Here is a 115,343-nt window from a genome sequence, read left to right on the forward strand (position 1 = left end):
AATGGGGTAGCAGCCTGCAAACCCAGCGTGCCCGCCTGATCCTGCCCCTGGCCTGGCTGGTACGCGTGGAGGATACACCACAGCATCGCCGCTGGCTGGATGAGATGATCCGCGAGATGCTGAAATACCAGGATGAAAGCGGCGCCATCCGGGAAGAACTGGGAAAAGGAAAAGGCATGTTCCGGGAACTGAAATCAAACAACGATTACGGTTCGGATGAAGGATCGCTGATCTCACAGAACGGACAAAAAATATCCTGTATGCTGTACACGAACAATTTTGCGGTGTTCAGTCTGCATGAGGCGGCATTGGCCACGGGCAATGCCGGATACATGAAGGCCGTAAAAAGGCTGGCTGATTTCCTGACCCGGATACAGGTGCAGAGCAGCAAGCATAAGGATCTTGATGGCGCCTGGTTCCGGGCGTTCGATTATGGCAAGTGGGAATACTGGGCCTCTAATTCCGATGCAGGCTGGGGTGCCTGGTGCACATTAACGGGATGGATCCAGAGCTGGATCGTGACCACACAGGCCCAGATCCTGCAACAGCAAAGCTTTTGGGATGTTACGAAGAACTCCGGCATGCGTTCCACGGGTACGGCCGTTATTGATCAGATGATGAAAAAACCTTGACAATGAAAAGAACAGGAATATTTGTAGTTGCAGTGGTTGTGCTTACATCTGTTGTTTACGGGCAGGCAATCACCACCAATGATCTTGCTGCGCTTTCGATGATGCAGGACGGCGTGATCTCAAAACGGGTGAGCAGTCATGATACTGCTGGTGCCGGCAATGATTTTATACGGATTGCCGATAAGGAGACAAGGACCATCTTTGATGTAAAAGGTGCTGGTATGATCAATCATATCTGGATCACCATGGCGCCGGGACCTGAAGCACTAAGCCGTAATGATGTGATCCTGAAAATGTACTGGGATGGCAATACAACGCCATCGGTCATTGCACCCATCGGTCCTTTTTTCGGGCAGGGATGGAATGAGTCCTATACCTACACTTCGCTGCCGTTGTCGGCCAGTCCGGTAAACGGAAAAGGAATGGTCTGCTACTTTTCGATGCCCTTTGCAAAAGGCGCCCGTATTGAGATCGAGAACCAGGCCGGGAAGGAGATCAGTCATTTTTATTATTATGTGGATTATGTGGAGCTGGACCGGCTGCCTGCGAAAGCGGGGCGCTTTCATGCATGGTATAACAAGCAGCTTACGGAAACCTCGAAGACCGAAGGTGAAAATGAATGGGCCATTTTTGGCAAGCCTGGAGAGAATACGACGGGCAAGGACAACTACCTTATCGCCGACATCAAAGGCAAAGGGCATTTTGTGGGTGTGAATTATTATGTGCATTCGCCCACGCCCATGTGGTATGGTGAAGGTAATGACCGGATCGAGATCGACGGTGCAAAGGGAACCGTCCTGAAAGGCACCGGTACCGAAGATTATTTTAATACGGCATGGTGTCCGAAGGCCGTTTTTGAACATCCGTATTATGGTTATGCAAGGGTGAATAATGATATCGGCTGGCTGGGCCGCACGCATCTGTACCGGTTCAACATCACAGATCCTTTTTTCTTTAATACTTCATTCCGGTTCAGTATCGAGCACGGGCATAACAATGTGCTGACCCTGGATCTTGCCAGCGTAGCCTATTGGTACCAGCCGGAAGCCCATGCAGTGCCGGCCATTCCCTCAAAAGAAGCGCGGCAACCGATGCCAATGATCGATATCGGCGATATCCACCGGTGGCGCAATGAATGGCGCAAAAGCAAGAACAATGATCCGAAATTGTGGGGGAATGAACGTTGATAATCCGGTACTGAAGCAAATAACGCATAGATCGTAAAAAAAACAATGACATCCATAAAAGCAAAATTAATGCTGGTGATATTCCTCACAGGTGCGCTGCAAGTGACGGCTCAGGACCTGATGGCACTTACCGGCATAAAGCAGGGCGTAAAATCGAAACGGATCAGCAGTTACGACCGGTCAGGGGATAACAACGATAACCTGCGGGATATAAAACCCGGGGAAAAACGCACGATCTTTAATGTGGAGGGTGCGGGGATCATCGATCATATCTGGATGACGCTTTCTCCCGAACCCAATGTGCTGAGCCGGAATGATGTGATCCTCCGGATGTACTGGGATGGGAATACGTATCCGTCCGTTGAGTCGCCTATTGGCCCTTTCTTCGGACAGGGATGGAATGATGCTTATCTGTTTACATCAGCGGCGCTGGCGGCAACGCCAACAAACGGGAACGGACTGGTCAGTTATTTTGCTATGCCCTTTGCAAAAGGCGCCCGCATTGAGATTGAGAACCAGACGGACAGGAATATTAACGCCCTGTATTTCTACATCGACTACCAGGAAATGAAAACGCTGCCGGCGAACACGGGACGGTTTCATGCCTGGTATAATAAACAACTGACAATACCTGCCGATCGTATAGAGAACGAGCACTGGATGTTTGGAGGCAACCCACCCAATAAAGACGGTAAGTCGAATTATGTCATTGCGGATATAAAAGGGAAGGGGCATTTCGTAGGCGTGAATTATTATGTACATGCTCCTACACCCTACTGGTATGGCGAGGGGGATGATATGTTTTTTATCGATGGTGATACGCTGCCCACAATGAACGGCACCGGTACGGAAGATTATTTCAATACGTCCTGGGGCGCGCCAAAACAATCTTATGCATCTCCTTATTTTGGTTATGCCAAAGTGAACGGGGATATCGGATTCCTGGGTCGTACGCATATTTACCGCTTCCATATTGCAGATCCGGTTTATTTCGACCGGTCGTTGCGCTTTACCATCGAACATGGAAGCAATAACGTGTTAACGCTGGATCTTGCCAGCGTGGCGTATTGGTACCAGGACAAGGCAGATCGTATACCTCCGATACCGGGTGCCGCTGCGCGCAAGCCCATGCCATTGATCGGGCCCACGGACATCCATCGCTGGCGGAATGAGTGGCGGAAAAGCAAAGGAAATGACACCCGTCTCTGGGGCAAATAAGTGATGATTGATCAATAAAAAGGCATTCGAAAAAAGAAAATAACTATGGCGCGGTTTATTAAAAGAGGAAAAGCAGTAATAGAAGTGCAACAGGAGCATTCAAAAGTAAAACAGGTTGTGGAAGCGATGATCCGGAATATTGAATCCGGCGGTGACGAAGCAGTGCGCGCTTATGCGGAACGGCTTGATCAATGGACACCGGGATCCTTCCGGCTGTCGGACGAAGAGATACGGGCGATTATAGACCGCACACCGCAACCGATAAAAGAGGATATCCTTTTTGCACAACAGCAGATCCGTTCCTTTGCAGAACAACAACGGAAGACCTTGCAGGACCTGGAAGTGGAGACCCTGCCGGGCGTATTCCTCGGGCATAAGAATATTCCGGTGAGCAGCGTAGGCTGTTATATACCCGGCGGTCGTTATCCGATGGTGGCCTCCGCACACATGAGCGTGCTCACCGCCAAAGTAGCCGGCGTAAAAAGAGTGATCGCCTGCACACCGCCCATACAGGGAAAGATACCGGAGGCCACGGTCTGTGCCATGTATTTTGCGGGTGCGGACGCCATCTATATCCTGGGCGGTGTACAGGCGCTTTGTGCGATGGCGATCGGTACGGAGTCCATTCCGGCTGTGGACATGATCGTAGGTCCGGGTAATGCGTACGTGGCGGAGGCAAAACGACAGCTTTTCGGAAGGGTAGGCATCGATCTGTTGGCGGGTCCTACCGAAGTACTGGTGATCGCGGATGAAACGGCGGATGCAGAAATGGTAGCCTGCGACCTGCTGGGGCAGGCGGAGCATGGCCCCACATCGCCGGCGGCGCTGATCACTACCTCTGAAAGGCTGGCAGGGGAAACGTTGGCTGAGATTGAACGGCAGCTGGAAACCTTGCCGACGGCGGATCTTGCGGGAGCAGCCTGGCGGGACTATGGGTCGGTTATATTGGTGAAGGACATGACGGAAGCCGTGACCGAAGCTGATAAGCTGGCCTATGAGCATGTGGAAGTGCTGACTGCCGATCCCGCTTATTTTCTGGAAAACATGACCAATTACGGCGCACTGTTCCTCGGGCCGGAAACGAATGTGGCCTACGGGGATAAGGTCATTGGTACCAATCATACACTGCCCACCATGAAAGCCGCGCGGTATACCGGTGGGTTGTGGGTAGGTAAATTTATAAAGACATGCACCTATCAGCGCTGTTCTCCGGAGGCCAGCGCACTGATCGGTGCTTATGCAGAACGGCTTTGTGCTGTTGAAGGATTTGCCGGGCATAGAAAGCAGGCGCTCATACGCGTTGCGCGTTATGCCTCAAAGAAATAGGGAAATTGATCATTTTTTTACAATTTTGGCATAGCTTAAACGATAAAACCCCTTTTTAACCGCATTAAAACAGCATCATCATGAAAAAATACGCCCAAGGATTGCTGATCCTTTTCAGTGGATGTTTTCTGGGAACGGCGCATGCAGGCAGCACCGGCGGACCCGATGCGCCGATGGCTGTATGGCTGCAAAGTTCGCTGCAACGGATATTTCCGCAATCACCGGCGCAAACGGCTGCTGCACTGGAACTGCAGGCGGCAAGGAACAGCCGGGTTTCATTCCAGGTAGCTTTCCGGAGCAATATGAAAGACCAGACCCATATATCCTGCAGTACCGAAGGCGCGGAGACCCTGCACCCCCGGGTGCGTTATGTGGGTCTGGTGCCGATGCCGCATTTCAATACCGATGTAAGTCCGGAAGAACTGGATGGTGTGGGCTACCTGCCCGGCTGGCTGCCGGATCCGCTGTATCCTGTAACAAAAACAGAAGCACATCCGTTTGAAAGCCGTTCGTTCTGGATCACCCTGCAAATCCCGGCGTCATTGTCGCCCGGTATCCATGATTTTCATGTACGCATGCGCTGGCAGGAAGGCAAGGAGGAAAAAGACAAATTGCTACATGTAAAAGTAAAAGTGAGCGCATTGGTACTGCAACCAAGGAGCAATTTCCATGTTACGCATTGGTGGCGGGGTGAAGCTATTGCCTTACAGTATGAAACGAAAATGTTTGATGAACAATGGTGGAAGCTGACGAGGGCCTGCATGAAAAATCTTATAGAACATGGGAATGATGTCGCTTTTATCCAGAATTTCTTCGAACTGCGGGCTGTATTTAAAGAACCCTGTCAGATGCTGATCGTAAGGGAACCGAGCCCCGGAAAATATGAGTTTGACTGGTCGCGGATCAAACGGTTTGTAGATATGTGCCGGGAACTGGGCTATAAAAAATTTGAATGGGCGCATCTCTGGCTTTATTGGGGCGTACAGGATGCCATGCATGTTTATAAGAAAGAAGGGAACGCCTATAAACTGTTATGGGCGGAGAACCTCTCGGGTACTTCCGATACCTATATTCATTTTTTAAAACAATACCTGCCCCAGCTGCACCGGTTCCTGCTAAAGGAAAACCTGCTGAGCGATTCGTATTTTCATCTGTCGGACGAACCCTGGTCGGAGCATGTGGAAAATTATAAAAAAGCACGCAATATACTCCGGCAACTGGCGCCGTGGATGAAGGTAATGGATGCCTTAAGCGATGTGCGTTATGGACGCGAGCAACTGACCGATATTCCGATACCCATCATCAGCTCGGATGAGGCGTACCGGAAAGAACAGATTCCGCATTGGGTCTATTTCTGCACCGGTCCCCGCAATAAATGGCTCAACCGGTTGTACGATACACCACTGCCCAAATTGCGGATGAGCGGCTGGCTTTTTTACAAACTGAAAGCCCTTGGCTTTTTACATTGGGGCTATAATTTCTGGTATACACTGGATAAAGAGCAGCCGGGGGATCCCTTTACAGAAGGCGCCGCTTATGCCTATCCGGGTATTGCCTACGGTGATCCTTTTGTGGTATATCCCGGCCCGGATGGTCCGTATGATTCCATCCGCTGGGAGGTGTTTTCAGAATCGCTGCAGGATTATGCCATCCTGCAATCAGCAGGGATACAGCCTGAGGATCCCATGCTGGCAGCATTGCATACTTACGAAGATTTTCCCCGGAGCGAACAATGGATCAATGAAACGCTGAAAAAGATTTTGGAAAAAGCAAAATAATGCGGCATGAATAAAACAGGAACTATCATTGGAATTGTATTGTTCGTTTTTCAGCTAACGGAAACGCGGGCACAGCATATAGAAGTGCCACAGATAGCGGGGGACTGGGTACATATTTTTGATCCGAATGAGACCCGCCGGCAGGGCGACAGTTCCTGGTACACCAATGACCATTGTTTTGTAAAAGCGGCAGACGGCTCCTGGCATGCCTTTGGCATCATTCATCATCTGCCGGTTGCTCCCTGGAAGGAAACCCGTTTATTCCATATTACAGCCCATACATTATCGCAGTCACACTGGGAAGATAAAGGATATGCCCTGTCGGCAGAGCCCGGTGTGGAACGGGTATTGTGGGCCCCGCATATTTTCAAAGAAAAGGGACGCTATCATATGTTTTACAATACTGGTAATATGCAGGAAAATGCACCCAACTATGCCTCATGGGGCCAGCTGCGCCTGGCTACCAGTATGGACCTGTATCAATGGCAGCGGCATGTGTTGAACCCGTTGTTCAGTGATGCCGGCCATGCACGGGACTCTTATATTATGAAATATAAGGGGCGGTATTACTACTATTACACCCGCACGTTCAGCGAAACGGATCTGCGCTCCGTGGTAGCGGTACGCACGGGGCCGGACCTGTATCACTGGAGTGGTCCCCGGATCGTGCATACGCAGCCCTTCCGGGTAGACTGGGGTGGCGATGCGGAAAGTCCCTTTGTGGTAAAAAAAGGGAAGATATTCTATCTTTTTATTTGCCGGGCAATGACGGAGTATAACCGTACCGATGTGTACTGGTCAAAGGATCCGCTGCGTTTTCCAAATGAAAACCTTGTCTGCACCTTACCGGTACATGCTGCGGAACTGATCTATGATAAGAAAGCAGGCTGGTTTATTTCCAATACCGGCTGGGATAAAAAAGGGCTTTACCTGGCCCCGTTGAAATGGGTATTAAAAACCGGAATAAAATGAAGGATAAGATCTTAAAACAGGGAAGTTTTTTTTTGCTGTTGCTGCCTTTTTTTGCAATAGCGCAATCCCGCAAAAGCGTTGTATTGCCGCCCCAACCTTCGGGCTATGATGCCTACCGGATGTGGAGCAGTCTGCCGCAGCAGCGCATCGGCGTAAGGGCCTATATGCGCAGCACCTATGACCGCGGCGGTGGCGGCTACGATGCTTCCAATTTTCTTTTTATGAAAAAAGAGGATGAGAATGTAACACTGGATGTAAAGGGTAATGGCACGCTCTGGTTCTTCAGAGCCAATCACTGGCATGGCAGCCCCTGGCATTTTGTTGTGGATGGGAAAGATAATATTGTAAGGGAAACAGCAACGGCCGATCCGGCAGATGCGGTTAAAAAATATAAAACGACTGCCTATATCCCCGCAAAGGCATTGCCGGAGCCCTTTGCATGGACCTGGGGAACCACTAAGGGCGCCAATCTTTCCTGGATCCCTATGCGGTTCAGCAATTCGTTGCAGATCGCTTATTCAAGAACTTTTTATGGTACGGGCTATTATATCTACCACCTGTATGCGGATACTGGATTACTGGCGAACCAGACCAGGCCCTGGAACCTGCAACAGGTGCCTCCGGCGGATGCCATGGCATTTGTGAACCGTGCGGGTACGGATATCGCTCCAACGGATATTGAAAAGGTGCAGGGAACCGTGCAGCGCGATCGGGAGCACGTGGTGCTTGCTACACTGCGATCGGGACCTGCAACCCTTCGCGCGCTGAAGCTGACCCTGCCCCTGGATGAGGCAGAGCAGCTCGAACGGGTACGGCTGAAAGCAACCTGGGACGGGGCAACAGAACCTTCCATCGATGCCCCGCTTTGCCTGTTCTTTGGAGCCGGTACCTTTTTTAACCGGGAGAAAAAGGAATACCTGGTAAAGGGATTGCCGATCAATATACGCTACAATTATGCAGAGGGAACGGTGGAGCTTGCCTGCTATTACCCCATGCCGTTTTTCAGCGCTGCAAAGATCGAACTGGCTGGTATCTCCTCCGGACAGGGAACGATCCGGTATGAGCTGCGTTATGAAAAGCAGGCAAAGGCAACACCGGCGTTCAGCAGTTATTTTCATGCTACGTATCGCGATTTTCCGAAACCGGAACTCGGACGGGATATGGTCTGGCTGGATACAAAGGGGCTGGAAGGGCAACAGGAGTGGTCGGGAAGCTTCCTTGGCAATTCATTTATTTTTTCGCATAACGCCAATCTGAATACACTGGAAGGCGACCCCCGTTTCTTTTTTGATGACAGCCAGACGCCACAGGCCTATGGCACCGGAACAGAAGAATGGGCCGGAGGGGGTGATTACTGGGGTGGTGAGAACATGACGCTGCCGCTGGCCGGACATCCCTGCGGTGCCATTGAAAAGAAAAAAGCAGTAAACGAAAAGGACCTGATCCAATCGGCATATCGTTTTTTGTGGGCCGACCTGATGCCTTTTGGAAGGCGGGCCGTGATCCGGTTTGAGCACAATGAGAATGTTTCCCAGGAGCATTATGAATCGGTTTGCTACTGGTACGGGCTGCCGGCTGCTTCGCTGGTGGAAACGGATCGGCTGGATGTAGGCAATGAACAGGATGAGCGGTTGCATCGCTACAACTCGCCGCAGGGGTCAGCGGTCGATACCATCGAATCGCGCTATGAATGGGGGCCGGATGCCTATCCCGCGCATGCCTGGGGCTATGACCTGCCCAACCGCCCGGGTTATAAAGAATATATGGGGAAACAGATCTACCCGGCGCAAAAAGAAGATGGCCGCACTACAGCAGGCATTACGGAATTTAATATCCGCCTGAGAAAAGACAACCAGGGCGCATTGCTGCGACGTACACTGGATTACGGCTATCCCAATCAAACGGCTGAAGTATATATCGCTGTACCAACCGGTAAAAAGGCAATTGCTGAAACAGACTGGAAGAAGGCGGGTACCTGGTATCTTGCCGGTTCCAATATCTGGATGACCTCCCGGCCAAAGGATGAACTGGGTAAGCGGGTATACCAGGTGCGTACCTCCAACCGGCGCCTGCGCGATGATGAGTTCCTGATCCCTGCAGTGCTGACAAAGAACCGTACAATGGTGCGGGTGCGGATCAAAAATATTCCCAACCGGCAGGGGCTTTACCCGGGGCACCCTTTTCCATTAGAAAATAAGTGGAGCGAACTGCGGTATCGCATTTTCAGTTATATCATTCCCTCATTCAACGTTCCCGGAAAATGAATTTGAAAAAGTTATTCCTTATACTCCTGTTTGCAACGGCATCGATCCGGGCAAAGGCCAATATCCGCCTTCCGGATATCATTGGCAGTAATATGGTACTGCAACAAAAACATAAAGTGAAACTGTGGGGCTGGGCCGATCCGTATGAAAAGATCACGATTAAAGGTTCCTGGAATAGGGAGGTGTATGAGGCTATGGGAACGCGCGATGCCAAATGGGAGATCGAATTGCAAACGCCTGCCGCGGGCGGGCCTTATACCATTTCCTTGCAGGGAAAGAATTCATTGCTGCTGGAAAATGTATTGATCGGGGAGGTATGGCTTTGTGCCGGGCAGAGTAATATGGAAATGAGTGGTAACTGGGGATTGCCGGACATCCAGAACGAATTGCCGCAGGCCTATCAGCGGGAGCTGCGTTTTTTTCATATAGCCAAAACAACGGCGGCTTTTCCACAGGAACAGGTACAGGGACAGTGGGTGGTATGCGACAGTAATACGCTGAAGACCTTTAGTGCGGCAGCTTATTTTTTTGGAAAGAAGCTTCATCAGCAACTGGGCGCTCCTGTTGGACTTATCGAAGCAGCCTGGGGCGGCACGGCTGCGGAGGTATGGACACCGGATAGCGTTGTGAACAACGATCCTGTTCTTAAAAAAGCTGCAACGCTGATACAGCCCAGTGGTATGTGCCCCTATATGCCCGGCAGCGCTTACAATGGAATGATCGCGCCCATCACCTCTTATGCGATTGCAGGAGTGATCTGGTACCAGGGAGAGAACAATACCGATGCTGCCGTAACCTACCGTCCATTGTTTACCGCCCTCATCGGGGCCTGGCGCCGTGCCTGGGGGCAGCAGCTGCCCTTTTATTATGTACAGGTGGCGCCCTTCCGGTATAAGAAGATCAACGCGGGGGCATTGCTGCGGGAAGCACAGTGGCAATGCTCCTCGATTCCGCATACGGGCATGGTGGCCACTAACGATATTACCGGTAATGTAGATGACGTACACCCCCGGAATAAACACGATGTTGGGCTGCGATTGGCTAATTGGGCGCTGGCCGATCATTACGGCCAAGCCGGCATTGCGTATAAGAGCCCGGAATATAAAAGTATGCAGGTAAAAGGAGCGAAGGCGGTTATTAAAATTTCCGGAGCAGAAGCGGGATTAATAATAAAGGGAGATAGCCTTGCGGAGATGCAGATCGCAGGGGCGGATAAGGTCTTTTATCCCGCGGAGGCCACCATACAGGGTGATAGGATCGTAGTTTGGAATACGGAGGTAAAAAAACCAATGGCCGTCCGGTATTGTTTTACCGATACGGCCATTGGTAATGTAAGCAACAGTGCAGGACTTCCGCTATTGCCCTTTCGCACCGATCGCTGGGCATTCCCGGGATTCTGATACAGGGGACTGTGCAACCCGGCGGCTATTTTAAGAACAACTCCACCACCGGTATTTCGTAAGGTGGCTTTTGTTTGGGCAAATGTAAAATAAGATCTCCGTTCTCTGTTTTGTACTGGATTTCGGAAGCATCATGTACAAACTGGGCATAGCTCACCTTGTCTGCATACCCCGGCAATACCAGCGTTCCGTAATTGGACGGATAGGTGAATAAATGCAGGAACAGCCTTTTTGTTTTTGGATTATAGGTCTGTTTTATATCCAGGTTGTCGGGCAGCTTATATTGCTCCGGCGGATAAGTGCAATTGTAAATGGACCGGCTGTTGGCGTGCATCCAGTAGGCCAGGCTGTCCAGCGCATTGTTGGCACGATAATCAAATTCGCCACGTGCGGTAGGGCCAACATTCAGGATCAGGTTGCCCCCGTTCGCAGCAGAGGTGATCAGCAGGTCCAGCAGCTGGCGATGGGTTTTCCAGGTATTTTCATCACGGTAGTAGCCCCAGGATCCGGAGAAGGTCTGGCAGGTTTCCCAGTACTTGCCTTTGTATTTGAGAAGTTCGGATGGTTTTACCTGCTCCGGCGTTTCAAAATCGTATCCATCTGAATAGTTATTCAGGTCCAGGCGGTTGTCTACAATAATGCCCGGCTGCAATTTCCGGATCATCTTTAAGAGCTCAATGGAGCTCCAGTCATCGTGCCCCTTGCCGTTTTTTCCGGGATAGGAAAAGTCGAGCCACATGATATCGATCTTGCCATAATTGGTCAGTAATTCTTTGATCTGGTCCTTCATGTACTGGCGGTAGCGGTTCATATCCTTTCCCTTGTTCAATGCTGCGTAATCGGCCTCGGTAGCGTCATTGCCCAATCGCTGCGGATGTACCCGGTCAATGGTAAAGTCGGGGTGATGCCAGTCGATCAAAGAATAATAGAACCCGATCTTGATGCCCTCCGCCCGGAACGCGTCTACAAACTCTTTTACCAGGTCGCGCTTTGCCTGGGTATTGGTGGCCTTGTAATCGGTGTATTTGGAGTCGAACAGGCAAAAGCCCTCGTGGTGCTTGGTAGTGAGCACCGCGTATTTCATACCCGCGGCTTTTGCTTCTTTTGCCCATTTCTTTGGGTCAAACTCGTCGGGGTTGAAATGGTCAAAATATTTCTGATAGTTTTCGGTGGTAATGCGCTCCCGTTGTTTCACCCATTCGTGCCGGCCGGGAAGGGCATACAATCCCCAGTGAATGAACATGCCAAAACGGGCGCTGGTCCACCATTCCATTCGCTGGGCCTTTTGTTCCGGCGTTTCTTTAAATAATTGCTTCGGCTGTGCATGAAGCAGGGTGGTAGTGGTGATGGCAATTGCCAGGAAAATCTTTTTCATTCTAATCGCTATGTGTTTAATAATGAACTGTCGGTAGCGTAAAAATACAAAAGAAAAGTCTTAAGAAGCCGCTCTGGCCAGGCTCCGGCAGCAATTGGATAATATATTTTACGAAACGGGTAATATAATAGAGATCCCGGATGTGCGCCATTACAGCGGACGTTCCGGGAAATAAAAAAAGGCTGTGCCCCTCTCTGACACAGCCTCGATCTTAGTGGGTGTGTGCCGTTACTGGGTTAGCGTAATTGAGCCTATATCCGTTACTTTTCCAAATGCTACATTGATGCCTGTTATGGTTGAATCCCTGTATGTGGTAGCGCTGTCCGCGTCAATACGGAGCGAATAGGCGCCATCGGCCAATCCTACGAAATGAAAGAACCCATCAGGGCCGGGGATTGCGCTTCCAATGGTGTCTGCTCCCTTTAATGCATACAGCCAGGGGTTGGCTTCTGCCGGTTTTACATAGCCTCTGAACTGGCCATTGGCTTCTTCACTAAAGGCCTTTACTACCGGTTTTAGCATGTATTTACCGCTTTTACCGGCTGCATGTACCGAGCGGGCAGCATCAAAATCGAGCCAGATCTTGTAAACGCCATCGGGTGCCAGTTCTTTATGAAAATTGATCTTGTACCCACTGGTAGAACCGGAGGGAACGGTGAGGGCATGCTCCACGCCGTCTACCACTACCGTATTGTCATCACCCAGGACCAAACGGATCTGCTCGATCTTACCGGCGGGTAATGTCAGCGGATCGCCCATGGCAATTACGGTTCCGTTACGATAATTCAGAATATTGATGGGGTCATGGAAGGTGGGGTCCAGCGGATAATCAACCCAACCGGCATCATTGCTGCTGTTGTTGATCGATACGCTTTTTACATCCAGGTAGATGGCGTCATAGGTGGCCGGGGCATCGGTCAGCATCATCTGGACCTTTGCCTGTCCGTTGGAGTTCTGGTCACGATCACTGCTGTCATTTTTTGAACAGGAGGCGAGCATAAGAACAACACCAGCCCCCATTGTAAAGAATAAGGATTTCATTTTAAAGGATTTTACATTGATGAAACGAAACTAAATCCTCTATATGAAGGGAAAATGAAAATGTGCCGGTTCTGGCTATTTTTGGAGATGATTTTCCGAAAACAGCAGTTCAAACCGCGAGCCCTGGTTTAGCTGCGTGTGTACCTCAATGCGAATGCCCTGATAATCAGCTATTGATTTTACAATGGAGAGCCCGAGGCCGAAACCTTCCCGCTGAGAGGTATTTTTCTTAAAACGGTCAAAGATCCGCTCAGATTCCCCGGCATCCATTCCGATGCCGGTATCGCTGATGGAAATGACATAACGGTTTTGCTGATATGCATCGCTGATGCTAACGGACCCGTTGAGCCGGTTATACCGGATGGCATTATGAATGAGGTTGTAAAACAGCTGAAAGAGCAGGTCCTTGTTTACCCTATAGAGAATGGTCTCGCCCAGGAGCCGTTCTTCTATGGTCAGTGATTTTTCATCTGCCCGGTGTTGCAGCTCCTCCAGTACTTCGCAGATCATGGGCTTTACGGTCACCTGGTCGTTGCGGTTGTATTGCTCGTTATCTATTCGTGATATGAGCAGCAGTACGCTTACGATCTTTTTTAACCGCTTCATGATCCGCATGGTGTCTTCCAGTTTCAGCACGGCATTCGCCGGCAGGTCCGGATCTGTCATCATGTTCTCGATCTTACCCTGCATAATGCTGATGGGGGTCATCAGTTCATGGGAGGCGTTTGAAGTGAATTCTTTTTCTTTTTCAAAGGCATGGTTTACCTGTTGCATCAGTTGGGAGATAGACTGATCCAGGTATTTGAAATCGTAGGTGGAGGTTGCCAGCGCGGGCCGGGGTTCTTTAAAAGGAAAGGTCTTTTTGATCAGCCGGGTGCGGATGATGCGTCCCAGCGGTTTCAGGAGGTGCCGGGTATAAAAGAGCTGGATACAGGCCATGATCAGGGTAAGCACGATCAGCACGCTGATGGTAGCCCTTTGCAGGGCGATACTGTCCTGCTGGATGGAAGCGATCTTCTTCCCGATCTCGAGGAGATAGGTCTGATGGCTGATGGTGAAGGTGTCGGTCAGGATGCGGTAGGTAATGGTATCGTCATCGATAATGCGCTGTGCGGTCTGCAGTTTTTGTTTTGCCCAGCCGGTGCCCCGGGGATAGGGTTCCAGGGAAATGTATTCGTCTTTCAGCATCGAGTAACTGCCATAGGCGGAATCTCCCTGGAGATAGTAATTGACCCCGTTCTCCTGGATGGCCTTCAATGCTTTTTCGCGTTGCTCACGGAGGTTTTTGTTAGTATTATCCGAAGCGATTTTCTGCATGAGGAGCGGAAGCTGCCATACGAACAGCCCAAGGACGGCAATGGTGGCCGCCACGGTAAACAGCGTCAGTTTGGTATGCAATCTCATGAGGGGGTTTTGATTTTATAACCGACGCCTCTTACGGTTTCCAGCCAGTCGGTATCCGCATAGCCGTGGAGCTTTTTCCGGATGTTTTTTATATGCACGTCAATATAATTGGAGTCGTATTCGTCGTCCGCATTGTCGCCCCACAGATGGTCGCTGAGCTGCATGCGGGAAAGCGGCCGGTTTTTGTGAAGGAGCAGGTAGTTCAGCAGATCGAATTCCTTCCGCGACAGGGAGATCTCTGTTTCCTGATAAGCGATGGTCCGGTTTTTAAGATGAATGGTAAATGCTCCCAGCTGAACTGCGTTGTCGTTCAGTTTGAATTTCCGGCGGATGATGGCTTGCATCCTGGATTGGAGCTCCAGCAGGGAGAAGGGTTTGGCCAGGTAATCGTCTGCACCCATGTCCAGTCCCCGGATGCGGTCCTCCACTTCACCTCGGGCAGTAAGCATGATGATGGCAGTGTCTGTGTGGTCTTTCCGGATCTCCTGCAGAAGCCAGAAGCCATCCCTGTCCGGCAGTCCAATATCCAGTAAGATAAAATCAAAGCTTCCGGTATCTGTCCGGTTCAGTGCATCCCGGGCAGTAAGCGCTGTTTCGCAAAGAAAATGGTTCTTCTGGAGGGCGGCCTCAATTTCCATTGCCAGGGATTGTTCGTCTTCTACGATCAGTACACGCATGCAAATGTTTTAAAACTGGTAATAAGCGCTTAAAGTAAAAAAAGAATTCACGGTGCCTTTATTCACGGCATTGTTGCCCAGCAACGATAATTTCAGCGCAGCTTCAATAAGGTAGGAGGCCCTGTTGTAGGACATTGGTAATTTGAGATTATAGGAAAGCAACCCATATTTTTTATAATCGATGGTGGTTGCCGTCACCTGGCCGGGTGGTTGTGGGGTATTCCCGTTTCCTTTGCCGTTCCCGTTCCCCCTGCCTTTTCCCGGGTTCTCCTTTTCGATCAGATAGGTCTCATAATATTGCTGGGTGCCGGCCGTAAGCGCCAGCTCGGGTGTGAAGCTGAGGATGGCGCTGCCTCCGGACAGGTTCCAGTCGAATGATTTGGAATTGGAGAGTGTTGTGAAATAATCCGGTTGCTCACCAAAGGCAAGGTCAACTCCCAAAGCGGTTTTAAGAAAATATTCGTATCCCAGCTCGGCGCTGGCCAGGTTGGGACTGGAGGCCTGGAGGAAGGGCGACGCTGCCGGATAGAAGGCATGGGTATAACTGATGTCGCCGGATAATTTTGGCGTAATGTTAAACCCGTACCCCAGTGTAAGCGAAGCGGCTGATAAAAGCAGGCTGTCGGAGAACAGGTGAAAACCTGTTGCGGAAAGATAAACGCCAGCAGGTATGCGTACCGTCGCATTTAAAGCCAGATAGGGGAGTGGCTGCTCAGTGGTTTGACCATAGTAGTCGATACCGGTGCCATAAAGGGCGGCCACCGTAACGGTTGTTTTTTCTTTTACAGTATCGGCCTGTTGCTGTACGCTATCGGCTGTATCCTGGGCAAGCAGCTGCGTTGCCCCTGCGCAGTATAATAAAATAATGAATAACTTTTTCACAATACCCTTTCTTTTATCTGCCGAGTCCTTTTCCGTTAATTTTTGGTTTAATGATCTTCACCGGTTTTATTTTGACCCTGGGAGCCACTACCATTTTAGGTTTTGCCTGGTTCTTTGCCCGGGGCACTTCCTTGATGGGCTTTCCTTTGGCAACGTTCTGGCGGCCGGGGGGCTCTTTTTTCTCAACCGGTACATCCTGTTTTTGCGCCGGAATGGTGTCGGTTATTATGATCGGCCTTTTTTCTGCGCTATTGCTGTGAACGGCTCCTGTTCCGGCACAAACCGGCAGTATGCCCCCCAGTAAAAATAGATAAAGAAAAAAGGTTTTCATAATAGAAAATATCAGATAGCAATTAAGCTATCTGATATAAAGGTACTGATTAAAAAGAAATCGGGCTGTTTGTTCCCGCTATCTTAGGGTACGGACTTTTGTTGTCTTTTTTGCGACAACAGGATATTTTCTTTTATAGTGGATCTTACCGTATTTTTTTCCATTGGATTTGGAGGAGGCAACGCCGCTGATGACCCGGCCATAATGTGTGGTATGTGCTACAGTGCGTACGACCATTCCGTGGTTCGCTATAACAGGCTTTACCGGCTTCACTGCAATATGAACTTTGCCTGGTTGCGCCATTAAGGACTGAGCTGTAAAAAGCAGGATCAGTAATGTCAGGCTTATTTTCATATTCCCATATTTATAAACAGCAGATAATTGGTCTGCAGCACAAATGTAAATGTCGATTATGAAAATTTGATGAAGGCTGGGACCGGTATAAAAAAGGCTTCGTTACGGTTGGTGATCAACGGGCCGGTGGCTGAAAACCGGGAGGATCTACCGGGTTCAGGGCCGCATGCAGCTGTTCTTTATCCAGCTGTTTTTCCCAGTTGGCGACCACTATGGTGGCCACCCCGTTCCCGACAAGATTTGTGAGGGCGCGGCATTCCGACATAAAACGATCAATGCCCAGGATCAGCGTCATACCTGCAATAGGCACTTCCGGAACGATGGCCAATGTGGCCGCGAGCGTAATGAACCCGGCACCCGATACGCCTGCCGCGCCTTTGGAGCTGAGCATGGCTACGAGCAGCAGCAGCACCTGGTGTTCCCAGGTAAGCGGAATATTGCAGGCCTGCGCAATGAACAGTGCGGCCAGGGTCATATAAATATTAGTGCCGTCCAGGTTAAAGGAATAGCCGGTTGGAATGACCAGCCCTACCACCGGCTTGGCGCAGCCTGCTTTTTCCAGCTTTTGCATCAGTGTGGGCAGGGCGGCTTCAGAAGAGCTGGTACCCAATACAAGCAAGAGCTCGTCTTTGATATACCGTATGAATCTGAAAATGGAAAAACCATTGTAACGGGCTACTGCGCCCAGGACGATGACCACAAATAAGGCCGAAGTAAAATAAAACGTGGCAACGAGCAATCCGAGGTTCATTACGGAACGGATGCCATACTGCCCGATGGTAAAGGCCATGGCTCCCAGCGCCCCGAGCGGTGCGAGCTTCATCAGGATCTCCACCACTTTAAAAACCGGGTACGTGAGCGCCTTTAAAAAACCGATCACTGCTTTGCTCTTCTCTGCGGTCAGCGCCAGGCCTACGCCAAATAGAATGGCAGCAAACAATACCTGTAGTATATTATTACCGGAGAGCGGGCTCACCAGGGTTTGCGGAATGATGTCGAAGATAAAATGCTCCAGGGTCTGGTCTTTGGCCTGTGATACATATTTGGCGATGGTACTGGCATCGAGGGTGCGGTGGTCAATGTTCATGCCGGCGCCGGGACGAACGGTGTTGCTCACGATCAATCCCACGATCAGGGCAAGTGTTGAAAAAGTAATGAAATAGATGAATGCCTTTCCGGCAACACGACCCACTTTTTTCAGGTCGTTCATACCGGCAATGCCCGTGCTTACCGTAAGAAAGATCACCGGTGCAATGATCATTTTTATCAGCATGATAAAACCATCTCCCAGGGGCTTTAGCTTTTTACCGGTGTCCGGAAGGAAATGCCCCAGGGTGATACCGATCACAATGGCCACGATCACCTGGAAATAAAGTACCTGGTACAGCTTCTTTTTTTTCAATGGCTTTTGCTGTTCAAGATCCGCAACAATCATTCGTTTTTTGCCAACAAGATAAATAAAATTGAAAAGAGAGGAGATAATTTTTACATACATACAAATGATTGTTATGGCACGTAGGTTGCACAGACTGTTAAAGTTCGGTGCAGTATACCGGTTCTGATTTACAGGAGCCTGTATGGAATGTAGCCTTTTGAAAAGCCCGAATGCGTCATTGCTATAAAAAGTTGGTATTGTTTTTTCTTTATGGCTATGGAGGCAAGGAAGTGCAGGCAAAAAAAATTGATCCGGATCCAGTTCTTTCAAGAACCTGTGCAGTGCTTTATTGTTATTACTATGAATTAAATCTTATAAGCATGAAAAAAGTATTTTTTGCAGTAGTGATGGGTGTTTTATCCGTCAGCCTGGTACAGGCACAAAGTATGAAAAACACACTGAAGATAGGAGTGATGGGGGGCATAGCCGTACCTAATGAAAATGCTGCGGCAAATGCAGGGGTCGATGTGGCATATCAGAACCTGGTGACACCGCATGTGGGCCTGGGTATCGCTACCGGCTACAATCATTTTTTTGGTAAGGACAAGGACCTGGGTAACACGACCCTTCAGAACAACAGCTTTGGTGTGGTACCGGTAGCTGCTCTGGTTCGCTACTATCCGCAGGCAAAGGGCATTTATGTAGGTACGGACCTGGGTTACGGGTTTATTACAGGAGATGAAAAGGTTGCCAGTAACAGCAGCGTAAACCGTCCGGATGGCGGGTTTTATCTGAAACCCGAATTAGGATGGCACAACCGCAACTGGAACGTGTTTGCACACTACACGAAAGTGTTTACCGGCGATGATGGAACAATCAATGTTGGTAATGCATCCCAAAAGTACAATGCCGGAAGCATTGGGGTAGGGGTAGCCTACAATATTGGTTTGGGTAGGTAGTTTGGTTTTATGACACCGGTTCAACCGGAAAAAGCAGGCGGAGTATTCCGCCTGCTTTTTTATTGCATACCGCGTCGCAGATGATTGCCATTGGCCACATCAGTTTTTTAGCTGCGTATCTGCAAAATGGATCATCGCTGCATTCATAAACGCCGCAAATTCCCGATCGGCAGTACCGTTTACGGTAGTGTACCGGGTATCTGCAACATAGAGATCGCCCAACCCTTTATAGGCTGCTGCGATGTTGTCCGTTTTGCCCCAGAATTTTAAAATGCAGTCGTAGTGCTGCTGCACCTGCGGACTTTGCGGACTTTGCGGATCTTCTTTCTTCAGCGCTGCCAGTTGCTCGTTCACGCTTTTGAAAGTTTGCTGCAAGATATCAAAGCCGGCCCTGCTCATTTTCAGCAGCATTTTTTCGGAATGCTTTACCTGGTCCGGCCATTTTTCAAGCGCCTCCTTGCGCCATTGCTGTGCCTGCTCCCTGGGCAGGCCGGCATATAATTCTTCGTGTGTCATGTTAATTTTACCTTTTAAATTAAGAATGGTTTTGTCAATGGTCTCCATCATTTTTGAAAGTTGCTGCTGCTTTTGCTGCAACGCTTTTTTATGACCGGTCAGCGCTTTAACCAGGTCAAAGTCCGGCGCATCCAGCAATGCAGCAATTTCGGCAAGTGATAATCCCAGCTCTTTGTAAAAGAGGATCTGCTGTAGTCTCAGCAACTCCGCCTTGCCATAATAGCGGTATTTTTTTTCCGTGCGGAGGGCGGGTTTCAGCAGCCCTGTGCGGTCGTATAAATGTAACGTGCGCACCGTTACACCTGCGGCTCTGGCCAGTTCTTTTACCGAAAGCTGTTTCATCCGATTGTTTTTTTTGTCTTAATTGCCTGATGGAATCCCTGTTTCAAATGCAAAGCTATCCTATGACCTAAGGTAAGAGTCAAATTTTTTTCCGACTTTTTTTGAGAAAAGTGGTAAGGGGATAATGGGATGCTTGGTGACCGACACAACCAGGGCTGATTACGGGCACCTGCCAGGTCGCACTGGTCGCCACAGAAAAGCAATCCGGTGTTCGCCGCCGGGCTTGCACTGCAGTACAAGAGTGCGACGCAAGACAGCTGATAGCAGCACTACAGTTTGGTCCATAAAAAAAGTCCCGCCAGCGGGCGGGACCATAAAACCCATCTTTTAATATTATAAATGAATGGCTTCACCATAGGCCACCTCAATAGCGTCTTTTACGCTTTCGCTGATGGTGGGGTGCGGGTGAATGCTGTTCAGTACTTCATGATAAGTCGTTTCCAGCTTGCGGCCCACAACGGTTTCCGCTATGATCTCGGTAACATTATAACCGATCATATGGGTGCCCAGCCATTCGCCGTATTTGGCATCAAAGATCACTTTTACAAAACCTTCGGTATGCCCGGCAGCACTTGCCTTTCCGCTGGCGCTTAAGGGGAACTTGCCCACTTTAACCTCGTAGCCGGCTTCTTTAGCCTGCTTTTCGGTAAAGCCCACGCTGGCTATTTCCGGATAGCAATAGGTGCAGCCCGGTACGTTTCCGTAATCCAGGGCTTCCGGCTGGTGCTTGTATTTCTTTTCACCAAAGGCAATGTTTTCTACGCAGATGATGCCTTCTTTTGAAGCAACGTGCGCCAGCGCCTGTCCGGGAACACAATCCCCGATGGCATACACACCATCTACATTGGTTTTGTAGAATTTGTCTACAACGATCTTTCCTTTATCAGTCTTTACACCAACAGTTTCGAGCCCGATGCCTTCGATGTTGGCAGCCACACCTACAGCGCTCAGCAGTACATCCGCTTCAAGGATGGCTTCGCCGGTAGCGGTTTTCACTTTTGCTTTTACGCCGTTGCCGGACGTATCCACAGAAGTTACCTCGCTGCTGGTCATAACGGTAATGCCCTGTTTTTTGAGGTTCTTTTCCAGTTCTTTTGAAATGTCTTCATCTTCTACCGGTACGACCCGGGGTAAGAATTCAACGATGGTCACTTTTGTGCCCAGGCTGTTGTAGAAATAACCAAATTCCACACCGATGGCGCCGCTGCCTACTACAATAATGCTTTTGGGTTGTTGGGGCAATACCATGGCTTCGCGGTAGCCAATGATCTTTTTACCATCCTGTTTCAGGGCGGGCAATTCGCGGCTCCTGCCACCGGTTGCCAGGATGACGTGCTTGCCTTCCACCAGGGTCGTTTTTCCGTCGGTTCCCTTTACTTCCACCTGGCCCTTGGCTTTTAAGGTGCCAAATCCCATGATCACATCAATTTTATTTTTCTTCATCAGGAACTGCACGCCCTTGCTCATTTTATCGGCCACGCCGCGGCTGCGTTTTACGATGGCTCCAAAATCGGGTGTACCGGAAGCTTCGATCCCGTAGTCCTTTGCATGCTGAATATCATTAAAAACCTGCGCGCTTTTTAATAGGGCTTTGGTGGGGATACATCCCCAGTTCAAACAAATTCCTCCGAGGCTTTCTTTTTCAATAATTGCGGTTTTTAAACCCAGTTGGGAAGCGCGTATAGCGGCTACATATCCGCCCGGGCCACTACCTACAACTATTACGTCGTATGCCATAAAATGTATTATTTAAAAAATTAAAAGATCAGTGAGAGTGCGAATTTAGTTGAATTACCGTAACGGGCAAAATGCCGTTTCAACCAAATACGCAATCGTTTTTGTAAGCCAATTACCAGAAATACAACAATTAAGAAGGGGCTTTGTTGCTGTAGGGGCTGGTGTTTTTTAAACAGAGCCGCTTGCGGAAGACGACAGCCCGGCAGGAGGAACACTGCGGGAACAGCGCTCTGGAAATATAAATGGTCTTTAACCTTTTCACTTTTTATCAGGGCGGAAGAATACTGCAGCAGCGGAATGTTGAGGTTTTTTTTAAATTGTTGATAGCTAATGATATAAAAAGTATATAGCTGCTCTTTTTCCCACTATATATTACTTTTGCGGCAGTGACGGATAGTGAAAGCGGGATAAGAAATCGGGGAATGGAAGTTTTTTAAAAAATAATTGAAGTTTTGTTGCTAAATGCCGTGTTAAATACCTACCTTTGCACTCCTAAATTTTTATTCATTATGGCAAGAGTATGTCAGGTTACAGGTAAAACCCCAATTGGAGGCCACAAGGTTTCTCACTCCAATATTAAGACAAAGCGCCGTTTTTTGCCTAATTTGCAAAAGAAGAAATTTTACCTGGTAGAGGAAGACAAATGGATCACCTTAAAGTTATCTACAGATGCCCTCCGTACCATCAATAAAAATGGTCTGTATGCTGTGGTGAAGGAATTGCGTGCGAGAGGCGAAAAAATCTAACTAAAGCAGTTTAAAGCATTATACAATGGCGAAGAAAGCAAAAGGAAACAGGGTCCAGGTAATTCTGGAATGTACCGAGCATAAGACCAGTGGTCAGCCCGGAACCAGTCGTTACATTACTGTAAAAAACAAGAAGAATAACCCTGAGCGTTTAGAGTTGAAGAAATACAACCCTATACTGAAGAAAGTAACCGTTCACAAAGAAATTAAATAAAATTTGAAAATTTGAAAGTGTACCAATTTGAAAATCAGGTGCATTTATTTTCAAATTTTCAAATTATCACATTTTCAAATTAATATAAGATGGCAAAAGCAGCTTCAAAGAACGCGAAGGTAAAGGATGCTAAAGCAGCAGCAGAGTCTAAAAACTGGACGAAGGTGATCCGTGCGATCCGCAGCCCCAAAACAGGTGCCTATACCTTTAAGGAGCAGATCGTACACAAAGAGAAAGTAAAAGACTTTTTAGCTCAGAAATAAGTTCCTGCTTTCCTTACAATATTAAAAGCTGTTCGTTTTTAAAACGGATGGCTTTTGTTTTTTGTTTGATGTTTGACGTTTTATGTTTGATGTTGCATCTTTGCGGGAGAAATAACTTCAAACGATAAACCTCGAACGATAAACGTTTCAATCATGAGTTTTTTTGGAAAATTATTTGGAAAGAAAGAAAAGGAATCGCTGGATCAGGGGTTACAGAAAACCAAGGAGGGCTTTCTTTCAAAGATCGGTAAGGCTATCGCCGGAAAAAGCACCGTAGATGAAGAGGTGCTGGATAGCCTGGAAGAAGCATTGGTTGGGGCGGACGTAGGCATTGAAACGACTGTACGGATCATTGACCGGGTTGAGCAGCGGGTAGCGAAAGATAAATACATGGGTACCGGTGAGCTGAACCGGATCCTGCAGGAGGAGATCGAGGGGGTGCTGGTGGATGCTCTTTCAGGCGCGCATTATACCTTCGAAAGTGAGCTGCCTGCCAAACCTTATATCATTTTGGTAGTGGGGGTAAATGGCGTGGGGAAAACGACGACCATCGGCAAACTGGCCTATAATTTTAAAAAGGCGGGTAAAAATGTCCTGCTGGGAGCCGCAGATACCTTCCGTGCCGCCGCGGTAGACCAGCTGACCATCTGGAGCGAACGGGTAGGAGTGCCGATCGTAAAGCAGGGAATGGGCAGCGACCCGGCGGCGGTGGCTTTTGATACGGCCCAAAGCGCCGTAAGCAGGGGCAGTGATGTGGTGATCATTGATACTGCCGGCCGGCTGCACAACAAGGCGCATCTGATGGATGAGCTGAACAAGATCAAGCGGGTGATCCAGAAGTTTATACCCTCGGCCCCGCAGGAGGTGTTGCTGGTGCTGGATGGGTCCACCGGGCAGAACGCGCTGGAACAGGCCAAACATTTTACGGCCGCTACCGATGTAACGGCACTGGCCATTACCAAACTGGATGGTACGGCAAAAGGAGGAGTGGTACTGGCGATTGCCGATCAATTTAAAATACCGGTAAAATTCATTGGCGTGGGCGAAAAGATGGAAGACCTGCTTGTATTTGATAGACATGAGTTTGTGGATAGTTTGTTTAGTCTGGATAAATAAGGGCGTAGCGCCACGAAGGCTCAAAGACTCGAAGGCACACAAAGTGATGTAAAAATCTTGGCCGTCTTCAGCGTCAGTGGTTCAGTGGTAAATATAAAATCCTTAGTGTTTCCTGGTGTCTTCGCGCCTATGTGGCGAAAAACTACTTGCTACCGATCTGCTCTTTTACTGCGGCTACCAGCGGTTTGTTTTTCAGTTTTTGAAATTCAGGAACACCGATATGCGTGATCAACAATACGTTCCCGGGAATGGTTGTAAAGTAGCAGGCAATCGGCGCTTCTGTTTTTGCCATTTTCAATACATAGCCCTGCCCGGCTGTATCCATGCGGGTGATCAGTTGCTGCAGTGTTTCCGTGTTCCCTGTTTTAATGAGGTACCAGGTGGTCCTTAAAGAATCGCGGCCGGTACTGTTGCGTATGGCAGTGCCCTGGTAAATGGTGGCTTCCAGCTGTGTGCTCGTATAGGCCGGGTCAATCAATTTGAGCGCATCGGTCATAAAGCTAATGTCCGATCTACAGTTCTGCTCCTTAGTGGCACAATGGGTCAGGGCGTTGTTTTTAAAGCTGACGGCGTTGTACTGCTGCACCTGGCCAATCCGGATCTGTGCGGTATCTTCCTGAATTACCGGGTGAGCGGGGTGCTCTTTGCCTTCAGTCTGACCGGCACAGGCGTATAGCCGGGAAATGGCTGCAAGCAGCAGAACCGTTAATATATAGCTTCTAATATTCGCCATAGAATGCTGATTTAATATCCGGGGGAGCGGCATAGTCTACCTGAATGTATAACTGACCGGCTTTTACAAGGGCTTGTATCGCTTCGTCGGATGTTTTTGAAGAGACCCCAGAAAGGGTCTGTATATCGGATTTGAATTTGTCGAACCCACCAATGATCTCTACGCAGCCGGCTGCGCCCCAGCCATATTCCGAAAGTGAAGCAGGGCCAGCATGCACGAGGAAGGAATCTTCGATCTGGATGGCGCCGTCGTAGGGAGAATAGGTATTGTGTATCTTGTAATTCGGGTTGTAATACGTAACTTTTTTCTTGCTTACCTTATGTTTGCCGGAATTGACCCAGCCTCTGTGGCGGTAGCGCTTGTCCGGCTGTTTGGGATCATTCCAATAGGGCATAAAGCGCAGGGCTTTCCACTTCAGCGTTACTTTTTTATTACAGCTGTCCATTCCTTCAAGATGTACATAATAGACCGGGATCTTATAATACTCCGTTTTCCCATTATTGTCATAGTCGCTGTCGGGGTACGACCTTCCGATATAATGATCGCCGGTAGTGTTGTTGGTAACGATGATGTTAACTGTTCGGGGCATTTTTCAGAAATATAGGATCAAATCTACTGAATTTTTACATTTTTTCATCCGGGTGGCTGGAAAATGCGCTTCCGGATGAAGAAAGGGATATCAATAAAAACATTCGTAAGAAAGGCGCTGATTGCACCAATGGAACACGTTAATTGTATCGCCGGAATTGGCGATGTCTGAAATTTGGAAACCGGTATGTTTACATATTATCTTCATTTTTATATGTTTCGATGCTTTGTGTACCCAAATATTTAATTCGTATTCTTCACTTTAAATCTTCAAAAATGAAAAAAGTAAGCATTCTTTTTGCAGCAGCATTTGCTGTTGTAGGCCTGTTGGCCAGTTGGAAAGCTGCGAACAACAGTGCGGTTGTGATTCAGGATGGAGGCTGTTGGTTTAGTATTAATGGTTATTCGGGCACAACCGATAACGGAAATTTTGTGGCTACAAGTAGTGGCAACGGAATTGTCAGTTGTCAGTTTTCGGGTGTAGAAAACAATACCGGGAAGGCTGTTGTCTTTAATTCTAAAGATTTCCCTGGGGCAACCTGCGGTACCATGGCGGGCCCAACAGATGACTGGCATATTGTTATTTCTCCCAGCGGCCAGGCGAATTTTACCTGCAAATTGAACGGGGCTGCCGGTCATTAAAGAATGTGCAAATGGTAACAGAGGGAAGGTGATGCTTTCTTCTGTGGTTTTTTAAGCCCGGCCGGTATCCCCTGGTCGGGCTTATCAGATATGCGCAGCGAATATGTTCAACACCGGTTTCCTTATGCACTTTACAAGGCAAGTCTAAAAATTCCACCCCGCCTTGAATCCTACAAACCCTTTTGTACCATCTTTCATCCAGGCTTCGTACTTGGCCTGCAGATCAAATCCCAATATGCGCAAGCCTACGCCGGGCGAGAGGATAAAGGCCGAACCATCATAATGGTTGCCGCTGTAATTAGCGCTGCCGGCTTCCAGTTTTACATATAAGAGGGGTATTAAACGGTATTTCAATCCTACGCGGATGGGAACGGCTTTCAGGTCATACACGCGGTATGGGTTTCCTGCATCATCGGTACGGTCTGCTCCCCGGAAATACATATAACCTACAGATCCCGTAAGAGCCAGCTTTTTGATCAGCCGGATATCGGCTGTTCCGCCCACGCCTGCACCCCAGTTAAAATTTTCGCCAAATTCGCCCTGGGGAATGGCATATTCCCCATAAGGACCAAGGCTGAAGCCTTTCCATTGTGCCCCTGCAGACAGGAAAGCCCCTGCAATAAATAGTATAACAAATAAAAAACGGAATGTATTCATGGATAGAGGATTTGTATTACGGAGGTAATCATTATTTCTATCTGCAATTATTATACCCGTATTGGAGCGGTTGATATAAGTTGTTGATTGCGAAGGGAAATTAACCGGTGCTGATTTGTTGCCGCAAGGCGGATGTGTTTTTCAAAACTGGTCTTTAATTCCTCCTCTTTCCCGGGGCAGGTCGTCCGGTGGAAATGATGTTGCATCGCTGTTGCTTACGTGGATCAGCCGGTTGTTCTTAAGATAGCAGCGAACATGTGTTATTTTAGATTTTTTAATATCAAAGGCCACCATATCCTCATTTTCTTTCATGGCTGTTGAATCGTAGTACATTGGCCTGTTATAGTGATAAGTACGCTCCAGCACGAACGAGGGTTGTGCATTTAGCAGATAGTATTGCGTTAGCTGCTAATACATTTCTCGAAACCGGCGGACAATGATCTTTTCCAGCTGCCCGTTCAAATTGTAAAATGTAGCTGCACCGTCTTCAGTGCTTTCCCAAAGATCTTTTTTTACAACAGCAGTCCAGGTGGTGATGGCATTGATCCTGCGGAAATTTTCCCGTATGGGTTTCAATTGCTCCTGCCGGTTAGCCGGGATGGTGTCTGTGAATACGGTTTTGCTGCTGATCGTATCGGGAATTAATGATGGTGTCTGAACCGTGGTGCTATCGGCATGCACGCTGGTGATACCTGCACGCTTTTCCTTTGCAGGGGCAGCGCTGCAGCCGTTCAGCGCGGCACCGATCAGCAGCAGCAGCAGGCCATATGCCGGTTTGTTTTTCATCTTTCTTCTGTTATAAAGTTAGGGAATACCGGTTGTATTGCTAAAAAAGCACCGGCCAGTGACCGATGCTTTTTTATAAAAGGAATAACTGATTACAGCTGTGCCAGGCTTTCCTGCAGGGATTTTATCTTTTCCTCCGCGTCTGCTTTTTTACGGCGTTCTATATCCACCACTTCCGGTTTTGCATTTTGTACAAAACGCTCATTGCTGAGCTTCTTTTCTACCGATGCCAGGAAGCCCTTCAGGTATACGAGGTCTTTTTCCAGTTGCTCTTTTTGGATGCTGGTATCCAGTTCTGTGGACGGCAGGATGAACAGCTTGTCCTTACCTACCAATACGTTGATGCATTTGTCAACGGTTTCGGTGGTAATAGCAAGGGCTTCTACATTGGCCTGGCGTTCCAGGATTGATGCCAGACTGGTATAGCTGTCCTGTTGCGCAGTCTGCACAAACAGTTTTACAGGCTCCTTACTTTTAATATTGTTCTTCACACGCGCATCGCGGATGGCTGTGATGGTCTGCTTCAGCAGCTCGCCCTGTGCCAGTATATTGTTGTCTGTTGCCTGAGTGGGGGCATACTGTTTTACGGAAAGATCATCACTTTGCTCGCGCAGCAGGTGATAGATCTCTTCTGTGATAAATGGCATATAAGGGTGCAACAATTGCAATAGTTCTTCAAAGCACTGAATGGTGACCTGCAGCTTTGTGCTGCTGGTAGGTTCGCCCTGTGCGGGCTTCTGCCATTCCAGGTACCAGGAACAGAAGTCGTCCCAAATAAGGGAATACAATGTTTTCAATCCTTCGCTGAGGCGGAACTCGCTGAAAAGATTTTCCATTTCCGCTTTGGCCTGCTCAATACGATTGTGTATCCAGGCAGCCGCAAAATCTGGTCCGTCCCTGTCATCTAAAACAACGCCGTTGGGGTTGCTTTCCCACATGCGCACCAACTTCAGCGCGTTCCAGATCTTATTATTGAAGTTACGTCCCTGTTCCAGTGAACTTTCATCAAACAACAGGTCGTTACCCGCCGGCGCGGAGATCATGATGCCAAAACGCACGGCATCGGCACCGTAGGTGTCAATCAGCTTCAGCAGGTCTGGCGAATTGCCCAGTTGCTTGCTCATTTTGCGCCCCAGTTTGTCGCGCACCATACCGGTAAAATAGACGTCTTTAAACGGTATCTGCTTTTCATACTCCAGTCCGGCCATTACCATACGTGCCACCCAAAAGAAGATGATATCCTGTCCGGTTACGAGCACTGAAGTAGGATAGTAATACCTGATATCGGCGTTGCCGGGATGGGTAATGCCATGAAATACTTCACTGGGCCAGAGCCAGGAAGAGAACCAGGTGTCCAGAACGTCGCTGTCCTGTTTAAGATCGTCAATGGTGAATGGTGAATGGTCAATGCCATTCGCGGATTCACGATTCACTTTTGCCCATTGACTAAATGCCGCTTCTTTGCTCTCTGCTACCACGAAGGTTCCATCGGGCGCATACCAGGCCGGTATCTGCTGGCCCCACCACAGCTGGCGGCTGATGCACCAGTCCTTCACATTCTCAAGCCAGTATTTGTAGGTGGCCAGGAAGCGGTCGCCGGGATGTATTTTTATGTCTCCATCCAGCACTGCTTTTAATGCCGGCTCTGCCAGCTCTTTCATTTTTACAAACCACTGGGTGGAGATCCGGGGCTCTACCACTGCATTGCTGCGCTGGGAAAACCCGTTCTTGTTTATAATATCTTCTGTTTTTACAAGGTTACCTGCTTTTTCCAGTTCTACTACGATCTTTTTCCGCACGTCAAAGCGATCTTCGCCCACGTATAGTTGTGCGGCTTCACTCAGGGTGCCGTCTTCATTTAGGGTATCAATGACTTCCAGATTATGCTTCAGTCCCAGGTTATAATCGTTGATATCATGCGCCGGGGTGATCTTTAAGGCGCCGGTACCAAATTCCATATCCACGTATTCATCAAAAATAATGGGGATGCGGCGATTGATCAGCGGCACAAAAGCATAGGCGCCTTTCAGGTGCTGGTAGCGCCCGTCGTTGGGATTTACGCAAATGGCAGTGTCGCCCAGGATCGTTTCCGGACGAGTGGTGGCGATAGTAATAAATTGATTATCAGCGCTGGAATCGGCGGGTGTGCTCAAAATGCCAAAATCGATAATTTTTGGTATCTTTGTATCAGCGGGAGTCGTTTCGGACGTGTGAGAGAAGGATTCCATCCCGGTAGTTTCCGGGGCAATGGAAGGCACAACTCGCCCGCTTGTGAGGGAAGATTCTAAACCAGTCTTCCCTTTCATTTTGCGCATGGTTTGCAGCATCAGTTCCTTCCTGCCGGTTCTTATTTCCTCTAAATAAATAATGGTACCGTCCTCAAATGTTTTGCAATATGTGATCGTTTCTTTTTGTTGTTTGTTAGGACCTGATGCTATGATCTCGTCCGGCTGATTGAGAATGTCAACGATCAGTTCAAAGTCCTGCTCTGTAAGAGCAATCTGTCCCCGTTTTTCTTCTATTGCAATGTTGCCATGATTATTCAGTATATGGTTAAAACTGCTTCTGTCTACAGCGTGCACATAGTTTTCGGTAATATCGATACCGGTCAGTTCCGACAGAAAAGCAGCTCCTTCCGGTGTTACGCTGCCAATAACCGTTTTGTCGGCCGCGGTATCTACAGGTGTAGTATTTATTTTCTTTATTAAACCGCGAATGACCGTCTTTGCTTTGGCCAGTAATTCTTTCGCCGTCCAGATCTTCAGGAATGGCTCCTGAAGCATATTGCCTCCCTCCAATTGGTATTGTACATAGTATAGTTTGCTTTGTACCTCGCGGTATTCCACTTCCTCGTCGCTGAGGGCAGTTTTTGCGGCCGGATCCCAGTTGATCATACGGGCCCCGCGGTAGATCAGTCCTTTCTGATACAGATCTGCAAATACCTTTATGACGGCCTTGTAGTAATGGGCATCCATAGTAAAGTTCACCCGGTTCCAGTCAACGCTGCAGCCCAGGCGCTCGATCTGGTTGTAGATGATGCCGCCATATTTTTCTTTCCATTCAAAGGCATATTTCAGGAATTCTTCGCGGCTAAGGCTGTTTTTATCAATGCCTTTTTCCTCTTTCAGCATCTGCACTACTTTGGCCTCCGTGGCAATGGACGCGTGGTCGCTGCCGGGTACCCAACAGGCGTTATAGCCGCTCATACGGGCGCGGCGCACCAGGATGTCCTGCACGGTTTCATTGAGGGTGTGTCCCATATGCAATACACCGGTAACATTGGGAGGGGGAATGACCACGGTATAGGCCGGGCGTTCATCCGGAGTGCTGTTAAAATACCCTTTTTCCTTCCAATGCCCGGTCCACCGGGCCTCAATTGCTGCTGGCTCAAAATTCTTTGTTAATTCCATAAGGCGGCAAATTTACTGCATTTTGTTCATAGGGAATCAATGTTCGGCGGGGAAAGAATGAGAGCCGGGGCAGGCAGATGGGGCCGGCACCCGGAGCGGAGATCCGATTCAAAACAGAAGGGTATGAGGGGCCGGCACAGTCAGGAGGTCTGTGCTGGATGGCTGCCGGAATGCCGGTTATACCCTCCGGAGCTTCGGACGATCAGGGAAGGTAAATGCCGGTAAATGCCCGGGTATAGATCTCATGGATCTGTTGTTCAGAGAGCTCCATCGGGCACCGGGCCAGCAGGCGCTTTTGAAGAATACCGTCTGCCGCAAGCGCTGCCGCAGCAGATTCTGGAAGCTGATAGCCTCCCAGGGTTTCGGGGATCCCAATATCTTTTGTCAAACCGGCCAGTACATCAATACATTTTCGGGCAGCTTCCTGCGTGTCCATACCTTCTGCCGGGAATCCCAGCGCCTGGTAAATTACAGAAAGCCGCTCTGTGCAGGTGGGTAAAATATATCCCAGCACATAGGGGATCAATACGGCATTGGACTCGCCGTGGGCCAGGTGAAATTGTCCGCCAAGCGGATAAGCCAGGGCATGGATGGCTCCAACGCCGGCGTTAAAAAATGCCATACCGGCAAGGTAACTGCCGTACGTCATCGCCGCACGCGCGTCCCGGTCATTGCCGTCTGTTACTGCCTGGTGCAGCGAACTGCCGATCAGACGGATCGCGTGCAGCGCCAACCCGTCTGAATAGTAGGTGGCATTTACAGAAAGGAAGGCTTCTATGGCGTGGGTTAATGCATCGGCACCGGTCGCTGCTGTAACCCTGGGTGGAACCGACAGGGTAAAGACCGGATCTACGATCGCTGCTTCTGCGAGCAGGTAATCGTGTACCACCACATCTTTTGTACGCTCCAGCGCCAGCACGGAGATATTGGTTACTTCCGTGCCTGTGCCGGATGTGGTAGGGATCAAGATTTTGGGGATTCCTCTTTGCTCAATTTTTTTTGTACCGGTCAGGTTGAGGTAGGCGTTTACCGGCCCGGGATTATGAACGAAGACCGCTACCAGCTTGGCCATGTCCAGGGCACTGCCGCCGCCAAATCCGATCACCAGGTCAAAGTTGCCGCTTCTGCCAAAGTCGATCGCGTTTTGCCCCGTCTCCACGGTGGGCTCGGGAATGAGATCGCTGTAAATGCTATAGGCCACCTGCTGTTGGTCCAGGATGTCCAGTACGGGCTGAATGATGTTGAGAGAAACCAGTACCGGATCAGCAATGATCAGGACCGTATTGCCTCCTAATTGTTCTAAAAAAGCGGGTAGCTGCCGGATGGCCCCCCATCCAATGGCGGTATGCGGGACCGGTTTTATTGCGGTAGCCTCCAAAGGGGATTTCAGGATTGTTTTATTAAAAGATGCTGCCATAAAAAGGTGTAATAATTTTTTTGAATCGCCACTTAAATTCGATTATCTTAGTCGCTATTGAATAGGCAAGACAGTGCCTGCTGTAAAATTATAAAAAGTGGTCTGTGTGCAACTGTTGCTGTAATATTGTATTATGATTGCGTAGAAAAATAGTACCTGTAATAAAACGTTTTTCAGGAGCATCGTGAAAGCTTCACTAATTGGTTTTATAAACTAGGTGTTTAAATTAAATGATGAACGAAAAGATGCTATCGGCTGGTACTGCAATAACGGAGATCACTCCGCCGGTTGGCTCCATAATTAACGGAGACTTTTTCCCGCACCATGCGCAGGCGGTTAAGGATCCTCTTTATGCCAAGGCAATGGTATTGCAGTCCGGTGATACGCGCTTTGCATTGGTCATGGTGGACACCTGTTCGCTTACCTATGAATTCCTGCATCCCGTAAAGCAAAAAATTGAAACGGCAACCGGCGTACCCGCGCAGCATCAGTTGATTGCCGCAACGCATATTCATTCCGGCGGATCTGTTACGGGTATTTTTTTATCGGAGGTAGATACCGCTTATAGCAATTTCCTGGCCGATGCACTCGTAAATGTAGTGATCGCAGCCTGTGAGCGAATGACTTTCTGTGAAGTGGCCTATGGATCGGCAGTAGTTCCCGAGCACGTGGTTTGCAGGCGTTATCAAATGAAAAAAGGCTTCCAGTTCCCTGATCCCCTGGGAGAAGGTATCGATGCCGTAGTAACGAATCCTTTCGGACGCGAAGAGCAGATCATGAAGCGCACGGGTAGAACCGATCCGGAGCTGGCTTTTATGGCGCTTCGTTCCCTGGAGGGAACATGGCTGGCAGTGCTGGCGAACTATTCACTGCATTATGTAGGTGATTTTCCAAGAACGGTGATCTCTGCCGATTATTTCGGATATTTTGCCCGGTCGCTGAAAGAAATGCTGGGCGCAGATCCGGGCTTTGTCGCACTTATGTCGAACGGTACCAGCGGCAATGTGAATATCTGGGATTTTTTGAACCCGGGCCGTTATCCCGAAGGGGCATTTGAAAAGAGTAAACTGATCGGAAGCTCGCTGGCGGCGCGCATTATTGAGTGTTTGCCGCAACTGCAATGGGATGCGACAGCAACCCTTTCCGTAAAGACGGCGTTGCTTGAATTGCCGGTGCGTAAGCCAACAGATGCTGCACTTGCCACTGCGCAAGACCGGCTAAAGGACCGCGAGCCTGCAATGAGCACCGATTCCGGCCCGGAAACCGTAGCGCTGATCTATGCACGGGAGCAACTCCTATTGGCGGAAGAGCCGGACCATTGCCCCGTTTATATCCAGGGGGTTCGCATCGGTACAGGACTGATCGGTGCCTTGCCGGGGGAATTTTTTGCAGAGACCGGTTTATGGCTGAAAGAACGGTTGCATGGAACGCCTTATTTTACCATCTCCCTGGCAAACGGTAATATTGGCTATGTGCCGCCCCCGCATGAAATGGCGGCAGGAGGCTACGAAACCTGGCGTTGCCGTGCCAGCAAACTGGAGGCGGGTGCTGAACCGGTCATTAAAGCCGGATTGGAACAACTGCTCCGCAGCCTACAGCAACCCGGTTAAAAAACAGCATATTTCTTTTGGCCCGATCCGAAAATATCCCCGGCCCTTTCGCGTGCTGCAGCATAATCCTTTGTCGGCAGATCTCTACTGGATCAGCACTCTGATCTTCAGCTTTATCCCCTGGTAAACGGCAATGATATATCCGGAAGCCGGCGTTTGTCCGGCAGTGAAGGCAGCACCGGAAACGGTTCCCAGTCCATTGCTGATGATCGAAACGTTTGAAGGATTTTTAGTCACGATCTGCCCATATTTATTAAGCCCGTAAAAGACAAAGTTGTGAGTTGCTCCTTTTGCAAGCCGGAGCAGGTACTCTTTACTTGCCAGCTCTGTGATCTGATTATCGTCCGGGGCGTTGGATACGGCAAATACACCGGCAACTACGCTTCTTTCGGTGCCATCGCTTGGGTTATTTACGGTGCCTATTTTATCCAGGTACATGGTTGACGAGCCGCCTCCGTCCAGGTTGAGGGCATCGGTAGCACCATAGTGCTGCATGATCTGGGCCATTTCGGAGGTTTTGACATCTGCAGCAATCGTCGATCGTCCGTCAATTACGCACAGGTAAATTCTGCTGCCATTGTGCGAAAATCCGATCCCCGTCCTGGGGTGTTTGTCGGTGCCATTCCAGAAATCGGCGGCTACCGTATTGTTGCGCATAATGATCTGCCGGCCTCCGACGAGATTGTATGGGTTGATACTTTTTCCGCTGCGGGCGGTCAGACTGAATTTTAATTTGATCACGTCATCTTGTTTCAGCTGGTTAAGAAAATCTGCTGCTGCCCCGGATGCGCCCGCCAGTATGGAAATGGAAGAAGAAACGGCATTGTCCCTGCTGTTCGGGTGCACAGCAACCACCCGCATATCGGTTTCGCCTGTGTAATGAATGCTCCCATTTACCGGGGTGATCGCCACTTCCGTCCGTAAAGGGGCCGTAGGATTGCTGGTTGTTTTGCCGGTGTAGCTATTGTAAAAAGCGAGATGGTCGGCGTTTTCGTGGTTGTAGTAGTTGAGGGTATCTATAGACATCGTTTTGTTTCCGAAAGTTACCGAACCGCTGTAAGTCAGGTTATCGATCTGTAGCTGGTTTTGGGCATCAAAAATAGCCACACCTGCATAGTTGCCGCCGCTGATTGCTTTGTTGTCGGCAACAGAAGCCAATACTCCGTCAACCATATTTGCGTTCCTGGGGTATCCGGTAGTGGTATTGAAAAAATCGGAGTTGGTGCCGGCGATATACCGGTTGCCGGGAGAAGATTTCCGGACAGCCATTGCTGATGGCCTTTCGTTGTTGGATACAGAATCCCGGCCAACAGCAGACCTGATACTGATAAATGGGTTGGTTACATCAACCATGGTTAGAAAGGCCCTGATAGGCTTCGTACCTGCCGCTCCCTGGAATTTTAAAGCGAGGTAGTGGGTACCGGGACCTATTTTGATATAAGACAGCGTATCTGCATTGTAGGATAAACCGCCGATGGTCAGCAACCTGTAGTTATCATTGACCGGTCTTTTATAAGAAAATCCCACTTCATTGGAGAAGACAGGGGGAGCGGGTGCCGTAAACTTGTTCTTTACTTTTATTTTGACATTGCCGTTGCCAACCGGTACAATAACAATGATACGGGTACTACTCCGGGTCACAACGGTTGCTTCTGCGGTGCCAAACAGTACCGAAAGGTCCGTATGGAAACCCTGCCCGGCTATTGTAAGGGTATCGCCTACTTCTGCAGATTGTAGATTTGAATAAATGATCTCGGGTGTTAAAGCAGGATCTGTGGTATAGGTGAAACGAAGGGTATTCGAGCGGGAAGCGTTGCCGTTTTGCGCGCTTACGTTTACCGTGCCGCTCCCCTGTGGAACGATCACCCGGGCTTGCGTGGCATTCTTTGATACAATGGTAGCCTGGGTATTATCGAAGTACACCGTCAGGTCTCCGTTGAAATTTTTTCCGCTGATATTCACGGCATCGCCCACAGCTGCCGATGTTTTGTCCATGGCGTTCAGTTCAGGCGCCGGAACTACAGGATCGTCTTTGGCGTTTTTTTTACACGAAATTAATACGGCCCCAAAGGCCAGTACAGCAATAAAAGTTTTCATGCGCAATTCGTTATTGTGTTTTACAGAAGATATTGTTTCGATGTTCATGCGATAGTTCTGATCAATGTACCTTCCTGCCTTCTTCAGGGGCGGCCCTGGCATTGTTTTCATCAATGGATGAAGAAGGCCGGGCTGGAATGAGGAAGATAGTTCCTTTTACTCAGATCTCTTTTTTTTGTGATATAAAAGTATAACGATAAGAAATGATTGTATCATCATCCGGTGCCGGACAAGGGAGGCTGCAGATGTGTTAGTTTTTGATTTCAGTAAAACCATATAGTGTGCCTGTTTGTAGTGGGCGGATCCGAATCATATGTTAACAGCCGTGTTGTTAAATGAAGCTGTTGAAGTTGGGCGCCTTGCCCGTTTGATTTGCGGTACAGGGAGCCGCAGGCGCGCAGATTTTCTGGAAAAAGAATGAGATTGTATCAAAAGCCTGCATCGTCTTACTGTCCCGAAATTTGGGGATGGTTTCAGCATCGGAAGATATTGTTAGCGCTTTTTATACAACCTTATATCCTGGCGGCCATGCGGATGCCTATGCCGTGGCATCTACGGTTCTCCGGTAATCGGTAGGCGTCATCTTTTTGATCTTTTTGAACTGCCGGTTAAAGTTGGCGAGGTTTTTAAATCCGCATTCATAAGCGATTTCGACAACGTTTTTATTTTTCTCGGCAATCAGTTTGCAGGCGTATCCCACTCTTACTGTATTCAGGTATTCCACAAATGTGGTCCGGTAGTTCTCTTTAAAAAAATTGCAGAAGGTCGTGATCGCCATGTTGGACCGGGCGGCAATTTCGGGGAGGGAGATATCGCTGTCGAAATTGCGCATGATGTATTCTGTTATTTTAGCGGAGCGGTCACATCCATGCCAGGACCCCTTTTGGACATAGCCCGGGCTGGCCAGCAATTCATATTCCCTGGTATTGGCCATCAGATGAAAAATATTGAAAAGCGCCGACAGCCGCTCCAACCCGGTCATTTCGGGCATGTTTTTCATGATCGCATTGATCCGTTCCCTCGTTCTTCCCAGGATGACCATTCCGTGGACCGATAGCTGGAACATCTTTTTTAACTGATCCATCTCGGGTATGTTCAGGAACTTTTCCCCGAGGAATTTTTCAACGAACTGGATCACGATTCCATCCGCCTGCTCCCGGGCCTCACCTTTAACGAAGGTTTCATCATTCAGCCAAACATGCTGCAATCCGGGCCCCATAAAAACAAGGTCCTCTTTATCAAAATACCCGATGTGATCGCCTACCATGCGACGCCCGGTACTGCTGGTGATCAGTACCAGCTCATATTCAGGGTGATAGTGCCAGGGGCAGGGGAAAAACTGGCCGCTTTCGCGGAAGACAATAAATGATTTGTCGTAGTCTTGTGGCAAACGTTGTTCAATCGCTTTCATATCTGAAGAATTATGGCTGATATTATTCTATCGTAAATTTAAGTAAAATAGTACCAGTTTCGTTTCTCCGGTGAAAAAAAGTATCGGTAGTCGATCAGATAATACTATGTAATCCCTCAAGGGTCTGCTACTTTTGACATATGCCATCCATACGGAAGTATTTAAAAACCGGACTCGTCCTATGCCTGCTTTTCCTGAGATATCATGCTCATAGCCAGGGGCAAAGCTGGGATACAACCTATCGTCCTGAAATATATCCGCTGTTAAATGATCTGTACAGTTCCGAAAAGACGGATCCGGCGGATATTGTGTTCCTGGGAAATAGTATCACTTTCTGGGGACTGTTTAACCAAACCCTGGGAGAACCCCGGATCAAAAACAGGGGGATCCCGGGCGACATCACCAATGGGGTGCTGGAGCGGCTGGATGCCGTACTGAAAGGACATCCCGCAAAGATCTTTATACTGATCGGCATTAATGACATTGCCCGTGGTATTCCGGACAGTATTGTAGTTGGCAACCAGCGGCGGATCGTGGCGCGCATCCGGGAAGGATCTCCGCGGACAAAAATTTTTCTGCAAACCGTATTGCCTACCAACCGTTCTTTTAAAAAATTGTCTGCTCATTACAATAAAGAGGCGCATATCCGGTTTGTGAATGAAGGGCTCCGGCGGATAGCGGCAGAATCGGGTGCAACACTGATCGACCTGCACGCCCTCTTTGATGACGGTACCGGCCAGCTGATAAAAGAACTGAGCTTTGACGGCGTGCACCTTACCAAGAAAGGATATGACCGCTGGGTCCGGTTGTTAAGAGCGCACCATTATTTAGACGATCAAAAATGATTTATCAGATCTTAAAACAAATACAATGAAAAAATTGCTTGCAGTTGTCCTGTTTTTATTTTTGGCCCGGTTTTGTCCGGCCCAGTTTCCGGCTGCTGTGCCATCCGCTGCATTACCAGGTACAGAGATCTGGGACGGGGCGCAACATAACGCTTTTACAGACCTGCTGGAATATAAAGGATATGTGTATTGCAGTTTCCGGGAGGGATCCGGGCATGTACCGGGCTCAAACGGGGTGGGCCGGATCATCCGTACCAGGGACGGCAATACCTGGGAATCTTTTGCCCTGATTCAGAAAGAGGGCATCGACCTCAGGGATCAGAAGATATCGGTAATGCCCGACGGGCGGGTGCTTTGTCTTATGGGTGGTTCCGTGTACGACGTCACAAAGAAGCCCTCCCGCCTGATGGCGATGTACCCGCATGTGGCCTTTATGGGAAAGGATATGAAATTTACTACACCCGAAAAGGCTGTGCTCGAAAACAGCGGCCACAACTGGATCTGGCGGCTTACCTGGTACAAAGGCGCCGGCTATGGGATCGACTACGGAAGCGGTCGCCCAGCGGCACTGGTAAAAACAACCGATGGTAAAACGTTTACCCGGGTAACAGACCTTGAAGTGGATGGGGCTCCCAATGAGTCTACCATCCGGTTTGATAAAAAAGGGAAAATGTATATCCTGATCCGGAGGGAGACCGGTGACAAGCTGGGGGTACTGGCTACGGGGAAAGCGCCTTTTACTTCCTTCAGCTATCACAAGCTGGATTACCGTTTGGGCGGGCCTGATTTTATGTTTGCTCCCGGCCGGAAAAAACTGATTGTAGGAACCCGGCTGTATCTGCCCGGGGGAGCAAAGACCGGAATTCTTGTTACCGATCTCAAGGGTAATATACTGAAAACACTGTTGCTGGAAAGCGGCGGGGATTGCAGTTATCCTGGTATGCTCATTAAGAATAAAGAATTGTGGGTTAGTTATTATTCTTCGCATACCGGCAAAACAAAGATCTATTTTACCCGAATTCCAATGAAGGATCTTTTGAATTGAGTGGTTCTGCACCTGTCAGAAATACCGGGTAAACCATTAAGGAGTTAGGAGCGGTTTGTGTAGGGTTGTTCTTCATGCTCTTTAAATACTCAGTGGTTTTATAATTACTGCGGCGAGGTGGATCATTAAGAAATTGGGCGGGTAAAGTTGTTCCCTCAATGTCCCCCCGTTCAGATTATTTGTGTGGATTAAAATTTTAAAATAAATGAAACAATATCGCTTAAACCGCCTGATGAATCCTGCATCAGGAAAATGTTTTGATGTGGCCATTGACCATGGTTTTTTTAATGAACCGGGTTTTTTGAAGGGCATCGAGCAGATGCAGCAGGCGGTTACCACCGTAGTACAGGCGGCACCGGATGCTGTACAGCTTACCGCAGGACAACTGCATTACCTGCAACGGATTCCCGGAAAGAATAAGCCGGCCCTTGTGTTGCGAACAGATGTGGCCAATGTATATGGTAAAGAATTGCCGGCTACGGCATTCAGTAAAGTGATCGAGGAGCCGGTGTTGCAGGCGGTACGGGCCGATGCTGCCTGTATGTGCGTGAATTTGTTCAGCATACCCGGCGCGCCGGAAGTAACAGCGCAGTGTATTGATAATATCCTGAAGCTAAAAGTGGCTGCGGATCATTACGCCATGCCCATGATGGTGGAGCCCCTGGTGTTCCGGCCCAACAGCGAGGCCGGAGGTTATATGGTAGACGGGGATCTGAACAAGATCATACCGCTGGTACGCCAGGCAGTGGAGCTGGGTGCTGATATCATCAAGGCGGATCCCTGCGATGAGCTGGAGGAATATCATAAAGTGATCGAGATCGCAGGTGAAGTGCCGGTACTGGTACGTGGCGGAGGTAAGGCCAGTGATGAGGAGATCCTGCAGCGTACAAAAGTATTGCTGGGGCAGGGAATTGCTGGTATCGTATATGGCCGCAACATCATTCAGCATGCTTTCCCCGACCGTATTACCAAAGCGCTGATGGGTATGGTGCATGCAGACAGTTCCGTTGAAGAATGCCTGACTCTTTTAAAAAAAGCATAAATCGGAAAAAATGGAAGTACTGGAAAATATACTAAGCCTGAAAGGAAAAGATGTATGGGTAATTGGTGGTGCCGGTTACCTGGGACAGCCAACAGTAGCCTTATTGAGCAAAGCAGGTGCCACGGTGCTTTGTTGTGACCTGAATGGCCGTGCTGCGCAGTTTGTAACCGGAAGCGGGCTGGAGACAAGCGTTACCCCGGCGGATATCAATACGGGTGATGAAGCAGCGATTAAGGATTTTGTAGAAAAGCGGGTAGCTGAGCGGGGGATACCGCATGGTCTGGTGGACCTTTCTTTTGCTTCCACGGCTAAAGCAATGGAAGCGCTTACCGCTGCAGAGTTCAATAAGGTGAACACAGCGATTACCAACACCTTTCTTTTGGCGCGGGAAGTAGGTACTCATATGGCAGCGCAGGCAGCCGGAAGCATTGTGCTCTTCTCGAGCATGTACGGAAATGTAGCGCCTTACCCGGCCGTGTATGAAGGATTGGGGATGAATAAAAATCCTGTAGAGTACGGGGCCGGAAAAGGGGCCATTATCCAGATGACCCGTTACCTGGCTGTACATTGGGGCCGGCAGAATGTGCGTTGCAATTGTATTTCACCCGGTCCGTTCCCCAATCCGGGCGTACAGGAAAAGAACCCGGAATTTATAAAACGGCTGTCGGAAAAATCGCCCATGGGCCGTGTGGGAAAAGGACATGAGATCGCAGGAGCGGTAGCGTTCCTGGTTTCAGAAGCATCTTCTTATGTTACCGGGCAAAACATCCTGGTAGATGGCGGATGGACCGCCTGGTAATCAATGGACCCGCTCCGGCAAATACAAAAGATCGGTTTGGGAACGGTTACCTTTGGAAGGGAGATCGACCAGATGGAGTCGTTCCGCATCATGAATGAAGCGGCGGCGCAGGGGATCCTGTTTTTTGATACAGCTGCCGCCTACGGGCAGGGGGCATCAGAAACCATTATCGGTAACTGGATGCAGGCATATCCGGTAATGGCACAGGGGGTTACCATCGCCAGTAAGTTGCTGCCGCCTTATGAGTCTTCCGCGCTCAAACAACGTATTGACGAGAGCCTGCGGCGCCTGCGCCGGGAGTCTATTGACCTGCTTTTTTTTCACAACTGGCACCCTTCCGTATTGAACGTGGATGTTTTAACGACGCTGGCCGGGGAGATGCAGCAGGGAACGGTTAAGGCGATCGGCGCCAGCAATTTTAATGCAGCACAACTGTCTCAATTGCTGGAAGTGCAGGAACGGTATCAACTACCGGGGATCACTGCGGTACAGAATAACCACAACCTGGCAGTTTCCGATCTGGACGCGCCGCTACGTTCCGTATGCCGGAAGTATGACCTGGAGATCATTACCTATAGTCCGCTGGGTGCCGGTTTTCTTACGGGAAAACATACAGGTGCTGTTGAAGAAGGATCAAGGTTTGAGCGGATGCCTGCACATCAGGATATCTATTTTACCGGTGAGTGTTGGGAGCGTCTGAAAAAATTAAGAGCGGCAGCAGCAGGGCAAAAAGACCTGCAGGTGCAATGGGCGCTGGCCTGGGCATTGCACCATCCTGATGTAAACCGTGTGCTGATCGGAGCCCGGTCCGTAGCGCATCTGAAGCAGGCACAACAGGCAGCATCGTTCAATGACCTGGCCTTCCTGCAACAGCTGGGGCCATTTGATTAACAAAGGCATCACTGCCTTTTCTCTTTTGTTCCGGCACGGTGCTTTGCCGGTGACACCCGCGTGTTCATGATGCAGTACCCTTTCTGCTCATTATATATATACAAAAAACAAAAAATAAAAATTAGTATCATGATTCGGTAGAACCTGTGGCATCAAACCGGATTTTATAGATCAAATTTGAAACCGGAAATATCCGGTTACCGGATCTGGAAATAACAACTTTTATGGAACAATTAGATCAGCAACAATTAACAGTAACAAAAGATTGGTGGAAGGAGAGCGCTGCGGATGTTCCGCGGCTGATCACTGAAACACCGGGACCGCGTTCGAAAGAAATGCATACGCGTGCGGCCCGTTATATGAAGGGCCTGAGCAGTCAGGTAAAACTTTTTCCCGTATGTTTTGAAGAAGGCTATGGGGTGACCCTTACGGATGTGGATGGCAACCGGTACCTCGATTTTTCTTCCGGTATCTATGTCACTTCATTAGGGCATTGTCATCCGAAAATATCTGAGGCCATTGCTTACTGGGCAAAAAAACTGATGAACGCGCACGACTTCACCACACCCGTTAAGGAGAAGCTGCTGGAGAAGATGGCGGATGTATTGCCGGGGAATTTAAATGCCATCCAGCTATACAGCGACGGGGCTTCTGCAGTGGAAGCAGCGATCCGGGCTGCGCGGGCCATTACCGGTAAGCATGAATTTATTTCGGGGTACCGCGATTTTCACGGAAAAAGCATGGCCGCCGTTAGCTGTGCACAGATGATCCGGGGGGATGTATTCAGTTATGGACCCACACGCGCACCGGGCTTTTATATGGTACCACGCCCTGACCCTTACCGTCCTTTGTGGACAAAGGCAGATGGTACCATCGATACCGATAAATACATTGCATTTTATGATCAGTTTATTACGGAAAGTACCGTGGGAAATGTGGCGGCTTTTGTGCTGGAACCAGCGCAGGGCTGGGCGGGGTCTATATTCCCGCCGGATGACTTCTTTCCCAAGCTAAAAGCATTTTGCGAAAAGAAGAAGATCCTGCTGTTTGATGATGAAGTGCTGGCCGGTATGGGCAGAACGGGCGAATACCTTTGCATGAATCACTGGGATGTGCAGCCGGACATCGTGACCCTGGGAAAATCTTTCGGCAACGGATTCCCGGTGACGGCAATGGTCTTGAAGGAAGAGTATGGAGAAGCGCTGGAAAGTATTTCAGCTTCTTCCAGCTACGGAGGTAACCCCATGGCCTGCGCCGCCGCCCTGGCTTCCATTGAAGTGATCGAAGAAGAAGGGTTGCTGGAAAATGTAAGAACGGTAGGCGCAGCGATCATGAAACGCCTGGAGAGAATGAAAGAAGCTCATCCGATCATTGGCGATGTAAAAGGAAAGGGCTTTTTATTGGGTATAGAACTGGTTAAAGATAAAACAACAAAAGAACCGTTTGCAGAAGCGGGCACATTGGTGTATCAGAAGGCTTTTCAGCGCGGGCTGGCCTGGATCCCGGCGGGACATATTCTCAGGATGTCGCCACCGCTCATTATGGATGAGGCGTATGCAATGAAGGGGATTGATATGATCGAAGATGCGATCACGGACGTTGAAAAGCAATTTGGGTACCTGTAAAAACAGAATAGATGCAAGCCATATCCAAACTACGAACAAAAAATAAAACGACCTGCCTGCGAGGGAATATCATGACCGATACGGGTTTTCAGAAATCCGCTGTCTGGTTTGAAAACGGGGTGATCCGTTCCGTTGGCCGCCCTACCGGGTCTGATGAGGAACATACATCGGTCATCGATGTAGGAGATGCTTTTATTGTGCCCGGGTTTATTGACCTGCATATGCACGGCATTCACGAATATCTGATCGACAGTGGTCCGGCCGACCTGGAGCAGATTGCAGAGATCATACTTGGGTATGGTATCACCAGTTTTCTGCCAACCGTTTGCCCGCGCCGGGAAGGGGAGGATATGGCATTTTTAAAGATCCTGGCCGGGGTGCAGTCGAAGGGTGCCAATATCCTCGGGTTTCACCTTGAGGGGCCGTTCATCAAACTGACGGGGTCCCTGGTGGCCAATACCGTTGCAAAGGCCGACCCGGTACGGGTAAAGGGGCTCATCGAAGCTGCCCGGCCCTACCGGGCAGTATTCAGCATCTCTCCGGACCTGGATAATATTACGGATATCATTCCCCTGATGGCGGCCAATAACACGCCGGTGTTTATGACGCATACAGCGGCCGATGTGGAACAGACCAAGGCGGCCATCGCATTGGGTGCCTCCCATGCCACGCATTTTTATGATGTATTTCCCTGCCCACCGGTTACGGAGCCTGGTGTACGCCCCTCTGGGATCGTGGAAGCCATCCTGGCAGATAAACAGATCAGCGTTGATTTTATACTGGATGGGGTGCATGTAGATCCGATCGCCGTAAAGATGGCAATGGTGTGTAAAGCCAATGGCCCGGGGACAGTTTGCCTGATCACTGACTCGAATATCGGCGCAGGTTTGCATGCCGGCCGGTTTATTTTTGGCGAGAACGGGGAAGTGGAGATCGCATATAAAGGAGCGCCGGTAAGAAAGACCGCAGACAATACGCTGGCGGGCAGCGGGCTTACCATGGATCAGGCGGTGCGGAACGCGATGAGCTACCTGGATATAGAGTTGCACCAGGCGGTACAGATGGCCAGTGTCAATCCGGCAAAAGTGTTGGGCGTAAGTGACCGGAAGGGAAAAATAGAAGCGGGGTATGACGCCGATCTTGTTGTGCTGGACCCCGAGTGCCAGGTATTACAAACCTGGGTTTCCGGAGAGCGGCGGTTTCTTAAAAAATAATAAAATAAAAACGAATCAGGTATGAGTGACTTTCACTTCAAGGCATCGCAATGGGTGCCCTTCAAAGATAAAGCGATTATTGAACGTGTCCGGGACATTAAAAGGGAGGAGATCGAAAAACATGCGAACCCTGATTTTAACATAACCGTATATCCGGACGCAGATGTTGAATTTGTATGGGTGACCGATCTGTTTACGCGCATCTGGCAGGCTGCACAGCTCAATCAGAAACTGGTGCTTATATTGCCCAATCCCTGCCCATCCTACCGGCATGTGGTGCGGCTGATCAACGCCAATAAGATCGACTGCAAAAATATACATGCCTTTGCGATGGATGAATATGCGGATGAGAACGGCCGCATTGCTCCAGCCGATTGGAAGTACGGGTTTACACATGCCATGTTCCATTATTTCTACGATCGAATCGATCCGCAATTGCGTCCGCCGAGGGAGCAGTTTGTCGGATTTACCAATAAAAACATCAACGACTACGGAAAGATGATCGAGGACCTGGGTGGTGCGGATATTTGTTATAGCGGTCCCGGCTGGACGGGGCACCTGGCCTTTATCGAACCTGATGCCCCGGAATTTGCCGGAAGTCTGGAAGAATGGAAAGAGATGAGTGCCCGCATTGTTACCTTAAGTCCTTTTACCCTGGCTCAAAATTCACTGCACGGCAGCTTTGGCAAGAGCGGCGATCTTTCGGCGGTACCGCCAAGAGCGGCCACCATTGGTCCTAAAGAAGTGATCCGGGCAAAGCACCGGGTAGACTCCCATTCCATTACCGTACATGGTACTACTACTTCCTGGCAGCGGCTGATGACCCGCCTGGTACTGCACGGGCCAGTAACGCCACTGATTCCCGAGTCCATCTTACAGACCTTAAAAACGGATGTACTGGTATCAGAAACGGCAGCGATGGACATCGAACCCGACTGGAACAAAGGCTATTAGCAATCAGCGATCAGCTTTCAGGAGCAGCGTCCAAAGCTGATCGCTAAAAGCTGACAGGTCCAACGCTCAAATCTCAACGCTCAAATCTCAAATCTCAATGATCAAGGCCGGCGCATCTGCAATCGATATCACACCTCAAAAACCAGTACAGTTAGCGGGTTATCCCTTTGTTGAACGGAAAAGTACAGGGGCCCACGATCCACTGCAGGCATCTGTACTGTACCTTCACGATGGAACAAAAGCGGTACTCTTTATTTCCTGCGATCTGATCTATGTGGGCAAGGAAACGGCATTGCGCATACGCAACAGTATTGAGCAGCTGTATGGGATTCCGCAAACACATATCATGATAACGGCCACCCATACGCATTCGGGCCCGGCAACCGTTACATTTATTGCCGGGTCGCAAGATGCGCTGCAGCAACCTGTGGATCGGGAATATCTTTCATACCTTGAAAAACAGATACCCCAGGCCGCAGGAGAGGCCATACAACGCGCTGAAGCAGCTACGATCGGGACCGGAAATGCGGACGTGACCGGCATTGGCTCAAACCGGCACGATCCGCATGCCGCATCGGATCTGAATGCGCCGGTCATGCTGGTGCGCCGGAAGACCGATGCATCGGTGATCGCCTGCATGATCGTTTGCAGCATGCACCCAACGGTACTGCACGAGGACTCGACCCTGCTTAGCGGGGATTTTCCGGGGATAACCAGGAACCTCTTACAGCAACAATATTTTTCTCCCGATACGGTGTTCCTCTTCCAGCTGGGAACGGCGGGAAACCAAAGTCCGCGGCATGTGACGAAAGCAAATACCTTCCAGGAGGCGACACGGCTGGCCCATATACTGGCCACTGCAATTGAAAAAAGCGTGCAGGCCCTCCGGTACGAAGAAGTGGCGGATCTGAAGGTATTGAGCGCCCGTGTAATGCTGGAGCGCAAACGATTTCCTTCATTACCGGAAGCAGAAGCGTACGTGGCATTTTGCCGGAACGTACTCGATGCAGCCATCGGCGGGCAGCACCCGGCACAGGAAATACGGTCGGCCGAGGTGAACTGGTTCGGAGCAAAGGAAATGGCGCACCTGTCGCAGCTGGCCGCTGGCGGAAAGCTGGAAGAGACCTACCGGAAGAATGAACAGGCGGAGATCCTTATATTTAAGGTGGGAACGTTTCTGTGTGTGGGGTGGCCGGGGGAGATCTTTGTAGAATATGGTCTTGAAATAAAGCAGCAATTCCGCGATACGGCGGTGATCACCCTGGTGAATGGTGAATTACAGGGGTATATTGTGACGCCGGAAGCTGCGGCAAAAGGTGTGTACGAGGCTTCCAATGCTATTTTTGATCCGTCTGGCGGGGCCTTGCTGGTTGCCCGGACAAAAGAGCTGATCGATACATTGCAATAATATGTTGTTTTTGGGGATTGATATGGGAACCAGTTATTTTAAAGCGGGCCTCTTTAACGGGGACGGCAGGCTGGTTGGATCAGGCCGGGTAATGGTTCCCAGGCGGGGAAGCGGTATGCAGGCAGAACTGGAGATTGCTGCATTCTGGAAATCCCTGCGACAATGTGTATTCGGCGCTTTTGAAGAAGCAAACGCAGAACACAGCGCGCTTACGGCGATGGCGTATTCCTCCCAGGCGAACACCTTTCTTCTGATGGACGGAGGTGGGCAGCCGTTGACTCCGCTGATCCTCTGGACGGATGAGCGCGCGCCCGCAGATCCGGAGCTTGCCGGATTTACAAAACAGGAGCAGTGGCCGGAAACAACCGGTATCGGCATTCCTTTTGGCGCCGGCTTTTGCATCAGCAAATGCAGATGGTTCCAGGAAAAGGGAGCGGATATATGGCGCAAAACGAGAGCTGTGCTGACGCTGCCGGATTATTTTACATTTTGTCTGACCGGAAAACGGCTGGTGGATACCAGTACGGCATCTTTATTGGGGCTGATGAATATGGAAAAGAGCGCCTGGTGGCCCGAGGCCGTGGCCGCATCGGGGATGGAAGAAGACCAGCTTTCTCCGCTCTGTGCTATGGGTACAGATGGGGGAGCGCTTCAGCGTGGGAATCCGCTGGGGCTGCCGCCCGGTGTGCGTTTATTTACCGGAGGGCTGGATCATCATATGGCCGCGATCGGTGTGGGTATCGGCGCAGGCGCAAAGCTCAGTGAATCGACCGGAACCGTTATTGCGGCCGTACTGTATAGCTACAATAAGATGCGTATAAAGAACGTATGCATGGCGCCGGCGTTGGAAGCCGATGCTTATTTTAAAATGAGCTTCGACCGCAATGGCGCCGGTGCGCTGGAATGGTACCGGAAAACCTATGCAGCGCAGCATACGCTGGACGAGCTGGTAGAAATGGCCGCAACGGTCCCGGCAGGATGCGAGGGGCTGATTGCAGTACCTTGTCCAAATGAACATGCGGATAAGAGCGGGTTTTTAAATCAACAGGACCGGTTCCATCATGGTTATTATATCCGGGCGATCATGGAATCGACCGCAGAAAGTTTGAAACAGCTGATCCATAAGGTGGATGCCGGGCAGGAGAGCAGCGCTGTTTTTTCTACCGGCGGCGGCGCCAAGAGTAAGCTCTGGGGAGCCATTAAAGAAGCTGCCATACAACGGCGCTTTTACCGGAATACCAACAGTGAGGCTGCCTGCAGGGGAGCGGCGCTGGTAGCGGCAACCGGTACCGGAATGTTCACCTCTGTTTTTGACGCGCAGCGATCCTGGTTACGGGGCGAATGAAATATCTTTCAAAAAAAATGAAAAAACGAAAATTAGGTAAGACCGGCATTCGTGTTTCCGAAATGGCTTTCGGTACGGTGGCGTTGGGTGTTCCTTATGGTTTAGGGATCGAGCATGAATCGCAATTGCTCCCGGAAGCGCAGGCCATCGAGCTGCTGCAGGCTGCGCTGGAGCAGGGCGTTAATTTTTTTGATACTGCCCGGCAATACGGAAGAAGTGAAGCCCTGCTGGGGCGTGCCTTCCGGGAACGGAGGCGGGAGGTGGTGATTGCAACGAAATGTGCGCACCTCCGCCAGGCAGATCATACCCTGCCTGCAGGGCCAGCCCTGGCAGCAGTGATCGAACGGTCGCTTGCGGAAAGCTTGGAGGCATTGCAAACAGATTATGTAGATGTGCTGATGCTGCATGATGGCGATGAGGAGATCATCCGGCATACCGGTATAAAGAAAATATTCGAAGGGTATAAAAAAGAAGGGGTGATCCGGGCCACCGGCGTTTCCACTTATACGCCCCGGGAAACAAGGGCTGTAATGGATAGCGGGGGCTGGGACATTGTGCAGGTTCCGTTTAATTTAATGGACCAGCGTCAATCGGCATTGTTTGAAGAACTGGAGCAAAAAGGGATGGGCGTTGTGATCCGTTCTGTTCTGCTCAAAGGATTGCTGAGTGAAAGAAGGCAACAGCTACACCCCGCATTGCGGGAAGTGGAGCAGCATATTGACGCATACACTTCGCTCACGGAAGCCAGCGGGCTGCGTTTGTCGCAGCTGGCCACTAAATTTGTACTGTCGTTTCCCCAGGTGTCTTCCGTGCTGGTGGGGATCGACCGGATGGAGTACCTGCAGGAGGCACTGGACTCCGTTGCCGGGAGCGCCCTGGGATCAGCGCTTTTTGAACAGGCGCGGGCTGCTGCGTTCAGGGACCCGGACTTTTTAAACCTGCACCACTGGAGCGTTCAGGGGTGGTTAAAATAAAGAACAAAAATGATTAAATTAGGAGTGATCGGAATGAGCGAAGGGAATGCGCACCCTTATTCCTGGTCGGCGATCGTGAATGGCAGCTTTGACGCAGAAGAGATCGCCCGGGTGGGTTATCCGGCAGTAGCCGCCTACCTGCAGGCCAACAAAGAAACACTGGGATTGCCCCAGGCGCGTGTTACCCATGTGTGGGCGCAGGAGCGGGAAATTGCAGACAGCATCGCAAAGGCAACCGGCATCGGACACGTTGTCGATTCCCTGGAAGAAATGGCTGCTCAAGTCGATGCGGTATTGCTTTGCAGGGATGATCCGGAGCATCATGTGTCGATGGCCCGGTCCTTCCTGGATGCGGGGGTACCCCTGTTCATTGATAAACCTCTTGCGGTCACGAAAGCAGACCTGGACTGGTTTGCAGCAGAAGCGGAGAAAGGACGCTTTTTCATGTCCTGCTCCTCCATGCGTTATGCAGGCGAGTGCCGTGCGCTCCGCCAGGACCTTCCGAATCTTGGTCCGCTGCAGCTGGTAACGGCTGTAGGAAAAAAAGACTGGGTAAAATACGGCGTGCATATGCTGGAAGCAGTTTTTGCCATTGTGGGCGAAACCACTGTACAGGCGGTGACCAACACAGGAGATACCGGAAAAGAAGTAGTGACGCTTGAATTTGAAAACGGGCTCAGGGCCACGCTGCATTTATTTATGGATATTGCGCCCACATTTCAGGTTTCCGTTTTTGGAAAGCATGCATGGCGCATGGCCGATATAAAGAACTCCTACGCGATGTTCCGGGATAACATCATTGAGTTTGTGCGCTCCGTTGCAGAAGGACGGCCGCGGATCGCGTTTGAAGAGACAAAAAAAATAATGCAAGTACTTATTGCTGCGCAGGAAAGTCGCGAGGCAGGAGGACGTAAAATAATCATTGACGGATCATGCATGTAAAAGATTTATTGAGTTTAAAAGGGAAGATCGTCCTGGTTACCGGCGGCGCGGGCAACTATGGCAAGTGTATTGTAGAGGCCATGGCGGAAGCGGACGGGACCGTGATCACCGCCTCCCGGAATCTGAAAGCAAATGAGGCTTTTGTCGGGCAATTAAAGGACCGTGGCCTGGAGGTGCATGCGCTGCAGCTGGATCAGGGAGATCCGGGTTCCGTAAAGAACCTGAGAGCAGCGATTGAGCAACAGTTCGGTGCATTGCACGTGCTGGTGAACAATGCCGTAGCCCGCCCCATGGCCACTTATGATGCGCCCATGGAGGATTTTGCAGAATCGATGCGGGTAAATGCTACGGGCATGGTAGACCTGATGCGGGAGATGACGGCTGTGATCATTAAAAGCGGTGGGGGTAGCATCATCAACATCGCTTCCATGATGGGAATGTTCGGACCCGATCTTTCCAACTATGAAGGGACCACGATGACGCAGAGCCCTCCGCCGGATTATTACTTTCACAACGCGGGCCTGATCAATCTGACCCGCTATTGGGCACGGATGATGGCAGGCAAAAATGTGCGGGTGAACTGTGTAAGTCCCGGGGGATTGTTCAATCACCAGCCCGAACGGTTCCTCGAAAATTATACAGGAAAAGTACCTTTGCGGAGGATGGCGAATCAGGATGACATAAAAGGCCTGATGGTGCTGCTGGCCTCCGAAGCCGGGGCTTATATCAATGGTGAAAATATTCTGATGGACGGCGGTCTGAACGCTTAAAAAATGATATCATGGCAATACAATCGATCAATCCGGTAAACGGAAAAGTTATTGAAAAATATAAAGAAGAGACAGCAAAAACGGTCGAAGAAAAGATAGTGGCAGGGCACCGGGCGTGGCTCAAATGGCGTACCGTTCCCTTTGAAGAGCGCGCCAGGTTGCTATTGAAAGCAGCTGAAGTATTGCAGCGGCAAAAGCAGGAACTGGCGCTTTTAATGGCGCAGGAAATGGGCAAGCCATTAAAAGATGGGATCGCCGAAATAGAGAAGTGTGCTTCCGTATGTGTATATTATGCAGAGAACGGTGCGGCATTTTTAAAGAACGGCAAAGTAAAGACCGATGCCCGCAACAGCTTTGTTACGTATCAGCCCATAGGTGTAGTGCTGGCGGTAATGCCCTGGAATTTTCCTTACTGGCAATGTTTCCGCTTTATTGCTCCTGCGTTAATGGCCGGGAATACCGGGCTGCTCAAACATGCATCCAGTGTGCCGGGCTGTGCCCTTTCTATAGAAAAAGTATTGCAAAAAGCCGGTTTTCCCAGGGGGGTATTTCAAACCTTACTGGTGGGCAGCGGCGCGGTACAGAAAATCATCGAGCACCCGCTGGTAAAGGCCGTAACGCTTACGGGCAGTACGGAAGCAGGCAAAAAAGTAGCAGCACAGGCCGGAGCACAGATCAAAAAAACGGTTCTGGAATTGGGCGGAAGCGATCCCTATGTGATCCTGGAAGATGCCGATCTGGAGAAGGCCGCAAGTATTTGCGCCCAGAGCCGGCTGGTCAACAACGGGCAGAGCTGCATCGCCGCCAAACGTTTTATTGTTGTAAAAGAAGTGGCGCAGGAATTTATCCGTTTATTTAAAGAAAAGATGAGCGGGAAGAAGATAGGCGATCCGCTGGAAGCCACTACCGAATTGGGACCGATGTCCAGAAGAGACCTGCGGGATGAGCTGCATCAGCAGGTTCTGGAGAATATTAAAAAAGGAGCCCGGTGTATCCTGGGCGGAACGATACCGGAGTTTAAAGGAGCTCATGCTTTTTACACACCGACCATTTTAACCGGCGTTAAAAAGGGAATGCCCGCTTATGAAGAAGAGATGTTTGGACCCGTAGCCTCCGTAATTGTTGCCCGTAATGAAAAGCATGCCATTGAAATAGCAAATGATACCAGCTTTGGGCTGGGCGCAGCCATATTTACAAAAGACATAAAAAAAGGAGAACGCATTGCAGCCGAACAATTACAGGCAGGTGCCTGCTTTGTGAATGCATTGGTGAAATCCGATCCCCGCCTGCCTTTTGGCGGCATTAATCAATCCGGCTATGGACGGGAGTTGGGGGTCTTTGGAATCCGGGAATTTGTGAATATAAAAACGGTGTGGCGATAAAGCCATTGGCGTTCTCCCGAACCTTGTACGCATCAATACTAAGCAGGAGCGCGGAGTGTCCGGGAGGATGCACAATGAACCGGTATTAAAATCATCTTTTAAAATTTAAGGTCCATTCACTTTTCGACCGGTGAGGATGCCGGACGTGGAGCGCCATGGTTTGCCGGAACACAAACCATTAGGAATGGATAACATTTTAATACAATCGATACCGGTTCATTATGAAACGGGTTGTAAGGGCTTTTGGCATTTTCTATTTTAAGAGGAAAAGTGCAGGAAATGCTATGGCGCTGTTGTGCTGAAGATAAAGAACGATTGCTGTCAATTAAAATATGAATGAATATGACACTTAAAACTAAATGCCGTATTGGAGGATTGATGCTGCTTTGCCTGACGATGCTTAAGGCCCGGGCACAATATATCTTTAATCCTCAGTTTGAAAAGATCCAGCCCCGGGTAAGCTTTGTACCCGGTATTAAAGTGATCAGGGGGGAAACGGTGGTGATCGTGCCCATGCAAAAAAATAGCTGCCCGAACGGAACGGTTTTTAAATTCAACAACGGTGAACTGCAGGTGGCGGATATGCGCTCTAACGATGATGGTAAGACCTGGTATCAGACCGGCCATAAAATGGGGGCCTCCGTTTATCAGTTTCCGCAACCGGACAACGAGGCCATCCAGCATAGTTTCAAAACACGCAAAGGAAAGGGACCGGGTGTTTATGAAGCCACTTTTTACCGTTCCCGGGACCAGGGTAAGACCTGGAAGGAATTTACCTCCATCATCCGGCTTCCCAAAGAAATGAACTGGTCCGGGGTTACTGACCGTAAGATAATTGCACTGAAAGATGGTTCGCTGCTGATGACCCTTTATGGCCGGATGGCCAACACCGTTGGCTTTTCCGTGCAACTGGTTCGCTCCACAGATCGTGGAAAAACCTGGTCCTTCTATTCCACCGTTGCGTTTAACATTACGGAGAAGCTGTTGGGAGAGGGGTTTTGCGAGCCGACATTGCTTTTGTTGCCGAATAATAAAATGCTCTGTTTTATACGTTCATCCGGCAACTACCCGGCTTCTCTTGGCAGTAGCAATAATAATGATCCGACGGTCAAAATGCCTTTTTTTTATTCCAAAACAACGCCGCTTTTCATGAGCGCTTCAAATGATATGGGCAAAACCTGGAGCAACGCTGCACCGGTCAATGATTTTGGCGTTTGGCCGGATGCGCTTGTATTGCAGAACGGCATCATTGCGCTGAGTTATGGCAGGCCGGGAAACTGGCTGATGTTCAGCAATAACAACGGTGTGAGTTGGGGACCTCGGTTACAGTTCTATAACGATATCTATCCGCCGGATTGTGGAAACTATATGTCCATTGCCGAAATAGCGCCGAATATATTGTTTGTGGTTTACAGCAGAACAGATCCGAATGACAATAGCCGCAGTGAGATTGTAGGTACGTATTTCCAGGTAAAAAAATATGAATAAAGATAAAGATGACGGCTATTTCCGGGGGGCTTTCCCCTTTCTACTTAAATGCCCGGCCTGAACTAATACTTTTTAATTGAATTTTAGTAGTATTTTTTATTATCAATCTTGACAGATTTTTAACGGTTAAAATTCATTTATTTTTAAAAAAATTCGATTGCGTAACTGCTTCTGCTTGCTTAGAGGTGTGTGGAGAAAACTAATCAAAGTGTAAATAACTAAAATATGCGAATTGCTTTTTGTATAAGAAATTTGGTTTTCTGTCAGTTGATGATTTTCTGCTTAGTCTCAATACCGATGGTAGCCAAATCCCAAACTACCAGCCAGGAAAGCGAAGATTCTTTAGCAACATCAAAGACTGCGGAGAAATTTAAAGAAACCCTTCAAAAAACAAATAGCCAGCGTTTAGATGATACCAGCAGCCAACGGACGCGGGTCCGGCTCAATGGTATTTCAAAAGCACCCTTTATTTCTTTGCAGCAATATCTGAAGGGCAATGCATCCGGCTTGTTTGTTAAGGAAGAAAGCGGCGAACCCGGTAGCGAACAGTTTATGTTTATAAGAGGACTGTCATCGCCGTTATTTAATAAACAGGATGTGTACGGTGTTCAGCCGGTTGTGTATTTGAATGGTACGCCGCTTACGCAGGAAAATGCTTTCAGTTATAACATACAGCGCTATGATTTTAATAAGCTGGGATCGGGTACAAATTTGCTTGCGGCACTGGATATAAATAATATCGGCAGCATAGAAGTGCTTAAAACCCCGGCGGATATAGCAACGCTTGGTCCTCTTGCAACAAATGGCGCTATCTGGATCACCACAAAAGTAGCACAGCCGTCGGCAAAGCCCATTATCAATTTCGAATCATATGTAGGGATGCTGCGTGCTCCTAAAGTTAAGACCATTAACGCAGCATACGAGAATGATTTCCGTAAACGCTACTACGACGCCTATGCCACTCCTGAACAACTGGCTGCCTATCCCGTTTATGTGGCCAATCAGTACGACAAAAATTATTACGGTCCTTCAAACTGGAATGATATCTATTATCAGTCGAAACCCGTTTACTATGTAGGGTTTGGATTGAACGGAGGACATGACCGGGCAAGCTATCGTTTTAACATCAGCGATACAAAGGATCATAATTTTGATGATACCAACTTTGACCGGTATGCCCTCACCTTCGGAATGAATATGCTGCCGCTGAAATGGCTGACAATTTCCAGCAACATCAATGCCGCACGTACAGACCGCGACCGGAATAAGAGCCTGAGAGACCGGTTTGCCGAAACAAGATTTGTTCCGGATCTTGCAAACCCGCTTTCCCCTAATAAGGAGGCATATCAGCTTTACCTGGATAAATACCGGACCTCGATCGACGATAACAAGAACAATGCGATATCGGGCGATTTTACGGCAACTGCGGATATTCAGAACCTGCAGATAAAGACCCAGTTGTCCATCGACTATGAGGAAGCATTAAGGGATGTTTTTTGGGGAAGCGAGCTTATGGATGGCAATAGCTTTATTTCTACCTATTACGGACTGGCACAAAGAACTTCTATAAAGAACACGATCCGGTACACCGTTCCGCTGGCGCACGATCAGCATCGTATAAGGCTGGAAGCGGGTCAGAACTATGTGTCTGATTTTTTTAAGTACGACTACATTTATGGGTATAATACGCCCAATGACTTTATCAAAATAAAATCGGTACTCGTTAACGGATCTGCTTATTCGAACAATGACAACATATTTGCCTATCCGTTCAGCGATAACCTGAAGGCCCGGTTGTCGTCTTATTACGGGCGGATCGGTTATTCTTTTAAAAATGTGTTCAGCATCGACGCGGTAGGTAGGTACGATGGTTATTCAAGTTTTTCGCCTACAGACAGATGGTTGCTGACGCCTGTGGTGGCAACAAAGGTCAATATTCATGAGCTGATGCCCCATGACCAGCTGTTTAGCACGTTTGCGTTGAGAGGATCCTGGGGGACATTTGGTAAACTGATCCAGGATAGCCGGTTTAAATTAGGACCGCAGTACCGGGTAGATCTGGGTTATTCCGATGAGCCTGTTATTGGCGGCAGCGGGGGATATTCGGGTATTTCTCAAACCTATTCGTTCGGTTGGATAAACCGGTATTATAACTGGCCCTTCAGTGAGAAATTGAACATCGGGCTGGACCTGGGCTGGCTGAACGACCGGGTGATCCTGACGGCAGATTTTTATAATAACAAAGATAAAAATATGATCGTGCCCACATCCGTGGCATCGGAAAACGGATTCAGCTACAAGTGGGTGCAGGGGATGGCGGTTCAGAATACGGGATTGAACCTGGGTATTACCGCCGATATTTTGCATAACCCCGGTGGCGTGAGCTGGCAGTTTTTCACAAACTTTAACTGGAACAAAAATAAACTGCTGAAGCTGCCTTATGATCTTAACGAGATCGTGTACGGGGATATGAAGCTTGTGGTGGGGAAGCCCGCGGACAGCTATTGGCTGTTTGAGAACCAGGGGATGATCGAGGATGAAGCCAGCATACCGCCGGGCAGAACCAATGTGGACGGCACCGTGTTGCCCATGACCTTTGGCGGTACGATTCCTTTTTCAGTGGGCGATCCGCTTTGGGCAGATATTAACAAGGACGGGGTCATAGACCAGAATGACAAAGTACTGAAGGGGCATTTTCTGCCGGTGTACACGGGCGGCATCGGAAGCACCTTGTCGTTCCGGCGTTTTAATCTTGATTTTATGTTTTACTATGCCTTGGGACAGCAATTGCTGAACCGGCTGACCTCTACAAAGCTCGATTTTATCAACAGTGAGAACTCGCGGGATATTGCTTCGATCAAGGAAGTGACTTTCTGGCAGCAGACATTCGACTACAATACCTATCCTCTATACAATCCCTGGAGCGGTGTGATCCCCTACAGGGCGGATCAGGACCTGTTCCTGGAAGATGCCGACTTCCTGAAGCTGCGGTATGTTACACTGGGATATGATCTGGCCTCCCTTGATTACTTTAAGAAGAAAAAGATTCCAAAGATGCTGGTATATGTTACGGGAACCAACCTGTTCACGCTCACAAAATTTTCAGGAGGGGATCCGGAGCAGGTGAATTACAGAGGAGCGTACACGGGTTATGCACTTCCTTTGGCGGCTTCCTATTCCCTGGGGGTAAAAATTAATTTTTAAAATAAAAACAGAAGCGATAATGTATAAATTGAATAAATACATTTTTAATAAAGCAGTGTTGCTTTTGTCTCTGGTGTTTTCCATGTCTGTTTCCTGTACAAGGCAATTGGACATTGAGTCTACGGAAGCAGCCAGTTCTATCAATATGTGGCAGTCTTATGATGATGCCAAGTCGGGGCTTGTGGGCCTGTATGGCCTTGCCAGGGCGGCGCTTGCAAACGATAATGCGCATTGGCTCTATGGGGATCTCCGGATGGCCGATTTTGCCACACCCCGTTCCGGTTCCTACATCGAGGCGATCATAAAGAACCGGTTGAATGAAGATCTGCCAGGGATGGAGGACCTGAAAGACTGGCGGCGGTTTTACGCAGCCATTGATGCCTGCAATACGTTTATCGAAAAGTCCGGCGGGTGCCTCCAGGATACCCGGTATTCCGCGCTGTATCATAAAGTGGATGTGGCGCAGGCCCATATATTGCGGGCATTCCTGTACCTGTATGTCAGCCGCATTTGGGGAGATGTGCCTCTGGTTACTTCAGCTACTACCGAGGGGCTGAACACCAATCTTACAAGAACCCCTCAACGGCAGGTGCTTGACTTTTGCATCAATGATGTTAAGCTTTACCTGGACAGCCTGCCAACAGAATATGGAGGAAATGATCAAAGTAAATTGAAATTTACCGGCCCTTACTATGGCAGAACCTGGGCCCAGATCGGCAATTTTTATTGGGGGTACTGGCAGGGGATGACGGTGCTGGCGCAGATCTATGCCTGGATGGGAGATTATGAACGGCTGGAACCCGTGGCCAGGAAAATATGGGATAACCTCGCCCAGGCAAAAACACAGCTTGTGGGCTACCAGAATGCAAACAACTATCTGACCGGTAATAACAGTATTTTTTATGGCAACGGGGTCATCGGAAGTTATTGTTATCAACTGCTTTCACTGTCTTATAATATGGACAATAAGGAATCCGGCCCCAGTGGGGTAGGTCATATAGAGTCGCTGACACTTGCCGACCCCTATATTCCGCGGCAGAAACCCGATATTTATGTTCCCCGGGATACCATCGACCAGCTATTCTACAGCATTACGGATCTGCGCCATCCTTATCAGTCGGCAGCAAGCAGCTATCAGTCGGTGTACTTTACAAATTATTACGCTTCTATTCCGGTGTTATCAAAATTTAAAACATTTGCGCCGGCCGCCAATGGGTTCTCCATATACGGATCCTGTATTCCCCTGTCGAGGGCGGAGGACATCTGCCTTTTACTGGCCGAATGTTACCTGTACAAGGGTACCATCGGGGATGCCCAGGGCTTTCTTGAACGCATCCGGTTGCAACGTTTTACAAACGGCTTTGCCAATAACTTAAGACCGCTGGGCACGGGCGGCCCGGTGTACGTTCCAACGGACCGCAGCCGGGAGAACGGGCTCCTGTGGAATATCTTCAGGGAGCGCAGGGTCGAATTGATGGGAGAGGGATACGGATGGTACGATCTCATTCGCTACAAAAAGTACCTGGCCAATGACGATGAATTTAATAAGCTGGTGGAGCAGGGAGGGATCTACTGGCCGGTAAGCCAGCGTGTGCTGGATAACAATCCGCTTATAGAGCAAAACTCCTATTGGAAGCGATAATCTTAATCCCTGAATACAATGAAACAACTATATACTATATCCTTCGTGCTGCTGATGGTATTAATAACTTATTCCTGTAAGCGGGATTATGGGACCTATTACGATTATAAGCCGGCTTCAACCGTGTATGATGGGGATGTAATGAAGTTTCTCCGGGAAAACCATTTTGATTCAATGGTGAAAGTGCTGAATAAATATCCTGATATAGTAGCCCGGCTGACTTCAACCGACAGCTTTACGTTGTTTGCGATTCCCAATAAATCGTTTGAGATCGCTGTCAGCAATTTTAATACCAACCGTACCCGTGCCGATAGCCCCCTGTTGTACATTGATCCCGCCCAGTTGAATATGGAACAGGCGGATTCCGGGCGCTTCAACAACCAGATGATGCGGTTGCTGATCTCCCGCTACATTATCCCCGGTATCTGGAGCTTTGATACGCTTGCGCAATCATCAACCGGCATCATATTGAAATCGATCAACTATGATTACATGATGAATCTGAAAGGGGTGCAGCAAAATTCAACCGGGTCCATCAGCGGGGGACCAAAGATCATTGAACTGAAAGACATGAATTTTTCGCTCTATGATGCGTATTGGAAACCGGCGCATACATCTTCTGTAAACACGGTAAGGGCAGGAAATGTGCTGGTACACGTACTGGCCGATGATCATGAATTCGGGTTCTCCAACTTTTTTGACTACATGAATACACCGTACATCCTGCGGAATGAATGGAAGCCGCTATCGTGGATATCGCAACAGCCCTCTACGGTTTTCGGCGGCACTGTTTCGCATTTATTCGACAACAATTTGAATACGTACTGGAACACGAAAAATACCGGTGCCATGCCATTGCCGCCTTTTTGGTTTGTGACGGATATGGGGCACAGTTACGAGGTAAAATCGGTGGCCATGCAAAACAAAGCGGAATGGACCAACGGACAGTTGATGGTAACCGCTTTTACAACCGAGTTTGCTCCTGAAGGTGCTAACCTCGATGATCCGGCGGTATGGTCGCCCCCTGATACGTTCCGGTTAAAACTTGTAAATGGAACGGTGGGGCTGCAGGCGAAACAGCGTTTTTATCTTCCTGCCGCGCAAACGGGCCGTTACTACCGGTTTACAGTGATCGATAATTACGGAGGCTTTGCATCCTATAAACAATGCAATCTGGCTGAAGTGTGGTTATACTAAACAAATATATGTTCATGCTTATGCGCTATTTATATTCATTGATATTATTTTGGGCAGCGGGCTTGCTCCTTCTTATATCGTCGTGTAAAAGGGATTTTCCGGAGGACCGCGATTCGATTGATCCGCTTGCAACGTTTACACGTACATTCTATGATCCGACGCTGGGACGAAATACCGTCTTCTCGGATAATTTTAATGCGGCCAACTCTTCACAGCCGCTGGAGTTTACCATGCTCAACCTCCGCCGGTATGATGATGCGCCGGCGCCTGAGCTTACCGACAGCATTTACCCGGTTTCGGTATGGAAGGATGGCGGCGCTTACACCGGCAAGGAAACCTCACTGGCCGAAATAGAAAGCAAACGCAAAGTTGAAAATCACCGGATTTTTGAGATCAGAAAGAATTCAGGCCAAATAGTGGTATGGTCCGGAATGGACCAGAGCAATATACGCTCCCAACCCGATTCAGGCTATAAATTTGATGTAAAAGTTTCCAATTCGGGAGGCGTGAATTACTACTACAATTTACGGTTCATGCCTAAGAAGGCGATCCCGTATGTGCCGTCCAATTACAACCCTGAAACGGGGATGACCACCGGTCCGGCAGTATCTTATCCCACCAACGGCGTCAGTCTTAGTAATGTTCAAAGGCTGAAAGACGGGCTGGCGATGCAGGAGAGCGAAGTGGATGTTTATTTTACCCGGAAGGGTGCAGGGAACAGTCTTACGTTTAAGTTCCTTGATTCGGCCTTCAGCCCCATCAACCCCCATCTGTTTAATACCACCGACTGGCCCAACCTGGTTCATGGCTTCGATATGAAATTATCCGATACCGCGGTTGTTTACCAGGTGGGTTATCCGATACCGCTTGGTCCGATACCCACAAAATATACAAACGCTGCAGGTACCAGGGCCGCGGTAACATTTTCTTATTACCGTAGAGGAACGGCGGGCCTTGGATATGTTTGTTCGCTTGCGTTCAATTACGCTATATACGAGAAAGGAGATTGGGAAATTGCTTTTCAGTTCAAGAACAGTTCCCCAAAATTCATTAATGATTGATGATTGAAAATAATTAACCAGGAATCGCTGATTATGGATAAAATTTTTACCGTTTTGTGGCTGCACAACCAAACGAGATTATTGAGATCCCGTTTTAACCGAGGGCAAAGGAAAACGCAGCGTTTGAATTTGCTGCTCCCGGGATTTGTATTTTTAATGTTCTCCGTTCAGGTGAACGCGCAAACAGTACAGGGCACTGTATTTGATGAGCAAAACCGGTTGCCGGTCAGCGGGGCCAATGTAACGGCCGGTGCCATCGGTGTATCTACGGATACTGCGGGGCATTTTGAGATCAGGGCGGCCGCCGGCAGCACGCTTTCGGTAACCCATCTGAATTTTAGCCCGGCTACCTACCAGGTAAGCGATGGAGAAACGTCGGTAGAGATCTACCTGAAACTGGCATCCGGGGCACTTACGGATGTGGTGGTGCAGGGATTCACCAAAAAAAGCAGGGCATTGGTTACGGGCGCGTCCACGGTCATCACTTCCGATGATATCAAGGATGTGCCGGCGGCCAGTGTAACGGAACTATTGCAGGGGAAGGTAGCGGGGGTAAACATTCAGAATACTTCGGGTATGCCGGGCGCAAGAGGATCCATATTTCAGCGCGGGCTCTCCAATATCAATGTGACCGGCGATGGCAACAACGCCTACCTTGCATCGGGTCAGCCGTTGTTCATTATCGATGGGGTGCCCATCGATCCGAATGAGGATACCGAATACGGTTTTGCACAGGCCGGCGGGGGCGCCAATCCGCTTTCGGTAATACCACCTGAAGATATCGAGAGCGTTGAGATACTTAAGGATGCCGCCTCCACCTCCGTATATGGTTCAAGAGGCGCCAATGGGGTCTGGATCATTAATACAAAGCGGGGCCATTCTAAGATACCCAAGATCACGTATGATGGTAAATATATTTATACAGCGGTTCCGCCGCTTCGCCAGATCTATGGCGGACATCTTGAAAGACAGATAAAGGTCAACCAGGTATTGTACAACAATGCCCAAACGAACAATGCATTTAACTGGGGGCTGGCTACCGTTAATGCGAATTATTTCCTTTCCGATAGCCTGAATCCTTACCTGAATAACTCGGTAAACTGGCAATCTTATTTCTTTGGCCCGCAGCTGAACCACAGCCATAACCTGCGTTTTGCCGGAGGAATGAGCCAGTTCGACTATAAGGTGAACCTGAACTATATGCAGGATATGGGGATCATTAAGAATACCGGGTACAAAAGATACAGTGCCGGGATCAACTCTCAATACCAGAGCGAGAACAAGCAATTCCGTATGTTGACATCCGTAAATGCGGCGTCGGAACTTCGCCAGAACGGGAGTGGTGTCGGCTTGCTGCAAACCGGTGTAGGCACAAGCGGAATGGCCTCTACGCTGCTGCCGCCTCCAAACGTATATACAGAGAATAATACGGCACTGGCATCCTTCATTTTAAAAGATGATAACAAGAAAAATTCGTTGGGTGCCAACCTGGAACTGACCTACGATATTACGAAGGACCTCAAATTATACACCACGGGAAGCATTACCTTCAACACCACGAGTTATAATATCTTCTATCCGGGATGGCTGAATTACGGGTATACGCAATACAATACGCAGGACCGGACATCCAATACCTATTATAACCGTAATATGTTGCAATACTCTCGCAGGTTCCTGAATGAGAAGCATACGATTTCGGCCTTTATATTCAATGACCTGAACGTAAATAAATCCAAGACAACGTACGCCCGGTTGCCTTCCACGCCCAATAACTATATTTCCGGGCCATTTGGCTACGACCTGAGAACGGCGGTTTACGGAACACTGGGCGAACCGGTGGATGTACGCCAGTTTGGATACGGGGCAAACATTGCGTATGATTATATGCAGAAGTATGTAATCAATGCGAGTTTCCGTTTTGATGGTACTTCTATTAACGGACCGCTGACGGGGTTTAACCGCAACCCGATGATCTCCTTCCGGTGGAATATCTATAAGGAAAAATTTGCCGAGGGCTGGAGCAGTTGGATGAATTCAAGCTCCATAAGGGCGAGCTGGGGCCAAACGATCGTTCCGCAGGGCAATATCTTTATGGTGTATGGCCAGTACGCCCCGGGGGCTTCTTATAACGGGCAGCCAACTGTATTGAATAATTTCGGAACAGAGCCCAATGCTTATTATAAGCCCATAACGAACCGGATGACGAATATTGGTTATGACGGCGAGTTTTTTGACCGGAGGCTTACCATACAGTATGATTTTTACTACAAATTTGTACAGAATAACTCCCTGCTGATAAACGTTCCTTACGAAACAGGGTATTCCAAATACCCTTCGAATGATGTAAGCTGGGTTGACTATGGTCATGAGCTGACCCTGAATATAAGGCCGCTGCCCAAAGACAGCAAGCTGAGCTGGACCTTTGGTCTGGTGGGTGCTTTTAACCGGAATATATTGACACGGTTGCCAAATGACGCACGTGAATGGGTCATCAACCCCGGCGACCAGCTGAACCTGCCGTTGCTGTACCGGTTGGGAAGAAGCAGCTTCTCCAACTACCTTTTTGTGACCAATGGGGTCTATTCAACAGATGCGGATGTGCCGGTGGACCCAGCAACCAATATGCCGATGCGCATCAATGGCGTGTACCTGAAGGCAGGGGATCCGATCTTTGCCGATCTGAACGGCGATTATGTGATCAACGATCGTGACCGTGTAGCCGTGGGGAACCCGGTGCCCAAGCTGACAGGTGGTGTTTCCAATTACCTGTCGTATAACAATTTTACGCTCAATATATTTACCTCTTTCACATTTTTCAGGGACGTGCTGAATACGCCGCTTGCGTATAAGTTCCAGCAGTTCTATAACCCGTTGAACAGTAATTTATCAAGCGTACAGGCCGTACCGCCTATTGACCAGTATAACTACTGGAAGGCTCCGGGCGACAACGCGGTTTACCCCAATCCTTATGCATATGATCATAACGCAGCTATTTCGGCATTCCGTTATAACCAGACGCTGTTCCAGGAGGATGGTTCCTATTTCAAGATCAATTCAATAACACTGGGTTACAATTTCCAGAAGGAGCTGCTCCGACGGTTGAAGCTGGATCTCTTAAGGGTCTTTTTTACCGGATCAAATGTAGCCACGATCTCCAGCTATTCGGGCCCCAGCCCGGAAGTAATAACGGATCTGGGTCGTGATAACCCTTATGGATATCCCATGGCAAGGAGATATACATTGGGTCTGACTGTTACTTTTTAAAAATTTTAAAGCATCATAAAAATGAAATATCGTGCCATCATATTTTCTCTTTTGATCTCTGTTTTGTGCATGAATCTTTCGTGTAAGAAATTTCTCAATGTAAGCCCTGTGGGCGCTATGTCGGGAAATAATTTCTGGAAAACGAAGCAGGATGTGGAACAGTATGCAAATGGTATCTATACATTGTTGCGGAGCTATACCTGCGGGAATGGGAATACGCTTCTTGCCATGGCTGATTACCGCTGCGGTTCCTGGGTGCCCAATGTTACCAACGGGAACGAATTTGTAGCGTTGTTAAGAGGCAATAAGATGAACAACCTGGTAGCATCTTCCAACTATGCCTGGTGGGACGACTGGGGATTTGGGAATATGGATCAGTGGATGCAATTGTACCGCGTGGTATCGGGTGCCAATAACCTGATCGCAAATGTTCCCGGAACAGATATTGCGGACCTGACAGATGCGGACCGCAGGTTGTATCATGCGGAAGCCGTATTCATCAGAAGCCTTTCCTATTTCATAATGGTGCGGCACTGGGGCGATATTCCCTACATTGCGGATATCAATGATGTGGGTAAAAATCCAAGAACCAACCAGGTTGAACTGTTCCAGAAGTGTATCAACGATTTGCAGGGCGTTTTGGGGGATCTGCCCTGGACCTATGCGGATGCCTCTAAAAAAGGCTCCCGGGCCATGAAGGGCGGCGCGCTCGTATTGATGATGGAAATGTATATGTGGATGGCCGGATTTGACGATGCAAATGCGATGGCCTATTATCAGAAAGTGGCGGATCTCAGCCATACGCTTATTGAGGAAGGGGGCAATTACTATAAGCTGCTGCCCTATGACAACTACCAGGTCATCTTTAACGGACACAGCGATGAAAGCTTATTCGAAATCAGCCAGAGCTCAAAACCCGGTGAACTCTTCAGCTTTTATGCCACTGTAGGGGCGCTTACCTTAATGACCCCTTACAAACCCAGTGTAAGCGTAACCCCCTTGTATTATGATCAGTACTACCTGCATCAGCTGTACGATGTGGACTACAATGGCAGTAATGCCGATGCACGGGCCTCTCAATGGTTCGAGAATATGTTCAGCACGGATGGTACATTTATTTTTAAGAAGTTCGCCAACTTTAACGGCGGCGTTTCGGGTAACCCTACCGATGCCAAGATCATGTTCCGGTATGTGGATGCATTCCTCCTGCGCGCGGAGGCGCTCGAAAAGCTGGGTGATTATCCCGGTGCGCTTGAGGCCATTAATGTGGTACGGAAAAGGGCAGGGGCAACGGAGTTTGAAGGCGGAAAGACGGTTACCAACATGGCTGCGGGCATTACCCTTGAAGACGCGATCTGGTGGGAGCGGGAACGGGAATTGATGGGTGAAAGCTCCTTTTTCTACGATCTTGTCCGTACAAAAAAGATAATGAGCTCCCTGTATACGATGAATACAATAAACTACGAGGATTTTATGAGCGGAGCCTGGACTTATCCCATTGATGCGGCCATCAGTACGGTGAATCCCAATGTGTCTTCAAATCCTTACTGGAACTAAAATGTTGTTTTCAATTGTTTTAAAAACGGACATAAAAAATAAACGGATGAAATATTTGTTGTTAAAGACTTTTTTAATAGGTTCCTTATCATTGGCAATGGTAACGGGCTGCAGGAAGGACTATTATACAGATACCGGTCTTAGCACGCCATCGTTTGACGGCAATATGCTGGAATTTCTTCAGTCGAAGCCCTATATGTTCGACACGCTGGTACACATTATAAAGGCGGCGGGCCTTGAGGATTATTTTACGGACAGCACCATTACTTTTTTTGCACCGGCAGATTCCTCCATCCGGAGCACCTTCCTTTTTATCAACAGGAATTTAAGGTCCCTGGGGCATGACACGCTGATGTCCGTTGATAATATTAAGCCCGAGTTCTGGAGAAATACCCTGATGATGTATATGTTTAGCGGTGCCCGGGGTATGGATAATTATCCGCAGCTGGATATGCAGAACCTCTCCTCCTTTTCCGGGGAATTTGTCCGCTCCGTCGGCGGACGTGTGATGAATGTAGGGGTCAATTTCGGGGATGCGAACGGTATCAAGTATATCGGGTACCGGAGCCTCAACTTCTCCTATGTCCCCAACCCGGCGGCCCCGTACCAGGGCTGGTGGAGCACCCGGGTGGCAACCAGTAATATCCGGCCAAAAAATGGTTACTGCCATGTGCTGGTATTTGGCACGCACTATCTGGGCTTCGATCCGCAACAGGCGTTGGCCAATGCAATGTATATCGGTTTTCAATGATCATTAGGATAAAATTCGGAACATGAAAAAAAATGTAATTCTTTTATTAATATGCTGCTCATTTTTCGTTGCATCCTGTTTTAAGCGCCAGGAGATGAACTACTCCGGGGCTTACCCGCCTCCGTTTGTGAATGCTATCGGACTGCCGCTCCAAATGCCCGTTCCTTTTCAGGGCCAGGCAGGGGATACCGTACGGTTTAAGGTTTCGGGTATTGATACGTTGCTGAAAATGGCTCCTGCTTCTATTGAGTTTTATCTGAACGGGTCGCGGGCAACGGTTAGATCTGTGAATGGCGGCGATAGTACCGTAACGGTAGTCGTGCCGGAGTTCGCCTCCTCGGGGGCCTCATCCATGATCGTTGGCAATAAACAGTTCTATGGCCCCGATTTTAATATTGTGGGCTGGACCTGGATCGACTCTTCTTTTAATGCTACCGACCAGGAAGACGAAAAAGGCAATCCCCTGCTGGGAAGCGCTGCGAACGGCCCGGTATGGGATCTGTATTACGATAGCTGGATGCAGGTGCTGAATTTATTTGTTTGTGGTGATTTTACCACCTGGAACGGGCTGAGTTTCCTGGGAACCACACCCGACTCCTACCACAACAATAACAGCACTGGGCTGATCCAGCTCAATCCGACCACCGGTACCCTCCGGGATAACTTTTATGTGGGAGAGGGCCCCAATGCAAGCTCGGCTATTTATGGTATCATAAAGCTGACAAATTTTCCCGGGTACCTGGTTTATGGTACCGGATTTTCGAACTTTGGTATTTACCGGGGCGTCAATAACATGACCCGGCTTTATCAGAATGGTCAGATCGATTCGGTTACAACGAATGTGAACAATCCGGATCCGGAAAACCCGACCGCCAATATCGGAGTATTTGTCAATTTTAGGGGCGGGTTTGACGGGGCCGTTAGAAAAGTTTTTATGGATGATGCCGGAAGGCTGATTTCGGTGGGTAATTTTTCCCGTTACGTGTATAACGATTATACGTTGTCGACCGCCTATTCAGTGGTAAAAAACTATACCTACCAGTCTCAGGTAGCTGCCATCAGCCAGGATGGAATATTGGACACTACCTATAATTATGACCCCTACAGAACAAAAGGATTTGGTACCAACGGGACCATCGCGGATGCCGTGCAGCTCATGGACGGCGACACGCACGGAAGCATCATCATTGCGGGCAATTTTACAATGTACAACAATGAAAGTGTGGGACGCATCGTAATGCTCGATAACAACGGCAAGCGGGATCCTGCCTTTAATGTAGGACCGGGGGCCGACGGTGCCATTACCAAAATCACCTATAATCCTGCTACGCAAAAGCTACTGGTAGTGGGCGACTTTAAAACATTTAATGGTGTAGCCTGCCCGGCAGGTGTGGTAATGCTGGACCGGGACGGGTCGATCAGCAACGGTTTTCAGCTGGGGGATTTTGAACGCTCCACGGCCAGCAGCGGGCGTCTTGTCAATTATGCCGGCCAGCTGAGCGATGGAACGATCATCATGTCGGGCGCCTTTGAGCGTTACCGCGATGTTAACAGCAGTTCCTTTATAACACGCCAGGGATTTATGATCCTCAACTCCGATGGAACCCTGGCAGCCAATTTGAACAATACGGGTGCATTCAACGGAGCGATCAACGATATTTTAGAAACTACTACGCTTTCAGGACGCAAGGGCGTGGTAATTGCCGGGAGCTTTTCTTTGTTTGACAATAACCCGGTAAAAAATATAATAAGAATTGGATTGCAGCGCAAATAAACGGGCATCAAATGGTTAAAACATTATAACACGCATTCAATGAACAGTATATACAAAATGAAGTATTGGTTATGGGCGCTGCTGATATTTTCAGCTGTGGCCTGCAAAAGAAACTACGGCTATAATGTGGCTGATGGGTTTGACGAGGGGCAGCCTTCGGCAAATGCGGCCGGCGGTGGAACAGGCGATATGGGCGATGATTTCAGTAAGCTGGACAGGGCAAAGATATTTCCCGGCCTGATAGCGGCAACAGAGCCCCGCGTTACCATACCGGTTACGATCAATATGGCCTATAAATATGTGCGCAACGCAGATATTAAACTGATCTCCACACCCCAGCCTGTTTTTAGCACGGGCTTGTATGCACCTGCAGGAGAAGCCATTTCTATCGAGGTGCCGGCGGGCGTTTCGGGGTTAACGGTGCAGATAGGGGGGTGGACCGACAACATCACCAATACGACGATCAAGGGCCGGGACCCGGTTCTTTATAACCAGGTACAGCTGATACCGGGCATCAACTACGTCCGTAATCTTTATGGGGGCTCCATTTACATCAGGAAAGCAGTGAACCTCGATCTCGACCAGGTAACCCTCAGCTTTTCGGGTGTTGCCAAGTCCCCGGATTTTATACTGGGGCAAACCAGCGATGCGGAATGGAACGACCAGGTAAAGCAATCCACTGTTCCCTGGATTCAGCTGAGGGGTAAGAAGATCATATTTGAGCTGCCAAAATACCTGGTAGACAAGTACCCGATCGCAAACCCTACTGCTGTGATGCAGGAATGGGATGATTTTATGGATAAGGATGTTTATCGTTGGAAAGGCCTTGATTATGAAACTACCGATTCATTGAATAAGGCGCCGGAACTTCCGGTTCGTGTGATCATGGATGTGCAGCCGTCAAATGCCTACGCGCATGGTGGTTATCCCGTGGTCATTCCGATCGACGAAAATATTTATTTGAATGAGATTGTGAATATAGGAACCGGACAGAAAGGTGCCTGGTGGACGATGGGCGCAATTGGCAGCAATAATATAGGCTCTTCTTCAACCGGATGGTTCCCTGCCGCACTCCCCAACATTCACCAGCTGTATGGTTTCAAATTTGCCAACAGGAAAAATTTCAATATTCAAAGAGTGAATCCTTCCGTAGCTGACGGCGTTGCAAATGCGATGTACTATGTGCGGCAATCGCTTGCCAGTCAGCTGCCGATCGATTTTTCCCGGCGGATCCCTAATTTTTCAAACAGTTTCATTGTACGGCTGGTACCCTTCTTACAGTTGTTTCACGAATATGGTTATGGGTTATACGATAGCCTTGACTACAAGGCACGGTACTATTACAAGCAGGTAATGACCGACCAGGAAAAAATAAATTTCATTTACCAGGTAGCTTCGGACTATGCACAGCAGGATCTGTATATGTTCTTTTATGTATGGGGGCTGCTCCCTACCGATGCATCGAGAGACTCGATCCGGGTGAAAAATTATCAGCTGATGCCCAACGATGTATATAACTATAATCCTGTTCTGGACACCGGAGGCAAGCGCGCGGCAATGCCCGAAGACAAGCGGGTGCCGCGGGTTGGGTGGACCATTGCGGGTCTTTGCTGCCAGGAAGTTTCAACCGGGAGTTATGCCAACCTGGCGCTGGATGGCGATGATCATACGTACTGGCATTCACAGTACATCGACTATGAAGCAAATCAATATCACCTGCCGCATTATATGGTATTTGATATGAATAAGTATTATGATATATCGGGCTTTTACTATGTGAACGGACACACGTGGAGGCCGAAAACGATTGCCATTTCCTTTAGTGCGGATAACCTGGAATGGAGCGAGCCGAAGGTGTTTACCGGGAAGAATAATGTTTACGTCTTTAATAACTACGCATTGGATACGGTTTATAAAGGCGTCCGGTATGTGCGGTTCGAAATGCTGGATGTTATCAATGCTTCAACAAACCACGCCTGCTCGCTCTCGGAATTTGGAGTGATCAAACCTTAAAAACTGGTCTGAAAATGAAAATCGTTATAAAAACTGCGCTTATTTTGGTGTCCGCTGTGCTGCTCATCAGCGGGTGTAAGAAGTTTTACGATCCGGTACTGGATCAGAATGTTTACAAACCCGATTCGTCCAATGCAATGGCAGCTGTTAACAAAAGGCATGTATTGGTGATCGGGGTGGATGGATTGCCGGCGTCGGTTGTAAAAGCGATCGCGCCCCCCAATATTTTGGGGTTATTGCCCAATGCCAAGTATTCCTGGGATGTGGAACTGCCGGTTATCCGTACCGAAAGTGATGTGACCAGTGACGGAACCCTGACCGTTGCGTTTGAAAATGCAAGTGGTGCTGCGGCGGCAAACGGATCTTCCAAGCTGGTAGACAAGAACATTTCATCCTTTTTCTCCTGTGGTCCCATACAGCCCTATCTGCCCAATTTATGGGCGCAGCAGGAATATAAGGCCAACCTGCCGGTGGTGGAGGCTTATACGATGACATCGGCTACCGAGAACAACACCCAGAACTGGCGGGACCCCAAAGACTGGACGATCCAGGCCGCCAATGATCCGGGTGGTCCCTGGACAATACTGGACACGCGGTACGGTGAAATATTTACCGCGCGTAACCAGACCAAACGATATGAAATTGAGAACACCACTCCCTACCGGTACTACAGGCTGGTGATCTCTGCAATCAATGCGATCAATTATACGGGTTATCTGCAACTGGCAGAGTGGCGTGTGATCAAATATCTGCTGAGCAGCGGCGGCAATGCCGGATCCTGGGCGGGGATGATGACGGGGAACGATATTACCCAGCACCGCGTATTTGACAGCTCTTTTTATCCGAAGCCTATTGATTCGTCCGCCACCACCCCGCTTTCGCCAAATTTAAGCGCACTGCGCCTGCTGTACAATGATAAGCCCGGAGCCATCCGGACGGCAGCCATATCCTCCTGGGGAAATTTGGTCAATACCCTGCTCCGGGACGCTGATGTAAAAGTGACCACCGGCAGCGATGCGGATACAAAAGATCAGACCGTACGTATGTTACAGGCCGATTCGGCCCGGGTCATCATTACGCAGTTTGGAGATGTATATCATAACGGGCGGCAGTATGGGTTTTCAAATCTGGCGGCGCCCTATGCAGATGCGGTTTCCAGGACCGACGGCTATATAGGGGAAATACTGAATGCGCTTAAATCCCGGAATAGCTATAATAATGAAGAATGGCTGGTGATCATCACCACTACACAGGGTGGAAGCGGTCTGGACCGTGCGCCGATCGCTCCCGGCTTTTTTGTGGCGTACAATCCGATGTTTAAATCGCAGGATCTCACACTTACAAACCCGGCCGTTAATGTATTGCAGCAGGATCTGACACCGCAGATACTTTACTGGATGAAAGTACCGCAGTCGTCTGCTGTGCAAAAGGGACAATTATGGCTGGACCGGTTTGGCATAGAATTTTTGAAATAAGCAAATATATAAACAGACATGAAGGTCAATATTCTTTACTATACACTCATCTGGTTGCTGCCTGTGGCATTGTTTTCCTGTGCAAAAGAAAACCTGCCTGCAGATAAGGACGCCGATGCGTCGTATAACAAATTGTATTTTTCAGATGTGAACACGGCAATTTCTTCTAAGATCCGCGTCAACACAAATGTAGGAGACAGGGATACCACGGTGTTCAGCTACCAGGTGGATATCGGCGGCAATTTGCTGGCATCTCATGAGATCCCTGTGAAGTTTACGGTATTGCCCGATGCTTATGTGCAGGCCTTTGACAATGACAATGTAGGAGCGTATGTGCCCCTCCCGGCCGATGCCTACAGAATGATCACAGATACCGTAATACACAGTGGCCAGGCATCAACGGGGTTATTGCCGCTGGTCATTTATAAGGATAAGCTGCAGCCGCTTACAGATTATGTGCTTCCGATTCAGGTAGCGGCCTCAGATGCCACATTTAAGGTAGATCTGGAAAGGAGTATTAAATATATTCTGATCAGCAGCCGTACCCTGCAGGTGGGGCTGAAGATCGGCAGCCTGCCGCAACTGGCGGATCCCAGGGCCGATCTTTTTGATTTTTACGGGGATCTGATGCTTAAAGACACGGCGGGCAACCTGTGGTTCATTCCCCTTGAAAGCAACGGCAACAGGCAAATGGGCGAGCCCGTTATGGTGGCCACCGGTTTTAAGCGGTATGAATGTTTGTTCTTTCATCCGTTCTACCAGATGATCTTTGGGGTAGATACCCAAAGCCCGTGCTCATCCAACTGGAGCTCCGCTGTCACAGGATGCGGCCATCCCTATAGTTTTGCGGTTACGCCTTATCCTCATATTACCATCGGGCCCCCCAAACGGTTAACGAGCAATGTGCACCAGCTATCCAATACGAGTCCTGCTACTTATAATGAAGATTGGGGATACCAGCTGTACACAGCTCAAAAAAGGCGCCGCTTTTTTGCGGGGGTCAACGGGTTTACCCATGTGATCTATTATCCGCCCCGCACCACGACCGCAACGAGCCTGTGGCATTCCAAATTCAACCGGCTGGATGCCAACGGGCAACTGACCACCGCCAACCGGAAGGATCAGAGCTCCTGGGGCTTTGGCATAAAATCGGGCTGCACCATCAACGACCGGCAGTTCTTCCTTACAGACGATGTGGCTTTGATCTATGCGAGCTACGACCCGATGGCAGGGAATTATCCCGTATATAATTATGTAACGCCCGCTTCCTATCCTGATTTTGGCGCAAGGTATGCCAAGGCATTCAGCGTGTACCAGCGGGACCTGGTATGTTATACCTATACGGGGGACGTAATAAGATACGAATCGCCGACATTCGAAGACATGCTGCGGCCTTAGACGCCCGGACAAAAAACAGAATATGCGACTAAATAGATTATATATGCGAAAACTATCTGTGGTTGTACTATGTATAGCAACCCTTGCTGCCTGCAATAAACAGCGAACCGATGCGGAATTGGGGTCCGTTTCCAAGGATGCGCCCTATATTACCAGTATATCCGCCGGCCTGGGTGTGTTTGGCGACACGTTAACCATAACAGGAGAGAGTTTTGCTAAGAATACAGCCGTATTATTTGGCGCCAATGGTGCCAAAGTGATCGATGCCGGGGATACTTATGTAAAAGTAATGGTTCCGCAGGGCACGGGCAGCGTATACATAAAAGTATGGAATGGCGACTATAGCTCCAATAGTGTAGCGTTTACCTATAAAACGATCAGCCAGGGAGAGGGCGGCATTGGTCAGATCGTGAACATCCAGGGCAGTTATTACCTGCTGGACACAACAGCGTTTTTTGATGTTGGCCCGGGAACCCGGTATATGCAGCTGGTGTTGAATGATACGGGATTTGCATACGATCCTGTAAAGATCAATATGCTGGTATATGACGTTTCCAATCCATACCTTACCTTTAAACCGGTATTGGCAAATGATAAGATACCTACCACCGAAACCGTACTTTCCATGGCTTCGCGGAAATCAGCTCCGGGCAATGTGTATTTTGCCGGTACCGGTGGTGATTATTTCAGGGCCACAACGGATAATTTTCACGGGCAGCCGATCCAGGGACTGGTCATTGATGGCGATCTTGTTACCAGCCCTACTTACCTCATAGCCTCCGATGTGAATACAGGTGGTGTGGATGCACATGCTTTTTTTGAAGACGGTAAAAAGCTGTTCATCGATTATGCCGTATATCATGGGTCTGCTATTTCCAAAACCCAGTTTCTAAGTATCGATGGGGTGAACAAGATCCGGCTGGGTGCGCTCAGCGAGGCCCGGAGGTATATCATGCTTATGACAAAATATACCGGTGCTTCCACCCTGCAATCCAATGCAGGCGCTGAGGCCTCCCTGTTGCCGGCCAGCGGTTTCTCTTTTCCCTTTGGCTTTAATAAGACCACTTCATTTGTCGTCAACGGGAATGTGGCCGCGCTGCAGAACGGGATGGCGATCCCGGCCAGCGGAGCCGTGCTTTCCGGTTATCCCGGCCGGGCTATCAGCGGTACAACCCCTATTACTGAAGTAACCAAGCTGGCAAACGGCGATACCGTTAAGGTAGACATACAGTTACACCCCAAAAATGCACCTTCCCGCGATTTTACGCAGATGATCGGTGGGCGTTCCTGGATTATACGGAACGGGATATTGAATGATACCAACTGGCTTGCAAAGCTACAAAGAACGGCCATCGGCGTTTCAGAGGATGAAAGCAAGGTATATATGTGTACGGTAGATAATCCCGGGCTGTTCACAAAAGAAGTGGCCCAGTTAATGCAGCTTTATGGCGTATATAATGCACTGAACCTTATCGGGGGCAATGAAACCACGATGTTTGTAAAGAACGCCGGTTATAACAATACAGGATTAATGAACCGTCCGAACAACGGTACTGCTCCTTATGCGAATGGAGAGGGGATCTTTGGTGTTTCTTCGGCGCCGGAGGATAACGCGGTAGCTGCCTTTGCGCCGGCAAACCGGCTGGTGCGGTTAGCAGTGGGCGATACCTTTACCCCTGTTTTTTACGGAATGAATCAATACGGCCTGATCGTGAACACAGCCCTTACGTCCGTAACGGCTGCTCTGGATAACAGTGCCATCGGCACTTTTTCCGGGGGGATGTTCACCGCCGCTGCAAAAGGGACCGGAACGATTACGGCCACTTATGGCGGCGTTACAAAAAGTATTAAGATAATTGTACAGTAAGTATGCCTGTAAACGGTTATTGTTATCGTAAATAATCTAACACTATGATCCGTAATATATTTCTTGTGTTTTTGGGAGCAAGTATGATTACGGGCATGAGCTGCGGAAAAGATAAAGTAGTTAAGAAAGAGAAAGACCAGCCGGAACGACCGGCTCCCCCCGGGGAGGAAAAGGTCTATACAGCCCGGTTTGGCAAGATATGGGATCTGGCGCCGCATAGTGCCTTTACCGATCTTGTCCGGTTTAATAATGCCTTTTATTGTGTGTTCCGGGAGTCTGCTTCACATACTTCCCATGATGGAAGGATAAGGATCCTGAGATCTGTGGATGGAAATACCTGGACCTCCGTCCGGTGGTTTCAGAAGGCTCCCGAAGGGCCTTATTCGATTGATCTCAGGGATCCCAAGATTTCGGTGACGCCGGACAACAGGTTAATGGTTCTCGTAGATGTGGAGTATTGGTTAAATAATAACGGAACGTATACCCGGCAAAATTTCCGTCCCTGTGTTTCCTATTCCGATGCACAGGGAACGGTGTTTGACGATCTGCAAAGCTGTTCGGTTTATAACCCGGGGTTAAGTACCGCTTCCTACTGGATCTGGCGCGTTAGCTGGAACAGGAACGGTGAAGGGTATGGCTTCGATTATATCAACAGCCCGCTTACCCTGCTCAGAACGGCCGATGGTAAAGCTTATCATGCAGTTACAAAACTTTCCTTGCCCAATAGCCCGAATGAGGCAACAGTAAGATTTGATAAGCAGGATAATATGTATGTACTGGTGCGCTGCGAATCGGGAGGCCGGAACGGGATATTGATGGTAGCGCCGCCCCCGTATTACCTGTTTACCCAATACCCGCTGAAAATGCGGCTGGGCGGACCCGATTTTGAATTTTTATCGGATACAACATTGTGTATGGGTACGCGTTTTTATACATCAGGCAAACCGGACTCAACGGCCATTTACATTACCGATTTAAAAGGTAATGTAAAAAAACGGTTTCCCCTGCCCAGTGGTGGGGATTGCAGCTATCCGGGAATGGTATTGTATAACGATACCTTATGGACCTCTTACTACTCGTCGCATACGGGTAAAGCTTCTATCCATTTTACTAAAATACCGGTAGTCCTGCTGGAAAAATAAGTTTAAACAGCTTCAATCAAAAATATAAACATGATGATCCGCAACATCCGCCCCTTAAGCCGCTTCTTAAAATTAATGATAGGTTTGCTCCTGACCGTTAGTATGTGGGCACAAACCGGAAAGCCCCGGGGAACCTTTAGTTACAGCCCCGTGCCGGCAAAGCCGTTGAGGATCTATTTTGATTATTTCCATCATTCATTGCCCAATACCAAAGTAGGGAATCACCTGGTTACCGGCAGCTGGATCGCAGGGGCGGGGCGGTACGCCTGGGATGATTTTGTACATTCCAACACGTTTGATCCTGTATTTACGGCCCTGGGCCATGAGCACTTTATAACCATCGGGCGTGCGCCCTTTACAAAAGAGACCTTGAAAGACCAGGATGCCGTATTGATCCTGAATCCTGATAACCCGAAAGTGGTGCCGGAAGTGCCGGCGCTTGCAGATGTTGAGATCAGGAACCTGATCGAATATGTACAGAAGGGCGGAAGTCTGATGATCATGATCAACGCAACGACTCCCGATCGGGCTGCCGAGGATTTTGAAAGCGTACAGTTAAAAAAGCTGGTGAATGCTTTCGGGTTGGCATGGAATTATGATGATACCCACTATTCGGATGTTCCCATCGGCAATGGGCATGCCCATTTTTATGATGTACCGGTTTTTCACTACGGAGCCGGTTGTACGCTGAAGATATTGCCCGGTGCAGTGAAGCCGGAAGTGCTGATGGAAGTAGCTTCTGATGCCGGCTACCCGGACCGCCATGTGCGCGGACCCGGCATCATACAGGTACGGCCGGGCAAAGGCAAAGTGATCCTTGTAGGAGATATCGGGTCCTGGACCGGAAATATGGCACGGCCCTGGGCAGAGAATGAACGCATATTGAAGCAGTTGTTCCGGTATTTGAAACCGGATCAGCACGTGGTGCCGGCGCAATACCCGAAGGGAAAAAAGCTGGAGTATAAGGTAACGGTTGCCGGTTTGCAGGCGATACCGGTTGCCAACTCCCTGTCTGCTTTGCCCAAACCGGTTTACCGACTGTTTAAACCCAGGGAAAAAACGGGGATGCCCTATCTGGAGGGGACGGCTGCGCTTACTTTACAGAGCCGGGGCATCAATGAGCAAAAAGCAGCGTCGCTGGAGGCACGCATCCGCAACTTCAGCTGGTTTGACAGCAGCATTCATGCGGAGGGACAAACGGTCCGGTTTGCTGCCAGCCGTCAGGGTAAGGTTACGGATGTAAGCACGAGCGGGACGGCTGCGGCCTGGCTGGCGCCGGACATCGCTTCACTGGTAGCCTTAATGCCTGTTGATGGCCTGAAGCCGGGCGATGCGTGGGAAAGCCTGGAGCCTTTGCGCATCCCGGCGCTTCAGGGTACTGATCTGCCCCCGGTACGTACACTCGAAATGCCGGTCACTTATGTTCACGACGAAATGGTCAACGGCGTCCGGTGCCGGTTGTTGCGCACGGCGCAGGAGACCTGGCTGAAGGACCTGGGAATCGGTGTAACCGACCTGTTAACGTCTACTGCAGTGAACAAGGCAGACCTCGTGCACTATAGATATTTTAATGACCGTGGTGGCAAGCTTTTGTTCAAAAGAGAGCAGTGGGTAAATGCGGAGACCGGTGTAGTGGTAAAGGCCCGTACGCAAAGCCGGGTGCTGGCCTGGGTACAGGATACACGTAAAACGGTAGACAAAAGCAATGCCGACAAGGATAACAATATGATCCTTTCGCTGGCGCAAACCATTACAATGGAATTACAATAGTCCTGAATTTTAAAACATACAAAATGCGTATTTCTTTGATGCTTTTTTTATTTTTTGCAGCCGGTGTATGCGGGGCGCAGCCGTCTTCAAAGAGTGCAGTGGTTGTGGATGACCGGTCACCCGGGGAAGGCAGGGGCCTTAAGGATGGGATAGCGGCCTATGGAGCTACCACCGTTCAATACAAACAACGGGGGAAAAAGGCGTTTGATATCCGGTTTAAAGACCCGGTGGTGATCGCCGTGGCCGCCAGGCCGGAGAAGTGGGGCTTTTTTCAGTTTCCCAATATTGACCGTACTGCCAACGGTAATATTGTTGCTAAATGGAATCTCACCCGTGATGCCATTGAGGCTTACGGAACCGACACGCGTGGCAGCGCTGTCTCCACCGATGTGGGAAAAAGCTGGCGGGAGGAGCCTTCCGAAGATCCGGGCAATGCCGTACTGTTGCCCAATGGAGACCGCCTGGCCATTTATACGCCCAAACCCATTCCTGAAAAAGAGTTGCAATTGCCGGCGCCGGTTGGGGTGGGACTTGAAAACTACCGGAAGTCAAATTTTAATTTTTACCGCCTGAGCGAGCTGCCGGAAAGCAGGCAGGGCGTCTATTTTAAAAGATTGAAAAAAGGCGCTTCAAAATGGGAGCTGGAGAAGGCGGTGCTGGAAGACCCGCAGGCAGCGCGGTACAGCCTTGCAGGACTGGTACCGATCGTGTGGTGGGGTGATATTCACGTAGCGAAGGACGGCTCCCTGATCGCTGGCATTTACCCGGGATACCTGGTCGATAAGGACGGAAAAACGGATCCGCGATCCGGCGCCTTCTTCTATCGCTCCACAGATAACGGGCATCATTGGAGCGTCCAGGGCCGGATCCCTTTTCAATTGGATCCAGCCGGAGATACCTTGTCTGCCAGGCGGATGGGATACACAGAGCCGGCCTTTGAAATATTAAAGGATGGTACATTTCTTTGTGTGCTCCGGACCACCGATGGTGCGGGCATCGGACCGATGTATGGCAGTTATTCCACTGATCAGGGCAAGACCTGGTCGGTGCCGCAGGTGATCACCCCGGCAGGAGTATTGCCCCGTTTGCTGCAATTATCCAATGGCGTGTTGGTAATGTCATCAGGGCGCCCCGGCGTGCAGCTGCGTTTTTCAACGGATCCCAGGGGCATGCAGTGGTCCCGGGCATTTGAAATGTTGCCGCATGATGATGTTAAAAAAGAGCTCAGCGGCGGCTCAGCACAGGTGTCGTGTGGATATACAGGATTGCTTCCAACCGGTTCCAATAAATTTCTGATCATCTATTCCGATTTTCATTATCAGACGTCCGAAGGAACCATTCGCAAGGCAATTAAAGTGCGTGAAGTAGTGGTTAAGAAAAAATAAGTGATCATCGAAATAAAAAAACAGATCCATCAAAAATTATGAGTAAAGCGTATAACCGAAGAAATTTCCTGGGACTGATCGGCATATCGCCGTTGATTGCCCGGGTCGCAGATGTAAACAATACCCTCGTTGCGGAGCAGACACCACGTCCGGTTCCGGATGCGGTCAAAAATACAATAGCAGACATACTGGAAACGAAAACGATCAGCATCGAACCCGGCAGGTTCCCGGCCGGATGCGGCGGAATTGATAAGAACGGTCATCCCGTTCAGACAAATAATGGTATAGAGCCCAACCGCTACCTCGGATGGCCGACGGTTGTGCTGACAAAAGACAATGAGCTGCTTGTTGCTTACTCGGGCGACCGGGATAGCCACGTGTGCCCCTTTGGAAAGACACAGCTTTTGCGGTCGTTGGACAATGGCAAAACCTGGTCTGCTCCTACAACGATCACCAATTCGCCGCTGGACGACCGGGACGCAGGAATTATTCAGACAAAGAAGGGGACCCTTGTGGTGAGTTGGTTCACCTCGCTTGCGTTTGAAAATCCGGCATGGAAGGGGGCATATAATAAATATGCCCGCATCGGGGAGAAAATAAGCGGGGAGACAAAAAAAGAATGGTTGGGTAACTGGACGAAACGGTCGCTGGATGGCGGTAAAACCTGGCAGGTTCCCTCGCGCACAGCAGGAACGGCACCCCATGGCCCGGTGAATCTGAAAAGCGGGGATCTTTTATATGCGGGAACGGGAAAATACAAATCGATGGGACCTGTGCTGATCGAAAAGTCGACCGATGACGGGAGAACCTGGAAAGTGATCGGAAGCATCCCCTTGCCTGAAAATGCCAAAAGTATTTCAGAACCGCATGTGATCGAATGTTCTTCGGGAAAGCTGCTGGCCATGATCCGCAATGAATCGAAAGCGTTTCACAGCGGCCACCTGCTGCAATCCGAAAGCCATGATGGGGGAAAAACATGGACCCTGGCAAAAGAAACGGGTATTTGGGGGTATCCTCCCCATCTAACCCGTTTAAAAAACAATGTATTATTGCTTACTTACGGCCACCGGAAGCCTTCCTACAGCCAGCGTGCCTGCCTTTCTTATGATGAGGGCAAAACCTGGGATATAGAAAATGAAGTAATCTTAACCGGTTCGCCCAATGGCGATATGGGGTATCCATCCACTGTTCAGTTAATGGACGGCTCTTTACTGACCGTGTATTACCAGTCGCCGGGCAATGGCCAGCCGACCAATATTCTGTCCACCCACTGGCGCCTAAAAGGATGATCCGCGGTTAACGGGGATCTTTTTATCCGAATGCAGCCGGTCAGTACAGGTATCGTATTTTTTAACGGAGGTTTAAATCAGCAACATGACCCGATTACAGGCTCGCCGGAATTATTTATTTTTTTGCGCATTGCTGCTTGTCATTGCGCAGGAAGGATTCTGCCAGGACCGCCCTCCCAATGTCGTCTTTTTTCTGGTAGATGATATGGGTTGGAAGGATTTGCACTGTTACGGATCTTCTTTTTATGATACACCCCATATCGATGCCCTGGCTGCACAATCGGTAAGGTTCACCAGCGCCTATGCATCTGCGCCGGTTTGTTCCCCGGCAAGATCCGGCATCATGACGGGCAAATATCCGGTGGCCATGCAAACCACCGATTGGTTTGGTGCGGTGCAGCCGGAAGATGCGGCAAAAGAAACCCGGAAGGAAAAGATCACCCGGTTGTTACCGGCATCTTACAGGAACTACCTGCCGCAACAGGAAGTAACGTTGGCCGAAGCCTTTAAAAAAGCCGGTTATGCCACTTTTCTGGCTGGAAAATGGCACCTGGGGTCTGTGCCTCAAAACGGTCCGCTGACACAGGGCTTTGATCACTATTTCGAGGGGAAGGCAAAAAGTCCGTCAAAAGGCAGCTTTGGAATTGTGGCGGAAGCCAACCGGTTTATAGAACAAAATAGAGCGCATCCGTTTTTAGCCTTTGTTTCTTTTTATGCGGTGCATATTCCCGTTCTTGCCGGCGAAAAGAATATTGCGCGCTATACGGCAAAAAAAGATCGGCTGAAGCTACTTCGGCCAGTGGTGGCAAGTCCCTGGGGCAGGGAGCGGGTGAAGCAGGATCATGAACGGTATGCGGCCATGGTGTTTGAAACGGATTCCGCAGTAGGGTTGGTGCTTAGTAAGCTGAAAGAGCTGCAGCTGGATCGCAATACGATCGTTGTATTCCTTTCGGATAATGGCGGGCTTTCTACCGCAGAGGGAATGCCCACGGCCAACAGGCCGTTGCGTGGCGGCAAGGGATGGTTGTATGAAGGTGGCATCCGCGTGCCGCTCCTCCTGAAATGGCCGGCAATGACGCAGCCTGGCACGGTGGTTGATGCCCCGGTGGTGAACACGGATCTGTATCCTACGTTGCTGGCATTGGCCGGCCTGCCGCAGAACCACACACAACATAAAGATGGGGTGAACCTGCTTCCCCGGTTGGCAAAAAAAGAGGTGCCGGAGCGCTCGCTGTACTGGCATTATCCGCATTACGGCAATCAAAAAGGAAGCCCGGCATCCGCCATCCGTTCGGGTAACTGGAAACTGATTTACTGGTATGAAGACCAGCATTGTGAATTATACAACCTGAAAGAGGACCAGTCGGAGGCACATGACCTGGCCCCGGTCAAGAAAGCGCTTACGAAAAAGCTGAAAGCCGATCTGCAGGCCTGGCTGAAAAAGGAAGGCGCGATATACCCGGTTGTAAACCCGGCCTACAACCCAATGTAGCCTTCCCCCCGATGTCTCCCGCAGGGGATGTAGCGGAGGATGATCTGCGGAACGGGGGTATTTTTCAGGGCCCCTTCCAGGAGACCCTGAAAAGAAAAGGGCGTTGCGGAGAATAAAATAAAAGCATCATTTTTACAAAATAAAAAATCTACGATATGCGTTGGATCAGGATAAGAGAGATACTACTGTTGCTTTTTGTATTACCGGCTATTACGGTGCCTGCACAGCAGCAAAATGCAGGGGTAAAAAAAATAAAAGATATCGTGCTGTATGAAGATGCCCGTTTTTACAGCTCGTTCCCTTCCATCATCCGGCGGCCGAACGGGGAGTTCCTCCTGGCGTTCAGGAGAGCACCGGAACGGAAGCGGCTGGGGGAGAAGGGTACCAATCATGTGGATCCCAACAGCTACCTGGTGATGATGCGCTCCAAAGACGGGATCAACTGGCCCCGGCAACCGGAACTCTTATACGCCTATCCTTTTGGTGGCTCACAGGATCCCTGTTTGCTGCAGCTGCGTGATGGATCCATCCTCTGCGCCAGCTATTCCTGGGTGTTTCCCCGGGCGGATGCTAAAATAAAAGCACCTTACTTCGGGCACTATACATTGAGCTCGGTCTTTAATGGCGGATATCTGGTGAAGTCCTTAGATGGCGGTAAGACCTGGCAGGGGCCCTATGAGCCGTTGCATATACCATCGGAAAAGCATAATGATGCGTTTGGCAACCCACTGCCGGCTTATAACAGGGGAGCGATGTATGAAGGTAAAAAGGGGCAGCTCTACTGGGTGGCAGCAAGCGTTGAAAAAACAAAACCATTGATCAACGCCACGCACCTGCTGGTTTCCTACGATAAAGGAATGACCTGGAAGTATTCAGCGCCTGTGGCCAAAAATGATAGCATTTCCTTCAGCGAAACATCCGTGTATGAAACGCCAAAGGGCGATATTGTGGCGTTTATGCGGACAGAGTTTTATGATGACCAGGCCTGTATTGCCCGCTCCACGGATGGTGGTAAAACATTTAGCTGGGAAAAGATGGGCTTCCAGGGACATCCGCTCAACGCGCTGCGTTTGCCGGATAACCGGGTATTGCTTACCTATGGGTACCGCCACGCGCCTTTTGGTATCCGGGCGCGTATCCTGAATGCAGAGTGTACCGATTATGCAACGGCGCCCGAGATCGTATTGCGGGATGATGGAGGCACCCGGGACCTGGGTTATTCCTGGCCGGTGCAGCTGACAAACAACCGGGTACTGGTGGTTTATTATTTCAATAAACAGGACGGCATACGGCATATTGCGGGTACCATTCTTGAAATAAAATAAACGGAGCGGATCGCCGGATCATAATGGGCCGGTATCAAAGCAATCTTTATAACATTTTAATGATGCCGGTTGGATATCCGTAATCGACCAATTCCATTGGCCTGAACGGCTATCAGGAGCATTATACGGGAAGTATCGGCCTGAATTATCATCCACTTTCGTATAAAATGAATACCGGTTCCACTATCAGTCATGGACCCGATGATCGTACGCCGCATTTTTGACGCCCCGATCCGGGGGCTTATAAAATTTGTTAGTACAGGACTTAGCAGGTATATCGCCCTGGTAAGGGCACTCAGGATCGCCGGTGTCATCGATGGGAAACACGGACTCTGCAGCTGCGGTCTGTTATAAAGATCCAATCGGCAAATTGGCTGCAACCGGCGGTAGCCTCAAGTGGACGTCCGGAAAAAAGCTCATTTAAGGCCATAAGATCTTTCCGGAAATAGATCCTTCTTGTTTTTAAGAATACCTATTTATAGGCCTCATTCCCTTTTTGCTCCTCTGTTGCAGATGAGTGGATCCTGCTAACAAGGGTTTTAAAATAAGCGGAGAGCCCCACTACATCGGCGCCCACACTTACAAACTGATAACCCATCTGTTTAAAAGAATCCAGGTGGTCGATGCCGCCGGTAGTGCCGGCGAATTTTCCGTATTTTCTTGCCAGCGCGGCAACCCGCTCCCTTGTTTCCAATAGCTTCGGGTGGCTGAAATCCCCGGGCGCCCCGATGCCCTGGCTAAAATCGCCCGGGCCAAAAAAGAGCATGTCATAACCTTCCAGCGCTGCGATGGCTTCCAGCTCTTCCAGTGGTTCGGGGTCCTCGATCTGCAGCACTACAAACCGCTCTTTATTGGCGGTGGCCAGGTATTCCTGAAAATCCATATTGGTATAGGCCCCGTCTGCGTTACCGCCATCGATCGGCCTTCTGCCGATGGGATGGAAGCGGGTATCCTGTACCACTTTTTTCGCATCATTCAGGCTCATAATATGCGGTACCATAATGCCCGTGGCATCCATTTCCAGCGGCTTGGCCAGATCGCTGTAGCTGCCCCGGGGTACCCGCACCATCAGGTCGGTATTGTATGCCTTGGTTGCCCATACCTGGCTGTTGAGCACATCCCAATCGGGAGTACAATGTTCCTGGTCTACCCAAACACAGTCAAAACCGCAAAGGGCGGCGATCTCGGCTACCTGTGCGTTCGAAATATTTATTTTGATGCAGCTGGCAAAGCCACCGCTTCTCAATTTTTGTAATACGCGACTTGTTCTCATTTTCATAGTTGAAAAATACACATTATTTAGATGTCCGCTCCGCTATTTTCAGGATGGCATAAGCGGCTGCAGCCCGCACATCAGCGCCGGTTGCGCTTTGTGCCTCATAGAGGCCATTGTTTTCATTATTGTTTAAGAAGGCCGACAAAACCGTTGCATCGTCGCAATCGCCTTGTTCCGCCAGTGCCTGTGCCAGCTCAATACGCTGGGAGGCGGTGAACTGCTTCCAGTCCCGGGTCATCTCTGTTTTTATTTTTTGGAAAGTGGTCTCATCATCACCAAGGTAAGTTACAAAAGCCGCATGAAGCAGGTTGTTGCGCAGCTCACTGCCTGCCGGCTCATTCAAAGCCTTTGTTGCAAACGAGCTCCATTCCCGGGGTGTCAGGTCTTTTGATTTCAGCAATACATAGGCGCTGATCTTCCGGATGATGGGGTCCGGGTCTTCAAAGGATCTGCGGATGAATTCCTGTTTGTTCTTTTCTTCGGTCTCTGCAGAAGTATAGGAGGTAGCCCACAACGTATAGGTCTGCAGGATGCGACTGGTATCGCCCAGCGCAGCATGGGTGGCCTCCGGGTATAATGGCTGCGGGGATGTTTTCAGCTTGGCCAGGGTTTCGGCGGCATGGATCCGGTCGGGAGAAGTGGTATCGCCAAAAACGGCAAGTACCTTGTCCACCCAGGCTTTCTTCTTTGCAGGGTCGCTTTCGGTCTGGTATAAAACACGCGAGATGCCGATGCGGTATTTCGGTTCATTCTGATATTTCCCGTATTCATCCAGGTAAGCTTTTTGCACTTCGCTGTTGTCCTCGTGCAGCCATAGCAGGTATTCAGCCGCATGAACTTTTACCCAGACGGTATTGTTTTTTAATACTGTGCGCAATTCAGTCAGCGCCTGGTCTTTTAAAGAGGTTTCTATTTTGCACGGATGCATACAGGAATAGTTTAGGAATGAAAGTGTACAGATGATAAAAAGAAATTTCATTGGATTTATTTTGATGAGCCCGTGGTCCGGGCGTATATGGACTTGATGGCAAAAAGCAGGAGCGCGCAGACGACCATCGTGATTGCAGCCGTTTTGAAGAGCACCTGTGTGTTTACCGAAGCGTCCCTCAGCACGCCGCCGGCGTAAATGCTCAGCCCGCCTACAATGCAGGCAAACATATTTAAGACCCCGTATCCTGTTGCACGGTACTTTTCATCAGCGATCATGCAGAGGATGGGCATCAGGTTGGTATCGGTAAACGTACGGGTGAATGCGTAGACCATAAATCCGCCGATGGCCAGTAACAATACATCGGTAGCACCGGCCATATAAGCTGCAGGGGCAGCGATCAGCAGGCCGATAGCCGGCAGCAGGATGCGCGCATAGCGGTTGGACCGGTGCCAGCGGTCGGCCAGAAACCCGCCTAAAATGACCCCGGCAAAACTGAGCGGATAAACATACCAGGTGGCATATACGCCCGCCATGGTTTGTGAAAGCTGGTAATGTTCTTTATAGTAGGTTGGCAGCCATCCAACGATCATCCATCCCACCAGACCCAGCAGGCCCCAGAAGATCACCAGCAAAATAAAGCTGCGCCGTTTGAAAAGGGTCTTGATCCCGTTCAGGAAGGTGATCTTCTCATCGCTGTTTCCCTGTTCGGCCGGAAGGGGAAGGGAAGCCCTGCCACCCGGTACATCTTTCAGGAAGAAGAACATGACTACGGCATACGCCACTCCGAATATGCCAAATACGGTGAAGGCATCCGACCAATGATGATTTTCGGCGATCCATCCGCCCAGGAATCCCATAGACTGACCGATCATGATACCCCCGTTGTGAATGCCGATGGCCAATGATCGGGTGGAGCCGCGATGATAGTCGGCGATCAACGCCAGTGCAGCCGGAATGTAGCAGGCTTCACTGATGCCCATCAGCGCCCTTGTGGCCAGCAGTTGTTCAAAGTTTTGAGCATGGGCAGTTAACCAGGTAACGGCAGACCATACAAAAAGACTTACAATAATGACCTTGCTGCGGCTGAACCGGTCTGCAAGAAAGCCCGCATAAGGGCTGAGCAGTCCGTATACCCACAGGAACACGGAGGTCAGCAGCCCGAATTGTGCGTCCGTCATAGGAATGGCGTCCACGATCGACGTGCGCATCGTGGTCAGCATGATCCGGTCCAGATAGTTCAGGAAACCGACAACAAACAACAGGAAGACAGTAAGCCAGGCGCCGCGTATGGCTTTTTGATAGCGCTCAGAATCGTTATACGTAATCATCAGGCCGAAGATAGTAGTTCTGCAAATACCGGTCCTCTTACTTTTTCTGGGATTGTGATACTATATTTCAGGATGTAAGTGTTGGAGGATCCGTTATTCTCTTTTGGTATCGGGTTACCGGTATTGAGCAATGGATCTAAAACCACTTCATGATCTCGCGGGCCACCACCGCATGCCCTTCCTTATTGGGATGATTCACCTGCGACATGTATTCGGTAACGCTGTGCCCTTCTTTCAATTTTTGCTCAAAGGCAGCATAGCTGTCGGCAAGGCCGGTGTTGTATTTTTTTGCGAGCTCGCGGATGCCGGCTGCAAAAGGGGCATAGGCGCTGGCGGAGCCCGTCATCGGGAACTGCTGATGGGGTGTGGGCGTGAGCAGAATGACCGGGATCAGCTGCTCCTGCGCGGCTTTGATCATTTTTTCCCAGGCGATCCGGGAACGTCCGGTCCCCATCATCCGGTCATTCAATGCATAGTCGATGAACAATATATCCGGGCGATGGCTGAGTACATCCCTGCGGAACCTTTTTTCACCGGATTCGGAATTTTCCCCGCCGATGGCTGTTACGATCACGTTGACCACTGCGTTGGGATACCGTTCCTTTAACTGCTTCAGTACCTGGTAAGGATAGGAATCGAAGGTGTTGACAAACGGCGTTTTGAAATAACCGGAGGGCACAGAGTGTCCATGAAAGACCAGGTTGATGGTACGGTTCTTTGGCCACTCCTTCTGCAGTTCGGCTTTGATGCTGCTGAGATAAGTGGCGGTGTCTGCCTGGCCATAGCCGCCCGTGCCTTTGAGCAGTAAGATCAGGAAAAGAATGGAATAACGCATAATGGCAAATGATGTTAAAATGATCCTTAAAAATAAGAAAGGTACCGGTAGTTTGCGTAGTCTCAGAAATTGTTTAAAAAAAGACCTTTCAAAAATCCTGCATCTATTAAGCAGCATTCGTTACTTACCGTTCTGAACCAAGCTTACTGCTTCACGGTCTTTTATATCCATGTAAATTCAAGATACACATTTATGAAAGCTTAAAAATCGGTTTTCCGGCAGGAAACGAAAAGCGGCTGATATAATAGTACCTGATTTATGGATGAATTGCCCGGTTGTTCTTTTTCAATAAAATTAAGTTTGCACGAGATAAAACAAACGGTTGTGATGCGTCACACATTCCTTTCATTGAGTTTGCTCTTTTTTGCTAACGCAATTACTGCGCAGCGGGGCAGCAATGCGCCAAAAGATGATTATCAGGTAGCGGCCTATTATTTCCCAAACTACCACGTAGATGCTCGGAATGAACGGTATTTTGGAAAGGGGTGGACGGAATGGCAGCTGCTGCAAAACGCGAAGCCCCGGTTTAAGGGACACCAGCAGCCCAAAACTCCTCTTTGGGATTATAAAGATGAGGCGGATCCCGGGGTTATGGCGCAAAAGATCGATGGAGCACCGTATTTTTCGGTATATGATATCGGTATGTTCGTCCGATCCTTTGATTCACTGGCGGGGGCAGTAAAGGCGATCCGTTATTTCCGGGAGAAAACAAAAGCCGCCCGTTTTATTCGGGTCCTGCCCTTTAATTCCTGTACCTCGTATGTTTGGTACCACTACGGGGGCTTCAACGCGTTTCCGGGCGCTGCATACGAGAGCGTGAAGAAGGCGTATATTGCATTTACAGATGCCGCCGTGGATCAATTGCCGGTGCCATACTATCCGAATATCACCATGGGGTGGGACCCCTCGCCCCGGACCGATCAGCACACGTCCTTTGTAAATTCCGGCTACCCGCATACCCCCGTCATTATTGATAATACGCCTGCAGCTTTCAGAAAGGCGTTGCTGTGGGTGCGCGGGTAGCTGGATGTGCATGCGCAGGCAAATAAGATCGTAACCGTTGATGCCTGGAATGAGTGGACCGAGGGAAGCTACCTGGCGCCGGATACAAAAAACAAAATGAAATACCTGGATCCCCTGCGGGATGTTTTCGGCCGCGATCGCCCGGGGACATCTGCTAAGAGAAAATGAATGATCTGCAATCTGGCAAAAAAACAAAACATAAATCATATGAGGAATTGCCTTTTTTTATTATGCGTCTTATGGTCGCATGCAGCCTGGTCGCAGGAGCTTTATCGTATTCCCGAAGGGGAGGAGACCCGCTGGATCAGCTTTGAAAACCCGACCGGCGCAAAAGGAAGCGGCGGGCTGGAGAACAAACAGGCCAAGGGCCATGCCTGGGACATCATCAGGAGCAAAAGTAAAAAAGTGATCTTTGATGTCAAAGGCAGCGCGGTGATCAACCGTATATGGATGACCTTGTCGGACCGGACGCCGGAGGCGTTAAAGAACATCTATATCGAAATGTATTGGGAAGATAACCGGGAGCCATCGGTATCGGTGCCTGTCAGCGATTTCTTTGGATTTTCGCTCGGAAAAATGGTGCCTTTTCAAAATGCGCTGTTTTCAAGTCCCGAGGGACGTTCATTCAACGCGACTGTAAAAATGCCTTTCCGGAAGGCCGGAAGGATCGTGATGGTCAACCGGGGCGAAAAGGATATTACCCTGTTTTATGATGTGAACTATACCCAAACGAAGCTGCCCGCCGGTATTTTATATTTTCATGCGTATCACGCCACCAATCAAAACACGAAAGTGGGAGATGATTTTGTGGTCCTGCCTGCGGTAAAGGGCAGGGGCCGGTTCATTGGCGCTAACTTTGGACTTGTTACAGACAGCTCTTATAAGAACAGCTGGTGGGGAGAGGGAGAAATAAAGATGTACATAGACGGAGACAATGCAGCACCTACCCTGATCAATTCCGGTACGGAAGATTATGTGGGAACCGCTTATCGCCAGGGCGCCTTCGACCACTTATACCAGGGATCGCCGGTTGCCGATGTAAAAACGGGAACCTGGTGTTTTTACCGTTATCATATTCCGGATGCGGTTGTTTTTTATAAGAATATAAAAGTAGCCATTCAGCAAATGGGCGGCGACCAGCTGGACAATGTGCGGAGCTATCTTGCAAATGGGGCAAAACTGATCCCTGTTTCAGTAACGGGCGCCAGTTATTTATACAAGCACAACCTGATGGAAGAAAAGCTGCCGGAGATATCCGATGAAAAGTTTCCAAAAGGATGGGTGAATTTTTACCGCAAGGATTATTATGTAGCTACCAGCTATTATTACCTGGACCGGCCATAAAGGATAGAACGGCAGGGGTATAAAAATACTAATAGTACACAAAATAGTACTGCTTCTAAAGGATTTCAGAAACTAAATTTGATGTTGCCTTATATCAAAATTATACATTATGATTTCAAACGATTTTTCCGCCGTTAAAACGGATTATAACCGGGATGGATATGCCTATCTTCCGGGCTTTTTAAGCAATGAAGAAATAGCAGGGATTAAAGAAGAGCTGCGGAGGTTTGTGGAACAAAAAGTTCCTGAAATGCCTGCGGGCTACGTATTCTATGAAGATAAGAATGACCCGGGTACGCTGAAGCAGCTCCAGGACATTCAAAACTACAGTCCCTTTTTCGGCGACGTGTTGGTTGGCAGCAGGTTTGAAGAGCTGGCCGGTGTGTTGCTGGATGATGCGCCCGTTGCCCGGAACCTGGAATATTTTAATAAACCGCCCCGTATTGGCAAGGCCACACCTGCGCACCAGGACGGGTACTATTTTATGCTGAAGCCCTGCAAGGCCATCACCATGTGGCTGGCGCTGGAAGAAGCGGATGAGACCAATGGATGTGTACGCTATATCAAAGGCTCGCATCAGAAAGGAATGCGTCCGCATGGCCGTACCCAGACACTGGGTTTTTCACAGGGCATTACCGATTACTCCGACGCCGATCATTCCAATGAAATCTTTTTTCGTGCAAAGGCGGGGGATCTGCTGGTACATGATGCCATGACCATTCACCGTACAGATGCCAATAAGAGCGACCGCTCCCGGGAGGCACTGGGCTTTATCTACTTTGGAGCATCTGCAAAAGAAGACCTGGAAGCAAAGGCAGCCTATCAGCAGAAATTAAATGAAGAGCGTTTTGAAAAAAATGAAAAATAGATTGCGCCGGTGTGGGACCCTGCACGGTATGCAGCGGCAATTTGGCCCGGGCGGCCGCAGCAGGATCCGTTCCGGCTGTGCTGCGCTTGTTTTTGGAATGGCGGGGCTGGCCGCCGGTGCACAGTCGAACAGGGTAGTTGCTGTCAGGGACCGGCTGCAGCCTTTGGCTGCGGGCGCAGTAACCATCGGCGGATACCTGGGCAATAAGATGGACCTTTGTATCAATAATCGCATTGTCCTGCAGCCGGCAGCGCCTTTTCTCCGGATCTTCAAAACAAAAAACCTGGATCCGGGGGGATATTGGGGTGAGTTTATCGGGAAATGGGCAACTGCCGCGGCGCTGGCCTGCCGGTATCAGTCCAACCCGGCGCTGACAGGCAAGGCGAATACGGCCATGCAGGAACTGATCCACGCGCCTGCTGAAAACGGTTATATCTCTACATACAATGCTTCAGATGCGTTTAAAGTATGGGATATCTGGATACAGAAATATGTGCTGCTGGGCCTCATTGCCCAATATGATGAAGCCGGCGATCTGCAATACCTGCGGGCTGCGCAAAGAAGCGCAGACTACTTGTTGAGCAAAACGGGCCCGGGAAAAATGAGCCTGGAGGAATACGGTCCGCCTTTTCATAAAGGGGGTGTTAATTTTTCCATCCTGGAGCCGATCGTATTGTTGTATCAGCGTACGGGTGATAAACGATATTTAAAATACGCTGAGTACATTGTGGCAAGTTGGAGCAAGCCGGGCAAATACGCGCCTAAAGGGGTACGGCTGATTGAAAATGCGGAAGCCGGGCTGCCATTGGTGCAGTATGAAGTGCATCATGCTTATGCCCTGATGTCCAATTTTGAAGGGTTGTGCGAGCTGTACCGGGCCACGGGCAATAAACGTTATCTGGATGCCTGCATTAAGTTTGCGGAAGCGGTGGAAAAGTATGAGCTCATGATCACCGGAACGGTCTGCAACCACGAAATGTGGTATAACGGGGCGCTGGCCCAAACCGGCGTGCTGGAGCAGCCCAACGAAACCTGCGCTACCGTTACCTGGATGAAATTGTGCTATCAGCTGCTGCGCCTTACCGGCAACCCGCGCTGGGCCGATGCAATGGAGCGGTCGTTGTATAACGGTTTGCTGGGCGCCATGATGCCGAGGGGTGAGTGGTGGGCCTATCATTCGCAGCTGAACGGGCAGCGCATGCCCAGCCGTGTACAGGGATGCGATATCAGTTGCTGCGTATCCAGCGGGCCGCGGGGATTGCTGATCACACCGGAGTGGATGGCCATGAAAATGCCCAATGATGCGCTGGCAGTCAACCTTTATTCAGCGGGAAAGATCACCCATCAATTAAAAAATGGAGCTTCGGTACAACTGACGGAAGCGACCACCTACCCGGCCGGTGGAAATATACGCTTTACTGTACAGACGCAACGGCCGGTTACATTTCCATTGCAATTGCGCATTCCGGACTGGAGCAAAAAAACAAAACTGACCGTGAACGGGAAACCCGTTACAGCAGCACCCGGCGGCTATGTGACGCTGCACCGTGTGTGGGAGCAGGGTGACCGGATCGAGCTGGAGCTGGACATGCGGGGTCGTATTGTGCATGCCCCTTCGGGAACCGATCAGGCGGTGGTACGCGGCCCTGTTGTGCTGGCGATGGACAGCCGGCTGGTGCCGGAACAGGACACGGCCATATGGCTCATTGGAGGTGCCCGTAAATTTGAACCGTTTCCGGGCAATCCCAAATACCGGTCGTTGGATCCTGCCCATGATTTCGACAGTCAAAAAGAGGACGTATATATCGATCTGAGACCGGTGGACGTTCCGGATAAGAATATCTGGATGGCTTTTGAAGTGCCGTTTACCGATCGTCCTATTTTCCACATCCACCGGGAAAAAAGGATCCTGATGTGCGACTATGCATCGGCGGGTAACCAATGGAGCGAAACCAATCTTTACCGGGTATGGCTGCCGCAACCCATGTATATGGGGAATATGTATGCACGCAATACCTGGAAGCTGCTGGGCTATGGGATGAAGGCGCCCATGAAAGTACCGGCCTATATTACGGAAGCACTAAAAGATAAATAGAAACAAGATGCTGAACCGGAGATCTTTTCTTACCATGGCGGGTGGAACAACGGCATCGCTGTTGCTTGCATCCGGCCGGTCTTTTGCTACGGGCCCTTCCGGGAGCCAAAATAAAATAAGGATCGGGATCGTAGGCGGGCGTTTTGGTGCTTCCTTTCATTTTCATGAGCACCCGGATTGCATCGTTGAAGCGGTGAGTGATCTTAAGGCAGACCTGCGGCAGCGGTTGATGCAGACCTACAAATGCTCTAAAAGTTATCCCTCTCTTGCAGAGCTTTTAAAAGATAAAAAGATTGCCGCCGTATTTATAGCAACCCCCGCGCCCGATCATGCAACGCATGTGATCCAGTCATTAAAAGCGGGCAAGCATGTGCTTTGCGCCGTGCCGGTGGCGTTAACATTGGAAGATTGCCGCCGGGTGCTGGAAACCGTAAAGCAAACGGGGCTTACCTATATGATGGCGGAAACCAGTTATTACCGTCAGCAAACGATCTCTGTACGCAAGATGTACCGGAACGGCGATTTTGGAACCATCTTCCGCTCCGCCGGGGAGTACCATCACCCCGGACTGGAAGTGCTGTATTTTGATGAGCACAAAAAGCCCACCTGGAGGCATGGCCTGCCCCCCATGCTTTATCCCACGCATTGTACGGCTTTCCTGGTTTCGGTAACGGGGGAGCGACTGACCCGTGTAAGCTGCATGGGCTGGGGCGATGACAGCCCGATACTGAAAAACAATGCATACCGGAACCCCTTCTGGAACGAAACAGCAATGTTTGAAACGGATAAAGGACATCCGTTTAAGGTGGAAGTGGACTGGCGGGCAGCTGTCCGAAATGCGGAGCGTGCCGAATGGGAAGGCAATAAAATGAGCTTTTACATGGCGCACCGGGAGGCCGATCCCCAGGACAATATTGTTGTGCGTTATGCAGAGCAGATTGGATATGATGATGCAGGGTTCAAACATAAGGCCCCGGTTACAGAGCCTTACAAGCAGGAGCTTTGGTGGCAAACTGATCTGCTGCCGGCGCCGTTGCGGCACAACAGCGGGCATGGCGGCTCCCACACCTTTCTGACGCATGAGTTTATCGACGCCCTTGTGCATAACCGGAAACCTGCTGTAGATATATATGAGTCGCTGGCCTATACCGTACCCGGTATTGTGGCGCACCAATCTGCTTTAAAGGGCGGGGAAAGCATGAAGGTACCCGTTTTTGATCCCCGGTGATGTACTTTACGTTCTGCCGGCTTTTTTATTAGATCCTGCACATGACCCGTTGGTGAGTGAGGCCGTGCTGATCCGTGTGCCGCGCGGGCACAACTGTGTTCCACCCGCCGGACAGCATTGATGCATTCTGGAAAAAAACATGTGCCCGCCTCGCTGCAATACCCATCGACGGCAAAACAGAGCCGGTGGCCGAAACACTGTCCTATAAAAAATATTTTATCACGGTAAAAAGCCTCAACAATGTTACGGTGGCCGGTTATTTTTCGATCCCGGTTCAGGGAGAAGCCAGGGCGTGCAATTGGGCGAATGCCAGCGGGGTTATGCCGTACTACAGGTATATCCCAGGGGCCAGGGTATTTCGTCAAACTATTTCTCGATTAACAGCGACAAACTGAGCACCAAACTGGCTTTGCCCGAAGGCGATTATTATCAGGGAGGATATATGGATATTATCCGCATGATCGGTTATATAGTTACACGACCGGATATTGATTCCAGCCGCATTGCCATGGTGGGCACCAGCCAGGCCGGAGGGATCTCGCTCGCAGTTACGGTCTTGGACAGCCGCATTAAGGCGGTAGTGGCTCATGTGCCTTATCTCTGCAATGCGGGATTGACGGTTACTTTGCCCTCTTCATCTTAAAATATTACTGAACCGGGCAGGCAACAATATTGCAGCGGCCTTTCGAACACTTGATTATTTTGATCCTTATGTACTATCCGGCGGGATTGGGGTACCGGCATCCATGGATGAATACCGGTTTTACCCCGATGTGCCGCATACGAGCTGTATGGATTTTTATACGCGTACGTGGGTGTTCCCGGACCGTTATTTTAAAAACGTAAAACAATAAGCGCAATGATGCCTGTCGCCCTGGTTCGCGCCCACGCAAATCGGGGATCACCGCCGCACTGCGGCTGAAACATTCGATTCTTGCTCGGGGTACAAAGATTGCCGGCGTGCAGCGTCATTGTCTGTTCTTTGCTTTTACAGTATACGGCATAACGTGTACGATTTCTGAGTCGCATCGGGGAAAGACCTTAAGACAAATACCTGGATTGGATTATATCCCGGCGATCCCCGGTTCATCTTCGGCTGGCCGTTAACGGATGCGGAAGAAGCTTCTTCGCATTTTTATGGGATAGCACAGCGGAAGGGCCGGAAAAAGTGGCCGGTATCACCCGCCAGAGCCGCTAAAAGAAAATACTACTACAATATCAAAAAGTATCAGCATGCTGAAGCCGGTTAAAGTATTTTTGAGTGATGACGATAATGCCGTTTTAACGAGATCAAGCAGTTACATGAAAATTAAAGAGGTTACCACTATATTACTTACAGGGCCCTGTACCCTGGATCCCTATTTGTCTGAGGCACGCAAGCTACGGAGCGCCGCATTTGTAAAAATTGAAACCGAGGAGGGGTTGACGGGCATTGGTGAAACATACGGGGGTTATTTCTTCCCGGAATCGATACCGGCCATTGTGGATTTTTTTAAACCCATCTTGATCGGCGCAGATGCCGGGGATATCCGCACCCTCTGGCAGCGCATGTACCATTGCGGCAATTTCTGGTGCCGGGTGGGCCTGGGCGCCATTGCGCTTACAGGTATTGAGGCCGCGCTTTGGGATCTGAAAGGAAAAGCTGCAGGCATGCCGGTGTACCGGTTATTGCAGGAGGAATACGGAAAGGACTTTAAAATGGTACAGCAGCACGAAAAACTGCCCTGTTATGCAACCGGTGGTCCCAGCAATTATCCGTTGGACAAGCTGGCCGGTAAAATAGAATACTACTGCTCCCTGGGGTTTAAAGGGGTAAAGGTAGGCGCCGGGGCGTATTATAAAGATAAAGGTTCCCAAATCTCGAACGAGCCGGAGGCCGCGGCCGCTTTTGAAGTAGAAAAGCTCCGCTTTATAAGAGAACGTTTTGGCAGGGACCTGTGGCTGATGCTGGATGCGCATATGGGCAATCACGCCACCGCCACCTGGAATCTGGATACCGCCCTGGCAGTGGCTAAAGCGGTAGAGACCGAAGACCTGTTCTTCCTGGAAGAACCGCTGCATTATACACGGCCCGACTGGTATGCCGAGCTTTGCCGGAATACCAGAACACGCATAGCCGGAGGCGAATGTCTGACCGCAGTGAGCGAATGGCAGACCTTTATTGAGAAAGAATGTTTTCATATTGGTCAGCCGGATGCGGCTTTTGTTTCCGGACTGGGGCCGTTTATGGAAATTGCGGCGAGCCTGGCACAGAAAAACAGTAGTATTGCGCCGCATGCCTGGGGCGCCGGTGCTGCGCAGATGCAGAATATACATGCCGGTTTTGCCTGCTCCAATACCGTGATGCTGGAAGTGGCGCCGGCTTACGGCCCGCTGCACAGTGAGCTGATCGGCGACGGCCTGCAGATAAAAGACGGATACGTATTGCCTCCGGAAAAACCGGGACTGGGGATCGAACTTACCGATGCGACCATAAAACGTTTTCCTTTTGTACCCGGAAGCGGAGAGTTTAACAGTGTGCCGGGAAAAATATTAACAACCTGATTGGATGATGGAACTGATTATCGACCTGCCGGTATATGCGCCTGTTCTGAAAAAATTACAGGCATTGGATGGAATAACGGTCCGCGTGCTTGCGGAGCCGGCAGACAACGCGCGTGAACGGCCGGTATCTGAAATTGAAAATGGAGCCCTCTTACTGTGCACGATTCCTCCTGTGAACCATACGGCCATGAAAAAGCTGGAGCTGGTACAGATCGCTTCTGCGGGATATACCCAACTCATCGGCCAGGGATTTGCCGAAAGAAATGTCCGCTGTTGTAATGCCTTAGGAGTATTTGATGTACCCATCGCAGAATGGAACATTGCCATGATGATCAACCTGGCCCGCGACTTCAGGGGTATGCTGCACAATCAGCAGCAAAAGATCTGGGATCGTTCTGCACGCTTCCAGGACGAAATAAGAGGGAGAGTGGTAGGCATCTGGGGTTATGGAGGCATTGGCCGGGAAACGGCGCGGCTGGCTAAAACACTTGGAATGACGGTGCATGTATTGAGCCGGTCGGGTGTAAAGCCGCGGAAAAGTGCTTATTGTGTTCCGGGAACCGGCGACCCGGAGGGACTGCTGCCGGACCGGGTGTTTGGGATGCATGAAAAAGAAGCGTTTTTAAGATCTGCCGATTTTTTAATTATGGCCATTCCGCAAACGGGGGCTACAGTGGGGATCGTGGGAGAAGAAGAATTGAGGTCATTAAAACCCACGGCATTTTTATTAAACCCCGCGCGTGGTCCGCTGGTCAAAGAAGCAGCCCTGATCCGGGCATTGAAAGAGCACTGGTTTGCCGGCGCGGCGCTGGATACGCATTATCACTATCCCATGCCGCCGGAGCATCCGTTATGGGAAATGGAAAATGTGATCCTTACACCCCATATTTCCGGATCCAGTGCCAGTCCGTATTTCCTGGAGCGGGTATGGGATATTTTCTTTGAAAATGTACAGCGCTTCCGGGATCGGCAGCCATTGCTAAACGAATTGTCTGCCGCTGCACTTACGGGCAGTTGATGTTGGCCGGGCATATAGAACGTATTGTTGTGTTATAGCAAAATAGAGAGGTGAGGTCACTCCGTTCCGGCAGCTGCCGGGATTGACAGGGAGTGAGCCTGCCACAACCGGCAGGCGGGCTGGCCGAGGCCTGCCTGTCCGGTCCGGCGGGCCGTTATTTAAAATAAATGTATAAAATGAAATATATTTTCACAATAACGACGGTTGTGTTGCTGGCCTTGTATGGTCATGCGGCGGTGCGGGCAAAGGGAACGCCTCCGCGGGACAGTATTGATGCATTCTGGAAAAAAACAAGGGAGAGGCTGGCGGCGGTGCCGATGGATGCAAAAGCCGTACCGGTGGTTGAAGCGCTGCCTTTTAAAAAATATGTAGTTACGGTAAAGAGCCTCAATAATGTTACGGTACTGGGTTATCTTTCCATTCCGGTGCAGGGCGAGGCACCGGCAAAACCATGGCCGCTGCTGGTAACGACCACCGGGTACAGTGGCAACGGGCTGGGCCTGCAGCCCGGCGAATGTCAGCGGGGGTATGCTGTATTGCATGTATATCCGCGGGGACAGGGCCCTTCGTCTGATTATTTTAATATTACCAGCGATAAGCTGAGCACCAAACTGGCTTCGCCGGAAGGCTATTATTACCAGGGAGGGTATATGGACATTATCCGTATGATCGACTATGCGGTAACGCGTCCTGATATTGATACCAGCCGTATTGCCATGGTGGGCACCAGCCAGGGAGGTGGCATTGCGCTGGCCATTACCGCATTGGATAGCCGCGTTAAGGCCGTGGTGGCGCACGTGCCTTTTCTCTGCAATTTAAGGCTGGCAGCAACCATGCCATCCCTTGCCAGGTCATTGCTGGACCGGGCTGGCAACAATAATGAAATGGCGTTCCGGACACTTGATTATTTTGACCCTTATATGCTGGCGTACCGGATCAGCGTACCGGCATTCATGGACGCCGGCGGCAAAGACGTATTGTGCCCTGCGCCTACCATTAAGGCGGTGTATGATAAAATAAAAAGCAAAAAAAAGGAATACCAGTTTTATCCTGGTCTGCCGCATACCAGCTGTATGGATTCGTATGCACGTACCTGGGTATTCCTGGACCGCTATTTTAAAAACGCGAAAAAATAAAAGAGATGATGCTGAAGCATACAAAGACATTGCCCGGGAGCAAACGAAAGCTTCTCCTTTTTGTTACCGCTTTTTTAGGTGGCGCGGCAATGGGCTTATCCGCACTGGTTGGCCAGGGCATTCAGAGGATAGAAGGTTACGATACCGTGCTGTTTCATTACAACGGGAATCGTACGCTGGCTACAACAGACTACCGGGGCACCAAAAAGGGGTATATGACCGCTGCCTGGTGGGCGCCGGAGCAAATGAAAAAAAATATATTGCGCTGGCGGACCGCAACCGTACCGGAAAAAAAGAATACCGTGTTTGTTTTTGTTGGCGCTTCTGCTCCGTTGCCAGCGGAATTTTCCCGGGGCCCCGCAGTAAAGCTTACGGTGAACGGGCAGTATGCGCTCACTTTCAAAACAGGGGTCTTGCGGGACTTTACCTGGACGGAGGGAGATTGTAAGTTGAGATACAGCTCCAAGCGGGTGGAGTATCCTTACTTTGGCACGCACCGGCAGTTTCAGCTGCATGGCAACAGCGGGCTGTACGAGCTTACCATTCCTGCTTCAATGCTGGAACCGGGCAAGCCCGCGGTGATCGAAGCCGAAATGCTTCCGTTTCCCCAGTGGCCCAACGGCTGGTTTATGGTAAAAGCATACCGGGATGTATTGAAGCAGGAAACGATCGCAGACCTGCAGGGACAGGTAAATACATTGAGAAAAGATGTGGCTACTTTGAATGAGCTTACACATGTGCTGGGCACACAGCTGTACAGCAGCCTGCTGGGCACCGATCGTTTCCAGCATCAGGTGATCTATGCCGATGGCTTCCGGCACCTGCACCCGGCCGATCTGGTAACGCTGCAGAATGGCGAATGGCTGCTGTTCAGCAGGGAGGGTACTGAACATCTTTCCGATGATGGCGACGTCTTTTTATTGCGTTCAAAAGACCAGGGGAAAACCTGGGGCGGGAAACAATGGGTTGCCAGCATCCCGGAAGTAGATGAACGGGAAGCCTGCGGCCTTCAGCTAAAGGATGGTACCATTGTAATGGCCGTTTTTTATAACAAGCTCTATTTTAAGGATGGTAGCTATTTTTTGTGGAAACCCGGATCGGTGCTTCCCAAAGACCCGGTACACCCGCGGCTGGGCACTTATATCATTACCTCGAACGATAACGGGCGCTCCTGGTCGGAGCCCCGGTATATTGACATAAAAGGCATGCCGGTAAACGGGCTGGAAGGCCCCACAGACGCGCCCATTGAGCTTCCAGACGGTTCCATCGGTATGGCAGTGATCGGCTATTCGCTGCAGGGCGATTCAAAAAACACCGGTTCTGTCTTTTTGCGGTCAACGGACAAAGGCAAGAGCTGGGGCTATGTGGCTACCATTGCCAGCGACCCGGGCGGCAGGCTGGGCGGCTTTGTGGAACCGGGCATTGTGCGTACAAAAACGGGTCGCATCATAGCCGGGTTGCGCAATCATGCCGACGAAAATGCAATCTGGATGACCTATTCTGATGACAACGGAAAAACCTGGGTGCCTGTTTTTAAAACGGCAATGATCGGCCATCCGGTGGATCTGATCCAGTTAACGGATGGGCGGATCATGGCTACCTATGGCATCCGGGAGGCGCATGCGAAGCCGGGCGGAATCCGGGCATGCTTCAGCAACGACAATGGCAACACCTGGGACATCCGCACAGAAGTCCAGTTGCGAAACGATTTTATCAATATGGATATCGGGTATCCGGAATCCGTTGAGCTGAAAGGCGGGAAGGTGTTTACCGCATATTATTTTAATCTCTTTGGAAAATATTTTTTGGGCAGCACCATCTGGAACCTGAAAGATGCGGCGGTGCCGCGTTCCGCTACCCGGCACTAAAAACAGATCTTTATTATTTAAACAAGAAGTATGAGACAATCAAAACAAATCTTTTACCTGTTCCTGTTATTTTTTATCGCGCGATCGGCTTCGGCCCAGGAGCGGCAGCAGATAGAAGGGTTCGACACGGTCGCTTTTCATTACAACGCCAACAGAGGCGCGGCCGTCCGTGATTTCCGGGGGCAAACAAAAGGATATATGACCGCGGGCTGGTGGGCAAAGGGGCAGATGAAGAAAAATATCTTATCGTGGAAGACGGCGGTTGTTCCGGAGAAGATGACCACTACGTTCAGCTTTATTGGTTCCGGCGCCGTTTTGCCGGCGGCCTTCCTTATCGGGCCGGAGCTGCGCTTAAGTGTAAATGGTAAATATGCACTTACGTTCAACATCGGGAGAACGCATGATTTTATCTGGAAGCAAGGAGCATTTGAGCTTAAATATATTTCGAAGAGGGTTGAGTTTCCCTATACCGGCGAGCACCGGCAGTTTGGGCTGAACGGGAACAGCGGTATTTATCAGCTGACGGTTCCGGCCTCGGTCCTGGAAGCAGGTAAGGCGGCCACCATACAGGTAGAGCTGCTTCCGTTTGAAGGCTGGGACCATGGCTGGTTCATGGTAAAAGCCTATAAAGATGTTCTGCAGACACCCACTGTACAAAAACTGGAAAAACGGATCGAAGGAATGCAGAAGGACATCAATCTTTTGATGGAGCATACGGACATCCTGGCAACGAAGCTATACAATAAAGAGCTTGGAAATAACCAGTTCGAGCACCAGATCATTTATACGAACGGTTATCGCCACCTGCATCCCGCAGACATTATCAAATTGAAGAACGGCGATATCCTGCTCTTTACACGGGAGGCTACGGAACATTTTGCCAATGACGGGGATATTGTCATGCTGCGGTCGAAAGATAACGGCAAGACCTGGGGCGGACGAAAAGTTGTAAGCGCCATAAAGGACCTGGATGAGCGGGAAGGATGCGGCATCCAGTTAAAGGACGGTACCATCATTGTGGGTATTTTTTATAATGACCTGTACATCCCGGATGGTACCTACAACTGGGGAGGAACGGTAAAATTAAAGCCGCTGAACCGTGCCCGGCTCGGCGCGCATTTCATCACCTCAAAGGATAACGGGGAAACATGGGAGCAGGGTGCTTTTATCGATATGAAAGATAAACCGTTCACCGGTGTGGAAGGCCCCACCGATGCGCCGGTTGAAATGCCGGACGGCAGCATTGTTATGGGCGTGATCGGTTATGGGATCAATGGCGATTCCAAGAACATCGGATCCGTTCTGCTGAAATCGACGGATAAGGCAAAGACCTGGAAATATGTGTCCACCATTGCGGGAGATCCCGGTGGAAAGCAAAAAGGATTCCTGGAACCGGGCCTGGTCCGCACAAAAAGCGGAAGGCTGATCGCGGGTTTGCGGAATCATGCGGATGAGAATGCCATCTACATCAGTTATTCTGACGATGACGGCAAAACCTGGGTACCACCATTTAAAACAAAAATGATCGGGCATCCTGTGGACCTGATCCAGCTCAGGGATGGGAGGGTGATGGCTACTTATGGCATCCGCGAAGGGGTTGGCCGGCATACCGAGCCGGGAGGCATCCGCGCCTGTTTCAGCTATGACAACGGCAAGACCTGGGATTTAAAAAATGAGGTAGTACTGCGCAGCGACTTTATCAACTGGGACATCGGGTATCCGGAGTCGATTGAAATGGAGGACGGGCGGATCATGACCGTGTATTATTTCAATCTTTTTGGAAAATATTATATCGGCGCCACTTACTGGAAGCCGGAGCAGAAATAACCGGAACTCTGTAAATAGCATGGATCATGAAAGTAAAGGGTCTTATATATTTTGCGTTATTTTGTGCAGCCATCGGACCACTATACATTAACGGGCAGGCAAAAACGAAGCCCAATGTGCTGCTGATCGTTTCCGAAGATCATGGTCCGCACCTGTCCTGCTACGGCGATACGAATGTACAAACGCCCAACCTCGACCAGCTGGCGGGGCAGGGCATCCTGTTCAGAAACGCCTATGTGACGGAGTCCGTCTGCAGCCCCTCCCGGAGCAGCATTCTTACCGGGCTGTACCCGCATCAAAGTGGCCACCTGGGGCTGACGACGCATGGTTTCCATTACGTGGGGCAGGTTCCGACCATTTATGCCCTGTTAAAAAAGGCGGGCTATAGAACGGGGATGATCGGTAAGCTGCATCTGAAGCCGGAAGCGCTTTTCCCGATCGATGAGCACCCGATCAAAAGTCCCAATTATGAAAAGAAAGGACTGGAGCGTTATGCGGCCTATGCCGGTAAGTTTATGCGGGCCTCAGATGAACCATTCTTCCTGATGGTGAACTTCCCCGATACACACTGGCCCTTCCAGGACCAGGTAGAAGGGCGACCGTCAAAAACGGTGACCCCCGCGCAGGTGACCTCGTTTCCGTATATCGGGTTCGATAACGAACGGATCCGCAGCTATACCAGCAGTATTTACAATTGCATGCTGCGGCTGGACGGGTGTATCGGAGAACTGATGCAACAGCTGGAACAGTCAGGGAAATTGCGCAATACACTCGTGATCTTTTTGTCGGATCATGGCGATGAGATGGCCCGGGGAAAATTTGATATCTACGAAGCTTCCAATAAAGTGCCGTTCATCGCATCCTGGCCCGGAGTGATCGGGAAGGGAATGCAGTCGCAGGCCCTGGTGTCTTCGGTCGATATAGTGCCTACGGTGCTGGAGCTGGCGGGCATTGCAAAGCCCCGGAACCTCACCGGAAAAAGCCTGATGCCGCTGTTCGCAAAACCCGGTCTGCAGTTCAGGGAGTATCTTTTTACCGAAAAGAATGCCGATCAGATCGGGATGTATTACCCCCGGAGGGCGGTGAGGGACGGCCGTTATAAGATCATCTATTCCTTGCTGGATGATGGCCGTAAAAATGAGGTGGCGGTAAGCTATACCCGGAACAGCCTGAAGCCCCGCACCGACGCGGTGGCCGGTTCTCCTACGCTGGAGGAACTGAAGAGCGCTCCGGCCTTTATACAAAAAGCCTATAACGACTGGATACTGCCGGCAAAAGTACAATTGTACGACCTGGAAAAGGATCCGTATGAATTTTATGACCTGTCTGCTGATCCGCATTATGCCGCCGTCAAAGGCCGGTTACTGAAGGCGCTGTTCCGGTGGCAGAAAGAAACCGGTGATCCCCTTCGCTTTCCGGATAAGCTGAAAAGATTGACACAGGAAAATGATACCATGAAGGTTTCGAAGAATATGCAATGGCACTACCCGGAATATTTATACGGTCATAAACGATAAAGAATAACCTTTTTGGCAATGAACAACGAGTCCCGAAGAAAATTTATAAAAACAGCAACCGTATTCGGCGGTGTCCTGCCGCTGGTGGGTTTGCCGTCAGGCGACGCACAGGCGCAGTATCAAACAACATCCTCCCGGTCACGGCAAAAGGAAGCTTGCAGCATTTCGATACAGGATCAGCAGGTAACCATTCGCGCCGGCATCCTTACAAGGGTGTTGGACATCCGCAGCCACCAGGTCATTACGCGGAACCTGTCTATAAGCGGAAAAGCATTGATGACGGAGCCGGCGGCAGAATTCAGCTTATCCTTCTCCCGTGCCGTACCGGATCGGCAGCCCGCAGGCATCCGGCTGCAGGCCGATGGTTCGATGAAGTGGGCCGATGGCTCAGCCGTAAATAATAAAGGCGACAATCAGCCGGTGAGCTGGGACCCGGTGGCAATGGTGAACGGCCGGGAGCTGTCGGCGCGATTTCAGCTGGTGACCACGGAGATCACGCATCCCCGTGAAGGACATACCCGGCTGCAGCTGAGGGCTGCTGCATTGAACGATCCGGCATTACAGGGGGTAACCCTGAGCTTCTTTTACGAGGTATACGAGGGGTATCCGGTCATCCGAAAATGGATCGAAGTGATCAACAATGGCGCGCACTGGCTGAAGATTGACCGGTTTACCATCGATGCGGTGACCATCGCGCCGGATTTCCGCACTGTAACGCCGCTGACCCCGGCTGAGCAGGGCGCGGAGAGCAGTATTGTGGCTTTTAGCGATACAAAATATACGCACGGCGTGATCGTGACCAGTGAAGTACCGTCTGCAGTGCGTACCATCGGTACATCGGGCAGCACGGGTTATTCGGCGGATTATTTTGAATGGGTACTTGGGCCTTCGGAACATTTTGCAACCGAGCCCGTATTTCATTTTGGTTTTTCCGGAGCGGCCATTTCAACGGTAAGTGGAGTTTCAACCCCCCTGGACCGCGCGGTGGAAACGCCGTTCAAAGATTTCCTGAGAGGATGCGTAGGGCTGCGTGCAGCCGCCGCAGACGTGCCCGCGCCCATCTGGTGCTCTTATACGAATTTTCTTGATAAACTGAACGACGCCGATATGCGGCAGCAGGCGGATATCGCCGCTGCCATTGGTTTTGAAACCTTTCAGCTGGATGAAGGATGGGCCGCAACGCCGGCTCCGGGCGGATCCGAACCGGGCAGCACTTTTCCGGATTTTGTGGCAACCTGTAACTACATCCGGTCAAAGGGGCTGCAGGTGGGGTTATGGATCTCCTGTTTCCGGGGCAGCGAGGCAAAAGACCTGAAGGCCTTGCCCGACGGACGGTCGCTGCCGCTTTTTCAAAACACGAAGCGCGGATATGGGATGAGCTTCTCCGGTCCCTGGCGCGACTATTTTGCCAATGACCTGCTGTACATGCGGGATAAATACGGGATGACCTATGTGAAAGTAGATCTGACCAATATCAGCAAAGGGGACATCGCTGAGGCACATGAAAGCCGCACCCGGAAAGAATCGCTGCTGCGCGGATTGAGGGGCTTGCTGCATATGTCTGAACGTGTGGGCGCCCTGGCTCCGGATATCTGGACACAGCTCACGCATGAGCTTTACTGGCGCACGCCGGGCCCTCCGGCTGATATAGCGGTGCTGAAATATGCCTGTGCGTTCCATACCACTCCTAATACTTACAAGGGCGCGGGCAACGGCAGTAAACGGGTAAGCCAGGATTGGCCCTATGACCCGTTGAAGATGCGTGCGCAGCTGATCGATAGCTGCTGGGAAGCCCGGCAGCGCTACTTTGGTCATCGCGGCCTGCCGCTGTACTCTGTAGAGTTTTACGCGGCGCATACTGTAAACATTAAAGGCAGTATGACCCCGCAGGTCCAGGACCGCCAGGTATGCAGCTGGCTGATGGGCGCGCCTACGGTCTTTGCGGGCGATCTTTCTTCGCTGACAAAGGAGCAGATCGGGCACTACCGCAAGCGCTTTAACCTGCTCAAATACTTGCAGCAGGCATACAATATCTATCAGCACTTTCAATACAGTGGGGTTCCGCAACCTACCGAGACCGACTGGCACTGGTGGGGCAAGCTGAACGGGCAGGGCGCCGGAGTGGTAGTGGTCATCAGGGGTTCGGAGGGGGCTGCTGCACGAGCCGTCAATGTTCCCTGGGCACATGCAAAAAGCTACCGGGTAACGGCGTTATTCACCGGTAAAAAAATGGGCCGTTATACCGGCATGCAGCTCCGGAACGGAGCGCTGAACCTGGCGCTGCCGGCCTATGGGCAGGAGCTCCTTGAGCTGGAGGTCGTAAACTAATCAATATACCAATCAATTTTATGATATGAACAATCATCCATCATCACGAAGAACATTCTTAAAGCGCACGGGCATTGTAATGGCCGGTATCCCTTTTGTAAATACAAGCCTGTTTCCCGGTAAACAATCAATAGCAGAGGGACATTGGGTGGTGGCGCACAATGAGCCGGTTACGGTGCTTACCGATAACCGGTTAAAATTTGACTATGGAGAGGAGCGTATGATATGGGAGGACGGCTTACAGCCTTCCATGCTCATCACCCGTAATAACACCATTGTGGTGCAGGCGCAAAATCACAACAAACCCCTGCCCCAGGAGCGGATCTATTACCCTTTTGCGGTAGATACGGTGGTGTCCCGGGATAAGGGAACCACCTGGAAGAAAATACCCCTTCTGCCGGGTAAGAACGATATCAACATTGAGGGCGGCATCATCCAGCTGAAAGACGGCACCATCCTGGGACTGGAAACCTATGTGACGCCCGGCAGCAAACCCGATACCGGCGAAACGCTGATGTTCTATTCGGCAGACGATATGAAAACGGTCAAAGGACCGGTTACGGCTACATTTGACATTCCGGATTCAAACTTTTATGCTTCCTCTGATGACGGCGGCCGCCCACATGTGGCCATGCGCCTGCACCGCAGGATCATCGAAATGCCCAATGGCGACCTTATGACAACCATCTACGGATGGCAGAAAGGGGATAAGAGCCCATCGGACTATGAAGTGCGCATGATCAAGACAAGGGTCATGATATTCCGCTCTTCCAATAAGGGGCGTCATTGGAAATTTGTATCGAGTATTACGACAATGCCACAGGCACAGACGGAAGGCTTTGGGGAACCGGTGCTGAACCGGGTGAATAAGGGAAAGCATGCCGGCCGGCTCATTTGTTTCATGCGTACCGGCAGGGAGCTGTTCAAAGCGTATTCCGATAACGAAGGGAAGACCTGGAGCAAGCCGGAGCCCATCCAGTTTGCAGACCGCGATGTATATGCCACGGAAAAATGGCGGGAGATGTTTAAAGATGTGAAACGGAAAGGTCAATTAGTGACCGAGAGCTCGGTTGAGATCATCGGGGCCGTGGTGGACCCGGATCTTTGCGTATTGCGCAGCGGCCTTCTGGTGGCGGCCTTTGGCATCCGCATACCGGCAAAAGCCTGCTGGCAAAAATTCAACCATCCCTGGAACGGCAATTACATTGCTGTAAGCAGCGATGGTGGCGATACCTGGGGCAACGTGCAGCAGCTGACCTCCGGCATTCCGACCACACACTATATGGCTATAGAGGAAATGAAAGAGGACAATACCGTATTTGTTGTATATGACTGGGGCTGGTGGGGATACAAAGGCGGGCGTTATACCTACGGCCGGCCGGTAACCATCCGGAAAAAATAAGAACGGGGCTGATCAGGAAGTTTTTTTTGCCGGTAAGGCGGCGGGATTGAAAGTCCTGAAACGATTAGCGGGTAATGCCCTTCCGGATTCCCGGCTGATCTTTAGTCCGCGCTTTTGGGTCGGCCCCTCAATAAAAGTTCAATTTTTAAAACAGACCGAACCATGCGATCGATCATTATTGGAATACTCCTGCTGATAAGTTGCGGGGCGGCCGCCCAAAGCACCGCGGAGAACGTATCTTTTCGCATCGTCTTTGGCCTGAAGGATAAAGCACCCAGGGCCTGGGACGGGGCAGTGATTCCTGCTGCCGGTCAGCAATTAGCGGTACAGGCCGACTGGTTTCGCGATCATCAGTACGAGGCCAAGGGCTGGTTAAAGGGGATCATCAGCATTAAGCTGCCGGATCCGCCTTTTCCCAATGACTACCTTCCGGACAGCACTTCCTGGATTTGCAGCACACGTCCTTCTCCCTTACACGGGCCTACTACGGAATGGCACGATCATGGCCAGCTGGACAGCCTTTACGGGGAAGCTGTTCTCAAGCCGGTAATTGTTTGCCCCAGCATCATCCTGCGTCTTCAAAGCTCCTCGCTGGCAACGCCGCTGTCGGTGAAGACCGCGGGCGGCGATTTTCGGTTTGTACCGGCCGAAGTGATGCGTGACCGGGTTGCGTATTTCCTGGACAGCAGCATCCGGATGGAGGCCGCGCCGGTCACCGAGCCCGTAACGGCTTCGATCAAAGACCAGGAAGACTATCCGTCGCTGCTCATTGCAAAGAACGGAACAACCTGGCTGGCACGGCAGGCTTTTGACGGAAAGACCGATAAGCTGGTGGTACAATACAAAAGGGATGCGGTGTGGTACCCGGCAGTGACACTGACCAGGCAGGCAGATATTTTTTCCACGGCCCTGGCGGAGGATGCCGGGGGAAATATCTGGGTGGTGTGGTCCATGCAGGTAAAAGGGCGTTTTGACCTCTATGCAAAACATTTTAATGGCAGTAGCTGGTCTGCGACTCAATGCCTTACAAAAGGGGGAGCCGTACGGAATATTTATCACCGGATAACAAGCGATGCACAGGGGAATCTATGGCTGGTATGGCAGCAAACAGGAAAAGGAAACAGTCAGATCTGCGCAAGACAACTGGAAAAGGGCGTGTGGAAGCAGGCCGTGCAAGTGAGCAACGGTGCGTCCGCAGCGGGCAATAACTGGTGGCCGGCGGTCGCTGCAGCACCCGATGGCAGTATAGCCATTGCCTGGGATGGATATGCAAAAGGAAGCTATGATATTTACCTGAGGCGGTATATAAAAGGCAAATGGCAGGCGGAGCAGGCCGTGATCGCTACGGAAAAGTTCGAAGCGCATCCTTCCATTGCCTATGATCAAAAAAACCGCCTTTGGATCGCCTGGGACGAGTCCGGCGCAAACTGGGGTAAAGACGTGGGCTTCCTGCTGGATCAGCAGCAAACCCGTCTGCATGAATCGCGCGCCGTAAAATTGATCTGTATGGATGGCGACCGGATCATGACCACCAAACAGGCGTTGTCAGCGGTATTGCCCCCGAAAGATTTTTGGGAGCTGCCGCAATTGCAGATGGATGCACAGGGCAATCCCTGGTTGCTGGTGCGGCACCTGGTAATGCGGGAACCGGATACGCCTTTGGAAGGACCGATCGATCTGGCGCTGTTTGAGATACAGGCCCTGCAATACAGGGAAGACCGCTGGAGCCCGCCCATCTGCATTCCGCAAAGCGCCGGCCGGAACGATATGCTGCCGGCAACGGCGATGGATGCCGCAGGAAATATCTGGGCGGCCTGGGCCACGGACCTGCGCAACCGGAAAACCTACCAGCACAACCAGCTGCAGGTGGAGCTGGGAAAAATCGGGAAATGGACAGCGGGTAAAATGCCGGAACTGGTATCTTATGACGGCGCAACCCGCGCGTACCAGCCTTTTGATCCGTCGGAAAAAGCAGCGGTAGAGCGGATCCGCGACTATCGTATAAAAAAAGGGACCAAACAATACGCCATCTACCGGGGTGACCTGCACCGGCACACCGATATTTCTGTAGATGGCAGTAACGATGGGTCCATACTGGATGCCTACCGCTATGCGCGGGATGCGGCGGCCCTGGATTTTGTGGGCGTCTCCAATCATACGGATGCGGTATGGGATGAATACAACTGGTGGAACACCCAAAAGCTGCAGGATCTTTACCAGATCCACGATGCCTTTGTTTCCTTTTACGGATACGAACGCTCTGTAGAATATCCCAACGGGCACCGCAATATCTTTTTCACCAAAAGGGGTACTCCTTATATTTATCCCATCGGCGCTTTTGAGGCCCGCGGGGGCTATGTAGGCAGCGGGGCCTTATACTGGTATCTGCGCCGTCATGGAGGATTCAGCATTCCGCATACCACCGGGCGCACCAGCGGCACGGACTGGCGGGATAATGATCCATTGGTAGAACCGCTGATGGAAATTTACCAGGGTATGCGCGACAGCTATGAATACCCGGGCAGTCCAAGGCCCTACAAACTGTTTGCCTTGCCGGACAGCACGCACCCTGTAGGCCGGGCCTCTTCGGCGCCGGAAAGCCCGTCCTTTAAACCCCTGGGCTTTGCCTGGAATGCGCTGGCCAAAGGATACAAGCTGGGTTTTATTGCATCTTCGGATCATATTTCCACGCATATCAGCTATGCCTGTCTGATTGCAGAGACCCTGACGCCGGAAGGATTGCGGGAGGCGATCGATCACCGGCGCACCTATGCTGCCACGGATAACATCATCCTGGATGTAAAGCATACCGGGTCTGCCGGAACCTACCTGATGGGGGCATCATTTGTGAGTGCCACACCGGTTCAGGTCCATGCCACCATCATCGGCACGGCCGCCATTCAGCAGGTAGACATTATAAAGAACAATGCCATTGTGCAAACCTACAAGCCGGGTACCGGAACGTTTAAATTTACGTTTACCGATGACCGCTACCGGGATAAAAAACAAGGAGAAAGTTATTATTATGTACGGGTGATCCAGCAGGATGGCGCCATGGCCTGGGGATCGCCGGTGTGGGTAACATATAAAAAATAAAAACCGTGTAAATGTGAAGCGGATCCAACAATTATTGTGGTGTTTAATGGCAACATCCACTTTAGTGAGCGCGCAGCCGGCAGCTAAAGGAGAAGGGGCGCTGCAGCCCGTACATGCGGGAAAGCCCGGCAGCAGCGCCTTCTGGAACAGTTATGCCGGCCGGTTCATTTATCCGCCTGCTTTTGAAATTTCCGAAACAAAGGGAGCCGCTTTTTACAGGTTTACCGTTACAGGAAGTGATGGCCGGCAGCACCGGTTTAAAGAGTGGAAGCCCTGGAATGCGCTCACTCCCGTTTGGGAAGCGGTGCCTGAAGGCGTTACGGAGCTTGAAGTAACCGCAATGGACCGTGCAGGAAAAGCGGTAGCAGCGCCCGTAAAAAGGACATTCTACCGGTCGCCGGCTTTTCCTGGTGTTGCCATAAAGCCCGCATCCGTTTATTTTAATGCCGGCCGTCAGGGCCTCGAAGCATTGTTTAAAACACCTGCTGTTCAGTACTGGCTGCAGCACAAAAAACCAGACCCCGCTTATGCCCGTTACTGTTTTCCAAATAAAGTGATCGGAGGCTTATTGCGGGGAATGATCGCTTATGTGCAGCTTGCCGCAACAAAAAGAGAACGGACGGACGCATTGCAGATGGCGCGTAACATGGGAGACTACCTGCTCTCTGTAAGGCAGCCTGCCACGGCACATTATGCGTTCATTCCGCCTACCTATCTCAATAATGTAGAAACACCAGCAGGCCCGGCATTAAAGCGCTGGCAGGAAGGCTGGTTTATGGTGCCTTCTGCTATTGATGCGGCATTGGGTTTTCTGGATCTTTTTGATGCAACGGGGGATTCCGTTTATTTTCAGGCAACGCAAAGGATCGCTCAAACATTGGCCGCTACACAGGAGCCGGATGGCACCTGGCCGTTGATGGTGAAAGGAACGGAGAGCAGACCCGTTACACCACAGCGGCTCATTCCAACGCCGGTCATTTTATTTTTCGACAGGATGGAGCAGCAATACGCCATCCACAGTTACCGCCTGGCAAAGGAACGTGCATGGTCCTGGATCCTGAAAAATCCGCTGGAGACCTACCAGTGGGACGGCCAGTTTGAGGACGTAGCCCTCCATGGTGCGTATAAGAACCTGGCACGGGAACAGGCCTGCGACGTAGCTTCTTTATTGCTGGACCAGGCCACAGGGAACCCCGCCGGGATGGCGCAGGCGGAAGAGCTGCTCCGGTTTGCAGAAGATCAGTTTGTAGTGTGGGCGCCGGTAAAGGATCCGGAGGGCTGGAACCACACAATAGGCGGCAGAAAACGGGCACCGGAAACCTGGTTTGCCCCCACCGTACTGGAACAGTATGTATGCTACGAGCCGGTGGCCCGCAGCAGCGCTGTATTGATCCATGTCTATTTAAAAGCACATACCGTTACAAAAAAACAGGTGTATTTGGAAAAAGCTGCCGCCCTGGCAAACGGCCTGCTGGCCGGCCAGTCATGGATATCGGAAACCTACGGCGGCATTGCAGAAATACCGACCTGGGTAAAAAAAGTGAAACCATCCAACTGGATGAATAATTCTTTTTATGCGGCGGAAGCAGTGCTCCGGCTGGCTACCGTCCTTAATAAAATACAGGAAAGGACCCGGGCCGGTGGATCATCATAGACGGGAAGACAGCGATCTGTATTGGATAATAACTGAAATAAGAGGCAGTATAATATTGTTAAACTTGGCATCTATGGTTTTTTTATTTAAGAGCAAACTACTGCGTGACGGCACTGATCTTCTGCCGGCCGGCGGAAGATCACACCGGTATATGAAAATCCCCTTTATCTGGCTGGGCCTCTTTCTGCTGCTGGGCACGGGTGTGGCGGCACAGGATCCGGATCATTCAGCCAGCGCATTATATACGATCCGGCCCGGGCTGAAGAACAAACGCATCAGCAGCGCCGATACCACCGGGGCCAACAGGGATTTTATCGTGGATATCAAAAACGGAGAAAAGCGGGTACTGGCCGATATCAGCGGCGCCGGTATCATTGATCATATATGGCTGACCATTTTTCCAAAGGACATCAACAGGAATGACATCATTATCCGCATGTACTGGGACGGGAACCCATATCCTTCGGTCGAATCTCCTTTGGGACCCTTCTTCGGACAGGGTTGGGATGAATATTATAATTATACTTCCTATGCATTGGCCGCTGCTCCCCACGATGGAAAAGCCGTGACGTCTTATTTTCAAATGCCGTTTTCAAAAGGAGCACGCATTGAGATCGAAAATCAGACCGGCAAAACGCTGAATTACTTTTATTACTATATCGATTATGTGGAAACAAAGACGCTGCCTAAAAATGCGGGCAGGTTTCATGCCTGGTACAACCGGAAGGTAATGGGAGCGGTTAATGGAATGCCCCATAACCGGCAGGGAACCGATAATTACGTGTTTGCGGATATAAAGGGAGCCGGGCACTTTGTTGGGATCAATTATTATGTACAGAGTCCCAGTACAGTCTGGTATGGTGAAGGCGATGATATGTGGTATATAGATGGGGCAAAAACGCCCTCTTTAGGTGGAACGGGTACGGAAGACTTTTTCAATACCGCCTGGTGTCCCAAGGAAGTGTTCTGTTATCCTTATTTTGGTTACCCCAGGGTAAACAATAACATCGGCTGGCTGGGTCGCACCCATTGTTATCGCTATTTTATACAGGACCCTGTTTACTTTTCCCGGTCGTTAAAAGGCACCATTGAGCATGGAGCGGGTAATAATATGACCCTGGATATTGCCACGGTAGCTTACTGGTACCAGGATAAAGCGGCCCCTCTGCCCAAAGCGCTTTCCAAAGACGAACGGAAGCTGCAGCCGCTTATAGGCGCAAATGAGATCATGAATTGGAGAAAGGCCTGGGAAAAAGGAAAAGACAGTACAAAAGTGATTTGGGGAAACGAATGATCTGCTCAGGGCAGATCCGGTAAAAATGGGGTATATAAAAATGAAGGAATGTATTTTGTGTTTTTTAATGGGCATTGCAACGGCGTTGTGTGCCCAGTCCGGCACCACTCCGATCAGCCGGGTAAAAGGCCCGAATGGCGGGTGGCTGATCCAAACAAGATCTTCTGCGTACCGGCTACTGGTTACAACAGATAAAAGAGTGTATCCGGTTTTTTACGGTCCGGTTGCCCGGGCGGCAGATCCTGAAAAGACCAGCGTGGGGATGAAGCGTATAGAAGAGGTTCCGGTACGTGGCGGATCTTCCAATAAAACAGCTGTTCTGGAGGTCGTTTTTGCAGATCATGTGCGGGCCGTGGACCTGGAATATGTGGAGGGCGCTGTTGTGACTGTTAACGGCCGGCCGGCTTTAAAGATCACACAAAAAGACCGGAAGTATCCGCTGGAGGTTATTACCTACATACGGATACTGGAAGAACTGGATATCCTCGAAAAGTGGATCGAGGTGAAGCATACCGGGTCTAAAGGGACCATGCGCATTCAAAATCTCATGTCGGGAAGTATAGCGCTCCCCACCGATCAGTATGTGCTAACACAGTTGTCCGGAAATGAATTGGGGGAGTTTCAGCCTTACCGGTCGGTGCTCACTCCGGGGTTGAAAGTGATCGAGAACCGGATGTTCCGGTCCAATAACAATATGCCCTGGTTTTTGGTACGTCCCAAACGGACAGCTACGGATGAGAACGGGCCTGCCTGGTGGGGCTGCATTCATTACAGCGGTAACTGGAAAATAGTTTTTGATCAGGCCTATGAACGGTCATCCAACTATACGCTGCAAGTATCGGCCGGTATCAATTTCTGGGATACCGAGCTGGTTTTAAAGCCCGGCGGTCAGTTTAAGACTCCGGTATTTTCCGTAGGCTATACTAATGGGGGAGCGG

General features: G+C 50.0%; 90 protein-coding genes (2 of these 90 running past the window's edge). 67 read left to right on the forward strand and 23 right to left on the reverse strand.

Going from position 1 to position 115,343, the window contains the following annotated elements:
- From B160_RS0114420 to B160_RS0114455, 8 genes are all read left to right on the forward strand, one after another.
- On the forward strand, positions 1-632 hold the end of the coding sequence (locus B160_RS0114420) for a hypothetical protein (protein WP_040679897.1). 1,519 nt of this gene lie to the left of the window's left edge; only the last 632 of its 2,151 coding nucleotides appear in the window; its start codon lies beyond the left edge, outside the window; it ends in the stop codon at positions 630-632.
- 2 nt (positions 633-634) lie between these two features.
- Entirely contained in the window at positions 635-1,819 is a 1,185-nt protein-coding gene (locus B160_RS0114425; RefSeq protein WP_018628637.1) for a glycoside hydrolase family 172 protein, read from the forward strand.
- A gap of 45 nt (positions 1,820-1,864) precedes the next feature.
- Positions 1,865-3,037: a glycoside hydrolase family 172 protein gene (locus B160_RS0114430; protein ID WP_018628638.1), complete on the forward strand. Its 1,173-nt coding sequence runs from the start codon at positions 1,865-1,867 to the stop codon at positions 3,035-3,037.
- Positions 3,038-3,082: 45 nt separating this feature from the next.
- Complete coding sequence (gene hisD, locus B160_RS0114435; RefSeq protein WP_018628639.1) at positions 3,083-4,363, forward strand: histidinol dehydrogenase; 1,281 nt, start codon at positions 3,083-3,085, stop codon at positions 4,361-4,363.
- A gap of 80 nt (positions 4,364-4,443) precedes the next feature.
- The gene (locus B160_RS0114440; protein ID WP_018628640.1) at positions 4,444-6,141 is read left to right on the forward strand and encodes a DUF4091 domain-containing protein; all 1,698 of its coding nucleotides are present in this window, start codon (positions 4,444-4,446) and stop codon (positions 6,139-6,141) included.
- A 6-nt stretch (positions 6,142-6,147) separates the two neighbouring features.
- Entirely contained in the window at positions 6,148-7,113 is a 966-nt protein-coding gene (locus B160_RS0114445; protein WP_018628641.1) for a family 43 glycosylhydrolase, read from the forward strand.
- Positions 7,110-9,377, forward strand: coding sequence for a DUF2961 domain-containing protein (locus B160_RS0114450; RefSeq protein WP_169540068.1), 2,268 nt, complete (start codon positions 7,110-7,112; stop codon positions 9,375-9,377). Before B160_RS0114445 ends, B160_RS0114450 begins: the two co-directional genes overlap by 4 nt.
- Entirely contained in the window at positions 9,374-10,777 is a 1,404-nt protein-coding gene (locus tag B160_RS0114455; RefSeq protein ID WP_018628643.1) for a sialate O-acetylesterase, read from the forward strand. Before B160_RS0114450 ends, B160_RS0114455 begins: the two co-directional genes overlap by 4 nt.
- Before the next feature lie 25 nt (positions 10,778-10,802).
- Here the strand turns inward: B160_RS0114455 and B160_RS0114460 are convergent, their stop codons facing one another.
- The 8 genes from B160_RS0114460 to B160_RS0114495 form a co-directional block, all read right to left on the reverse strand.
- Entirely contained in the window at positions 10,803-12,152 is a 1,350-nt protein-coding gene (locus B160_RS0114460) for an alpha-L-fucosidase (RefSeq protein ID WP_018628644.1), read from the reverse strand.
- 228 nt (positions 12,153-12,380) lie between these two features.
- Positions 12,381-13,193: a DUF4382 domain-containing protein gene (locus B160_RS0114465; RefSeq protein WP_018628645.1), complete on the reverse strand. Its 813-nt coding sequence runs from the start codon at positions 13,191-13,193 to the stop codon at positions 12,381-12,383.
- 75 nt (positions 13,194-13,268) lie between these two features.
- Positions 13,269-14,597 (reverse strand): sensor histidine kinase, encoded by a 1,329-nt coding sequence (locus B160_RS0114470; RefSeq protein ID WP_018628646.1) that lies wholly within the window; start codon positions 14,595-14,597, stop codon positions 13,269-13,271.
- Positions 14,594-15,274, reverse strand: a complete 681-nt coding sequence (locus tag B160_RS0114475; protein ID WP_018628647.1) for a response regulator transcription factor — start codon at positions 15,272-15,274, stop codon at positions 14,594-14,596. Before B160_RS0114475 ends, B160_RS0114470 begins: the two co-directional genes overlap by 4 nt.
- 9 nt (positions 15,275-15,283) lie before the next feature.
- Positions 15,284-16,156, reverse strand: coding sequence for a hypothetical protein (locus B160_RS0114480; RefSeq protein WP_018628648.1), 873 nt, complete (start codon positions 16,154-16,156; stop codon positions 15,284-15,286).
- 13 nt (positions 16,157-16,169) lie between these two features.
- Complete coding sequence (locus B160_RS0114485; RefSeq protein ID WP_018628649.1) at positions 16,170-16,487, reverse strand: hypothetical protein; 318 nt, start codon at positions 16,485-16,487, stop codon at positions 16,170-16,172.
- Between the two features lie 78 nt (positions 16,488-16,565).
- On the reverse strand, positions 16,566-16,841 hold the full coding sequence (locus tag B160_RS0114490; protein WP_018628650.1) for a hypothetical protein: 276 nt from the start codon (positions 16,839-16,841) through the stop codon (positions 16,566-16,568).
- A gap of 115 nt (positions 16,842-16,956) precedes the next feature.
- Positions 16,957-18,336 (reverse strand): dicarboxylate/amino acid:cation symporter, encoded by a 1,380-nt coding sequence (locus tag B160_RS0114495; protein ID WP_018628651.1) that lies wholly within the window; start codon positions 18,334-18,336, stop codon positions 16,957-16,959.
- Positions 18,337-18,596: 260 nt separating this feature from the next.
- Here B160_RS0114495 and B160_RS0114500 point away from each other — a divergent pair, with 260 nt between their 5' ends.
- The gene (locus B160_RS0114500; RefSeq protein WP_026309777.1) at positions 18,597-19,175 is read left to right on the forward strand and encodes a hypothetical protein; all 579 of its coding nucleotides are present in this window, start codon (positions 18,597-18,599) and stop codon (positions 19,173-19,175) included.
- 99 nt (positions 19,176-19,274) lie between these two features.
- Here the strand turns inward: B160_RS0114500 and B160_RS0114510 are convergent, their stop codons facing one another.
- Both B160_RS0114510 and lpdA read right to left on the reverse strand, forming a co-directional pair.
- Positions 19,275-20,033 carry a MerR family transcriptional regulator gene (locus tag B160_RS0114510; protein WP_018628653.1) on the reverse strand — a complete coding sequence of 253 codons (759 nt, stop codon included), beginning with the start codon at positions 20,031-20,033 and terminating at the stop codon, positions 19,275-19,277.
- A 333-nt stretch (positions 20,034-20,366) separates the two neighbouring features.
- Positions 20,367-21,770 carry a dihydrolipoyl dehydrogenase gene (lpdA, locus tag B160_RS0114515; RefSeq protein ID WP_018628654.1) on the reverse strand — a complete coding sequence of 468 codons (1,404 nt, stop codon included), beginning with the start codon at positions 21,768-21,770 and terminating at the stop codon, positions 20,367-20,369.
- Positions 21,771-22,279: 509 nt separating this feature from the next.
- Between lpdA and rpmB the strand changes: the two genes are divergently transcribed.
- From rpmB to ftsY, 4 genes are all read left to right on the forward strand, one after another.
- Positions 22,280-22,516 (forward strand): 50S ribosomal protein L28, encoded by a 237-nt coding sequence (rpmB, locus tag B160_RS0114525; RefSeq protein ID WP_026309778.1) that lies wholly within the window; start codon positions 22,280-22,282, stop codon positions 22,514-22,516.
- 25 nt (positions 22,517-22,541) lie between these two features.
- Positions 22,542-22,730 carry a 50S ribosomal protein L33 gene (gene rpmG, locus B160_RS0114530; protein WP_018628657.1) on the forward strand — a complete coding sequence of 63 codons (189 nt, stop codon included), beginning with the start codon at positions 22,542-22,544 and terminating at the stop codon, positions 22,728-22,730.
- An 89-nt stretch (positions 22,731-22,819) separates the two neighbouring features.
- A complete protein-coding gene (locus tag B160_RS31155; protein WP_018628658.1) occupies positions 22,820-22,993 on the forward strand; it encodes a DUF4295 domain-containing protein in 174 nt (57 codons plus the stop codon).
- Between the two features lie 153 nt (positions 22,994-23,146).
- Positions 23,147-24,109: a signal recognition particle-docking protein FtsY gene (ftsY, locus tag B160_RS0114545; protein WP_018628660.1), complete on the forward strand. Its 963-nt coding sequence runs from the start codon at positions 23,147-23,149 to the stop codon at positions 24,107-24,109.
- 142 nt (positions 24,110-24,251) lie between these two features.
- Here the strand turns inward: ftsY and B160_RS31695 are convergent, their stop codons facing one another.
- Together B160_RS31695 and B160_RS0114555 are read right to left on the reverse strand one after the other, a co-directional pair.
- Positions 24,252-24,842, reverse strand: a complete 591-nt coding sequence (locus B160_RS31695) for a hypothetical protein (RefSeq protein ID WP_018628661.1) — start codon at positions 24,840-24,842, stop codon at positions 24,252-24,254.
- Complete coding sequence (locus tag B160_RS0114555; RefSeq protein WP_018628662.1) at positions 24,829-25,431, reverse strand: hypothetical protein; 603 nt, start codon at positions 25,429-25,431, stop codon at positions 24,829-24,831. The genes B160_RS31695 and B160_RS0114555 overlap by 14 nt, the downstream gene beginning before the upstream one ends.
- Positions 25,432-25,706: 275 nt before the next feature.
- Between B160_RS0114555 and B160_RS0114560 the strand changes: the two genes are divergently transcribed.
- Positions 25,707-26,072: a hypothetical protein gene (locus B160_RS0114560; protein WP_018628663.1), complete on the forward strand. Its 366-nt coding sequence runs from the start codon at positions 25,707-25,709 to the stop codon at positions 26,070-26,072.
- 144 nt (positions 26,073-26,216) lie between these two features.
- On the opposite strand, the gene B160_RS0114565 is transcribed toward B160_RS0114560, so the two are convergent.
- From B160_RS0114565 to B160_RS0114585, 5 genes are all read right to left on the reverse strand, one after another.
- On the reverse strand, positions 26,217-26,729 hold the full coding sequence (locus B160_RS0114565; RefSeq protein ID WP_018628664.1) for an outer membrane beta-barrel protein: 513 nt from the start codon (positions 26,727-26,729) through the stop codon (positions 26,217-26,219).
- 141 nt (positions 26,730-26,870) lie between these two features.
- Positions 26,871-27,062, reverse strand: a complete 192-nt coding sequence (locus B160_RS30690; RefSeq protein ID WP_018628665.1) for a hypothetical protein — start codon at positions 27,060-27,062, stop codon at positions 26,871-26,873.
- Between the two features lie 75 nt (positions 27,063-27,137).
- On the reverse strand, positions 27,138-27,515 hold the full coding sequence (locus B160_RS29205) for a hypothetical protein (protein WP_018628666.1): 378 nt from the start codon (positions 27,513-27,515) through the stop codon (positions 27,138-27,140).
- Between the two features lie 92 nt (positions 27,516-27,607).
- Positions 27,608-30,925: a valine--tRNA ligase gene (locus B160_RS30695; RefSeq protein WP_018628667.1), complete on the reverse strand. Its 3,318-nt coding sequence runs from the start codon at positions 30,923-30,925 to the stop codon at positions 27,608-27,610.
- A 202-nt stretch (positions 30,926-31,127) separates the two neighbouring features.
- Positions 31,128-32,342, reverse strand: a complete 1,215-nt coding sequence (locus B160_RS0114585; RefSeq protein WP_018628668.1) for an iron-containing alcohol dehydrogenase — start codon at positions 32,340-32,342, stop codon at positions 31,128-31,130.
- 230 nt (positions 32,343-32,572) lie between these two features.
- Between B160_RS0114585 and B160_RS0114590 the strand changes: the two genes are divergently transcribed.
- The gene (locus B160_RS0114590; protein WP_026309780.1) at positions 32,573-33,952 is read left to right on the forward strand and encodes a hypothetical protein; all 1,380 of its coding nucleotides are present in this window, start codon (positions 32,573-32,575) and stop codon (positions 33,950-33,952) included.
- An 84-nt stretch (positions 33,953-34,036) separates the two neighbouring features.
- On the opposite strand, the gene B160_RS0114595 is transcribed toward B160_RS0114590, so the two are convergent.
- The gene (locus tag B160_RS0114595; RefSeq protein ID WP_169540070.1) at positions 34,037-36,049 is read right to left on the reverse strand and encodes a phosphodiester glycosidase family protein; all 2,013 of its coding nucleotides are present in this window, start codon (positions 36,047-36,049) and stop codon (positions 34,037-34,039) included.
- Positions 36,050-36,587: 538 nt separating this feature from the next.
- A complete protein-coding gene (locus B160_RS0114605; RefSeq protein ID WP_040679906.1) occupies positions 36,588-37,460 on the reverse strand; it encodes an AraC family transcriptional regulator in 873 nt (290 codons plus the stop codon).
- Between the two features lie 140 nt (positions 37,461-37,600).
- On the opposite strand from B160_RS0114605, the gene B160_RS0114610 reads away from it, so the two are divergent.
- The 33 genes from B160_RS0114610 to B160_RS0114780 all read left to right on the forward strand — a co-directional run bounded on the left by B160_RS0114610 (position 37,601) and on the right by B160_RS0114780 (position 83,793).
- Positions 37,601-38,305 (forward strand): GDSL-type esterase/lipase family protein, encoded by a 705-nt coding sequence (locus B160_RS0114610; protein ID WP_018628673.1) that lies wholly within the window; start codon positions 37,601-37,603, stop codon positions 38,303-38,305.
- Between the two features lie 25 nt (positions 38,306-38,330).
- Complete coding sequence (locus tag B160_RS0114615; RefSeq protein WP_018628674.1) at positions 38,331-39,350, forward strand: hypothetical protein; 1,020 nt, start codon at positions 38,331-38,333, stop codon at positions 39,348-39,350.
- A gap of 205 nt (positions 39,351-39,555) precedes the next feature.
- A complete protein-coding gene (locus B160_RS0114620; RefSeq protein ID WP_018628675.1) occupies positions 39,556-40,392 on the forward strand; it encodes a class I fructose-bisphosphate aldolase in 837 nt (278 codons plus the stop codon).
- A 10-nt stretch (positions 40,393-40,402) separates the two neighbouring features.
- Positions 40,403-41,191 (forward strand): SDR family oxidoreductase, encoded by a 789-nt coding sequence (locus tag B160_RS0114625; RefSeq protein WP_018628676.1) that lies wholly within the window; start codon positions 40,403-40,405, stop codon positions 41,189-41,191.
- 3 nt (positions 41,192-41,194) lie between these two features.
- Positions 41,195-42,082, forward strand: coding sequence for an aldo/keto reductase (locus B160_RS0114630; RefSeq protein WP_018628677.1), 888 nt, complete (start codon positions 41,195-41,197; stop codon positions 42,080-42,082).
- A gap of 224 nt (positions 42,083-42,306) precedes the next feature.
- A complete protein-coding gene (locus tag B160_RS29215) occupies positions 42,307-43,707 on the forward strand; it encodes an aspartate aminotransferase family protein (protein WP_018628679.1) in 1,401 nt (466 codons plus the stop codon).
- Between the two features lie 11 nt (positions 43,708-43,718).
- Complete coding sequence (gene nagA, locus B160_RS0114645; protein ID WP_040679907.1) at positions 43,719-44,921, forward strand: N-acetylglucosamine-6-phosphate deacetylase; 1,203 nt, start codon at positions 43,719-43,721, stop codon at positions 44,919-44,921.
- A 21-nt stretch (positions 44,922-44,942) separates the two neighbouring features.
- On the forward strand, positions 44,943-45,875 hold the full coding sequence (locus B160_RS0114650; protein WP_018628681.1) for a sugar phosphate isomerase family: 933 nt from the start codon (positions 44,943-44,945) through the stop codon (positions 45,873-45,875).
- Positions 45,876-45,972: 97 nt separating this feature from the next.
- Positions 45,973-47,283, forward strand: a complete 1,311-nt coding sequence (locus tag B160_RS0114655) for a neutral/alkaline non-lysosomal ceramidase N-terminal domain-containing protein (protein ID WP_018628682.1) — start codon at positions 45,973-45,975, stop codon at positions 47,281-47,283.
- A 1-nt stretch (position 47,284) separates the two neighbouring features.
- A complete protein-coding gene (locus B160_RS0114660; protein ID WP_018628683.1) occupies positions 47,285-48,628 on the forward strand; it encodes an FGGY-family carbohydrate kinase in 1,344 nt (447 codons plus the stop codon).
- Positions 48,629-48,645: 17 nt separating this feature from the next.
- Entirely contained in the window at positions 48,646-49,602 is a 957-nt protein-coding gene (locus tag B160_RS0114665; RefSeq protein WP_018628684.1) for an aldo/keto reductase, read from the forward strand.
- 9 nt (positions 49,603-49,611) lie between these two features.
- The gene (locus B160_RS0114670) at positions 49,612-50,544 is read left to right on the forward strand and encodes a Gfo/Idh/MocA family protein (RefSeq protein WP_018628685.1); all 933 of its coding nucleotides are present in this window, start codon (positions 49,612-49,614) and stop codon (positions 50,542-50,544) included.
- Positions 50,535-51,314: an SDR family oxidoreductase gene (locus B160_RS0114675; RefSeq protein ID WP_018628686.1), complete on the forward strand. Its 780-nt coding sequence runs from the start codon at positions 50,535-50,537 to the stop codon at positions 51,312-51,314. The genes B160_RS0114670 and B160_RS0114675 overlap by 10 nt, the downstream gene beginning before the upstream one ends.
- Positions 51,315-51,325: 11 nt before the next feature.
- Positions 51,326-52,696: an NAD-dependent succinate-semialdehyde dehydrogenase gene (locus B160_RS0114680; RefSeq protein ID WP_018628687.1), complete on the forward strand. Its 1,371-nt coding sequence runs from the start codon at positions 51,326-51,328 to the stop codon at positions 52,694-52,696.
- 342 nt (positions 52,697-53,038) lie between these two features.
- Entirely contained in the window at positions 53,039-54,184 is a 1,146-nt protein-coding gene (locus B160_RS0114685) for a sialidase family protein (protein ID WP_169540072.1), read from the forward strand.
- Positions 54,185-54,481: 297 nt separating this feature from the next.
- Positions 54,482-57,388 (forward strand): SusC/RagA family TonB-linked outer membrane protein, encoded by a 2,907-nt coding sequence (locus B160_RS29220; protein WP_018628689.1) that lies wholly within the window; start codon positions 54,482-54,484, stop codon positions 57,386-57,388.
- 19 nt (positions 57,389-57,407) lie between these two features.
- The gene (locus B160_RS0114695) at positions 57,408-59,030 is read left to right on the forward strand and encodes a RagB/SusD family nutrient uptake outer membrane protein (RefSeq protein WP_018628690.1); all 1,623 of its coding nucleotides are present in this window, start codon (positions 57,408-57,410) and stop codon (positions 59,028-59,030) included.
- 18 nt (positions 59,031-59,048) lie between these two features.
- Complete coding sequence (locus tag B160_RS0114700) at positions 59,049-60,227, forward strand: discoidin domain-containing protein (RefSeq protein WP_040679909.1); 1,179 nt, start codon at positions 59,049-59,051, stop codon at positions 60,225-60,227.
- Between the two features lie 20 nt (positions 60,228-60,247).
- A complete protein-coding gene (locus B160_RS0114705; protein ID WP_157558064.1) occupies positions 60,248-61,288 on the forward strand; it encodes a DUF5007 domain-containing protein in 1,041 nt (346 codons plus the stop codon).
- A gap of 123 nt (positions 61,289-61,411) precedes the next feature.
- The gene (locus tag B160_RS0114710) at positions 61,412-64,555 is read left to right on the forward strand and encodes a SusC/RagA family TonB-linked outer membrane protein (protein WP_026309782.1); all 3,144 of its coding nucleotides are present in this window, start codon (positions 61,412-61,414) and stop codon (positions 64,553-64,555) included.
- 21 nt (positions 64,556-64,576) lie between these two features.
- Positions 64,577-66,112 (forward strand): RagB/SusD family nutrient uptake outer membrane protein, encoded by a 1,536-nt coding sequence (locus B160_RS0114715; RefSeq protein ID WP_083927713.1) that lies wholly within the window; start codon positions 64,577-64,579, stop codon positions 66,110-66,112.
- Positions 66,113-66,158: 46 nt separating this feature from the next.
- Entirely contained in the window at positions 66,159-66,863 is a 705-nt protein-coding gene (locus B160_RS0114720) for a fasciclin domain-containing protein (RefSeq protein WP_157558065.1), read from the forward strand.
- 22 nt (positions 66,864-66,885) lie between these two features.
- On the forward strand, positions 66,886-68,637 hold the full coding sequence (locus B160_RS0114725) for a DUF5008 domain-containing protein (protein ID WP_018628696.1): 1,752 nt from the start codon (positions 66,886-66,888) through the stop codon (positions 68,635-68,637).
- Positions 68,638-68,676: 39 nt separating this feature from the next.
- Positions 68,677-70,650, forward strand: coding sequence for a M60 family metallopeptidase (locus tag B160_RS0114730; RefSeq protein ID WP_018628697.1), 1,974 nt, complete (start codon positions 68,677-68,679; stop codon positions 70,648-70,650).
- A 14-nt stretch (positions 70,651-70,664) separates the two neighbouring features.
- Complete coding sequence (locus B160_RS30700; RefSeq protein ID WP_018628698.1) at positions 70,665-72,125, forward strand: alkaline phosphatase family protein; 1,461 nt, start codon at positions 70,665-70,667, stop codon at positions 72,123-72,125.
- 18 nt (positions 72,126-72,143) lie between these two features.
- Positions 72,144-73,523 carry a DUF1735 domain-containing protein gene (locus B160_RS0114740; RefSeq protein WP_018628699.1) on the forward strand — a complete coding sequence of 460 codons (1,380 nt, stop codon included), beginning with the start codon at positions 72,144-72,146 and terminating at the stop codon, positions 73,521-73,523.
- A gap of 43 nt (positions 73,524-73,566) precedes the next feature.
- On the forward strand, positions 73,567-75,390 hold the full coding sequence (locus tag B160_RS0114745; RefSeq protein WP_169540074.1) for a phosphodiester glycosidase family protein: 1,824 nt from the start codon (positions 73,567-73,569) through the stop codon (positions 75,388-75,390).
- 44 nt (positions 75,391-75,434) lie between these two features.
- Positions 75,435-76,532: a hypothetical protein gene (locus B160_RS29230; RefSeq protein WP_018628701.1), complete on the forward strand. Its 1,098-nt coding sequence runs from the start codon at positions 75,435-75,437 to the stop codon at positions 76,530-76,532.
- A gap of 75 nt (positions 76,533-76,607) precedes the next feature.
- Positions 76,608-78,302: a hypothetical protein gene (locus tag B160_RS0114755; RefSeq protein WP_211218080.1), complete on the forward strand. Its 1,695-nt coding sequence runs from the start codon at positions 76,608-76,610 to the stop codon at positions 78,300-78,302.
- A 23-nt stretch (positions 78,303-78,325) separates the two neighbouring features.
- Complete coding sequence (locus B160_RS0114760; protein WP_018628703.1) at positions 78,326-79,687, forward strand: sialidase family protein; 1,362 nt, start codon at positions 78,326-78,328, stop codon at positions 79,685-79,687.
- Positions 79,688-79,725: 38 nt separating this feature from the next.
- Positions 79,726-80,976, forward strand: a complete 1,251-nt coding sequence (locus tag B160_RS29235; RefSeq protein ID WP_018628704.1) for a sialidase family protein — start codon at positions 79,726-79,728, stop codon at positions 80,974-80,976.
- A gap of 85 nt (positions 80,977-81,061) precedes the next feature.
- Entirely contained in the window at positions 81,062-82,468 is a 1,407-nt protein-coding gene (locus tag B160_RS29240) for a sulfatase (RefSeq protein ID WP_018628705.1), read from the forward strand.
- Between the two features lie 155 nt (positions 82,469-82,623).
- The gene (locus B160_RS0114780; protein ID WP_018628707.1) at positions 82,624-83,793 is read left to right on the forward strand and encodes a sialidase family protein; all 1,170 of its coding nucleotides are present in this window, start codon (positions 82,624-82,626) and stop codon (positions 83,791-83,793) included.
- A gap of 472 nt (positions 83,794-84,265) precedes the next feature.
- Here the strand turns inward: B160_RS0114780 and B160_RS0114790 are convergent, their stop codons facing one another.
- From B160_RS0114790 to B160_RS0114805, 4 genes are all read right to left on the reverse strand, one after another.
- Positions 84,266-85,072, reverse strand: coding sequence for an HpcH/HpaI aldolase family protein (locus tag B160_RS0114790; RefSeq protein WP_040679913.1), 807 nt, complete (start codon positions 85,070-85,072; stop codon positions 84,266-84,268).
- Positions 85,073-85,088: 16 nt separating this feature from the next.
- Positions 85,089-85,997 (reverse strand): hypothetical protein, encoded by a 909-nt coding sequence (locus B160_RS0114795; RefSeq protein WP_040679914.1) that lies wholly within the window; start codon positions 85,995-85,997, stop codon positions 85,089-85,091.
- Between the two features lie 56 nt (positions 85,998-86,053).
- Positions 86,054-87,328: an MFS transporter gene (locus B160_RS0114800; protein WP_018628711.1), complete on the reverse strand. Its 1,275-nt coding sequence runs from the start codon at positions 87,326-87,328 to the stop codon at positions 86,054-86,056.
- Between the two features lie 136 nt (positions 87,329-87,464).
- Positions 87,465-88,163, reverse strand: a complete 699-nt coding sequence (locus tag B160_RS0114805; RefSeq protein WP_018628712.1) for an SGNH/GDSL hydrolase family protein — start codon at positions 88,161-88,163, stop codon at positions 87,465-87,467.
- A gap of 327 nt (positions 88,164-88,490) precedes the next feature.
- On the opposite strand from B160_RS0114805, the gene B160_RS0114810 reads away from it, so the two are divergent.
- From B160_RS0114810 to B160_RS0114910, 19 genes are all read left to right on the forward strand, one after another.
- Positions 88,491-89,186 (forward strand): glycoside hydrolase family 99-like domain-containing protein, encoded by a 696-nt coding sequence (locus B160_RS0114810; RefSeq protein ID WP_245562231.1) that lies wholly within the window; start codon positions 88,491-88,493, stop codon positions 89,184-89,186.
- Between the two features lie 6 nt (positions 89,187-89,192).
- On the forward strand, positions 89,193-89,354 hold the full coding sequence (locus B160_RS32565; protein WP_018628714.1) for a glycoside hydrolase family 99-like domain-containing protein: 162 nt from the start codon (positions 89,193-89,195) through the stop codon (positions 89,352-89,354).
- A gap of 39 nt (positions 89,355-89,393) precedes the next feature.
- Complete coding sequence (locus B160_RS0114820; RefSeq protein ID WP_040679973.1) at positions 89,394-90,530, forward strand: glycoside hydrolase family 172 protein; 1,137 nt, start codon at positions 89,394-89,396, stop codon at positions 90,528-90,530.
- Positions 90,531-90,639: 109 nt separating this feature from the next.
- Positions 90,640-91,398: a phytanoyl-CoA dioxygenase family protein gene (locus B160_RS0114825; RefSeq protein WP_018628716.1), complete on the forward strand. Its 759-nt coding sequence runs from the start codon at positions 90,640-90,642 to the stop codon at positions 91,396-91,398.
- Complete coding sequence (locus tag B160_RS0114830; protein WP_040679916.1) at positions 91,388-93,493, forward strand: glycoside hydrolase family 127 protein; 2,106 nt, start codon at positions 91,388-91,390, stop codon at positions 93,491-93,493. Before B160_RS0114825 ends, B160_RS0114830 begins: the two co-directional genes overlap by 11 nt.
- A gap of 7 nt (positions 93,494-93,500) precedes the next feature.
- The gene (locus B160_RS0114835) at positions 93,501-94,721 is read left to right on the forward strand and encodes a Gfo/Idh/MocA family protein (RefSeq protein WP_018628718.1); all 1,221 of its coding nucleotides are present in this window, start codon (positions 93,501-93,503) and stop codon (positions 94,719-94,721) included.
- A 292-nt stretch (positions 94,722-95,013) separates the two neighbouring features.
- The gene (locus B160_RS29245) at positions 95,014-95,364 is read left to right on the forward strand and encodes an acetylxylan esterase (protein ID WP_169540078.1); all 351 of its coding nucleotides are present in this window, start codon (positions 95,014-95,016) and stop codon (positions 95,362-95,364) included.
- Between the two features lie 659 nt (positions 95,365-96,023).
- Positions 96,024-97,265 carry a mandelate racemase/muconate lactonizing enzyme family protein gene (locus tag B160_RS0114855; protein ID WP_040679919.1) on the forward strand — a complete coding sequence of 414 codons (1,242 nt, stop codon included), beginning with the start codon at positions 96,024-96,026 and terminating at the stop codon, positions 97,263-97,265.
- Between the two features lie 4 nt (positions 97,266-97,269).
- Positions 97,270-98,283: a D-2-hydroxyacid dehydrogenase gene (locus B160_RS30705; protein WP_018628723.1), complete on the forward strand. Its 1,014-nt coding sequence runs from the start codon at positions 97,270-97,272 to the stop codon at positions 98,281-98,283.
- A gap of 176 nt (positions 98,284-98,459) precedes the next feature.
- Complete coding sequence (locus tag B160_RS30710) at positions 98,460-99,419, forward strand: acetylxylan esterase (RefSeq protein WP_169540080.1); 960 nt, start codon at positions 98,460-98,462, stop codon at positions 99,417-99,419.
- A 5-nt stretch (positions 99,420-99,424) separates the two neighbouring features.
- The gene (locus B160_RS0114870; protein WP_018628725.1) at positions 99,425-101,287 is read left to right on the forward strand and encodes a sialidase family protein; all 1,863 of its coding nucleotides are present in this window, start codon (positions 99,425-99,427) and stop codon (positions 101,285-101,287) included.
- Between the two features lie 30 nt (positions 101,288-101,317).
- Complete coding sequence (locus B160_RS0114875) at positions 101,318-103,114, forward strand: sialidase family protein (protein ID WP_018628726.1); 1,797 nt, start codon at positions 101,318-101,320, stop codon at positions 103,112-103,114.
- Between the two features lie 26 nt (positions 103,115-103,140).
- Complete coding sequence (locus B160_RS0114880; RefSeq protein ID WP_018628727.1) at positions 103,141-104,631, forward strand: sulfatase family protein; 1,491 nt, start codon at positions 103,141-103,143, stop codon at positions 104,629-104,631.
- An 18-nt stretch (positions 104,632-104,649) separates the two neighbouring features.
- Entirely contained in the window at positions 104,650-106,959 is a 2,310-nt protein-coding gene (locus B160_RS0114885) for an alpha-galactosidase (protein ID WP_018628728.1), read from the forward strand.
- A gap of 25 nt (positions 106,960-106,984) precedes the next feature.
- Positions 106,985-108,361 carry a sialidase family protein gene (locus B160_RS0114890; protein ID WP_157558066.1) on the forward strand — a complete coding sequence of 459 codons (1,377 nt, stop codon included), beginning with the start codon at positions 106,985-106,987 and terminating at the stop codon, positions 108,359-108,361.
- A 162-nt stretch (positions 108,362-108,523) separates the two neighbouring features.
- Positions 108,524-111,457 (forward strand): CehA/McbA family metallohydrolase domain-containing protein, encoded by a 2,934-nt coding sequence (locus tag B160_RS0114895; protein WP_018628730.1) that lies wholly within the window; start codon positions 108,524-108,526, stop codon positions 111,455-111,457.
- Between the two features lie 13 nt (positions 111,458-111,470).
- Entirely contained in the window at positions 111,471-113,111 is a 1,641-nt protein-coding gene (locus B160_RS0114900; RefSeq protein ID WP_157558067.1) for a hypothetical protein, read from the forward strand.
- A gap of 73 nt (positions 113,112-113,184) precedes the next feature.
- Positions 113,185-114,405, forward strand: coding sequence for a glycoside hydrolase family 172 protein (locus tag B160_RS0114905; RefSeq protein WP_018628732.1), 1,221 nt, complete (start codon positions 113,185-113,187; stop codon positions 114,403-114,405).
- A gap of 40 nt (positions 114,406-114,445) precedes the next feature.
- Positions 114,446-115,343 carry the 5' end (the start) of an alpha-galactosidase gene (locus tag B160_RS0114910; protein ID WP_026309788.1) on the forward strand. It continues 1,337 nt past the right edge of the window, so only the first 898 of its 2,235 coding nucleotides appear in the window; it begins with the start codon at positions 114,446-114,448; its stop codon lies beyond the right edge, outside the window.

Origin of the sequence: Niabella aurantiaca DSM 17617 (genome assembly GCF_000374125.1) — a bacterium.
In the GTDB taxonomy this organism is placed as follows: Bacteria; Bacteroidota; Bacteroidia; order Chitinophagales; family Chitinophagaceae; genus Niabella; species Niabella aurantiaca.

Coding starts and splice junctions, on each gene's coding strand:
- B160_RS0114805 (WP_018628712.1), bottom strand. CDS start 88,163: ATGCGTTATTCCATTCTTTTCCTGATCTTACTGCTCAAAGGCACGGGC.
- B160_RS0114510 (WP_018628653.1), bottom strand. CDS start 20,033: ATGAAACAGCTTTCGGTAAAAGAACTGGCCAGAGCCGCAGGTGTAACG.
- B160_RS0114820 (WP_040679973.1), top strand. CDS start 89,394: ATGAGGAATTGCCTTTTTTTATTATGCGTCTTATGGTCGCATGCAGCC.
- B160_RS0114795 (WP_040679914.1), bottom strand. CDS start 85,997: ATGCATCCGTGCAAAATAGAAACCTCTTTAAAAGACCAGGCGCTGACT.
- B160_RS0114440 (WP_018628640.1), top strand. CDS start 4,444: ATGAAAAAATACGCCCAAGGATTGCTGATCCTTTTCAGTGGATGTTTT.
- rpmB (WP_026309778.1), top strand. CDS start 22,280: ATGGCAAGAGTATGTCAGGTTACAGGTAAAACCCCAATTGGAGGCCAC.
- B160_RS0114680 (WP_018628687.1), top strand. CDS start 51,326: ATGGCAATACAATCGATCAATCCGGTAAACGGAAAAGTTATTGAAAAA.
- B160_RS0114880 (WP_018628727.1), top strand. CDS start 103,141: ATGAAAGTAAAGGGTCTTATATATTTTGCGTTATTTTGTGCAGCCATC.
- B160_RS29235 (WP_018628704.1), top strand. CDS start 79,726: ATGAGTAAAGCGTATAACCGAAGAAATTTCCTGGGACTGATCGGCATA.
- B160_RS30690 (WP_018628665.1), bottom strand. CDS start 27,062: ATGTACTACGATTCAACAGCCATGAAAGAAAATGAGGATATGGTGGCC.
- B160_RS0114870 (WP_018628725.1), top strand. CDS start 99,425: ATGATGCTGAAGCATACAAAGACATTGCCCGGGAGCAAACGAAAGCTT.
- B160_RS0114780 (WP_018628707.1), top strand. CDS start 82,624: ATGCGTTGGATCAGGATAAGAGAGATACTACTGTTGCTTTTTGTATTA.
- B160_RS30710 (WP_169540080.1), top strand. CDS start 98,460: ATGAAATATATTTTCACAATAACGACGGTTGTGTTGCTGGCCTTGTAT.
- B160_RS0114605 (WP_040679906.1), bottom strand. CDS start 37,460: ATGAAAGCGATTGAACAACGTTTGCCACAAGACTACGACAAATCATTT.
- B160_RS0114455 (WP_018628643.1), top strand. CDS start 9,374: ATGAATTTGAAAAAGTTATTCCTTATACTCCTGTTTGCAACGGCATCG.
- B160_RS0114800 (WP_018628711.1), bottom strand. CDS start 87,328: ATGATTACGTATAACGATTCTGAGCGCTATCAAAAAGCCATACGCGGC.
- B160_RS0114720 (WP_157558065.1), top strand. CDS start 66,159: ATGAAATATTTGTTGTTAAAGACTTTTTTAATAGGTTCCTTATCATTG.
- B160_RS0114715 (WP_083927713.1), top strand. CDS start 64,577: ATGAAATATCGTGCCATCATATTTTCTCTTTTGATCTCTGTTTTGTGC.
- nagA (WP_040679907.1), top strand. CDS start 43,719: ATGCAAGCCATATCCAAACTACGAACAAAAAATAAAACGACCTGCCTG.
- B160_RS0114670 (WP_018628685.1), top strand. CDS start 49,612: ATGATTAAATTAGGAGTGATCGGAATGAGCGAAGGGAATGCGCACCCT.
- B160_RS30700 (WP_018628698.1), top strand. CDS start 70,665: ATGAAAATCGTTATAAAAACTGCGCTTATTTTGGTGTCCGCTGTGCTG.
- B160_RS0114725 (WP_018628696.1), top strand. CDS start 66,886: ATGAAAAAAAATGTAATTCTTTTATTAATATGCTGCTCATTTTTCGTT.
- B160_RS0114745 (WP_169540074.1), top strand. CDS start 73,567: ATGCGAAAACTATCTGTGGTTGTACTATGTATAGCAACCCTTGCTGCC.
- B160_RS0114460 (WP_018628644.1), bottom strand. CDS start 12,152: ATGAAAAAGATTTTCCTGGCAATTGCCATCACCACTACCACCCTGCTT.
- B160_RS0114700 (WP_040679909.1), top strand. CDS start 59,049: ATGAAACAACTATATACTATATCCTTCGTGCTGCTGATGGTATTAATA.
- lpdA (WP_018628654.1), bottom strand. CDS start 21,770: ATGGCATACGACGTAATAGTTGTAGGTAGTGGCCCGGGCGGATATGTA.
- B160_RS0114905 (WP_018628732.1), top strand. CDS start 113,185: ATGGTTTTTTTATTTAAGAGCAAACTACTGCGTGACGGCACTGATCTT.
- B160_RS0114610 (WP_018628673.1), top strand. CDS start 37,601: ATGCCATCCATACGGAAGTATTTAAAAACCGGACTCGTCCTATGCCTG.
- B160_RS0114475 (WP_018628647.1), bottom strand. CDS start 15,274: ATGCGTGTACTGATCGTAGAAGACGAACAATCCCTGGCAATGGAAATT.
- rpmG (WP_018628657.1), top strand. CDS start 22,542: ATGGCGAAGAAAGCAAAAGGAAACAGGGTCCAGGTAATTCTGGAATGT.
- B160_RS0114825 (WP_018628716.1), top strand. CDS start 90,640: ATGATTTCAAACGATTTTTCCGCCGTTAAAACGGATTATAACCGGGAT.
- B160_RS31155 (WP_018628658.1), top strand. CDS start 22,820: ATGGCAAAAGCAGCTTCAAAGAACGCGAAGGTAAAGGATGCTAAAGCA.
- B160_RS29205 (WP_018628666.1), bottom strand. CDS start 27,515: ATGAAAAACAAACCGGCATATGGCCTGCTGCTGCTGCTGATCGGTGCC.
- B160_RS0114485 (WP_018628649.1), bottom strand. CDS start 16,487: ATGAAAACCTTTTTTCTTTATCTATTTTTACTGGGGGGCATACTGCCG.
- B160_RS0114890 (WP_157558066.1), top strand. CDS start 106,985: ATGAACAATCATCCATCATCACGAAGAACATTCTTAAAGCGCACGGGC.
- B160_RS0114790 (WP_040679913.1), bottom strand. CDS start 85,072: ATGAAAATGAGAACAAGTCGCGTATTACAAAAATTGAGAAGCGGTGGC.
- B160_RS0114685 (WP_169540072.1), top strand. CDS start 53,039: ATGACACTTAAAACTAAATGCCGTATTGGAGGATTGATGCTGCTTTGC.
- B160_RS0114450 (WP_169540068.1), top strand. CDS start 7,110: ATGAAGGATAAGATCTTAAAACAGGGAAGTTTTTTTTTGCTGTTGCTG.
- B160_RS29220 (WP_018628689.1), top strand. CDS start 54,482: ATGGTAGCCAAATCCCAAACTACCAGCCAGGAAAGCGAAGATTCTTTA.
- B160_RS0114760 (WP_018628703.1), top strand. CDS start 78,326: ATGCGTATTTCTTTGATGCTTTTTTTATTTTTTGCAGCCGGTGTATGC.
- B160_RS0114430 (WP_018628638.1), top strand. CDS start 1,865: ATGACATCCATAAAAGCAAAATTAATGCTGGTGATATTCCTCACAGGT.
- B160_RS0114895 (WP_018628730.1), top strand. CDS start 108,524: ATGCGATCGATCATTATTGGAATACTCCTGCTGATAAGTTGCGGGGCG.
- B160_RS0114465 (WP_018628645.1), bottom strand. CDS start 13,193: ATGAAATCCTTATTCTTTACAATGGGGGCTGGTGTTGTTCTTATGCTC.
- B160_RS0114445 (WP_018628641.1), top strand. CDS start 6,148: ATGAATAAAACAGGAACTATCATTGGAATTGTATTGTTCGTTTTTCAG.
- B160_RS0114500 (WP_026309777.1), top strand. CDS start 18,597: ATGAAAAAAGTATTTTTTGCAGTAGTGATGGGTGTTTTATCCGTCAGC.
- B160_RS0114740 (WP_018628699.1), top strand. CDS start 72,144: ATGAAGGTCAATATTCTTTACTATACACTCATCTGGTTGCTGCCTGTG.
- B160_RS0114560 (WP_018628663.1), top strand. CDS start 25,707: ATGAAAAAAGTAAGCATTCTTTTTGCAGCAGCATTTGCTGTTGTAGGC.
- B160_RS0114665 (WP_018628684.1), top strand. CDS start 48,646: ATGAAAAAACGAAAATTAGGTAAGACCGGCATTCGTGTTTCCGAAATG.
- B160_RS0114855 (WP_040679919.1), top strand. CDS start 96,024: ATGAAAATTAAAGAGGTTACCACTATATTACTTACAGGGCCCTGTACC.
- B160_RS0114705 (WP_157558064.1), top strand. CDS start 60,248: ATGCGCTATTTATATTCATTGATATTATTTTGGGCAGCGGGCTTGCTC.
- B160_RS0114695 (WP_018628690.1), top strand. CDS start 57,408: ATGTATAAATTGAATAAATACATTTTTAATAAAGCAGTGTTGCTTTTG.
- B160_RS30705 (WP_018628723.1), top strand. CDS start 97,270: ATGATGGAACTGATTATCGACCTGCCGGTATATGCGCCTGTTCTGAAA.
- B160_RS0114660 (WP_018628683.1), top strand. CDS start 47,285: ATGTTGTTTTTGGGGATTGATATGGGAACCAGTTATTTTAAAGCGGGC.
- B160_RS0114650 (WP_018628681.1), top strand. CDS start 44,943: ATGAGTGACTTTCACTTCAAGGCATCGCAATGGGTGCCCTTCAAAGAT.
- B160_RS0114565 (WP_018628664.1), bottom strand. CDS start 26,729: ATGAATACATTCCGTTTTTTATTTGTTATACTATTTATTGCAGGGGCT.
- B160_RS0114885 (WP_018628728.1), top strand. CDS start 104,650: ATGAACAACGAGTCCCGAAGAAAATTTATAAAAACAGCAACCGTATTC.
- B160_RS0114625 (WP_018628676.1), top strand. CDS start 40,403: ATGGAAGTACTGGAAAATATACTAAGCCTGAAAGGAAAAGATGTATGG.
- B160_RS0114830 (WP_040679916.1), top strand. CDS start 91,388: ATGAAAAATAGATTGCGCCGGTGTGGGACCCTGCACGGTATGCAGCGG.
- B160_RS0114425 (WP_018628637.1), top strand. CDS start 635: ATGAAAAGAACAGGAATATTTGTAGTTGCAGTGGTTGTGCTTACATCT.
- B160_RS0114585 (WP_018628668.1), bottom strand. CDS start 32,342: ATGGCAGCATCTTTTAATAAAACAATCCTGAAATCCCCTTTGGAGGCT.
- B160_RS0114555 (WP_018628662.1), bottom strand. CDS start 25,431: ATGCCCCGAACAGTTAACATCATCGTTACCAACAACACTACCGGCGAT.
- B160_RS0114470 (WP_018628646.1), bottom strand. CDS start 14,597: ATGAGATTGCATACCAAACTGACGCTGTTTACCGTGGCGGCCACCATT.
- B160_RS29230 (WP_018628701.1), top strand. CDS start 75,435: ATGATCCGTAATATATTTCTTGTGTTTTTGGGAGCAAGTATGATTACG.
- B160_RS0114835 (WP_018628718.1), top strand. CDS start 93,501: ATGCTGAACCGGAGATCTTTTCTTACCATGGCGGGTGGAACAACGGCA.
- B160_RS0114675 (WP_018628686.1), top strand. CDS start 50,535: ATGCATGTAAAAGATTTATTGAGTTTAAAAGGGAAGATCGTCCTGGTT.
- B160_RS0114755 (WP_211218080.1), top strand. CDS start 76,608: ATGATAGGTTTGCTCCTGACCGTTAGTATGTGGGCACAAACCGGAAAG.
- B160_RS0114620 (WP_018628675.1), top strand. CDS start 39,556: ATGAAACAATATCGCTTAAACCGCCTGATGAATCCTGCATCAGGAAAA.
- B160_RS0114655 (WP_018628682.1), top strand. CDS start 45,973: ATGATCAAGGCCGGCGCATCTGCAATCGATATCACACCTCAAAAACCA.
- B160_RS30695 (WP_018628667.1), bottom strand. CDS start 30,925: ATGGAATTAACAAAGAATTTTGAGCCAGCAGCAATTGAGGCCCGGTGG.
- B160_RS0114730 (WP_018628697.1), top strand. CDS start 68,677: ATGAACAGTATATACAAAATGAAGTATTGGTTATGGGCGCTGCTGATA.
- B160_RS0114590 (WP_026309780.1), top strand. CDS start 32,573: ATGATGAACGAAAAGATGCTATCGGCTGGTACTGCAATAACGGAGATC.
- B160_RS0114490 (WP_018628650.1), bottom strand. CDS start 16,841: ATGAAAATAAGCCTGACATTACTGATCCTGCTTTTTACAGCTCAGTCC.
- B160_RS31695 (WP_018628661.1), bottom strand. CDS start 24,842: ATGGCGAATATTAGAAGCTATATATTAACGGTTCTGCTGCTTGCAGCC.
- B160_RS29240 (WP_018628705.1), top strand. CDS start 81,062: ATGACCCGATTACAGGCTCGCCGGAATTATTTATTTTTTTGCGCATTG.
- B160_RS0114810 (WP_245562231.1), top strand. CDS start 88,491: ATGCGTCACACATTCCTTTCATTGAGTTTGCTCTTTTTTGCTAACGCA.
- B160_RS29215 (WP_018628679.1), top strand. CDS start 42,307: ATGGAACAATTAGATCAGCAACAATTAACAGTAACAAAAGATTGGTGG.
- B160_RS0114615 (WP_018628674.1), top strand. CDS start 38,331: ATGAAAAAATTGCTTGCAGTTGTCCTGTTTTTATTTTTGGCCCGGTTT.
- B160_RS0114495 (WP_018628651.1), bottom strand. CDS start 18,336: ATGTATGTAAAAATTATCTCCTCTCTTTTCAATTTTATTTATCTTGTT.
- B160_RS0114875 (WP_018628726.1), top strand. CDS start 101,318: ATGAGACAATCAAAACAAATCTTTTACCTGTTCCTGTTATTTTTTATC.
- B160_RS0114595 (WP_169540070.1), bottom strand. CDS start 36,049: ATGAAAACTTTTATTGCTGTACTGGCCTTTGGGGCCGTATTAATTTCG.
- B160_RS0114630 (WP_018628677.1), top strand. CDS start 41,195: ATGGACCCGCTCCGGCAAATACAAAAGATCGGTTTGGGAACGGTTACC.
- ftsY (WP_018628660.1), top strand. CDS start 23,147: ATGAGTTTTTTTGGAAAATTATTTGGAAAGAAAGAAAAGGAATCGCTG.
- hisD (WP_018628639.1), top strand. CDS start 3,083: ATGGCGCGGTTTATTAAAAGAGGAAAAGCAGTAATAGAAGTGCAACAG.